The sequence below is a fragment of the Psychromonas sp. KJ10-5 genome (assembly GCF_055808325.1).
Window position 1 is genome coordinate 1,211,101 of the sequence record NZ_CM147864.1, and the last position, 115,343, is coordinate 1,326,443.

The window sequence follows — 115,343 nt, forward strand, 5'->3', positions numbered from 1 at the left end:
TTATTGTTAATTAGCTCAATAATCTCTGGTTTATGTTTCGCCCATTGACTTTCAAAATCACCACCGGGGGCATCATCATCCAAAATTGGTAGTTGCACCCATTGAATACCCTGTTCTTTACAATATAGAGGTAGTGTTGTGACTGCATTTTTTTCCATCTCTTGGTCAAACATTAAGGTAATCAACATCGCTGTTTTTTCCTCTTTTAGTGTTGTTAATGCATCATCAACAGTCGTTTCTTTAGTCCCCGGGCAAGGAGTGAAAATAAGTTGAGCGCCATTGTCTAAAGGTAAAATATCATAAGGATGTGTTTGCATAATCTATTCCATTTATAATTAAGGTTAAATTCTTACATTAGGTATTGGTGCTATTAAATACGATTACTTTTTATTCTGTTTAAGATCGCTACCAATGATAACATCACAGGCACTTCTACCAGTACTCCGACTACAGTAGCTAGCGCAGCACCAGAATGTAAACCAAATAATGAGATTGCAACAGCCACTGCTAATTCAAAAAAGTTTGAAGTACCAATCAAACAAGCTGGTGCAGCAATATTATGCGGTAGTTTCATTTTTTGAGCGATAAAATAGGTAACGGCAAAGATACCGTAGGTTTGCAAGATAAGTGGGATAGCGATTAATAGTATGGTTTGCGGTTCAGCAATAATGGTATTAGCTTGAAATCCAAATAATAAAACCACCGTCGCTAATAAACCAATAACAGACCAGGGTTTCATTGTTGATAAAAAGCCATCAACAGAATGGCTGTTGGAGGATAATAAATACCTTGTGATGCTCCCTGCGAGTAAAGGTAAAAACACATAAAGCACAACAGAAATTATCAATGTTTCCCAGGGTACTTGAATATCACTTACACCCAGTAACAGTGCTGAGATAGGTGCAAAAGCAAAAATCATGATCACATCATTCACAGAAACTTGTACTAAGGTATAGTTCGGATCACCTTTAGTCAATTGAGACCAAACAAAAACCATTGCAGTACAAGGAGCAACACCTAACAAGATCATACCCGCTATATATTCTTGGGCAGAAGCAGGATCCACTAAATCGGCAAATAACAAATTGAAAAACAACCAACCTAATCCGGCCATAGTAAAAGGTTTAATCAGCCAATTAATGATGACCGTTAATATTAATCCTTTTGGATTTTTACCAACATCTTTAATAGATGAAAAGTCAATTTGTACCATCATTGGGTAAATCATCACCCAGATACATACAGCCACAATAATATTGACGTGAGCAAACTCTACACTTGCTAACGTTTCGAATACACTTGGCTGCCATAAGCCCAGTATCACACCGGTAGTAATACAGATTGCAATCCAAACAGACAAATAACGTTCAAAAATACCCATTAACTTATTCCTATTATCTTTTATTTACAAAAACTAGCGCGATTAGGGCGATTCTTCATAATATCTAATCGATGTAATTCACTGGTGATCGTCCCTATATTATTTTCAGTTGTCTGAGCAATCACAGTTTTAGCCCATAAAGGTAGGTTTGGGTTAATTTGATAAAATACCCATTGTCCATGTTTTCTATCTTTAATAATGTTGGATTTTTTAAGTACTGCTAAATTACGTGATACCTTAGGTTGACTCTCTTCTTGTAGCGCTTCCATTAACTCACAGACACATAACTCACCGTGATAATGAGAAAGCATCAAGGTTTTTAACCTTATTGGGTCCGTTAAACACTTAAAAAACTCGTTCAAAGACGCTTCATTAGCTTGCTCTTCAGGTTGTTTTATTTGTTTTTCTTCAACTAATAAAAACATTGCTAGGCGCGTATTGAGTTCATTTAATGTCAAGTAGAAAGGTTGATCACCTGAGCGGCTTTTAGGATCTGGAAAATCCCACGCAAGTTGTTTTCCAGCATTTGGGTAACTTCTGCATTCCACGCTAGCTTTATCACAAAGAGAAATAACATAATCAAAAGCTTCTCCAGTAAAAGAGTCAACATCTTTGGACATCACTCCTTTTGTTTCAATGCCATATTTTGCTAGCGCATCTAATGCTCTTTGATCCACAGTCTCGGGATGAGTTCCTGCACTATACACATCGAATCTGTTGCCAGCTTTATGGCGTAATAATGCCTCCGCCATTTGTGAACGAGCTGAATTACCTGTACAAAGAAACAGTACTCTAGGTTTTGTTGAATTATTCATTATTTATGACCATATAAGCTAAAAACATACGAACAATAATATATATGAAAAACTGTATGTAAAGTGATAGTTATCATAAGTTGCACCATTCACTTCTGTAAAACCCTATTAAAATATTCTGCGTTTAACTAAGGTCTGTCAGTAATTGCTTAGCTAGTACTTACAGACTTGAGAATTAACCAATTTATTTTTATGATAAATTAAGCAAAACGCTGTATTTGTTTTTACATTTAAACGGTAGACTGCTATCACTTATATCTAACCACTATTTTTATCAGTAACGTCTTTTCACATTTACTGTTATTAACACATTCATAATGAGTAAATAATGAAAACATTACACAAAATCCACAAGGCCCCCATTCGAGTTATTCGAATTCAAAAATTAGCAGCAAGGCTAAAAACAAAAAGAGCTATGCTTAAATTGAAAATAGCGCTGGCACAAGAAAAACAAGAAACAAAATTAATGTTAGTTATCTATAAACGTTATACAAAGGGCCAAGCTACAAAATCTGAAATGAAAATCGCTAACGAGCAGTTTTTAGATATTTTGAAAGGGTTGGGTTTAGGTGTATTTGCATTGTTACCCTTTGCACCGATTACTATTCCTATTATTATTAAATTAGGAAAAATGGTAGGTGTAGAAGTCATGCCTAGTGCATTTCATAGTAAAAAAGATAAATAACCCATCTTTATTGTCCCCTGTCCATTCACTCTGTTATTAACAAATACCCTGTAACGCTTGGTAAGCTTTGTGTTTAGTTGTATAATGAACGAGTGTTCCATTAAAAATAAAAAGATTGTTTATGAGTAAAGTTGCCAAGTTTGACCGAGAAGAAGTAATACAAAAAGCGACAAATTTATACTGGGGTAAAGGTTATCACGGTACTTCTATGCGCAATTTACAGACAGCTATTGATCTTCGTCCTGGCAGTATTTATGCAACGTTTGGTAGTAAAGACAATCTATTCAAAGAATCGATTCAGTATTATGCCAACAAGACTGGTGAAGTCTTAGAAAACTGTTTAGCAGAAACAAGTTCTCCTTTAGAAGGTCTCAAACTGTTTATCAGAAAACTGGTTATTGAGAATTTAGAAGGCAAACCAAGTTGCATGTGCATGATAGTTAAATCTATCTCCGAATTAACTGACGCAGATAATAAGGAATTATTAGATGAAGCTAAGCTATTATTGGCCAATGTTGAAAATAAATTTGCAGAGATCATTACTGAAGCTATTAAACTTGGCGAGATTGCATCAGATAAAGATGCCAAAGAATTAGCCAGTTATATTCAAGTACAAATCATAGGTTTAAGAACTTATGCGCGTGTTAATAGCAATGTCGAGACGATTAACAAATTTGTAAATGAAATTTTCATCGGTTCTCCATTTCACTAATCTAACCACCAATAGCTATTATATATAAGATTTACAATATTAGTTTGATACTAATAATTTCAGTAACAATATAATAGCTAATGCCCTCTTTTTTCTTCACAAATCTTTTGTTTATAACAACTACATAGACTGCTTGTATCACGCAGACATTGCATTCTTTATATTGTCGTATTTAACCCTATCTTTTATTTAATTTTATATCTCAATAAATTTGAACGATCGTTACAAACAACTTGAACACTCGTTCACAATGAATTATGATGGATTTACTGATTGAAGAGTAATCTTCAAAATTCATTTTTCACTAGAGAGAGTAAAGTAATGAGCAAATTTCAAATTCATACAGTAGACACAGCTCCAGCACAAAGTAAGCCAATTCTTGAAGGTGCTATTAAACAAATGGGTGTGGTGCCAAATTTATTCGGTACAATGGCTGAAGCACCAACCATTTTAAAAGCTTACACACAACTACATGAACAATTCACAAACACTTCTTTCGATGCAGAAGAGTTAACAGTTGTATGGCAAACAATCAATGTGGAACATGAATGTCATTACTGTGTACCTGCTCATACAGGCATTGCACATTCGATGAATGTAGATGCAGCATTAACAGAAGCCCTGCGTAATGGTGATAAAATGCCTACAGCGAAGCTACAAGCTTTACATGACTTCACATTAAGCATGGTACGTAACCGTGGTAATGTGCCAGCAGCTGATATGGATGCATTTTTTGCGGCAGGTTATGGACAACAACAAGTATTAGAAGTCATTCTTGGCTTGTCACAAAAAACAATCAGTAACTACGTTAACCACGTAGCAAAAACACCCGTTGATCCAATGTTTGAATCATTTGCTTGGGAAAAATAATAATTAATATTTAATTATTAGGTTTAACCGCTTTGGGGGTCTTGTAGCAATAACAAGGCCCCTTTTTTATTGTTAATGATTTTATTAATAATTATTTATAACTTTTAACCATAGTGTTAGCCTATCCTATTAGTGGATTATAATTGAGATAAATATCAATTAAGAAGGCTTATGATAAAAAACAATAAAGCAGTGACATTAACACTTGCTCATATTAATGATACTCACTCCTACTTTGAACCTCATGCGTTACAATTACAGTTAAATATAGAAGGGAAAAGTATCTCGCCATACGTGAGTAATGGTGGATTTTCTCGAATAGCGACCAGAGTAAAACAACTCAAAGCTTCAGCGAAAGAACAACAGAGACATTTTCTATTCTTACACGCGGGTGATTGTTTCCAAGGTACTTTATATTTTTCCTTATTTAAAGGTAAAGCAAATGCTGAAATGCTTAATGCATTAGGTATTGATATGATGACCATTGGTAATCATGAATTGGATATGGGTAATCAACCTATCGCTGACTTTCTTGACCGTATCGAGTTTCCGCTGTTAGCGGGTAATTGGGACCTTTCAAATGAATTACCCACAAAGTCACATCAATTAAGTAACCGCGATAACCTCTTCACATACCAAGCTGAACACAAAACAGCGAACTGGATAACCCAAAGTGTAGATGGTGAATACATTGCTTTATTTGGCCTTTCTATCGATAAGATGATGGATATTGCTAATGTTGATCCTGATACACCATTTACTAATGCCATTGAAACCGCTATTAACACCGTTAAAGCAATTCAAGCAGCCGGGATAAATAAGATCATCCTATTAAGTCACTTAGGCTATGAGGGAGATAAAGATTTAGCAAAGGCGGTAACAGGCATTAGTTTAATCGTTGGTGGGCATACGCATGTATTGCAAGGAGATTTTAGTGATATTGGACTTAAACACGAAGCAGACTATGGTGAGTGTATTAATGATACTTATATTGTTCAAGCAGGGTGTCATGCTCAGGCCATAGGTCATTGTAATATTGATTTTGCTGAGGATGGCAGAGTCACTTCTTTTGCGGGCAAAAACGAATTACTTTTTGGTCGTAGATTATGTCACGATAAAAGCTTACTAAGCACACTCGATGGAGACATTGCTGCTAAAGCCGGTGAACGCCTGACTCATCATGACAATATTATAATTTGTAAAAAGGATCCTTTATTACAGAGTCTTTTATTGGATAAATACATACCAAGGGTACGAAAATTACAAAATACCATTATTGCTACTTTACCGCAGGATATGCGCCATATTCGTATTCCTGATGAAAAAGGAGGCAGCGACCTTGTTCCTCTCGTTGCAGAATCATTTTCTTTCATGATGAATAAACTAGGTCATAAAGTCGATTTTGCGATCCATAATGCTGGCGGTATTCGCTCATCATTAAATCAAGGTGATATTTCTGTCGCAGACATTGCAGGGAAGTTACTGCCTTTTGTAGTACCTATCGGGGTCTATCGAATTCAAGGTAAATATATTGAACAAGCACTCGAAGGTGCAATTAATAATGCAACCAATAATGGTGTTGTAGGCAGTGGCACAGGAAGTTACCCCTACACAAATAACTTAACATTCACCTATTGTGCAGAGCGCCCTGTTGGCAAACGCATTACTGAATTAGCGATATTTGACAAAAGCAATGGCTGGATAAAAGTGCAACCTGACACTTTTTATCGTGGTACCTCTTCCGCCTATACCATGAAAGGAAAAGAAGGTTATGATGCTTTAACCATGATGGAAGGTGAAGGTACAATTACCCAATGTTCAATGGCGGACTGTTTTATTGAGATGATTAAACAATATCCAGAAAAATTAAATTTAAATCTTGGATAAATACAAAAAAGTGGGTTAATGAAACTTTCATTAACCCACTTTTAAATGTTATCAACCAAACTTTATTGAGGCTTTTTGGCTAACACTTTATCTATATCCGCTGCAGAATGTCGCTCTTCTACTTTTTCCCATTCTTCTCCAAATGGACGATTTACTGTACGACCACGTTGAAAACCTTGGCGTTGTTCAAGTAGTTTAGCCCAACGCATCACATGTGTATAAGTTTCAACTTGTAAGAACTCAGCAGCATCGTATAAATTACCTAATACTAAGTTACCGTACCAAGGCCAAATAGCCATGTCCGCAATAGAGATCTCTTCCCCAGCAACAAAAGTATTGTTAGCTAGTTGTTTGTCTAATACATCAAGTTGACGTTTAGCTTCCATCGCAAATCGATTAATTGGATATTCAAACTTTTCATCTGCATAAGCATAAAAGTGACCAAAACCACCACCTAAAAATGGAGCAGAACCTTGTGCCCAAAATAACCAGTTAAACGTAGTTGTTCTGGCAACACCTGAAGCAGGGAGAAACTGACCGAACTTCTCAGCTAAATGCACAAGGATAGAAGCAGACTCAAATACATTGAGATCTTGATCAGCTGTTTTATCAACTAATGCTGGTATTTTTGAGTTAGGATTGACACCGACAAAGCCAGATGAAAATTGGTCACCTTCACCAATGTTAATTAAATAAGCGTCATACTCAGCTTCACTAATGCCTAAAGCTAATAGTTCTTCAAGCATAATAGTCACTTTCTGACCATTAGGAGTCCCTAAGGAATATAACTGCAACTTATGCTCTCCGACTGGTAACTCTTTTTCATGAGTAGCACCAGACTCCGGTCGATTAATGTTAGCCCATTTATTGCCGCCATTAGTATCATGTACCCAAATTTTAGGTGGGACATATTGATCAGTCATATTCACTCCTTATTGGTAAATTAAGCTTTTGGATAATTTGAAGGGAAGAAAGCACGTTTAGCTTCTTCATCAAACTCTTTTTTAAATTCCACATCAGATGCGATATTACGCGCACGTGCCACAGCAGGACGGCTATCAATACTTTCAAACCAGCGCTTTAGGTTAGGGTAAGGTGCAAGTCCCTCTTCTCCTAGTACAACAGCTGCTTTATCAACCCAGCCCCATGCAGACACATCTGCAATAGAGAATTCATTACCTACAATAAAGTCTCGGCCTTCCATGTGAGTATCTAGTACTTCATAGTGACGTTGAGCTTCACGTAAGTAACGGTTAACTGCATAGTCTAAGCCTTCTGGAGCGGCATGTCTAAAATGAACAGATTGGCCAGAGTATGGGCCTAGACCTGATGCAATGAACATCAACCATGAAAGCATTTCAGCACGGTCTTCAGGTTTACCAGTCAACTTACCTGATTTTTCAGAAAGGTACATTAAGATAGCGTTAGAATCAAAAACACGTGTTTCACCATCAGTAATAGCAGGTGCTTTAGCATTTGGATTAATTGCTTTGTATTCAGGTGTATGCTGCTCACCTTTTAATGTATCAAGAGGAACCACTTCGTAAGGTAAACCTGTTTCTTCTAGGAAAAGTGCAACTTTCATTGGGTTAGGTGTATGGTGAAAATAAAATTTAATCATGTGAAACTCCTCATTAATTGAACACTCATTCAAACATAATTATAACGATCGTTCAAGTTGTTTTGATATTATCTAATGAGTGTTAATAACGTTGAAGTTACCAAATGCGAGGTAAAAAAAATTCACTAAAAATTGTTTTAAAGTGAATTTATAATGACCACGCATATTTTGTATTGATTAATGAAACATTAATTAATAATTACCCAATTCAAGTACAGTAGTTGCAGTGACTTGATCACCTTTCATTGCTTTGATTGTAACGTAGTAAGCATGATCTTTTGCACCTGAGCATGGAGGCATGTAAGCTCCTTCTTTATCCCAACCAGGGCTACGGTGTGCTTCGATCATGGTAAATTTTTCAGGCAAATTATAAGAGTGACCTGGTACTTTTGGAATTGAAACAGTTGATGATGTCGAATCAATTTGATAACTCATGATCCCATGACCACCGTTATTCATTTTTTCTGAGTCTCTATCACTGTAAGCTAACACAAGAGTGTCTGAACCCGCAGGAATTGATGAAACCTGTAATGCCGGCGTCATCGGGTTTTGTCCACCAAACTTCTGACATTGTTGTCCTTCTGGTATCTTAACGCCATCCCATGTTGAATCAGTTAGTTTAACTTCAATCGCTGAAGCGTAAGTAGAAAAACAACTGGCTAGAAAAGTCGTTGCTAACAATTTATATTTCATAAAAACTCCTTTTTTGATGTCATTATTTATTCATGCCCTGTGGCATATTAATGTTAACTACTCTTACGTTAAGATGGGGTTATGAGATCATAAATCAATAAGTTAAGCTGCATTAGGTAACATTTATTAACTTTACAACAGCTTAACTTACTTTAAAAAAATTTGTCTACTATTTATACTTCTTCGCTGGTTAATACTCTCTCGCTTTTTGATGTGCGTATATTAAGCAGTGTGATCATCACAATCAGCACTAATCCAATGACATTAATGTACGGGTAATGTACTAACATAGCAAAAGCAGAGACCAATAAAAGTATTCGATAAACTACAGGTAACTTGGTAGCTAAACGCCCTTCTATGCAACCGGCAAAAGCAACGATTAATCCAATCGTTAATACAATCGCAACAGCGAAGTCTATATTTTCACCTTCCATCCAAATTAATCCTGAGAAAGCCATCATGATAGGAATAATGAAGAACCCTTGTGCTAACTTAAAGGCTTGCACTGCGGATTTCATTGGAGACGTATTGGCAATACCTGCGGCAGCAAAAGCTGCAAGTGCAATTGGAGGGGTTACATTAGAGGTTTGTGAAAGCCAGAATACGATCATATGTGCTGCTAATAAACCGACACCTAGTTCTGTTAGACTTGGCACCGCCATAATTGATAACACAATATAAGCCGCAGTAACGGGTAATCCCATGCCAAGAATAACTGCTGCAATGGCAATTAAACCTAAAACAGACCAAAGATATCCACCCGATAGCGCCATTAAAAATTGTGTAAATTGAAGCCCAATGCCTGTTTGACCAACAACACCAACAACAATACCGGCAGTACCACAAGCTAATTGGAAGCGCTAGAATTGCACCTTCTTTCATCCCTTCAAAAAAAACTGAAACAGTAATTCGGCTATGTTTACGACACATTGCAGCGACTAAGATTGCTACACAACCAGTAATACCAACTAAAATAGGTGAATAGCTCATTAATAATAAACTGGTTATCAATATTAGAGGTACCAAAAAGTGCCATCCATCTTTCAATACGACGGATATTTTCTGTGTAACATCCATGCCTTTAAGCCCGAGTTTACAAGCCATTAAATGAACGTAAAGCAAGGTGCACCCGAAATATAAAATAGCTGGCGCAATAGACACTAAAAGAATTTCACTATAAGGAATACCAGTAAACTGTGCCATTACAAAGGCACCCGCTCCCATTACCGGCGGCATAATTTGTCCACCTGTTGATGCAGCCGCTTCTATTCCAGCTGCTTGTTCAGATTTATAACCCAGCTTTTTCATCATTGGGATTGTCAATGCACCTGTGGTTACTGTATTTGCAATCGCAGACCCAGAAATTGAACCTAGTGCAGCTGAAGCTAATACACTGGCTTTCGCTGGACCACCTCGATATTTACCAGCTAATGAAAATGATGCATCAATAAAGAACTTACCTGCGCCTGTTACTTGTAAAAAAGCACCGAATAGCACAAAGATAAATACCACACCTGCAGCAATCGCTAAGGGTGCTCCATAGATACCGTTGGTAGAAAAGATATGAAATCGTACAATCTCTTCAATTGAAAACCCTTTGCTGGCGATTGAACCAGGTAAATAGTTACCAAAAATAGCATAAGCAAGGAATAATGCAGCAATGATCACCATCACCATTCCTACTGTACGGCGTGTTGCTTCAAGCAATAACACCATAATAATTAACCCAGAAAGTTGATCTAAGAAGGTTAATCCATCCATTAAGAACATAATGTCATCGTAATCAAAAGAGACGATCTTATAAGAAGCCCATGCAATGGCTGTAATACAAATAATATCAAAGATACGCCCAAGTAGATAAATAGCCGTCGATTTTTCAGACTTGATTAAGGGTAAGGTTAAAAAGACCAAAATAAGTACCCAGCTCAAATGGATAGGTCTAAACACAGGGGCAGATAAGTCAGCGGTAATACCCTGCCAGATTTGAAATACAGAAAGAGAAATAGCTGCTAATGCAGCAATTAAAACTAGTTTGTCTGAACACCAGCGAGTTGTTGATTCTGTCATGCTTTACTCCGAAGCGAAAATTTAATACCAATCCTTTGTGTCATCAAATCGGTATAGCTTATTAATTTACAGTTCAATATATCTGATAAACATTGCATTTTTTATTAAACAGAAAGTAATCAGGTTGTTAATAATTGGGGTTTTGGTTATTTTATGAAGGTCGTAAAACCAAAAAAACTGCAACTAATCACTAGATGCAGTATTTATTTTTACTCTATGGCATCAGTTAATGCCATCGATTTTATTGCATTTTTTCTTTCAAATATTTCATTGAGCCAGGGTGTAGATCGACACCTTCTAACTTATTCATATTTTCTATAGTGGTAAACTTAGTCACACTAATTACCTGGTTTATTTCATCCATGTGCTCAAAAGCAACCTTGGTCATTTGATACGCTAAGTCTGTATCCATGTTTTTATTAACCACTAGAATATTCCAAACGGCTGGAGCGCTAAATGCATTTACACCTTTATAACTTTCCGCCGGAACATCTATTGCTTGATAAGACGCATTGTTCTCAGAAACAGCTTTTAACTCATCTGCTGTAAAAGATAAAATACGAATTTTATTGGTAAAAGCAAGTTCAGTGATAGCACCAACACCAACGCTTCCCACAATGGCCCCTGCATCAATTTGACCTGCTGCAATCGCATTTGTGGTTGCCGTATAATTCAAAGATTGAGCTTCAATATCACTATCATTAATGCCTAACGCCGCTAATATATTAGTTGAACTCACACGTGTACCTGAACCTGGTGCACCTAGCGATACTTTTTTACCTTTTAAATCTTTAATTGATTTAATATCTGAATCTGCAGGTACAATAAATTGCACTACATTTGGATACAGTGCGAACAACGGTGCAACATCCATTTTACGCGGGAAAGGTTTCACACCTTCACTCGCTTGTAAAACAACATTACCCATTGCAATACCTGCAAGTTGCTTTTTAGCAGCGACTTTAATCGTATTTTCTACAGAAGCAGCTGTTACTTCAGCACGCATATCGAAGTCATCAATGTTTTCACTCCAAATTTTAGCTAAAATCCCACCTAATGGATAATAAGTCCCACTCTGACTACCTGTCCCTATCGTGTAGTTTTCAGCAAGTGCATTAAAAGAGAATAAACACGCTAACCCTAGGATTCCAATTTTTAAAGTTTTATTCATTGTGATAACCTCATTTTTATACATTTTCTTGTTATGAATTTGTTAAGTATGTGTAACCGAAGAACATTAACATTTAACTTAAATCTAGCAATGCTTGACTTCACAAAGTCAACTTTAAAAATGTTTTTATACTATAACTTTCAGATTTAAGTATAAAAATTACACAGAATAACTTATAAATATTAATGAGTTAGTTAAAAAATTACATTTACCAGTTACTATTTTTTTGAAAATGTTCTTTACAGTAATCAATAAATACCCTGACTTTAGGCGCAACTTGGCGAGAACTTGGGTAAATTGCCCAAATAGAAGTATCGCTGGTTAACGGGTAATCACGCAAAATTTCTACCAGTGTGCCATCACTTAATTGTTGATGGGCAATCCACTTTGAACAAACAGTAATTCCTAAACCATTGATACAAGCATCTCTTATAGCTTCACCATTATCAGCACTTAGGTTGCCTTTTACTTTTATGTTAAATTCTTTACCCTTATCATCGAAAACCCAATGATCGAGTCCGGTTAAGGTTAAACATTGATGTTGTTTTAATTGCTCAGGATGTGTTGGTACACCATGTTTTTGTAAATAATCAGGAGAAGCACAAATAATGCGTTGATCGTTAGTTAATTTTCGAGCAATTAAACTAGAGTCTTTTAGTTTTGAGTTTCTAATCGCAATGTCAAACCCACCTTCAACGAGGTCAACAATAGAATCTGATAATTTCAAATCAATGATTAACTGAGGGTGAGCTTTTAGGAAGGCCGTTAATGCTGGAATCAAATGTATTTTACCAAATGACGCGGGCGCAGATACTCGTAATCGACCTTGCAATATATTTGCTTCATTACCTAAAGAAGCTTGCGCGGATAATACGCTAGCAATGACATCTTCAGCATAAGGTAAAAAAGCTTTACCTTCTTCAGTTAATGAAACTTTACGTGTGGTTCGATGAATCAATCTAACTTTTAACGATGCTTCTAGCTTATTAATATGATTGCTCGCTACTGCAGCAGATAATCCCAAGGCCTCACCAGCTGCACTAATGTTATTTGTGTTAGCAATGCGTACAAAGAGTTTTAAATGTTCAATATTCAACTTAGACCAACCTATTATCAAATAAAAATATAAAGTGATTCATTATATTGCCATATTATCAACTATGTCATTAGATAATATACTTCTTTCACTTACCAAGTATCTACCAATAAAGGGTGAAATGATGAAAGCAATGATATTGAATAGTTATGGCGAGCAAGCTGTGTTTGAACAAACAGAGATTGCAAAACCAACAGTAAAAGCAGGACATGTTGTTCTGAAAGTATCTGCAAGTAGTGTAAATACTGTCGATACTATGATTAAAACTATGGGGGAAACATTAGCTGGATTATCTCCTGCCTTGCCTGCTTTATTGGGTATGGATTTTGCCGGTACTATTACTGAAATAGGTGAAGATGTAGAAAATTATAAAGTAGGCGACGAAGTTTATGGTTGTGCTGGTGGTTTAGCAAACTTACCGGGTGCGTTAGCAGAGTACATGCTTGCAGATGCAAATTTAATTGCGCTTAAACCTAAAAATTTATCAATGCGTGAAGCTGCCGCATTACCTCTAGTAGCAATTACGGCTTACGAAGGTTTACAACGTGCGCATATTTCTGCTGGAAAAAAAGTACTAGTGCATGGTGGTTCAGGTGGCGTTGGTCATGTTGCAGTTCAACTCGCTAAGTACTTTGGAAGTGATGTCTATTCTACAGGTGGTGGCGACAAGCAAATTGCACTTATAGAAAAACTAGGCGCAACAGGTATCGATTATAAATCAGAAAAAGTAGCTGATTATGTTGAAAAGCATACTGGTGCTAAAGGGTTTGATATTATTTTTGACTCTGTTGGTGGTGAGAACTTATCAAACTCATTTGAAGCAGCGGCAATAAACGGACAAATCGCAACAACGACCTCTATGTTATCGCTTGATTTATTACCAGCACATATGAAAGGTTTGTCACTGCATGTAGTGTTTATGCTGATCCCAATGCTGCACAATACGAAACGTGAAGAGCACGGCATTATCTTAGCTAATTTAACTAATATAGTTGAAGCTGGTGGTTTAACACCGGTCTTGGATGAAAACCATTATTCTTTTGAGCAAGTAGGAGACGCATATGCTCGCCTTACTAGTGGTCAAGGTATGGGTAAAGTCGTTGTAGAAATCTAATTGTTAACTTTCGCAACATGCTAACTCATCATATATGCGTTAGCATTTTAATTTAAGGAGTATGGTCATGTGTAAAACAATTTTAATGACAGGCGCAACAGATGGTATTGGTTTCGAAACAGCGAAAAAACTAATCAACTTAGGCCATCATTTAATCATTCATGGACGTAACAGTGAAAAGTTAGCATCAAGCAAACAACAGTTATTAGCATTATCTGATACAGCATCGGTTGATAGCTTTTTAGCTGACCTATCAGATCTTGATGATGTAAAAAAACTCGCTAAAGATATTTTAGAAAAATACGATAGTATTGATGTTTTAATTAATAACGCAGGCGTGTTTAAAACTAGTGAAACTAAAAATGCCCAAGGCTTAGATGTCCGATTCATGGTTAATACCATCGCCCCTTTCTATTTAAGTGAAGCACTTTCATCAATATTAGGTACTAATGGGCGGATTGTGAACTTATCTTCAGCAGCACAATCACCAGTAAATATTGATGCTTTATTAGGTAAGGTTGATTTAGACCATATGCAAGCTTATTCTCAAAGTAAATTAGCGATTCGTTTATGGAGTGCTACTTTCAGTAAAACCGAAGGTAACCCAGTATGTATTTCGGTTAACCCGGGCTCATTATTAGCAAGTAAAATGGTAAGGGAAGGTTTTGGTATTGCCGGTAGCGATTTAAATATTGGTGCAGATATTATTACTAAAATCGCTCTATCTCCTAAAATGCTTACACATAATGGCCAGTACTTTGATAATGACCAAGGTCATTTCTCAGAGGGTATTATGTCTGATTCATATGACGAGATGGCAAACCTGCTCATTGAATCTATGCATTCAATTCTTAATGCGTAAACCTAAGCTAATTAGTTTGTAATATTAATAGATTATCTACTTATATGGGTCATGTACTCACTATAAGTAGAGTCCTTTTTTATATTCTCTTTTTTGATATCGAACTATTAAACAATGCAACTGTTATACTTTGAGGATAAGTCGATACAGTAAGCGATAGTTCATCTATTAAGAACGGGTAAAACATTGAGTAAAATATTTATTATTGGGTTACCTCGAACGGGTACAACGAGTATTAGTGTCGCGTTCTTGAGTTTGGGGTATAAAGTGGCTCATACCGCTTTCACAAAACAAGCCTTTAATTTAGCGGAAGTGGTTACTGATTGCCCGTGTTTTTCTGACTACCAAGAGTTAGATAAACTATTTCCTGATGCACGTTTTATATATTTGACAAGAAACTTAAACGTTTGGTTACCCTCTATGCAACGTCTGTTGACTAGAATGCTTCCCGAGCTTGGTTTAAAAAATGGCAATTTTAGCCCGGTCTTAAAACGCTCTTTTGAGGAAACCTTCGAATTAACTCATTCACAATTGCTCACTGAAACGCATCTTACAAATTGTTATCAGCGTCACCAACAAGCTGTGTTAGCGTATTTTTCTGACCGTTCTGATTTTCTATCAATTGATATTAGCCAACAGTCAAGTTACCGATTGTTATGTGATTTTTTAAGCATTAAAGTATCTGATAAAAATGCCTTTCCACATGTCAATCAAGGCCAACAAGTCGCACATTGGAAAGCAGTTAAGCATGTTAATAAAATAAGCAGCTTTAGTGCTGGACCAGAGCACCGACAGTTTTTTAATTATTGAGCAATGTTACTATAACTCTTGATATAATTTAGGCAATTTGTGGCACTTTCTACCTTACATTTTTAAATAAAATGCCTTAGTTAATTCAACAAAATCAGTACTGTAGTTACCACCTTCATGAATAATTAAGCTGTTTTTTGTAACGTTAATCAAAAGGTTAGATTTATGTTTAGTGAGCTCTATTAATAAACGAGTGACTGGTTTATTTTGCTTGGTATGAACCATGGTTAGCCTAGACAAACTTAAAAACGTTTCAAATTTTTCGTTTACCTCACCTAATAAATCTATCATGGCTAATCCCTCCTTCGCCGGTAAAATAAAACTGGCTGTTCCACCTAATTTTAAGACTTGATGACAATCATTTAGTAAATTGTAATGGGATAAACTGGAAGTATGTCGTGCTAATGCGCGTTGTGTATTAAACGAATGTTCGCCACTATTAAAATAAGGAGGATTACAAATAATCGATGAAATCTCGGAGTTGATGCTAGGTTGAGTATTGAGGTGACCTTCAACAAATGATCGTAAAGATTGATGCTTGATCGTTATACGTTCATTCCAAGGTGTTTGATTAACGTTTTCAATGGCTGCTTTAATTGCATTTTGCTCAATATCAAGACCTATTATAGATGCATAAGCGTTACGTTGAGCACACATAATACTTAATAAGCCAGCTCCACAACCAATATCTAAAATACTGTCTGATTGTAAAATATTAGCCCACGCACCAAGTAATATTCCATCTGTACTCACAGGCATTCCACATTGTTCTGTATTAATATGGAATTGTTTACAAGTAAAACCTTTACTCATTCAGCCACACCCTTGTTCATTTTGATCGACATAGAAATAATATAGAAAGCGTTATTATACTGATATAACGGCTTTTTGGCATGAATACTCACAGTGAATCTGTTATTATTCGCGCCTTATCATTTCTTGCAGAAATTTCTGCTCACTTTGACTTTTTATAGGATATATTTATGAGTCTTGCCGATAAAGTATTAGCTGTAAACAACGACTTACCAATTCGTACAGATCAGCCAGTCCACAGTGGTAAAGTGCGTTCAGTTTATTGGTTAACCGCCGAAGATAGCAAACGTTTAATTGAAGAAAAAGGTTACGATGTTGCTGCGGATGCACCGTTAGCAATCATGGTTATCAGTGACCGTATTTCAGCGTTTGATTGCATTTGGCACGGTGAAGGAGGCATGAATGGTGTTCCTGGTAAAGGGGCAGCATTAAATGCAATCTCAAACCATTGGTTCAAACTGTTTAAAGAACAAGGCTTAGCAGATAGCCATATTTTAGATATACCACATCCATTTATTTGGATTGTACAAAAAGCTCGCCCTGTGATGATTGAAGCTATTGCTCGTCAATACATTACCGGCTCTATGTGGCGTGCATATGCAAATGGTGATCGTGAGTTCTGTGGGATTACTATTCCTGATAATTTACAAAATAACGCAAAATTGCCTGAGTTATTAATCACCCCTTCTTCTAAAGGTATTCTAAAAGGGATCCCAGGTGTTCAAGAAGCTGATGACGTTAACGTAACTCGTAAAAATATCGAAGACAACTTTGCTGCTTTTAACTTTACGGCCAAAGAACACATTTCAGATTATGAGAAATTATTAAAAGAAGGTTTTGATTTAATCAGCGCCGAATTAGCAAAGTTGGATCAAATCTTTGTTGATACAAAATTTGAATTTGGTTATGTCACAGATAAAGCTGGTAATGAAAAACTTATCTATATGGATGAAGTGGGTACCCCTGATTCATCACGTATATGGGATGGTGCAGCTTATCGTGAAGGTAAGATCATTGAAAATTCGAAAGAAGATTTTCGTCAATTACTATTAAAACACTTCCCAGATCCTGATATTCTATTAAATAAAGATCGTATGCCTGAACGTGCAGCATTAGCTAAAGATAATGCATTACCGGAAGAAGTACTGATGCAAATATCTAATACATACACAGGTATAGCTGAAAAAATTATTGGTAAGCCAATTATATTATCAGATAATCCAAAACAAGAGATCATCGATATTTTACGCGAACAATACAATTTAATAGATTAGTATTAGATAAACGCAAGTTATCGAGATAACATCAGCAGGACTTGGGTCCTGCTTTTTTGTACCCTCTAAAAATAAATGGGGACGTTATGTCTATCGGATGGGTTATATTTATCATTGTTATAGTACTAGGCATTATACTTAGCAATATTTTATTACTGAAACAAAGTGCAAAAATGAAAGTACCAGACCATGTATTAAAGGCAATTAAAGAAAGAGAAGCTAGAGAAGCAGCCGAAGCAGAAAATGAAGATAAAAAAAAGCCTAAGTAACAATGACTCAGGCTTAGTAATAAATAACGGTAGTCGATAAATTAAAGCGGTTTTGTTTGACTATCTTTATCTAAAATAACACTACGTACATTATCAGTGATACTGAGGTACAACTCCGTAACTTGCTGATTAGTTAATGGTTTCTTATCTTCATCTAACCAAGTAATCGAAGTATCTCCCCCCACTAATTCACCAAGTTGAATAAAGTACTCTCCGCCCTCTAATGTAATCGGGTTAAGTTTATTTTCTTGCCAGTACTCTGTATCCTGCTCTACAAAACGTGCAAGGAAATAGCCAAGATTTTTATCACTATCAACTAGTTTGAAACTCATTAGGTTTAATAATGAAGGTAATTTAGCCCATGTTTCAAGAAACTCCGCATCAACAATCCAAGCTGTTTGATGATTGTCATCAAAGCCTAATTTTATCGGCAATGGACTATTATCAGTTGCTTGTATTGCTTCTAATTGTTGTTTTATATTAGCAAATTGTAACATTTCATTGATAAAACGAATTTCAACATTACGTTTAGCACGAGCTTGCAAGGTGTTTTGCACTTGATAATCATCGTTTTTTTCTTGATAACTTTGTACATCAACCGTTAAAGATACACTGTGGTTATCAGGGGCAGTAGAAATTTTTAATTGATACTGCCCTTCTTCAAGTACCGTGCTTTTACTTAAGCTACCATATGTACGTTCACTTTTTACTAAACCTGAGTCAATAATAATAGGTGATTCTGATTGTATAGTAGGCGTTGCATTTTTATAAGCCAAGAACTGCAGGACTAAGTCTTCAACTTTTTTACTGTGGTCATTATCTGCTTTAAAAGTATTAAACCAAACTTTAGTCTGCGATTTACCTGAATCTAAAATAACACCTTCTAATACTGGCATTAATTGAGCAGGTGGACGAACGTCTACATCCTCCCCCATCAAACCAAGTGTTTGTTGGTCTTCAGTTAGCGGTTTTATATCGAAGACACTTCTTTGTTCAATTTGCGGTATGTCGCCATGATCAAATTTATCTTTTAATTCGACATTTTGATAATCAAACTCACCACTCGCCTGTGTTCTTTTTTCGAAACGCGTACAACCTGTGACAACTGTCGCTAAAATAACAACACTGGCGATTTGGGTTAATGCTTTTTGTCTATTCATGAAAGTAGTTTTGCTTCAATTAATGCATTACGAACAACTGGATGGAATTGTTCTGATAATGTGGTCAATGGTAAGCGTAATGTAGGAGTTGGAATTAAACCCAGTTCCGCACAAGCCCATTTAACTGGGATTGGATTCGCTTCATGATATAAATTAGTATGGATTGGCATTAATTGTTTGTTAATTGCCAATGCTTGTTGATTTTCACCAGCAAGTGCATGGTCACACATTTGAGCCATTTCTACAGGGGCAATATTAGTCGACACAGAAATAACACCATGACCACCTTGTAGCATAAATTCACAACCTGTTGCGTCGTCACCGCTGTAAAGTAAGAAGTCTTCAGGAACAATTGCTTTAATATCAGCTAAACGTTGCAGATCACCTGTCGCTTCTTTAATACCAATGATGTTTGGTAATTTTGCGAGGCGTGCAACCGTTTCTGGCAACATGTCAACTGCAGTTCGACCTGGTACGTTATACAAAATTTGTGGTAATTCACAAGATTCTGCAATCGCTTTATAGTGTTGGTATAAACCTTCTTGCGTTGGTTTATTGTAATAAGGAGTCACATTTAATCCAGCAACAATACCACTGTTAATGAAAAGTTTACTTAATGCAATCGCTTCTGATGTTGAATTAGCACCATTACCTGCAATAACAGGAATACGCCCAGCAGCATAAGCAATCGTTCGCTCAACTACTTTAACATGGTCATCAACACTGAACGTTGCTGATTCTCCTGACGTACCTACTGCTACAATGGCTGCCGTCTTTGATTTTATATGAAACTCTACGAGTTCTTTCAATGCAATATAATCAATTTCGCCAGTCTGATCCATTGGTGTCACGAGTGCTACAATACTACCTGTTAACATGTAAATGCTCCTTTTATTGAGCGTGTAATGTTACTTTTGCAAGCCTTTAAAAACAAGAAGAAAAACCAACAGATTCACGCTCAATTCAAATATTCATGAGTTTCTTACAATACAAACGTTAATTGCTGATTTATTAACCTTTAATTGCAGCAAGTTGTTACAGAGACAAAACAGTGTGCTGTAATTTGATGATTTATAAAATATTACTTGTATTCTTACTCACTATTTCTTTATTGACCTTGAGTATTGAATAGAGACACCTTAAAGCTTGATGAGTTTCAATCTTCACGTATTATTATGACAACTTTTAAAATCAATGAGGTAAATATGCAAGCAGATATCTTCGACATCACTGCTCAAGACTTTCAAACTGTGGTAGCAGAAGGTTCCAAAAACAAACCTGTGCTTGTCGTATTTTGGTCTAGCCAATGTAATATTTGTAACACACTATTACCAGCACTTATCCAGCTACAACATGACTATGGCAATGGATTTACACTTGCTAGAGTTAACTGTGATACTGAACATCAAATCACTCAACATTTTGAGATTAAAAGTGTCCCTACGGCCTACATGTTTGTTAATGGGCAAGGTGTAGATGGATTTGCAGGCGAACAAACGCCAGAGTTTCTAAATGAATTGATTAAAAAGCATTTACCAGATCCTGCATTATCACTTTTAACTGATGCCCAAACGTTATTCGCAAAAGGTGAATTAGTTGAAGCAAAAGAGACATTACTCCAAGCACAGACGTTAAATCAACAAGACAGTCAAATTAAATTGGCTTTAGCGCAGGTTTATTTGGCTCTTGGTGAGTTTGAAAATGCTAAACCAATTCTAACAATTATTCCAGAAGCCGATCAAAGTATGCTTTATCATAGTTTGATATCAGAGTTAGCAGCCACTGAACAATCATCTCAGACGCCTGAAATAACAGCATTAGAGAAGGCATTAGACACTGCGCAAGACCTACCAAGTGTACAATACCAATTAGCATTACAGTATCAGCTAGTAAAGCGTTACAAGGAAGCTCTCAATCTTCTATATACTGTGCTTTCAACAGATCTGGGTTACGACAATGGTGAAGCCAAAAAAATTATGTTGGATATATTAGAAACCACCGATGATAAAGCATTGGTGTCTGAATACCGACGTAAACTCTACAGCCTACTTTATTAATTAATCTACTCGCTAATTCTCCTTTCTTAAAAGCCCCTTTAGAAAGAAAAGTGCGTGACAAGCTAAATACACAGCAGTCACGCATTCAAATCAACTCCTTTGCTCACCTCAACGCTAAGTTAAAAATAGATAAGTCATACAAATAACACTAGTTGAATAAGTCTAATTGAGTATAATGCATCACCATTTTATTCACCCATTGATGTATCACCTATGCAACAAAAGTCAGCCACACAAGCTATTTTATTACTGATATTAGCTAATTTATTAGCCTCTTTATCTGATGTGTCCCTAAAAGTGCTTAATGGTGAAGTGCCTACTTTTCAGTATGTTTTTATACGTCAGGTGATTAGTTTATTGTTCATTACACCGCTATGGTTGAGATTACCCCCCAAAAAATATAAAGATGGCTGTGATCAAATTACCTTTTGGCGGGCACAATTTATTGTTGGTGGTAGCGCCTGTGCGATGGTGGCTATTACACACCTCACTTTAGCAACAGCAAACGCAATGTTTTATGTTGCTCCTTTAATGATGCTGCCAATGTCAATTTTAATCCTTAAAGAAACACCCCCTTTAAGTAAATATATCGCAACAAGTATTGGCTTTATCGGAGCATTGATTGTACTGAGACCAGAGCAATTTCATTGGGCTGCAATTATTGCATTAGGCAGTGCACTAACTTTAGCATTTTGTAATGTATTTATTCGCCGAATACCCACTGGTCAGCATTTGATTTCAACATTATTCTGGACAACTGCAATGACATTGCCTTTGGCCTTAATATTATCGTTATTTAATTGGCAAACAATATCAATCGTCAATCTATTATGGATTGTAGCGATTAACGTTTTTGTTTTGGGTTATCATGCGTTAGTTGTGATTGCCTATAAAAAAGCGGATGTGAGTCAAATTGCTTTAGCAGAATATTCCGGTTTAGCCTTTGTCACTTTGTTTGGTATTATTTGGTTTGATGAAATACCTGACTTATTGACCGGACTTGGCATTCTATTAATTGTAATCCCTATGATGCCTTTACCTTGGAAAAAATGGCTATTAAAGATAAAACAGTCATAAAATGCGTCGGATAAATATTTTTTAGATAAAGGTCACATCAACAAACTCAGCTAAATCCATGGATTCAATATCATTCATGTATTTAATTTCAGCTAAGAGAGGTGCATTAACCATGGTTTTTAATGTCTCTATATTGTCTACAACATAGGGCATCTCAGGTTGTAAATGATTAGCAATCCAACCAGCAATAACTAATCCACTTTGTTCAATCGCTTTAGCAGTTAACAATGCATGATTTAAACAGCCTAATTTAAGCCCGACTACTAATATCACAGGTAACTGCTTTTGTATTACCCAATCTGATAATAGTCGCTGATTATTAATCGGTAAATGCCAGCCACCCGCCCCTTCTACAAAAACCAAATCACTGTTCATGGATTGTAAATGTTGTAATCCATTATCAATAATATCGATATCTATAAAAGATTCATTTTCTATAGCTGCTATATGCGGCGCAATTGGTTGCTTGAAAGCAATAGGATTGACATCTTGATAAGCTAAGTTGACAGAGCTATTTGCCTGTAAAATCAAGGCATCTTGGTTACGCAAACCTGAATCTGTTAATTCACAGCCCGCTGAAATGGGTTTATAGCCAATAGTCGTTTTATTTTGTTTATTAGCAGCTTGCAATAATGCGCGAGTACATACAGTTTTTCCAACATCCGTATCAGTCCCGGTTACAAAATAGGTCGATCGGTTAAGTAATACTTTGTTGACTAGTTTCATTATGAACAATCCCCGTTTAACTTAATTAATTTACTGCGCAACGACGTAACAGATTTGATAGCTGAGACAATACATCCCATTATTATCAACAAATGCTTGATAGCCTTGATCTAATTTGTTCAGTAGTTGCTTACCAGACAAGCTAGTATGTTTACTACCGTGAACATGATTTGCACCGATTCCTTTTAATGCTTTCATCACTGACAATAAGTCTGGATAACGTTTAACCCGTGTTTCTGTGGTTAGGTTAATATGATTAAAACCCGCCTGTTTAACAGCATCCAACACATTTTGTTGGCATAGAAACTGATTAATGTGTTTATTATTATCAACCTCTGACCAAGCTTCTTCTAATTCAAATAATGAACCGCTTAACAAGGTTGAAAAGCCTAACTTGCCCTGTCCATTTAACGTACCTTTTATCTGTTTTAAACAGTGCGCTAAATCCTGACTCCATTGCAACACTAAACTAGAGAAAACCAAATCAAACTGTGGTTCGGTAAAAGGCAAATGATCAATATCTCCCTGTCGTAACTGATAAGTATTTGCTTCTTGGTTCAGTCTTAGTTTATCGCTGACTTGCGCTAACATCGCTGGCGATAGATCAAAACAAGTTAAACGTGAGACTTTGTCTAAATTGATTAACAAATTTGAGAAATAACCCGTGCCACAACCTAAATCAAGGACATGACTATTGCTAACATTCAAATTCATTAACGACATCAATTGATGGCCTACTTCCCGTTGTAAGTCGGCGAATATATCATATTGATAAGCCGCTTTAGAAAATGAGGCTTTTACAGCTTCTTTATCAATGATGATTTGCATCAATGGCCTGCTTTAATTTCGTCACTAAAAAAAGAATATCTGATTTATGGTGGTTAACTGTTAATGTCACGCGTAACCGAGCAGCATGTCTAGGTACGGTGGGTGGACGAATTGCAGTGGTCCAAATTCCCTGTTTCTTCAACCATAGACTGGTATGCAGAGCTTGTTCACTACTCCCCATTAATATTGGTTGAATCGCCGTGTTAGAAGGCATTAACGGGATATCATATTGGTAAGATAAGTCTTTAAAATAAGCAATCAATTCAGATAAATGGTCACGACGCCACTGTTGATATTCAGCGAGTTTTGCTGCTTCACCAATGCAATACACCATGGCAGGTGGTAAACCCGTGCTATACACATAAGGTTTAGAAAAATTGTTAACAAATTCAATTAGCTCTGTTGAGCCAGCGACTAACGCTCCGCCGACACCCAAGGCTTTACCAAAAGTAGCCATGTAAATATCGATATCTGGCTGATGTTGATTTGCATGCGCTACACTGCCTTGGCCATTTTTTCCGAGAACCCCAATACCATGAGCATCATCTATCATTAACCAAGCATTATTTTGTTTAGCTAAGGAGTTTAACGCAGCGATTGGCGCGGTATCTCCATCCATGCTAAACACCCCTTCAGATATAATTAACTTATTATCAGTTTGAATATTTTGACTTAATACATGAGATAAATGCGTCATATCATTATGTTTAAAACGTTGCATTTTAGCTTGGCTATAAATACCTGCTTCCATTAAAGAGGCATGATTTAATTTATCCTGTATCAGTAAATCATCCTTTGTTAATAGCAACTTAATCATCGCCTGATTAGCTGAATAGCCTGAGTTAAATAAGGAGATGGCATCCACATTTAACCAACTTTTTAGCTGTTCAATTACATCATGATGAACTTGATTGTAGCCAGTGACAAGATAAGAGCCACCACTGCCGATACCAAAAAGATCAGCGCCCTTCTTCCACGCATTTATTAATGCAGGCTCAGAGGCTAGTCCTAAATAATCATTACTGGAAAAGTTAACGAATGACTTACCATTAACCTCGATATAGCGGCCTTGCTTACCAGTAACAGGCACTGCTTTTCGATATAGGTGTTGTGCTTTTTGTTGCGTGAGTTGATCTGATATAAATGAAAAACTCATTTTTATAGCTTACTCGTTGCATCATAGAAAAGTTCACCTTGTTCAGCATGACGAATAATCGCGGCATCTACGCTTTTCTCTGTTTCGAATGGAGATAGATTAATCTCTTCTTTATTGATACCTAATTTATTAAACAAACGCATATCAGAATTTTCATCAGGGTTCGCAGTGGTTAATAATTTACAACCATAAAAGATAGAGTTAGCTCCTGCCATAAAGCATAATGCTTGTGTTTGCTCAGACATATCTTCACGACCAGCAGATAAGCGTACATGTGATTTGGGCATAAGAATACGTGCAATAGCGATGGTTTTAATAAATTCAAAATCATCTAAGTCATCGACGTTATCTAATGGTGTCCCCTTTACTTTTACCAGTTTATTGATTGGCACACTTTCAGGTTGAACAGCCATGTTCGCTAATTGCACTAACAACCCCGATCGATCTTTTCCTTGCTCTCCCAAGCCCACGATACCACCACTGCACACTTTCATTCCAGAGTTACGCACATTATCCAATGTATCTAAACGCTCTTGGTATGTTCTCGTGGTAATTATCTCACCATAATACTCTGGTGAAGTATCTAGGTTATGATTGTAATAATCCAAACCTGCATTAGATAACTGCTCAGCTTGATTATTATCTAAGGTGCCTAGTGTCATGCAGGACTCTAAACCCAATGATTTCACTTCTTTAATCATTTCAACTAAATAAGGCATGTCACGTTGTTTTGGGTTTTTCCAAGCAGCTCCCATACAAAAACGCGTTGAACCTGTTGCTTTGGCTTCTTTAGCTGCCTTAATGACCTTTTCGACTTCCATTAAGGTTTCTTTCTCTAAACCAGTATCATAGCGTGCACTTTGTGGACAATATTTACAGTCCTCAGGGCATGCACCGGTTTTTATCGATAACAATGTACTCACCTGCACCTGATTATTAGGAAAATTATTTCTGTGAACTGTTTGTGCTTTAAACATTAAATCCATGAATGGTAAGGCAAATAGATCGTTAACTTCTTGAACAGTCCAATCATGACGGATTTGATTTTGAGATTGCATATTGTGTCGACCTGAATTGAAAAATATTTGGATAGTTTAATATTGAAAGTTACACTGTCAACTTAAAAGCACAGTTTAACTTTACAATTGGTGAATAAATGAACAATAAAGTATTTAGCAGTACATCCATTGACCTTAATTTTGATAAAGATCACATTTGGCATCCTTATACTTCAATGACAGATCCGATACCTTGCTATCCTGTTCAAAGTGCTAATGGCTGTTTAATTACTTTAGAGTCAGGTAATCAATTAATTGATGGCATGTCTTCGTGGTGGGCATGTTTGTTCGGTTATAATGTTCAAGAGTTAAACCAAGCTGCCACGCAGCAATTAGATAAAATGTCACACATAATGTTTGGTGGCCTAACACACCAACCTGCAACTAACTTAGCTAAAACACTCGTTGAAATAACGCCAAAAGGGTTAGATAAAGTTTTTTTTAGTGACTCAGGAAGTGTTGCCGTCGAAGTGGCAATGAAGATGGCTTTACAATACTGGCAATCATTAGGGAAATATAAAACCAAATTTATTGCACTCAAAAAAGGTTACCATGGAGATACTTTTGCAGCCATGAGTGTTACCGACCCTGACGGCTCAATGCACGAGTTATATCAAGACTTTGTTGCTAAAAACTATTTCACTAAACAACCCTCTATCTCTTTTGATCAAGTATGGGATGAGGAAGAAATGCACGAACTTCGTACATTGTTAGCTGAAAATCATCAGCATGTTGCCGCATTAATACTAGAACCAATTGTACAAGGTGCAGGGGGTATGCATTTTTATCACCCTAACTACCTAAAAGCAGCGCGTGCATTGTGTGATCAATATGATGTCTTATTGATTGCAGATGAAATCGCAACGGGTTTTGGGCGTACCGGTAAACTATTTGCTTGTGAACACGCACAAATTAGTCCAGATATTCTCTGTTTAGGTAAGGCAATAACCGGTGGTTATATGAGTTTTGCAGCCACTTTAACAACAGATACAGTCGCTCATACTATTAGCCGAGGTAAAGCTGGCGTATTCATGCATGGACCTACTTTTATGGGAAATCCATTAGCTTGTGCGGTAGCTAACGCCAACCTAGCTTTATTAATGAGCTGCGACTGGTCAAATTTAGTTGAAACTATTTCTAAGCATTTATCACAACAACTGACTCGTTGTGAACAATTACCTTCCGTCAAAAATGTAAGAGTATTAGGCGCTATTGGCGTAGTGGAAATGCATCAAGCCGTGGAGATGGTTACCATCCAAAAGCAGTTTGTCGATGCCGGAGTCTGGATACGCCCTTTCGGAAAACTTATCTATATTATGCCCCCCTATGTAATCACAGCAGCACAATTAAATAAGTTATGCGAGGCTATTTATAACATTTGTGAGCAAATAAAATAATAGGCAGCAAGCAACTGCCAATCATTTATTAAGTAAATCATTTGGCAGAAAAAAGACATCAACAATGACTATCGATAAAAAAATAGCCTGTCCGTATATTTATGTACTTATTTCACTATTAATAGTGCTATTAATATAAGGTCAGAGGCTTGTATCTGAATCTATCCAAGGTAAGATATGCAGCTATCAATATTTTTAGTATAAAACAGTTAACCCTGTGATTATGGAGCACAATTTAAGATGTCAAAAACACCCATTGTTGATATTTTCAACAGCAAATTTGCACTAGGCAGCCAAGTAACAGTAAAAGGCTGGATCCGTACACGTCGTGATTCAAAAGCTGGCATCTCATTTTTAAATATCTACGACGGTTCATGTTTTGATCCGATCCAAGCAGTTGTGCCTGCTGAATTAGAAAATTATACATCAGACGTGCTAAATCTATCTGCAGGTTGTAGTGTTGCTGTAACAGGTGAACTAGTAGAAAGCCCAGGAAAAGGTCAACAGTTCGAGCTTCAAGCAACTAAAGTTGAAGTGTACGGCTTTGTACAAGATCCAGAGACTTACCCAATGTCTGCAAAACGACATAGTATTGAGTACATGCGTGAACATGCTCACTTGCGTCCGCGTACTAACATGTTTGGTGCAGTCACTCGTGTTCGTAACTGTTTATCACATGCAATTCATAATTTCTTTTATGAGCGTGGATTTAATTGGATCAGTACACCTATCATCACGGGGAGTGACTGTGAAGGTGCGGGAGAAATGTTCCAAGTTAGTACGTTAGATTTAGAAAACCTACCTCGTGATGATCAAGGTAAAATTGATTACAAAAAAGATTTCTTCGGTAAAGAGACTTTCTTGACAGTATCAGGTCAGTTGAACGCTGAAACTTATGCGTGTGCACTAAGTAACGTTTACACATTCGGCCCAACTTTCCGTGCTGAAAACTCAAACACGACGCGTCACTTAGCAGAGTTCTGGATGGTTGAACCTGAAATTGCTTTTGCTGATTTAGCAGATGCAGCACAACTTGCAGAAGATATGTTGAAATATGTATTTAACGCAGTGCTAACAGAACGTGCAGATGATATGGCTTTCTTTGCTGAACGTGTTGATAAAGAAGCAATCACTCGTTTACAAAACATGGTGAGTTCTGAATTCGTACGTATGGATTACACTGACGCAATCGACATTCTACAAAAATGTGACAAGACATTTGAATACCCAGTTGAATGGGGTGTAGATTTACAATCTGAGCATGAACGTTACCTTGCTGAAGAACATGTTGGTGCACCAATCATTCTTCAAAACTACCCGAAAGATATTAAAGCCTTCTACATGAAACTAAATGAAGATGGTAAAACAGTAGCGGCAATGGATGTACTTGCACCAGGCATTGGTGAAATCATTGGCGGTAGTCAACGTGAAGAAGATCTAGCTGCGTTAGACAAACGCCTTGATGAAATGGGTCTAGATAAAGAAGATTACAGTTGGTACCGCGACTTACGTAAATATGGAACTGTTCCGCATGCTGGTTTCGGTTTAGGGTTTGAGCGTTTAGTTTCTTATGTTACTGGTGTACAAAACATTCGAGACGTTATTGCTTTCCCACGTGCTCCTGGCACAGCTGAATTCTAATCAAGCTTAAAATTGTGACACACGAAACCAGCCTATTGGCTGGTTTTTTTATGCCTACAGTAACAGCTATAATAGCATTCACAGGAATTAACCAATCTATTTTAGTTGTTAAAACAACTTATTTATTGATCGTGATTTTAGCGAAAAGAATAACTATTAAATATTAGATTAACGATTAACGAAGTGAATCTTCGAAAGTCACAAGTGATGCCTTAAACTAAGTCATTTTTTCTTCATAAAATTCCGATCACTTATTTAATAGCATAGGTATAAATATATACAATTTAAACAATAGGCAAAAAAAAGCACAGCGTAATTGCTGTGCTTTTAAGAAATGATTTATACCAATCATACTATTTAACTAAAATTACGCTTTAAATTAAGTCATTTATTCTGCGTAAAATTTAGATCACTTATTGACTACAACTGGTGTAACAATAAAGTTTAAGCTTCGTTGTACATCTCTAGATTAGCAATCTCTTCTTTTTGAGTTTGAATTTTTTTAGCGTCTTCACTTCGTAGACTTGCTAAGTAATCAAAGTACTCTTTATTGATATTAGGAGTGACGTATTGGCCATCAAATACTGAACACTCAAACGCTTTAATATTTGGATTTTGTTTACCCACTGCATCTTTTAAATCTTGAATATCTTGGAAGATTAATTTATCTGTTCCAATACAGTCGCTGATTTGTTCCGCATTGCGATTATGCGCAATTAACTCTTCAGGTGTTGGCATATCGATACCATATACATTAGGGTATCGAACTTCTGGCGCAGCAGAAGCTAAGTAAACTTTTTTAGCGCCCGCTTCACGAACCATTTCAATGATCTGTTCAGAAGTAGTACCACGAACAATTGAGTCATCTACCAATAATACATTTTTTCCTTTGAACTCAGCTGAAATAGGATTCAGTTTACGGCGAACAGATTTACGGCGTTGAGTTTGCCCTGGCATGATAAAGGTACGACCAATGTAACGGTTTTTAACAAAACCTTGGCGGTACGGTAAACCAAGTTCCACTGAGATTTCTAAAGCAATATCGTTAGACGTTTCTGGAATAGGAATAACAGCATCAATTTCTACATCAGCCCATTCACGTTTGATCTTCGCGCCTAACTTACGCCCCATTTCTAAACGAGCTTCATAAACTGAAATACCGTTCAATGTTGAATCAGGACGAGCAAAGTAAACATACTCAAAGATACAAGGAGTTAATGTTGTTTTTTCAGCACATTGTTGAGTGAACAATTTACGGTTCTCAGTAATGTAAACGGCTTCACCTGGTTCAACATCACGTAAGAAACGGAAACCGATAGTATCAAGGCCAACACTTTCAGAGGCAACGATATATTCAATATCGCCTTCGTCAGTCTGACGAGAGCCCAATACTAATGGACGAATGCCATCTGGGTCACGGAAAGCGACTAAACCATGGTCAATAATCAATGCCGTTACCGCGTAAGCACCACTGATTTGTTTATGTACTTCAGAAATAGCTGCGAAGATATCATCCGGAGAAAGATGATCCGCTTTCGTTTTACCTAATTCTGCAGCAAATGTGTTTAATAACAATTCTGAGTCTGAAGTCGTGTTAATGTGGCGGCGAGACTTCACTAAAGCAGCACGTAAATCTTTAGCATTAGTCAGGTTACCGTTATGCGCTAAAGAGATGCCCCATGGTGAGTTTACGTAGAATGGTTGTGCTTCTGCAGCACTTGAACTACCTGCTGTTGGGTAACGAACATGACCGATTCCGCTATTCCCTTTTAAACGCTGCATATGTTTTGTTTCAAACACATCTTTTACTAAGCCATTAGCTTTGCGTTGTTTAAAGTTGCCGTTGTAAGTCGTTACAATACCAGCGGCATCTTGCCCGCGGTGTTGTAATACAGTCAATGCATCATAAATACTTTGATTGACAGGAGTTGAACCAACTATACCTACTATTCCACACATAAATTGAAGCCTTTCTATTTTTAAGAGAGTTCACAAAAAAGCACAAACGAATGTGCTTTTAATGTAGTGACTAATTTTTGCTAATCAACGCTTAAATCTTTGTTGATTGTATATTTTTTAGGAAGCTAGATGAGCTTTCTAAATGTTCAAAGAACCAGGTTATAACTATGCCAAAATGAGGCGGTAATTGCGCCTCTTTCCACCATAGCGTTTCATCAAATGATGTCATGTAATCAGTGATGAAGAGTAAAGCACTCACGATTAAGATACCGCGGATCGCACCAAAAATAACACCTAACAGTCTATCAGTACCAGATAATCCAGTGACTGCGACTAAGCGATTGATGATGTAATTGACAAGGCCACCTATCAGTAAGGTAGCAATAAAGAGAATAGCGATGGCAGCACTGTTACGAAGTTTCAAATCTTCGATACCAGTAAGGAATTGTGCCATTTCGGGATAAAAATTGCTGGCAATAAAAAAAGCAGCAAACCAAGTGGCCAGCGAGACAGCTTCTTTAGTGAAACCGCGAATTAAGCTAATTAAAGACGACAAACCAATAACACCAAGAATGGTGAAATCAAACCAATTCATACTTATCCCTAAATTAATGTAAATCTATAACGCGCGCATTCTATCAGAGAATGTTTTGAAACGCTTTAAAAACTAAGGTTCAATTGGATTAAAAGGAATAACTTTTCCGTTTAGATTGGTTAAGCTTTTTAATCGTGGCAACATATCGGTTAATTTTTGTTTAGAAACATTCGGCCCAACAAAAACACGTGTTAATTGACCATCCATGACTTCCCTAGGGATAGTATGCGCTTGAAAACCTGCTTTGTTTAATTTCTTTAATAAACTATTAATATTAGCTTTGTTTTGGAAGGCACCTAATTGAATTGTCCAAGCTGGATCATCAAACACCGGCGCCTTAACAGCTTTAGGTGGTGCAGGTGTTACTGTTTTTGGATTTGTTACTTTGTTATCTTCTACAACAACCGCAGATGCAACCTCTTCCACTTTCCATTCAGATGTGACCTCAGTTGGAGCATCTTCAGCTTCTTCATTTTCAATGACTAACTCTTCCTTCGAAGAAGGCGTTGAATCTGAAAAGGATTGAGAATGCTCTTTTAGTTCAGGCTTAATAGGCGTTGCAGCAAACTCTTGCTGATAGGTATTTTTTTTACCGTCAATCAATGAAGGCAAGAAGATCACAACTAATGCGACTAATATAGTAATGCCGACTAAACGATTTTTAAACTGAGATGCCACGTTATACCCTTGCTATTTGGTTAAAATATCGGAAACAGTATGGAATGAACCGAATACTATGACTATATCAGATGCACTGATATTCTGAACTACCTTATCGACCGCGCCCAGTACATTTTCATAACAGGTCACATTATGGTTATTGTACTCACTGCTTTGATAAGCCTCTAACAATAATGATGCTGGTGCCCCACGATAACAATGTAAATCTGCGAAATGATACTCACTAATTTCACTATTAATAGCGGACAATGTCGCAGTCATATCTTTATCAGATAACATACCGACAACGGCATGCACTTTACAACATGCTGGTTTTAATTGTTTTAAGCGCTTTATTTGTGTTGCTAGATATTGCGCCGATTGAGGGTTATGTGCAACATCAATATAAAAGTCACAACCATATCCTTCAATAGCTTGTAAGCGCCCTGCTAATGTTGCGTTTTCAACTGAAGCAATTAATTTCTCTGGTGCAATCGTAATATCTAACGCTTCAATCACTGCTAACGCGGTTGATGCATTTTGCATCGGCATCAAAGTTTGTTTAATTGGTGATAATGTTTTCTGGCCAGTCCAAGACCAATGTTGTTCATCTAGCATCTTAAATGCGAAGTCTTTTGTGGCTAACTTTAATTGTGCAGAGATTGATTGAGCATGATCGATTATCGATTGTGGTACATCTAACTCTCCACAAATAGCGGGTTTATTGGCTCTAAATACTCCGGCTTTTTCGAAACCTATTTTTTCTCTATCACAGCCTAACCAATCAATATGATCGATGCCTATGGTGGTGACGACACTTACATCTGATTCCACCATATTGGTAGCATCTAAACGTCCACCTAAACCGACTTCTAAGAGTATATAGTCACAATTTGCCTGTTGTAATAAATACAAACACGACAAGGTAGCATATTCAAAATAGCTCAGAGAAATGGTTTCACGGGCATTTTCAATGATAGCAAATGCATCACAATGTGCCTGGTCATCAAGTTCAAGTCCATTAATACGTAAGCGTTCATTATAACGATGGATGTGTGGAGAGCTATAAACTCCTACTTTAAAACCAGTATCTAATAATATTTTTTCTAAATAAGCACAGGTGGTGCCTTTGCCATTAGTACCTGCAACGGTGACAACTTTAGCATCGAAATGTATTAAGTTAAGACGTTTACCTACTTCAGTAATTCGCTTTAGGCCTAATTCAATCGCATTCGGGTGTAATTGTTCTAAATGTGCTAACCATTCATTAAGTGTATCGGCAGAAAACATGTTATTAGTTGTTGGAGTTATCATTGTATTTATCACATTAAATATCTAAGAATAAAGGGCCACATGCGGGTCTTGGTAATGCAAACTGCTCTGGGTAATCAACTTCTACTAAATATAAACCACCCGGCTTCGCAGTCGCAGCTGCCTTTGCACGATCTTTGTAACCCAGTAAAGTTTGTAACCAATCAACAGGTTGTTTCTGTTGGCCTATTTCAATCAAACTACCTGCGATATTTCGTACCATGTGGTGCAGGAAAGCATTTGCTTTAATATCAATAACAATAAAATCACTATGTCGAGACACATTTAAATATTCAATAGTTCTTATTGGACTATTAGCCTGACAATGTAATGCTCTAAATGAAGTAAAATCTTGTTCACCTACTAGGTATTGACCTGCTTGATGCATTATTGATGCATCTAAATCACAATGATAGTGGCTTAAACCTTTACTTAGAATACCCGGACGATAAACACCATTGTAGATAATGTAACGGTAACGCCTTGCAGTGGCACTGAACCTTGCATGAAAGCTATCATCAACTTCTTTAACCCAACGTACAGCAATATCATCGGGTAATTTAGCATTGACACCTAATGTCCATGCACCAACTTGACGCTCTGAATCAGTGTCAAAATGTACAACTTGCCCCGTTCCGTGAACACCCGCATCGGTTCTACCAGCACAATTAACTGTAACAGGATGATTAGCAATATTAGATAACGCTTTTTCTAGCTCTTCTTGAACAGAGTTTACTTCTTTTTGTCTTTGCCAACCGTAATAGTTAGCACCATCATATTCAATACCTAAAGCTATGCGCATTTCAGATCATCCTTTTAAAAAACGCTAGTATATACAAATGTTTAAAAATTTAAACAAACAACCTTATGTTGCAGATTAAGATCGGCATTGGTTGCTGAAAAAGTGATCAATAAATATCACACACAAAAATGGCAGCGAAGGCTGCCATTATCGATTGATCTAATTTTCTACTTTTTCGCTTTGGTTTTTTTAGCGACTTTCTTTTTAGGAAGCTCTTCTACCCATTTATTATCAACAAACTTAGCCGTCCAACCCGTTGCTTTTTTGTCTATTTCCGTCATGACATATTGTTCTTTGTTCTTACGGCTATAACGCACAATGGCTAAATTACCATCTGGGTCTTGTTGAGGAGCATCAGCTAGGTAATAGAATTTTTCAGAAATTCTATCTCTAAACTGTGCTAATTCAGCTACTTTTGGAGCACGTGTCTCTCGCGAACGAGGGAAAGTGCTTGCTGCTAAGAAAATACCTGCCGCACCATCACGTAAAATAAAGTATGCATCACTTTGCTCACACTCTAATTCAGGCAAGTGTACTGGATCTTCTTTTGGCGGAGCGACTTCACCACTACGTAATATCTTACGCGTGTTCTTACACTCTTCATTAGTACAGTCCATATACTTACCAAAGCGACCATCTTTTAGCTGCATATCAGACCCACACTTGTCACATTCAACAACTGGACCATCGTAGCCTTTAATCTTAAACTCACCAGATTCAACAATATGACCATCACAGATTGGATTGTTACCACAAACGTGTAACTTACGTTTTTCATCAATCAAGTAACTGTCCATCGCAGTGTCACATTTAGGACAACGATGTTTAGCCATTAATGCCGCTGTTTCTAAATCTTCAGAGCTTAAAATGTCTTCAACTTCTTCACCATCAACTAAGTTGATAGTGGTTTTACAACGCTCTTTTGGAGGTAATGCATAACCAGAACAACCTAAGAATACTCCCGTACTCGCGGTACGAATACCCATTGGACGATCACAAGTCGGACAAGCTACATCATCAATAATGACAGGATCATTAAGACGCATACCGCCATCTTCTTCGGGTAAGTCAGCTTTATCTAGTTGCGTTGTTAAATCTTTATAAAAACGATCTAGTTCGCTATGCCAGTTAGCTTTACCTTCAGCAATCGCATCAAGATTTTCTTCCATCGCAGCAGTAAAGTCATAACTCATGAGCTCACTAAAGTTTTCAGTTAGACGGTCAGTAACGATTTCGCCCATTTTCACTGCAAAGAAACGACGTTTATCTACTTTCACATAACCACGATCTTGGATCGTTGAAATGATACTAGCGTAAGTAGATGGACGACCAATGCCCTGCTTTTCTAACTCTTTAACCAAGGCCGCTTCAGTAAATCTTGCAGGTGGCTTAGTAAAATGCTGTTGCGGATCTAATGCTACTAAACTAACTTCTTCACCTACCTTTAAGTCGGGTAGTTGCACTTCATCTGCTTTACTCTTGGTCACTGGTTGTGCTTTTGTCCAACCAGCAAAGCGTAAAGTACGGCCTTTAGCACGTAATTTATAATCACCTGCCGCAATCACTAAAGTAGATGAGTCATATAATGCAGGTAGCATCTGACATGCTAAAAATTGACGCCATATAAGTTCATACAAGCGTTTTGCATCTTTATCAGTAACATCAATTAACTCAGCACGTTGTAACACATCTGATGGACGTATCGCTTCATGAGCTTCTTGTGCACCGGCTTTACTACTATAAGATACAGGCGCTTCTGGTAAATAATTTTCGCCAAACTCTTTAGTAATAAAATCACGTGCAGAAGCCACAGCATCTTTGCTTAAGTTGGTAGAATCGGTACGCATATAAGTAATGTAACCCGCTTCGTATAAACGTTGCGCTAACATCATGGTCTTTTTGACACCAAATCCTAAACGCGTGCTCGCTGCCTGTTGCAGAGTAGAAGTGATAAAAGGCGCACTTGGTTTACTTTTTGTCGGTTTATCTTCGCGAGCATCTAGTAAGAAGGTTTCTTCTTTTAACGCATCAACCGCAACTTGTGTTTCTTGTTCGTTTACAGGCGCAAAGGTTTTGTCATTGTGCTTAAATACTTCTAAACGTAATTCAGTTTTATCTTGAGCAAGGGTTTGTGCATGTAAATCCCAATATTCAACCGGATTAAATGCTTTTATCAAACGCTCACGCTCTACCAGTAACTTTACTGCTACGGATTGCACTCGGCCTGCTGATAAACCTCTGGCCACCTTTTTCCATAACAAAGGAGACACCATGAAACCAACAAGACGATCTAAAAATCGACGTGTTTGTTGTGCATTAACGCCATCAACATTTAGTTCTGTTGGGTGTTTGAATGCTTCTTGAATAGCTGATTCTGTAATTTCATTAAATACAACGCGTTGATATTTATCATCATCGCCACCTAAAATTTCTTTCAGGTGCCATGCAATCGCTTCACCCTCTCTATCCAAATCGGTCGCGAGATAAATAGTTGGCGCATCAACGGCTAACTTCTTTAATTCATCAACTACCTTTTCTTTACCAGGTAAGATTTCATAATTAGCAGCCCAATTATTTTTTGGGTCAATACCCATTCTTGTTACTAGTGCAGCTTGTGTACGTTTTGCTGTCTCTTTCGCTTTTTGAGCAGGGGTTAAACCAGCTAAAGATTTTTTCTTTTTTGCATCGATTGATTTTTTCGCACTACCACTTGTTGGTAGGTCACGAACATGTCCAACACTCGATTTAACAATAAAATCTTTACCTAAATATTTATTGATTGTTTTTGCTTTGGCAGGTGATTCCACGATAACCAGAGATTTGCTCATATTGCTTTGATACCTAATATATAGTCTGTGTTAGAAAGAATGTTAACTCGTCCATTGAGTTTCTCTTTTTTATATAATCCAAAGTTTTGACGAATAGCAACCTATTTTTTATATTTTTAAAATATAGGTAATAAAAAGCCGACTTGAATAATAGCCGGCTTTTTAACATATTTTTAATCAAAACGTTACTTAAACATTCTTGAAATATTAGTTTGCATAATTGTCATTAAACTTGTTTGTACAGAGGCTGCTACACTTTTGCCGATCTTTTCAGCAAGTTTTTTACTTTTTTGGTAACGCACTTGTACTATATGTTTATCTTCGAATTGATCAAGTAAGTAATCATCACTGGTTTGTACTTTATCAATTAATTGTAAATCAAAGGCTTGTGAGCCATACCAATGTTCACCTGTTGCCACTTTATCAATATCTAATTGCGTGCGGTGCTCACTGACAAAATGTTTGAATAATTGATGTGTTTCTTCCAGCTCTTGTTTGAATTTTTCACGTCCCAATTCATCGTTTTCACCAAACATAGTTAACGTACGTTTATATTGTCCTGCAGTTAATTGTTCGAATTCAACATCATGTTTTTTTAACACTTTATTGAAATTTGGAATTTGTGCGATAACACCAATTGAACCAATAATTGAAAATGGAGCAGCAATAATTTTGTCAGCAACACACGCCATCATGTAACCACCACTTGCAGCGACTTTATCAACAGAAATTGTTAGCGGGATATTTTTGTCTTTTAATCGTTGTAATTGTGATGCAGCTAGTCCGTAACCGTGTACCATACCACCGCCACTTTCTAAACGTACGAAGACTTCATCTTTCTCAGTGGCGACACTGATAATCGCAGTCACCTCTTCACGTAGAGAAGATACCTCTTTAGCATCAATACTACCTTTAAAATCAATTACGTAAAGTTGAGATTGAGACTCAACCTTAGTTGCTTCCTTAGCTTCTGCTTTATCTTTTTTAGTTTTTTCTTTTTTGCGTTTTTTATCTTCTTTATGTTTTGCTTTAAGTTGTACAGGGCTTAATAGCTGTTCTGAAATAGATTTTTTTGTCTCATTAATTTGTTCAGAAAGATCAGTTAATTCCAACTCACCTTTTTTAGCTTTTTGTTTGCTAGTCAAAGCTATCACAGCAATTAAAATTGCAACAATAGTGATCACAAACGTAACTGCTTTGGCTAAAAATAGCCCATACTGCATTAAATATTCCAAAATAATTCCTCGTTATAAAATAATTCGCTCATAATGACAAAAAATGTCGCAACCTACAAAAGAGTTTAAGCCTTTTTTTAAAAAAAACGATATGATCGATTTTTTTACAAACAGAGAAACGGTTATGGACTACAATGCCCCTACTAACTTATTAGATAATAAAACAATTCTTATTACAGGTGCCGGAGATGGTATTGGTAAGGCCTTAGCCATAAAATGTGCAGACTTAGGCGCTAATCTGGTGTTATTAGGTAGAACTTACAGTAAATTAGATTCTGTAGCTCAACAGATTGCACAATTAAATAAACAACCAGCTAAAACGATACAACTAGACCTTAATGATGCCACTGAAGAGCAATATGTTAATTTAGCGAATCAATTAACTAAGGACTACATTAATTTAGATGGTTTGGTTCATAACGCGAGCCAACTTGGCAAGCTTTGTAAATTTACTGAGATAGATAATCAGACTTGGCATGAAGTCATGCAAACCAACGTTAATGCAGCATTTCTCCTGACCAAATACTTACTACCGCTATTACAGGCAGCACCGAGTGCGAGCACTATTTTTACTACCTCAAGTGTTGGTCATAAAGGGCGAGCATTATGGGGAACTTACAGTGTATCGAAGTTTGCTACAGAAGGCATGATGCAGGTACTTGCAGATGAATATTCGGACACTGTAATGCGTTTTAATGCTGTTAATCCAGGTGGAACAAGAACATCTATGCGCGCTAGTGCGTATCCAGAGGAAGATGTAAAGCGTTTGAAGACACCGGAAGAGATTTTAGATACCTATCTTTACCTATTAGGCGATGATAGCTCAGAAGTTACTGGACAACGTTTTAACGCACAGTAAAAATACTTATTCATTGGTGAATATTAATAATGTCATTCACCAATGATAACAAACGTTAATAGATACTCTGCCCTTCTTCGGGTCTAGTTTTGAGTAACTTTAACGTCCACATATATTGCGCTTTATTTTCTGCAATAACACGCTCAATAGCTTGATTCATTAAATCTGTATCATGCTGTTCGCAGCCACTTGGAATGTTGTTTAATGGTGAGTGACAGATAACATCAATCTTACCTGTTTTTGCATTATATGAAGTATAAGTAGGAATAACCACGGCTTTTCCTAATTTAGCCAAACGCCCAATCACAGGCAATGTCGCTTTTTCTGTAGCAAAAAAGGGGGAAAACACACTACTTTCGCGACCATGATCTTCATCTGGCAAATAATAGAAGTGTGCTTTATCTCTTAAGCTTTTGATGCAGGGCTTCAAGCCTTCACTTCGGTGATATAAAGTGCCCTTTTCGTGTAAACGGCTAAAACGTGTTCTGTAATTTGTAACAAACCAATCAAATATTGGATTTTTATAATCTTTAAACATACTTGATAAAGGGTAGCCTCTTGCAGATATCGCAGCAACACCAGCGAAATCAAGGCCATAACAATGAGGTGCTAAAAAAATAATCGCATTTCCAGCTTGCTCTGCTTCTTTTACAAAGTGCTCACCGATGAAATTAATGCGCTTATGAAGAAAAGATTGACTACGAAATGCAATCTCACCCAGTGACAAAGCAATTTGCGCCATAGAACGAAAGTTCTTCTTCATTAACGCATCTTTATCTGACTCTGAATACTCGGGGAAACACAGGCCAATATTAGTAAAGGCGATTTTTTTACGCTTTTGTAAAAATTTTGCAGAATAAAGTTTATCTGCGCACCAAGAAGCAAAACGATCTCGAATACTAACAGGTATATAACTACAGATAAATAATAATGCGAGTAAGCTCCATGTTCCCCAATACTTTGGTAAAAAATGTTTTGCTTTAAGCGATGTATCAAACTGGGAATTGTATTGAGTCATAAATGTTGCTTTTTACAGGGGGTTGAGTGATTGGGTGGTAGACCTCCCAGCAAACTCTCGGCACTTGAATCACCTACTATGGCTGCTGCCTTCCGGCTCTGACCAGGTTAATAAGTTATCAATGCGAGAAACCAAGAGGCCTACCATTGTCACTGCATCAAGCCTTGACTTGATGCGAGGGATTATACGTAAGCCCCGATATAATTCAATAGATAATTAGTTATTTTATATCTAAGCGCTTAAATAGTCAACAGTTTTTACTTGGGTGATTAAAAACCATACTATTTAAAAAATATGTACATTATTTTTGTTGTCAAATACGAAAATAGATTGATAAAGATAAAAAACAATCTATTTGAACAATAACCTAGATCTCTTGTGAAGCGAGGATAGACTGTTATGAGGAATTACAAACAAAATAATATAATGGAGTGTAATTAGATTGAAATATCCCGAATACTTAATCCAAGTATTCGGTGTATCTATCGATCACTGTAGCTCATCTTTTGAAAAATGATAAGCTGTCATGATTCGCTGAATAGCCAGGCTAAATAATACCTTTAATTATTCGATCTGCTTTAACACGTTTCAGTCGAGAAATAAGCTGTTTAACTTTGTCTGGATAAGTAGCCATATCATCAATATCTTGGTAACTCTCAATTAAACGAGTGTGAACCAGTATATTATCTAATTCCGTATGTATCTGTTCACTCAACTGTTTTTTAGGGTCATCAATCAGCAAACCATTTTCAAGGTCCAAACGCCACGCTCTAGGATTTAAATTATGCCCAGTTAATAAAGAAAAACGCTGGTCGGAGTAAATACCTTTTAGGTGAAAACTATTGGAGTCATGTTTCCACAAATGTATCTTGAGATTGCCTTGTAAAATAGACGTGTGATGTTTTTTAGCAAAGTTACGCAAATTAACTTCATATAAATATGGTAAAGCCGCAATGGTTTTAAATGGTTTATCTTCAGGAATATAAAAGTCGTTGGCCGTTTTGTCCCCTACTACAATAGTTATTTTGACTTTACGTTTTAGTAATGAAGAAATATCGCGAGACAATGCCGTCGGCAAATTAAAGTAAGGAGTGAACAGAATTAATTCCTGCTCGGTAGAATGGAAAATAGCGCGAATGACTTTATTTAATAAATTTTTCTTAGTGCCTATTCCAGTAAGCGGTCTAATAGCAACACAATCAGTTGTTTCAGGATCAAAATGATAACCTGATAACTTTAAATTCCTGCTTAAGTTTTTGTGTTCTTTTTTCAGTTCATTAAAGCGTGGAACATAGGGAGAATTTAGTTGAACCACTGCCTCACTATTTACGATCACCTGTTTCAAGTAATCCACCATAGTATCCGCTAGCGCTTTATCTTTAATCAGCCAGTAACGATCAAAACGATAACGCTCTTGTTGATGTAAATAGATGTTGTTAATACTTGCACCGCTATAAAAAACTAAATCATCGAAAATAAAGCCTTTTAAGTGCTGAACTCCAAACAATTCTTTACGTTTTACTGGCAAACCAACAATCTTAACACCCTGGCCATTTATCTCTGCCATTTTCTGATACCAAGTAGTATTGGTATCCCCCCCTTTTGCAGCACCGATCAAACCACGTTGAGCCCGATGAAAATCGATGCACACGGTAATATCTAAATTAGGATGGTTTTGTTTCGCTTGGTATAAAGCCGCTAAGACTTCTTCACCAGCTTGGTCAGCTTCAAGATATAAAGCAGCAATATAGATACGCTGAGTTGCGTTATTGATTTGTGCAAATAATTCAGTTTTAAATGCTTCTGTCGTTAGCAAACATTTAATATCACTTGCAGTAACAGGCAGTTTTTTCAATTTTGTTAAAAATGAAAGACTTTGATTAATTTTTTTACTCATAGCTCTCTATCATGTGTTACCAGTCTCAGTTCGTATTGTTTTACGTTACACTATGGTCACAGTAAACCATTAATAAATACAATACAAAGTTAGATATAGACTCGGTTATATATCAATTAAATTAACCTTAAACAGTTTATTAAAGTTAATGTAATAAATATAATTAAACCTTAATGATTACTCATTAAGGTTTAAAAATTCAACTATTTAATTAGATATTAAATAACTTTAGCTAATGCATCACACAAAGGTTGCATGTTGTTTTTAGTCATACCAGCTACAGAAATACGTCCAGAGCCTACGATATAAACAGCATACTCTTCTTTTAAGCGATTTACTTGATCAACCGTTAAACCAGAGAATGAGAACATACCTAATTGACGACTAATAAAGCTAAAGTCACCTTCAACACCTTTCTCTTTCAATGTAGCTACAAACAGATCACGCATCTCTTGAATACGGTTACGCATATCAGCAACTTCTTGAACCCATTGCTCATATAAAACTGCATCATTAAGAATAGTTGTTACAATCGCAGCACCATGTGATGGTGGGTTAGAGTAGTTAGAACGAATACCCGCTTTAATTTGGCTAAATGCTGCATCAGCGATGTCGCTATCTTCAGCTACCAAAGTAATACCACCAACACGTTCATTGTATAAACCAAAGTTTTTAGAGAATGAATTGGCAATTAATAACTCTTTGTTGTATTCAGCAAATACTCGTAAACCTTGAGCATCTTCTTCAACACCATTACCAAAACCTTGATATGCGAAATCAAAGAATGGTATAGCACCTAATTCAGCAACGAGTTTCGCTAAAATTTCCCATTGTTCAGGAGTAGGATCAATACCCGTTGGGTTATGACAACAACCGTGGAATAAGACCATATCGCCGGCTTCAACAGATTGAAGTGAGGCAATCATCGCATCAAAATCAAGATCTTTAGTTTCAGCATTGTAGTAGTCGTAAGTCACTACTTCAAGACCTGATGTTTTGAAAACATTACCGTGGTTAGCCCAAGTTGGATTGCTCACCCAAATTTTCTTGATACCTAATTTCTGCACAGCAAAGTCTGCACCTGTACGTAATGCACCAGTACCACCTGGTACTTGCGCTGTACGAGCACGTTTTGACGTAATGATTTCAGCATTTTTGCCGAATAATAAAGTTTGAACAGCTTCACCGTAAGCAGCAATACCTTCAATGGTCAGGTAGCTTTTGGTAGTTTCTTCAGCAAGTAAACGTTTTTCAGCTTCTTTAACAGTCGCTAAAATAGGTGTTTGACCCATCTCATTTTTGTAAATACCAACACCTAGGTTGATTTTATCTTCACGACTATCTTTTTTGAATGCATCTGTTAAGCCTAAGATAGGATCTGCAGGTGCCATACTCACTTGTTCAAACATACTTATTCCTTTGTTGATATTGAAAAATAGTTAATTTGATTGCTTTTATACCATCCTTACTTCATCAAGCAATCAATTTAATAACTATTGTGACATTTTGCTGTCTATTTCAGCAATTTTAGCCTTCCAAATCGCAGGACCTTGCTCATGAACGTTATTTCCTTGACTATCAACAGCAACAGTTACAGGCATGTCTTCAACATCAAATTCGTAAATTGCTTCCATTCCTAAATCAGCAAATGCAACAACACGCGATTTTTTGATTGCCTTAGCAACAAGATATGCAGCACCACCGACGGCCATCAAATACACTGAATTATGTTTAGCAATCGAATCAACTGTTTTTTGGCCACGCTCAGACTTACCAATCATGCCTAATAAGCCAGTTTCCTCTAACATAAAGTCAGTGAATTTATCCATACGTGTAGCAGTAGTTGGTCCAGCAGGCCCTACTACCTCATCACGTACAGCATCAACAGGTCCAACGTAGTAAATAAAGCGCCCTTTAAAGTCAACGCCTTCAGGTAAGCCTTTACCACTAGTGATTAATTCATTAATACGTTTATGTGCTGCATCACGGCCTGTTAAAATTTTCCCCGTTAACAATAAAGTATCACCACTTTTCCAATCACTCATATCAGCTTTGGTTATATTGTTGACGTTAACACGTTTAACATTCTCACCGACTTCCCGTGTTATTTCTGGCCATTGATCTAACGATGGCGGTGTCAGATAAGCTTCACCTGAGCCATCTAAAGTAAAGTGAGCATGACGTGTAGCTGCACAGTTTGGAATCATCACAACAGGTTTAGACGCAGCATGAGTTGGGCAACTTTTAATTTTAATGTCTAAGACAGTTGTTAAACCACCTAGCCCTTGTGCCCCGATACCTAAATTATTGACACGCTTGTAAATCTCTAAACGAAGTTTTTCATCAGTATTTAACGAGTCTGGGTCGGATTTTGCTTTTTCTTGTAATTCAAAAATATCTACAGGTTCCATTAGCGATTCTTTTGCCATTACTGCAGCTTTTTCTGTCGTTCCTCCAATACCTATTCCAAGCATACCCGGCGGACACCAACCTGCCCCCATTGTTGGTAATGTTTTTTCAATCCAATCTTCAATAGAGTCTGACGGATTTAACATGGCCATTTTAGATTTGTTTTCAGAGCCACCGCCTTTTGCAGCGACCATCACTTCAACTTTATTACCTTTAACCATTTCAACATGTACAACAGAAGGTGTATTGTCTTTAGTGTTCTTACGAGCCCCAGCTGGGTCAGCAACAATCGACGCACGTAAAGGATTTGTCTGGTCGTTGTAAGCTTGACGAACCCCTTCATCAACAAGCTCTTGAACCGTTAATTCTGTATCGAAAGTAACTTTCATACCAATTTTTACAAATACAGTTACGATGCCAGTATCCTGACAAATTGGGCGCTTCCCTTCTGCTGACATACGAGAATTAATAAGAATTTGTGCTATGGCATCTTTAGCAGCAGGATTCTGCTCTGCTTGATAAGCTTTATCCATCGCTTGGATAAAATCTAGTGGATGATAATAAGAAATGAATTGTAATGAATTTTTTACACTATTAATGAAATCAAGCTCTTTAATGACTGTCATCAGTCGCTCCCAGTAATTAGTAAACAGTTTATAAAAACAATGGTAATATTATTGGCCTCAACCGCCTAATTTTTTGTTACAAAAATGTTGCCTAAATACGAAAAAATGACTTATATATCAGATAATACCGTAATAAAACCGCTATCTTTTCCCGTAAAGATAATCAATATCATTAAGTCCGAGCTATCCGCTGCACAATGGACTGTATTTTTAGAATCAAGCAGTGTTGATCATGTTGACAGCAACTGGTCTATTTTCACCAGTGATCCTATCGCGACATTAACAGAATCAACTGATGGGACATTATTCCATGACTGTTTATTAAATAGTTATAAGGACATGGGAAAAGACCCCTTAACTGCGCAAACAGCTATCCGACAAGCATTTTTCCATGCAGAAACTGATAATGACTTTCCTTTCCATGGTGGCGCAATTGCAGCATATAGTTATGAAATGGGTGAGTTATTTGAATCTTTACATAAAACATCAAAAAATACAGGTCTAGACATAGGGGCATTCCACTGTGGTTTTTATGACTGGGCAATTTTGCACAATGTACACGATGACCAATTTTATTTAATGCAGCATCGCAGTAAAAACCGAACTGAACAGCTTGATATATTATGGGAGACACGTTTTCAATGGTTAAGTAATTTACTTATTAAGCAGTCTACCACCGAATTTGATTTCAAATTAACAGAAGCGTGGCAAGCGAACACCTCTGAAGAGCAGTATCAAGCGGCATTCAATCAAGTTCAAGAATATATACTTAGTGGTGATTGTTACCAAGTCAATTTAGCACAACGTTTCCAGGCACCTTATGTAGGCAGTGAATATCAAGCGTACCAAGCATTATTGCAAGATAATAAACCGCCCTTTGCCGCTTTCTTTGTATTACCCGATCAAACCATTATTTCAGTTTCTCCTGAGCGTTTTTTATTATTAAAAAATCAAATTATCCAAACAAAACCGATTAAAGGCACTATGCCTAGAAGCTTGAGCCAAGCTGAAGATTTAGCCAACAAGCAAAAGCTAATCAACTCAGAAAAAGATCAAGCTGAAAACTTAATGATTGTGGATCTATTGCGTAACGATATAGGTCGTGTAAGTGAAGCTGGCAGCGTTGCTGTGCCTAAATTATTTGATATAGAAAGTTTCCCAGCAGTACATCACTTAGTCAGCACAGTAACAGGTAAATTAGCAGAGCAATATACTACGGAAGATTTACTCAGGGCCTGTTTCCCGGGAGGTTCTATCACTGGCGCTCCTAAAATCCGCTCCATGGAAGTGATATGTGAATTAGAAAAATTTCAACGTCAAATCTACTGTGGCAGTATCGCATATATTAATGGTAACGGGGATATGGACAGCAGTATTACGATTCGTACCTTAGTATGTCATCAGCAAAAAATTTATTGTTGGGCAGGCGGAGGCATTGTAGCGGATTCGAATGCTCAGAGTGAATACAAAGAGTGTTTTGATAAAGTCAGTAAAATATTACCTCTCTTGGCTTCATTGAATCAATAATTTACAAAAAGTAATAGCAAGCATTCAGACAATAAAAAACCAACTGTAAAAGTTGGTTTTTTGTTTAATGTCTTTTGTGACAGAATATAATATTGTTGTTCTAACCTTACCTGGTCGGTAATTCTATATCTTCAAACAGTTTATTCACTTCCGCGGTGTATTTAAGTTGTATTGCTTTTTCCACCAAAGGACGAGTTAAATGTGGGGCAAAACGAACCATAAAATCATACATATAATCACGTAAGAAAGAGCCCTTTCTAAACCCAATACTGGTTAAACTAGACTTAAAGATATGACTGGCATCTAACACACAAAAATCATCATCTTCATTAATAGCCATTGTTGCAATAACACCCACACCTAAGCCAAGACGAACATAAGTTTTAATCACATCTGCATCGGTTGCAGTAAACACTACATTAGGTTTGTAACCAGCAGCGTTAAAAGCTTCATCTAATTCAGATCGACCAGTAAAACCAAAGATATAAGTAACAATCGGGTGTTCAGCAATATCATCGATTGACAGTTTTTCAATTTTCGCTAAAGGATGGTCTTTAGGCACAATTACCGAGCGATTCCAGTGATAACACGGCAACATGATCAAGTCTTGATACAAATGTAAAGCTTCGGTAGCAATTGCAAAGTCTGTTTTCCCTTTTACAACGGATTCACTTATTTGCGTTGGCGTACCTTGGTGCATATGTAAAGACACTTTCGGGTAGCGTTTAATAAAACCATTAATCACTTCAGGTAAAGCGTAGCGAGCTTGCGTATGAGTCGTAGCAATATTTAACTTACCTTGATCTGGCATAGTGTATTGGTTGGCTACCGCTTTAATACTTTCAACTTTACCTAAAATCTCAGTTGAATAACGTATTATTTCCTGCCCTGCAGGGGTCACTTTAGTTAAGTGTTTACCGCTACGTTCAAAAATTTGAATCCCTAGTTCATCTTCCAGCATTCTAACCTGTTTACTGATACCAGGCTGAGAAGTAAAAAGGTTCTCAGCGGTGGCAGATACATTTAGGTTATGATTGAGTACTTCGACAATGTAACGTAATTGTTGCAATTTCATAATGTTATCAGCTTATGTTTAGGTTAATGCTTATTCCATTTTATTCTATCAGACTTCTAAAATTTACAAAGTCATACTTTTAACACATAGCACTATACCTGTATAAAAGTAATCAAAGTGTCTAAATCGCTCTTAAAATGATACAAAACAATAAATATTCAACTATTTTCTAAAAGGCGAGCAAATAAAAGCAATGCTAACACCTTCGCATTTTTATAGTTAGAATGAGGTACATAGCATTTACGCTGATGGAGAAATAATGAAAAATACTGATCAACTTGATTTCAGTACTATATTAGCTACTAGCATACACGATATGAAAAACTCACTGGCAATGGTGTTGCAATCGATTGAAGATTTAGATCTAGCAGACAATTTGACGAGTCTGCAACATAAATCAGTATCTAACTTACATTATCAAACATCACGTATTAACAGTACCTTGATGCAATTGTTGGCTCTATATAGGGATGAGCGAAAACAGTTACCTGTATTAATTGAAGAAAATTCAGTAAATGAATTATTAACAGATGTATTGGAGCGCAATCGCTTATATTTAAACAGTCATCATATCAAGTTAAGTGTTAAAGTTGAAAATAACCTATACGGCTATTATGATGTTGACTTAATCAGTTATTTATTAAGTGATATTTTAATTAATGCATTACGTCATGCAAAAAGTGAAGTCATTATTTCAGCCCATCATCAAGATCCCTATTTAATATTTGAAATAGAAGATGATGGCGAAGGATACCCGCATTATATGTTGAATGTGAATGATGATGAGTTTGCATCATTTAATGCAAATAAAGGGCGAAGTGGATTGGGTTTACTATTTGCTAAAAAAATCGCTGCAGCCCATAAGCTTAAAGCTCTGTCTGGGAATATTACTTTGACCAATAAACCTGAACAAAGTGGCAGTATATTCACTTTACGATTACCTTAATTTTTTAATGGCATGGTCAGTTTAAGATACCCTGCTTTACTTTAATCATATAAAAGAGCATCTAACTTGTATCCATTAATTATATCTTTAGTCGGTTTATTATTGATTGTTATGATCGGTTATAACATCATTCAACAATACAAACAAAAAGCGGAAACAGAGCGACGTATCTCGGTTTCCAAACAGCACGCCACTATTACAGAAGTTGACGAATTGTTGTTGTTTTCAACTAAAATTCCGTTCAGTAAAGCGTTATTATTAATTCTAAAAAATAGAATTCGTAATGCCTTATATATCATGATTAATATATCGCCAACCACTGCCAGCTACAGAGAACACTTTGCTGATACTGAAGCGCAAATAAAACAAATCAAAGAAAATTATGTCGCACCATCACCAAGCAGTTTACAAGTACCGCCGAATGATAAAGATGCCTTAGCATTGGTACAAGCGACTAAAAAAATACGTGCAGTGTTGCGATCTGAGCATGCAAAACAAAAAATTAATACAGACCTATTTGTTTCTGAGAACCAACAGCTAGAAATGATGCAGTTAAAAATTAATATCGAAATCAGTATTAAACGTATTAATGATGCAAAAAATCAAAAACAATATAATACAGCAAGACAAATGACTGACAAGATTCTCAAGATCTTAAGTAATATTCCACACAAAGATAATGATTTAGAGAATAAACAAGCATTATTAGAAAATGTAAAAACTGAAGTTTCTTCTTATTTAACCAGTGAGCAAAATGCTGCTATGGATAATCAACAACAGAACAAAAAAGAAGATAGTAAAAAGAAAGACCTAGAAAGATTATTTGCCGACAAACAAAAATGGTAACCCTGTAAACATTTGCTTGATAATTATTAACGTATATAATTTTGATATAAATCAATAACTTTAATCACATCCTCATTATTATAAAATATCATCATAATAATGAGGCATCAGTTATGCAATCCATCACTTCAGAACAACAACAACAATTAAAAACGCATTTACTTGCTGAATTTTCACAAGTGAAAGAAAAGGTAAAAACTCGCCTTGCAGTCTCTTCAAAACCTTACTTGAATGAGCTTGTTAACAAAGTTGATGCAATGAATGCTGATTTGTTAATTGAAAGTTTAGTGCATAGTGAAAGCCACTCTCTTAATATTTATAAAATGCAAATAAAGAGCATTGATGCTGCACTACAGGGTATTGAACTTGGTTTATACGGGTTATGCTCAGATTGTGAAATAGAGCTATCTGCCGAAGAACTATTTGAATGCCCTACTCAGCAACGCTGTTCAGCTTGCGAATTAAAATACCAACAGCAAAAAGTTAAGGGATATAAGTTATAAAAGATAATTTATTGTTAACTTTATAGGAAGGTATATGCTAAATTGCCTTCCTTTTACTTAACTAGAGCTGAGATTTTGACCGATAATATTTCCCCTGTAACTTTAGATAATGCCTCTAGCACCAAACATAATGAACTTGAGAAAACTTTACCTTTGTCAGTATCACAATGTAGTACTGATTTTAGCGAGTATATAAAGCAATATTCGCCATCTAAGGGACTCTCATTTTCTCAATTATTTCCAAACGCAACGGCTATTGTATCCAAATATCTTAAGCTGCCGACACCTTTATTATTGGTAAATAGTCGCTACTGGTTAAATGCTCAACAAGTATTGAAGGAGGTCATCCCTAGTGATTTACCAGCTGATTATTTGTTAAGTTATAATCAAGAAAGTTTGTTTGGTCGATTATCTCTTACTGGTAATGATGATCTCACACTATCAGAAGGTTTATTAACTAAACTAAATAATGGTGCGCTAGTGTTAAATATTAGCCCCGTATTAGTTGATCCTAGTTTATGGTTTAAACTTAAATCAGTATTACAGCGTGGTTATCTACTAGCCAGCGATGCAGTTAATGCTGAAAAAATAAAACAAGTCTTACCCGACCTGCAATCACAACCAGTAAATATCAAATTAATTTTAGTAGCGACACGTTTGCAATTAGAAGAATTGATCCAGATAGACCCTGAGTATACGCAAATTTCATCGTTATTCTGTGAATTAGCAAGTCAGGTACCTGCAACACAAAATGCAGCTGATACCATCATCAATTATTGCCATCAAGTAACTCAACAACTAGCAATTGAACCACTTGATAACGAAACATTAAACACACTTTTTAAAGCCTTGGCAGTGGAGTGTCAGCATCAACAACAGCTATTGTTTGACCCTGAGTTTATTCAACAAACAATACGTTATGCTAACTTGTTTTGTAGCGATAAAAAAATCACCAAAACAGATCTAACAGACTATTTTCAAGAGATAAATGAAGCACAGTCTTTAGCCCGTAAATACAGTGAACAATCTCTTCTAGAAGGCCAAGTTAACTTACAATTAAGCGGCGAAAAAATTGGCCAAATTAATGGTTTATCTGTCGTTGAATTGTTGGGGTATCCTTGCGAATTTGGAGAGATATTTAGGATTTCAGCCAGTGATATGATTGGCGACGGTGAAATTATTGATGTAGAACGAAAAGTCGAATTAGCAGGTAACATTCACGCTAAGAGCACGCATATTGTTCAAGGCTATCTAAATCACTTTTTTAGCCATATTAATGCGTTCCCCTACTCTTGTAATCTTGTATTCGAACAATCATATCAAGAAAGTGATGGTGATAGTGCTTCCTTAGCCATCTTGTTAGCTGTCAGCTCTTGTTACGCTAAGTTTCCGGTTAAGCAGAATGTATTCGTGACAGGTTCATTAGATCAACATGGCAACGTGTTACCAATTGGCGGTATCAATCAAAAAATTGAATCTGTTTCTCGTTTATTTGAATTAGGTTTAATAACCGATTCAGTGACGATTGTGATGCCTAAGGCAAATATCATTAACTTAACCTTAAACGATCAAACATTACGCTTAATTGAGCAAGGAAAAATACTGATTCATGCAATTGCACACTGCCATCAAGCTTTTCCTTTATTGTTAAACAAACAGTTTGAAGATGTAATTAAAGTAATTAATTGCAGAATTGAGTTAGCGAACAAGGAAGAGATGGAAGAATCATCGTCTAGCTTGTTTTCTAGGCTAAAACATTCTATCTTTCATTAGGATAGTTAAAACAAACGACAAGGTTTTTATTATTCTTGATTGTTCATAGCGCCTCATATAAAGTATGGCGCTCATTATTTCGTGGTGTTAATTATATGCATTTTAATGCCTCACCTTATCAATTATCTTAAGAAAAGTGATTATGACTAAAACCGTATCCCAAAAAGAGTTGGGTAAAAACTCTTACAATAAAGAAGAATTAATCAAATGTGGTCAAGGTGAGCTATTTGGTGAAGGCAATTGTCAATTACCAGTAGACAATATGTTAATGTTAGATCGTATCATCTCTATTACAGAAGATGGTGGCGAACATGGTAAAGGCGAATTAATCGCTGAGCTAGATATCGACAAAGCATTATGGTTCTTCGAATGTCATTTCCCTAATGACCCTGTAATGCCTGGTTGTCTAGGTCTAGATGCAATGTGGCAATTAGTTGGCTTCTTCCTAGGTTGGAGCGGTGGTCCTGGTAAAGGTCGTGCACTAGGTGTAGGTAATGTTAAATTTACTGGCCAAGTATTACCAACAGCTAAGAAAGTAACTTACCGCATCACGATGAAGCGTTTAATCATGCGTAAATTAGTAATGGGTATTGCTGATGGTGTTGTGGAAGTTGACGGTAAAGTTATTTACACCGCTGAAGATCTTAAAGTTGGCCTATTTGTTGATACATCAAGCTTTTAAACTTAAAGATTGATTATTCCTTAGAAAGCACTGATTATGTTTGTAATCAGTGCTTTTTTTTTGCTTAAATTTTGTATTACCAATTACATTCAATAAGTGAACTAAATTTTGCGTAAAAAAAATGACTTAATTTAAGGCGTAATTTAAGCCTTTCAAAGATTAACTCCGATAATAATCTATCGGGGAATGCGCCAAAAAGAAGTTATTTTAACAAGTAAAATAGATTAGTTCATTAGTGTGATTAGCATAATACCCCTCTCTGACAAGGAAATTTTATGGCCTTCTTATTTCGACTCATTAAATCAATACTGGTCAACAGTTTTAAATTTATTAACGCAATACGCTTAGTTTTGCTCAATGTCATTTTTATTATGATAGTGCTATTCATAGTGGCTTCCTACGATACCGATGAAATGGAGGTAGAAGTAGCTGACAACTCTTACCTACGACTCGATTTAAATGGTTTCATTGTCGAAAAGAAACGACCAATGAACCTCTCTCAAGAAATATCAAAACAACTTTCAGGTATGGATAATGAGGCACCGCAAGAGTTTGAGGCACAAGAGATAATTAAAGCAATTCAGTTTGCAGAGGATGATCCAAAAATAACAGGGTTGGTGCTCGAATTAACAGGATTACAGTCTGCAAATCTAAATCAATTAACTGATATTGGCGCATCCATTAATCACTTTAAAGATTCAGGTAAGCCGGTGTACGCATATGCAGATAATTACTCTCAATCTCAATATTATTTAGCTTCTTATGCAGATAAAATTACCTTACCACCCAATGGTTTTGTATTGCTGCAAGGTTACGCGGTCAATCGTTTATACTTTAAAAACTTACTGGACAAACTATTAGTAACGCCACATATCTTTAAAGTTGGTACTTATAAATCATTTGTTGAACCCTTCACTGAAACACGCATGTCTGAATACAGTAAAACAGCAAACCAACATTGGTTAAATCAATTATGGCAAACCTATATTGACCGTGTGTTAACACAACGTAAAGACAATCCAAAACTAACTGCGGAATCAATTAACCCAACATTGCAGCAGGTCAAAGAAAACCTAAAAGCAGTGAGTGGAGATACTAGCCAATACGCATTATCAATGGGGTTAGTTGACCAGTTAGCCTTCCACGACCAATTCATCAATGAGTTATCAGAAGATGCGCAACAAGAAAGTAATGACTTGCCGAACATGATTGATTACCGTGCTTATCAGGCGACTTTACCTTTATTATATCAATACACAGGTGCGGACTCACAAATTGCCGTTATTCATGGCACAGGTGAAATCATTTCAGGTGTTAATGATGGAACATCGATTGCTGATAAAAGCTTTAATACTCTATTAAGAGAGGCAAAAAATAATCCTCGAATCAAAGCCGTAGTAATTCGTCTTGATACACCTGGTGGTAGTGCCTTTGCCTCAGAGAACATCAGACAACAAGTATTAGCATTGAAAGACGCGGGTAAGAAAGTTGTCGTTTCAATGGGCGCTGTCACCGCATCTGGTGGCTATTGGATTGCCTCAGCAGCAGACCAAATTATTGCTTCACCAACCACTCTCACAGGCTCAATTGGCATCTTCGGTATGTTTGCTACCTTTGATAAATCACTCGATAAAATTGGCATACAACAAGATGGCGTAGCTACAAACCCCTTGTCTAATATTGGTGTGACTCAAGCATTAACCCCTGAATTAGCAGAAATATTCCAAATGGGTATAGAGAATGGTTACGCTAATTTCTTACAAATAGTAGCAGAAGGTCGTGGCATGACTATAGAAGAAGTAGATAAGGTTGCCCAAGGTCGTGTATGGACTGGTGCAGACGGTTTAAATAATGGATTAGTAGATGAGTTAGGTGATCTGCATTCAGCTGTGCTAAAAGCTGCTGAATTAGCGAATATTGAAGATTTTGATGTAATCTCTATTGAGCCAAGATTATCTTCTAAACAAGTTTTCTTTAATCAGTTATTTACGAAAACGATTCAGTTTTTACCAAGCGGGTTAATCACACAACCTGCTATATTCAGCATTTTTGAAACAATTGAAAAGCAGAGCAATTTTATTGCTAGGATTAATGATCCACAAAGTCGTTTTGTATACTGTACCCAATGCTATGTTGAATAAAATGTATCAGTAGCTAGTCAAAATATTCATTATGCCATTGAGCGATTGCAACTGTTAATATTCTTAATATGAAGCATGTAAAATGGCATTTTTATTTCTAATACCGAATAAACTAAAGACAATTTTAAAACGAGTAACTCAATGAAAACACGTTTATATGCACTTCAGCATTATACTGAAGCTGGCGATTTGAAATCCCCTCCTATTTTTCTTTACCTTCTTTTGTTTCTATCACGTACTTGGATGTTACTAATTATTTCACTGGCATCACAACAAACCGGTGATAAATTACTGATGCTTTTTTATCCTGAAAAATTTCATTTTTACACTGGGTTGATCATTGGGCTATTACCAATCATTGTATTTTTAATATCCGGGCGTCGCCATGCGCAAAAGCACTGGGCAATTAAAAGTTGGCCAATTTGCTATTATTTTATCGTGGCCAGTTTACTGGCAGACTTTGGATTACAACTGTACTACTTGAATATAGAGCATTTTCAATATTCACTGTCAGCATCAATTCAATTAGTGATGGTGTGCTGGGCAACGATTTACGTGTTTAAGAGTAAACACTTGAAGGACAGTTTTAATACCAATTAGATTACATTTTACGTAGCAAAAATCACATAATTTAAGGCGCACATAGGGCCACTTTAAGCGTAACTTGGTTAATCAGTAACCGGAGAAGTGACCAAGAAATAAATTATTTTTAAAAATAAAATATCTCTATTAATTAGTGTCGTTGTTATCAACAATCCCATTAATATGATGCATACAAAAATGCCTCAACAAGTGAGGCATTTTCAGTACTTAACTAACCAACTAAGTGAATTAGTGTAATTTTAAACGCGGACGTAATACGCGATTAATTTTTTCTACTACTGTCATTAATCCAGTACGGATATAACCGTGTAAAGCAACCTGATGCATACGGTATAAAGAAACGTAAACTACTTTCGCTAAACGCCCTTCAATCATCATCGACCCTTTCATCAAGTTACCCATTAAGCTACCTACCGTGCTGTAGTTACTTAAAGAGACTAATGAACCGTAATCAGTATATTTGTAATCGCTTAACTCTTTACCATTTAAAGTTGCAATAATGTTCTTACCAACTTGTGTGGCCATTTGATGCGCAGATTGAGCACGAGGAGGTACAAAACCACCATCAGGTAACGCACAACTTGCACAATCACCAATCGCATAAATGTCATCATCAAGTGTAGTTTGTAATGTTGGTTTAACGATCAACTGATTAATACGATTAGTTTCTAAGCCTGCTAAGTCTTTTAAATAATCTGGGGCTTTAATACCTGCAGCCCAAACGATTAAGTCAGCTTTAATCAATTCACCAGACTTAGTTAATAGACCTTCTTCGTTTGCTTCAGTCACCATAGTATTAGTACGAACATCAACACCTAACTTGACTAGCTCTTGATGTGCAGACGCAGAGATACGTTTTGGTAAAGCAGGCAGTATACGGTCACCCGCTTCAATTAAGCTAACACGTAAGTCTGCACTTTTAATATGTGAGAAACCATAACTAGAAACTTGCTTAAGTGAATTATATAACTCTGCAGATAGTTCAACACCTGTTGCACCAGCTCCAATGATAGAAACATTAACTGAGTTTGTTTCCTTAACACCAAGTTGCAAGTATTTATTCAACATACGGTGATGGAATTTTTTCGCCTGTTGCGGGCTGTCTAAGAAGATACAATGCTCGCCAACACCTTTGGTATTAAAGTCGTTACTAACACTTCCTAGAGCCATCACTAGAATATCGTAGTGAAGATGGCTTTCAGGCAAAATCATGCAACCTTCAGCATCATATAAAGGGTCAATAGTAATTGTTTTATTAACACGATCTAGGTTGCGCATTGCACCTAGTTTAAAGTGGAAAGCATGATTCGTAGCATGAGCACGGTAACTCACTGCATCGATACCATCATCTAACGATCCTGCAGCGACTTCATGCAGTAAAGGTTTCCATAAATGGGTGCTGTTTTTATCAAGTAAAGTGATATGTGCTTTTTCTTTGCGACCTAATTTGTTACCTAATTTTGTAGCTAACTCTAGACCACCTGCACCACCACCAACTATTACTATCTTTTTCATAACGTCCTCATAAATTAAATTTTTTACAAAAAAGATGCTTAACGGGCTGTCAAATATCATCTTTATAAAAAAATTGATCTAGGTTGCACTTTTAGAAAACAAAGGTTATAAAAAAATGGGCTTCAAGTCACCTTTTTTTATCTTTGAATGTGAATGAAGTAAGGTTGTTGGAATTTACAAGATTAAATATAGGGGTTTTCGATCAGATTAGCTATTTATACAGACATAAATCTGATCGATTTAACAAATGGGTAACACTATCCAGCTTTAAATTGTTTAATTGTTGGTAAGTGCTCAGTGATATCTTTGAATTTATGACCCTGGGTTTGATCAAAAATGATTGGATAATAATTTGCTAGTTCATGATTACTGACTTCACTATCTAAAACATCATCCACTGTAGAAAGAATACAAATACAGTTTGCTGCATTTTCTCGTCTAAAATCATCAACACATTTAGTGTCTATATCAAAGTACTCTTCAGGCCATTCAATACGTCCAACCATATTATCTTCAGGGTGTAAGTTAGGGTTAAAAATCACTTGTTTAATACCCGATAAAAAACCAATTCGTTCACTCCAATATCCACCTAAACCCACACCACAAATTAGCGGTGCCGAATCATCAGTAGAATTAATATGTTGATTAACTTCCTTAAGAATATGAGCCATATCTTGTTTAGGGTGAATGGTACTGTAATGTACAAAACGCACATCTGGATCAATCGATTTTAATTGCATCACTTTCTCATGATTACCTGGGCTTGTTGCATCAAAGCCATGTAAATAGATGATCATCTTATTATCCACCTTTATATTTTAAAACTATGCAAACAAGTCATTCAGTCTTGTTTATTCTATTATCAGTCACTGCTAAATGAACACGCTTAAGACGAAACCTTAGATTGTATCGTTAAACTGTTCAATCATATGCTTAGACTGCTGCCACAGAGTATTATTTGCTAAAGGCTGTGCTAACTTACCTTTATCTGCGGCTAAGCGCTTGATTAAAGATACACTATTTTTAGCCTGGGCGGATAATCCATCTAAAATAGTCATCGCTGCCGGTGCATCATTACAGGCTAAAATGAAATCACAACCAGCTTTAAGTGCACCTTCAGCACGAGAAAGATGATTACCTACAAAACTAGCGCCATGCATGGAAATATCATCACTAATTATCGCGCCCTTAAAACCTAATTTAGATTTTAAAATCTGTTGCAACCAATAGTCTGAAAAACCACAAGGCAAACTATCACAATCAGAATAAACAACATGTGATGGCATAATGGCATCTAATTTATTGGCGTTTATTAATTCAATGAAAGGCAACATATCCTGCTTGAATATTTCCTCTTTAGGACGAGCATCAACAGGTAATGCAATGTGCGAATCAGCTTTAACACTTCCATGACCAGGGAAGTGTTTCCCTGTTGATGCCATACCAGCTTGTTTCATCCCTTCTATATAAGCAATAGCAATTTTTGTTACTTGCTGTTTATCACTACTAAACGCACGCTCTTTGATGACATCTGAAATGCCATTAATGTCTAATACGGGTGCAAAACTTAAATCGATATCGCAGGATAGCAGTTCGCTTGCCATTACAAAGGCGCTCGCTTTAGCTAATGATAAAGTTTGCTCAAATGAATCTGCTTTATTTAATAAATCACCACAAGCAGGTAAGGTCGTGAAGCCATTACGAAAGCGTTGTACTCGCCCTCCTTCGTGATCTACACCTATCAGTATCGGTTGTTTAGCATGTAATCTAATTTGCTGTACTAACTCTTTTAATTGCACCACATTGTCAAAATTACGGGTAAATAAAATAACTCCTGCCACTAACGGATGAGCTAAGTACTCTTGTTCAACGGTTGTTAACTGATATCCAGCAACATCCAAAATAATCGGGCGCATATATCTTCTTCCAATTTAAAAAGCCAGCAATGCTGGCTTAGGTAAAACATGTAAAAACCGATGTAATGGTTTTGTAAAAAGGTGATTAACTGATTCTATCGTACAGTTTTTTTACCTCTTTTAATTTATCTTCCGGTGCAGTTTCCAACAGTTGAGTTAATATTGTTTTTGCACCTTCTTTTTCATCTATTTCCAAATACGCTCTAGCTAGGTCTAATTGCGCTGCAACTCCATCCGCATCAGTATCAAAGTCTGTAAATGAATCAACAACATCAGGAAACTCATCTAAACCAAAATCAAGGTCAAACTCTTCTTCAGTCAGTTCTTTACCTTCTTCATTAGTCAACAATGTATCGATATCAATGAATCCCTTATCGTCCGTTTTATCAAACTTAGGTAATTCAGCATCTTCATTAAAGGCATTACTACTTAATTGCTTAGCGAGTGAATCTGGGTCAGTAAAGTCAAATTCTTCATCAGCTTCCTTCGTTGTAGCATCTTGCTCAGGTACAACATTTTCAACATCATTGTCTGATTCGAGTGTCAGTGGCTCTTCGTCAATCAACTCAAGTTCTTCATCTTTCTCAACATCTTGAATATCAGTTTCTGCTAAAACTTCATCTAGATTTTCTTGTTCAATCTCATTTGTTGATTCCGATAACAACTCATCTATATCAATAACTGCTTCAGATTCAGAATCGGTCTCTTCCGATATTTCATCAATATCTGTTTGGTCATCAGCCGATACTGCTTGTTCAGAGTCTGTTTCTGCAAGTAACTCTTCAACGTCAGGTGTAGACTTTGAGCTAGCTTCAGCTAAAGGTTCATCAACATCAGCGGTCTCAGTAATAACTTGTTCAGCTGTTTTAACAGGAGGCTCTGCCAGTAACTCTTCTACTTCAGGTATCGCTTCAGGTATTTGATCCTCTTCAATATCAGGTGGTGTTTCAGCTAGTATCTGGTCAATATCTGTATCATCTTGAGCGCTAGTTGTTTCATCAGATTCAACTGGTTCTTCAGTTAATAACTCTTCTACTTCGGGAATGGCTTCTGGTGAGCTATCTTCTTCAATAGTAACGTCTTGATCAACTGACTCAGGCTCAATATCATCTAATTGAATTGGCTCTAAAGGTGTGTCTTCTGGAGCATCAAATTGGAAGTCATCCAGATCAACTTGATCTTCTTGTTTATCCTCTAAACCTGCAAGTTCTGATTCCCATTGCGCTGCAAGATCCAGGTCTTTTTGAGAAATATCATCATCTAGTACTAAATCAGACTCTAATAACTCAATAACTTCTTCATCACCATTGATAACGGCATCCATATCAACATCATCATTTACTGATGGTTCGTCGTTATCTTCGATTAATTCTGTTTCTGCATTTGCAGTGATTGTTTCGCTATTATCTACTTCCTCTTCAATAATAGTCAGGTTACTTTCTTCTTCAGCTGTTGCTGACTCATCCTCTGCAACCGGTACTTCTTCATTAGCAATTTCAGCGGAAAATAAAGAATCAAATTCATTTTCTTCTTCATCCATGATAGAGGTTGATTCAGCAAGCTCTTGTTCTTTTAGTGCTAATTCACGTTTAGATTTAATACGTAATATTAAAAGAAAAAGTGCTGTTAATAGCAATAATGGACTTAGAATCGTTAATAATAGCGTAGAGGCAGATCCTGTAATAGAACTTAGAATCTTATTTAATAAACCAGGGCCGCTAAATGGTGGCTCTTCGAATGCATCTATTTCAGCTTTGTATTGATCAATTAATGCCTGTAGTTGAATTTGAACATTGATATCTTGCTCTACTTGATCAGACAAAGTATTTATTTGATCGCTTAACGGTTGTAATTTGAGTTTTAAACGTTGGTTAGATTCAGTAGCGACAATTAATTGCTCATTAAGTCGCGCGTATTCTGCTTCTAATTTTTGCAATTGATCGTTAGTTGGCTGTTCAATTTGTTGAGCAATTGATGCTTTTTCTTCAACTTCAGGTTCTATTTTTGTTTGTTCTGCTTTCGCCGTCTCTACCTGTTTTTCTACTTCAGTTGCTACAGGTTTAGGTGTTGGATTTCTAGGCGTATTAGGAGCTGGGGTATTGGTTATTCTTAGTAAACGAAAAGCCTCTGCGTTAGTTTGTTGAGAAATAACCGATAAACTAGGTACGTCAATTACAGAAGATGCGATTATTTTATTAATGTCACCGTTGCGGAAAGCACTTGGATTAGTTTTGTAGATAGCAACTAATGTTTGATAAACACTGACATCGGTATTAGGACGCAACTTATTTGAAATTGACCATAATGTTTCATTGGCCGATACCGGACCATATCGAGATGGTGATACGGGTGATGTTGTATTTGAAGCCGTCACCGGAGTTGGTGATCGAATAAGTTCAGGCTCTTCATTTGGGCCCACTAACTCAACACTTTGTACATTATGAGCTGTAAGTAATAATGGAAGACAAGAAACAACAGCAAGCAACATGCGATTCATAAACGATCCTTGTAAGGGAATTGCAAAATAATATTAATTATAATAAACCAGGACAAGCAATAGCAGATCTTTTAAAACAAACGTGTAGGCTAGAATTGAGACCTAGCCCACTGTAATACCTAAACTATCTTACTATAAATAGGTATAGGCCAACTTTTCCATTACCAGCACTGCGTTCGTCGCAATACCATAATGTACATTATCTGCAGATACCCACATGTTAATACCAGCGGCATCACATGTGTCTTTACGTAAACGACCTACGTGTACTTCAACATTACCCACTACATCATCAATCATATTTGCATATTCAGTGACTGAACCTGCTAATACAATGTTATCACTATGATGAAGTGCATTAGCGACTTCCTCTAGCTCTACTGGGTAATGAGTAACAATATGAACCGCCTGTGAACAACCGTAAAACATAGGCACAACCACTTGTGTTGTAGACACTACCATTTCAGGGTCATTTAATAAGCGGCGTGTTTCAGCAGCTAAACGTAATTCAGAAAAGTCGATACCATCTTCATTAAACTCGTCAATTTGTGGCACCACATTAAACGCAATTTGCTGTTTAAATTTGTGTTGCTCAACACTTTTAGCATTCAATAAACGTGCCGTTTCGCCAGCTAATGCCGAAACACCTTTTTTACCGATAGTAGATGCAGATTGGTAACCAGCAACAGTTACTCGCTTGATACCCACTTCTTGGTGAATTTGCTTAATCGCAAGTGTTAGCTGCGCAGTTTCTGGACTTGGTATTGCGATAATATTCGCATCACTATAACGAGCGATATCTTCATCATTCACACCAACTTGTACTAAAGGCACTTCTGGCGACTCAAGATAATAACCACTGATATCGATAACAACACAATGTTCTTTCGCAATAGGGATCCAAGCTTGTGCGACTTCTCTATCCGATAGGAATAGCGCGATATCAGCTTGTTGCCAATCAAATGTCTCTAGCTCAACAACGTCAACAGGCTTACCTGAATACATAACCGAAGTGGTATCACACTCACTGCTACTGATTGGAAAAATATTATTAATTGCGAAATCACGTTTTAATAACACTTCTAACGTTGTTTCGATGCAACCATCAATCTCACCGATTAATGCAATATTGTATTCTTTGTTCATGTTGACCTTTTATTTATTTTTAACAGTAAAACCAATTTTCTTTAAATCGATTATTTGTGGCGAAATTTGCCGCTTATCCGAGGTTGCCACCGTTAAAGTAGACAATTCTCGTCTTTCTGGGTAATTTTTGCGCATATTATCAAAGCCGTTCACTTCATTTACTTTTTTTCTAAATAAAGCATCATCTCTACGCACATCATATATCAAATGGACTAATGATTTTAATAATTCTGGTGTCAAATCACCACTTAAGGTGATATCACTAATATTTGGCTTCTCAGTAAAGTCAGTACTTTTTAACATCACTGGCGCCTTTAATTTTTCACAAAGTGCAATGTACAACATTTCAGTGCCGCGAGCTCGGCCATCTAAACTGTATCCAGCAATGTGGGGTGTTGCTAGCGTGACATAAGGCAACAATTGTTTGTCTATATCGGGTTCATTTTCCCATACATCAAGGACTAGTGTCGGTACTTTCCCTTCAATTGCTAGCTTTAATAAGGCTTTATTATCGATCACTTCACCACGACATGCGTTAATCAAAATTTGTTGTGGAGTTAATTTTTCCAATACAGACTGATTAAATAAGTGGAATGTTTTATGAAGTCCAACCATGGTCTTGGGAACATGTAATGAAATGATATCTGCAGACAGCACCTCTTCAAAGCTACAAAATGGACGAGGGTCTCCAGCATCCTGCAAAGGTGGATCATATAATAAACAATTAATACCAATCGCCGTTAAGCAATCATAAACCGCTGTCCCCGTATTACCTGCACCAACAATCGCGACAGTTTGATTTAATAATACTAATTGTCGTTGTTCGATAACCACTAACAAAGCGCTTAACACATAATCAGCGACTGATATTTTGTTACAACCAGGAGCACTACTGAATGCGATGTTTCTAGATCGTAGATACTCAATATCAATATGATCGGTTCCAATGGTCGCGGTGCCAACAAATTGAATTTTATTGTTTAACGCCAATAAAGATTGATTCACTTTGGTAATAGAACGTACTAATAATATATCTGCATCTTGAATTTGTTCAGCCGTAACATCACGACCAGAGAAGGTAGTGACTTCACCAAATGATTCAAAGAACGATTTACCGTGCGGCATATTTTCGTCGATATAAATCTTCATCTTGTTTCTACTTATCCCAATTATATTAGTTCTATTATCATAGAACCAAAAAAAGGAGCCAAGGCTCCTTTTTAACATCAATAATTAAAACTTATTCGTAACGTTTAAATACTAATGTTGCATTTGTACCACCAAAACCAAAACTGTTAGACATCACAATGTTTAGTTTTGCAGGCTCAGGTTTGTTCTTAACGATAGGTAGATTAACCGCTTTCTCGTCAACTTCTTCAATGTTACAAGAAGCAGAGATGAAGTCATTTTCCATCATTAACATGCTGTAAATAGCTTCGTGCACACCTGCTGCACCTAGTGCATGACCAGTTTGTGATTTAGTCGCACTAATCTTAGGAGCGTCATCACCGAATACGATATTAATTGCTTCTAACTCTTTCACGTCACCTACAGGAGTAGAAGTACCGTGTGTATTTAGGTAATCAACTTTACCTTCAACAGTAGATAATGCTTGTTGCATACAACGAACTGCACCTTCACCTGATGGAGCAACCATGTCGTAACCGTCTGAAGTTGCACCGTAACCTACGATTTCAGCATAGATTTTAGCGCCACGAGCAAGTGCATGCTCTAACTCTTCAACAACAACCATACCGCCGCCGCCAGAAATAACAAAACCATCACGGTTTTGATCATAAGTACGAGACGCTTTTTCAGGCGTTTCGTTATATTTGCTTGATAATGCACCCATCGCATCAAACTCACAGGCCATTGTCCAATCTAGCTCTTCACCACCGCCAGCGAAAACGATGTCTTGTTTACCCAGTTGGATTTGCTCTAGAGCGTGGCCAATACAGTGTGAACTTGTCGCACAAGCCGAACTCATTGAGTAGTTAATACCTTTGATTTTAAAAGGTGTTGCTACACATGCTGATGTAGTGCTCGCCATAGTACGTGGCACCATGTAAGGGCCAACACGGCGAACGCCTTTGTCTTTCATGATTTGACATGCGTCAACTTGGTTTTTTGAAGAGCCACCACCAGAACCAGCGACTAAACCAGTACGAATGTTAGAAACCATCTCTTCAGGTAGTTTCGCATCTTCAATAGCTTCCTGCATTGAAAGATATGTGTATGCTGCTGCATCACCCATGAAACGCATTACTTTACGGTCAATGTGCTCTGAAGGATTGATTTTTAAATCACCCCAAACTTGGCTGCGCATACCAATTTCTTTAAATTGCTCAGAAAATGTGATGCCTGACTGGCCACTTTTGAGTGATGCTAAAACTTCATCTTTATTGTTACCAATACTAGAAACAATGCCAATACCTGTAATTACTGCTCTTTTCATTATTAAGCCTTTATTGCTTGAGGGACTAATTATATGATCATCAAGTGTGAAGTGATTTATCCTAAATCAACCTGACTGCTCTAAATTATGATCTAATATACAAGGAATATAACTTGTCTCAAGACAAAAACAATATAATTAACCATGCACAACTTGACTGGTCAGATCAGTCTGAGCCATTTTCTACACAATTTGATGATATTTACTTCAATAATGACCATGGTGCAGATGAATCAGAATATGTGTTTTTTTCAGGCAATGATCTATTAAATAGATGGCAAGCCTCTAATTCTGAAGAATTTTGTATCGCAGAGACTGGATTTGGTTCAGGACTTAATTTCCTCACTACAGCATTAAAATTCAATGAATTTAAAGCCAATAACAAGGAAGCTAAGCTACAACGTTTACACTTTATCAGCTTCGAATTATATCCTTTAGAGATAGAAGCATTACGCACTACTCTTAATCAGTTTAGACAATTTTCCGGTCTATCAACGCAACTGATCGACCAATACCCTTTACCGTTAGTAGGTTGTCATCGTCTCTCATTTAACCATGGGCAAATACTACTAGACCTATGGTTTGGTGATGTTAACCAGCAACTAGACAACATAATTGGTGACCCAAAAGGCATTGTTGATGCGTGGTATTTAGATGGATTTAATCCACATAAAAATCCAGAAATGTGGCATCAGGTTTTGTTTCAAAAAATGTTTAACTTAAGTAAACCTGAAGCCACATTAGCAACTTTTACTGCAGCAGGTTTTGTAAGGCGCGCATTAATCGATTCCGGCTTCATCATGTCAAAACGAAAAGGCTATGGTAAAAAGCGTGAAATGTTAGTGGGAGTTGTTCAGCCAACCGAAGTTGAACAAACTAAAAAAGCACAAACTCAACAAACCGATGTGGCAATTATAGGTGGTGGCATTGCAGGATTATGCACAGCATTGTCTCTTGCCAAACGAGATAACAAAGTCACTGTATATTGTGCTGATGAGACGCTAGGTTCTGGAGCTTCTGGTAACTTACAGGGTGCATTGTATCCATTGCTTAATCAGCAGCATGATGAACTCAGTCAGTTATTTGCTAATGCCTACCTGTATGCATTAAATTTTTATAAAGACATTGATTCACAGGTGCCCTTTTCTCACCAATTTAATGGACTGCTGCAACTTGCTTACGACCAGACCTCACATCGGAAGTTAAATAAAATCAACCAAGCGCAACTGCCGAGCACGCTAGTAAAATGGTTAACAGAGCAGCAAACAGATGTATTAGCAGGCTTAGATATTGGCCACCAAAGTTTATATTATCCAAATGCAGGTTGGTTAAGTCCAAGAGAGTTAATCAACTCACTGAGTGCAGTATTAGCGACATATCCTAATGTGCAAATACATTGCGATCGTCGTGTTGATAATGTTGAACTGCAAACATCGGATACCTCAAGTAATTGGACATTAACCACCGTCACTACAGGTCAACATCAAGCATCGACATTTAATCATCAATACATTGTAATTGCGGCTGGTATGGACACACTCAAGTTTAAACAATGCAGAGCAGTACCTTTGTCCGCAGCAAGAGGACAAGTCAGTCATGTTCCAAGTAACGACGCTTTAACTACGTTAAAATTACCCCTGTGCCATGAAGGATATTTAACACCAGCAATGCAAGGTGAACATTGCATGGGCGCAACTTTCAAACGTCATGATGAAAATATTGATTACCGAGAAAGTGAACAACAAGAAAATCATCAAAAACTTAAAAAGTGTATCGCAGGTAAAGCTTGGGTAGACACTATTCTAACTAATGACCAAGCTCATATTGCTACGCGAACAACAACCCGAGATCATTTCCCTTATTTAGGTGAGTTAACAGACTATGATCAGCTCAAGAAAGATTATCAGGCTGGCACAGTGTCGCATTCAAATCTACCTACGTTACCCAACGCCTATCTAATTACCGGCTTAGGTTCGAGAGGATTATGTAGTGCACCTCTGTTAGCTGAAATCTTAGCCAGTAGAATAAACAGTGAAAGCTTGCCCATTGCCAATAAAATCTATAAAAAGATGCAAATACCGCGTCAATGGCTCAATTACATGGCTAAAAATAAGCCCTTAAAAGAGTAAAAAACAAACGCTTTTGCAAAAAATCAGTAGTTATTAGAAACACAACCTCTATTGGACTTTGTTAACCGGATAAATTACGGTAATCTAGCGCTCCGGTTTGAGGGTTGATTTAAAAAGTCCTTTTTAAAAAATTAAAGAGAAAAATTACAGCTTAATGAAATATTCCCGCGTTTATATCAATAGTATGGCTTATGAATTAGCCCCTGAAGTGGTCTCAAGTACAGAGCTAGAATCTAGACTTGCACCTTTGTATCAAAAATTGCGCATTCCAACAGGTCAACTTGCTGCGTTAACGGGTATTGAACAAAGAAGATGGTGGCCAAAAGACCATCGTCTTTCTGACGGTGCAATCGAAGCCGCTAAAAAATCATTAGATGAAACAGGTGTTAATGTTGATGATATTGGTGCTGTCGTTTATACCGGCGTATGTCGCGACCAACATGAGCCAGCAACTGCTTGTCGTATTGCCGCTGAATTAGGGGTTAATAAAAGCACAGCTATTTACGATATTAGTAATGCATGTTTGGGCGTGTTATCAGGCATATTGGATATTGCTAACCGTATCGAACTTGGTCAAATTAAAGCTGGCTTAGTGGTTTCTTGTGAATCAGCACGCCACATTGTTGATATCACTATCGACAACATGCTGTCAGACCAAACGATCCAAAATTTTTCTCAATCACTGGCAACATTAACCGGTGGTTCAGGCGCGATTGCTGTATTACTTACAGATGGTAGCCTACCTTTAAAAAATCAACGCCAACATAAATTACTAGGTGCAAGCCACCTATCTGCACCAGAGCATCATGACCTGTGTAAATGGGGCCTGCAGGAAGTAGGACTTAAATTGCATCGTGAGTTCATGCGTACTAATGCCGTACCACTACTTAAAGAAGGTGTTGCGTTAGCATTAGATACTTGGAAAGACTTTTTATCACAACAACAATGGTCAGTAGACAGTGTTGATAAAGTGATTTGTCACCAAGTAGGCTCAGCAAATCAAAAACAAGTGTTAACTGCACTTAATATCCCATCTGAAAAAGAGTACCCAACTTATCAATATTTGGGCAATATGGGCACTGTATCGCTTCCTGTGACAGCAGCATTAGCCGATGAAAATGGATTTTTACAAAAAGGCGACAACGTCAGCTTTTTAGGAATAGGCAGTGGATTAAACTGCATGATGCTTGGATTGGAGTGGTAAGATGAATTTTGATAGTTTATTCCCTTTTAGACGTAACTTTTTAACACTTAATGGACAGCAATACCACTACCTTAACGAAGGTAAAGGCGAGCCTGTTGTAATGGTACATGGTAATCCAAGTTGGTCATTCTACTACCGAAACTTAGTGACGGAACTTAGTCATCAATACCAATGTATCGTGCCTGATCACATCGGTTGTGGTTTATCTGATAAACCCTCAGATAAAGATTACGATTACACCTTAAATCAGCGTATTAATGATCTAGAGTCTTTATTAGACCATCTTGATATCAAACAAAACATCACCTTAGTGGTTCACGACTGGGGAGGCATGATTGGAATGGGCTATGCAGCTCGGTACCCAGAGAGAATTAAACGTTTAGTGATATTAAATACTGCAGCCTTTAATCTACCAAAGACTAAAAAATTCCCAATTCCATTATGGATTTGTCGTAATACTTATTTAGGTACCGTATTAGTTCGAGGATTAAACGCCTTCTCTTCAATCGCTTCTTATGTCGGTGTAAAACGTAAACCGATGTCGAAAACGATCCGTGAAGCTTATGTTGCACCATTCAACTCTTGGAAAAACCGTATCTCCACATTACGCTTTGTGCAAGATATTCCATTAGTAAAAAAAGACCGAAACTATAAGTTAGTGGAAAGTATTGATCATAGTTTACAACAGTTTCAAAACATACCGACAGTGATCTGCTGGGGGTTGCAAGACTTTGTATTTGATAAGCACTTCTTAGCCGTTTGGAAACAAAAAATGCCTCATGCAGATGTCCATGAATTTGCAGACTGCGGGCACTACATTCTCGAAGATGCGAGTAATGAAGTGATTAATATTGTACAAAAGTTTATGACGACTAACCCATAAATGGCCAACACCAAACCTTCTAAACGAAGTCTTAAAAAACAAGCTAAGGCGACAAAAGGAAACTTGTGTCGCCACTTAGTTATAGCATCACAAAAAATCCCCGATAAATTGGCAGTAAGTGTACAAAAAAGCACACGCAGTGGCCTCACTTATCAAGAGATAGACTTCAAAACACTGCACCAACAAAGTGACGATATCGCTTTTGCTTTAACCGAGTTTGGACTAAAACCGGGCACTAAAGCCGTGTTGATGGTGACACCCAGCATTGTTTTCTTTAATCTGACCTTTGCGCTATTTAAAGCTGGTATTGTACCTATTTTAGTTGACCCAGGCATGGGCATTAAAAACTTAAAACAATGTTTTGAAGAATCGCAGCCTGAAGCTTTTATTGGCATTCCTAAAGCACAAATAGCACGCTTGTTATTTGCTTGGGGCAAACAAACCATTAAGCATGTGATTAATGTTGGTGGCCCTGCACTTGCAGGCGGCAAACAACTGACCAGCTTGTTAAAACAATACCCACGTACTGCACGTTTTAAAATGCAGGAACCGCCATTAGATAAACTAGCGGCGATTTTATTTACTAGCGGTAGTACAGGTACACCAAAAGGTGTGGTTTATACTCATAGAATGTTTGAAGCACAAATCAAAGTGCTAAAGCACGACTACCAAATAAAATCCGGTGAAATGGATTTAGCCACTTTTCCACTATTTTCTTTATTTGGCCCTGCATTAGGCATGGCTTCCATTGTGCCAGATATGGATGCCAGTCAGCCGATTAAAGCTAATCCAGATTTCATCTTTGCTGCCATTGAAAAATACCAATGTACTAACCTATTTGCGAATCCTGCATTGTTAGAAGTATTAGGTAAATCAGGTCAAAGCAAACAACATAGTTTACCCAGCCTAAAACGAGTGATATCGGCAGGCGCGCCGGCTTCATTAGAGGCGATAAATCGTTTCAGTGAAATGCTAACTGGCAATGCAGAAGTGATTAACTCCTATGGTGCTACAGAGTCATTACCGATCAGTAAAATTGGCAGTAAACAAATGCTTAAAACGTCTCAAATTACCGAACAAGGTGGCGGTATTTGTGTCGGCTATGCTATTGATAATGTTGAAATCAAGATTATCAATATAGATGAAGAGATTATTCAAGATTGGCATTCGGACTTAACCTTACCCGCTTTTGAAATTGGTGAGATAGTAGTTAAAGGGCCACAAGTCAGTGCTGCTTATTATCGTCGTGAAAGTGCTACTGAATTAGCAAAAATTAAAGATGGCGATGTCATTAGACATCGTATGGGTGACTTAGGTTATATTGATGACCAAGGAAAACTCTGGATGTGTGGTCGAAAAGCACATCGTGTTGACTCTAACCACCTCCAAACAAATAAAACTTATTATTCGATTCCTTGTGAGCGTATATTCAATACACATAACAGCATCAAACGCAGTGCATTAGTAACCGTTCAACGTAACGGAAAATCAACACCCGCAATCTGCATCGAAGTGAATAAAGAAAATAGGTTAGATAGCACCCGTTTGTTCTTTGAATTACAAGAGTTAGCTGAGAAGCATAGCCATACCCAAGGGATTGACCTATTTTATATCCATAAGCAGTTTCCTATGGATATTCGCCACAACGCTAAAATATTCCGCGAAAAATTAGCCATTTGGGCACAACAACAGAGTTAACTATGCAAACACCCGACTTTAACTTTTCTGACCTATTGATAGAACAACAAACGGTACTCAAGTGTTTAGCCTCACAAGTCAAATGTGTGTTTATCACAGGTGCAGGTGGATTCTTAGGGACCGCTTTATGCCGTTTTTTACGTGCGGCAGATATTAAAGTGGTTGGTTTTGCCCGTAGTGACTACCCTCACCTCAAAGAGTTAGGTGTCACCTTGATCAAAGGTGACCTTCAAGATAAACAAGCTGTCATCAATGCTATGCAAGGTTGCGATATGGTTTTTCATGTTGCCTCTAAAGCCGGCGTTTGGGGAGATAAAGCCAGTTATTTCAAGTCAAATGTAGTAGGTACAGAGAACGCCATTGCAGCCTGTCATCACCATAATATCGACAAATTTATTTACACCAGCACGCCCAGTGTAACCTTTGCAGGTGAAGATGAAGACTATATCGATGAATCTCAGCCCTACGCCAAACAATTCTTAAACTTCTATGGGCTATCAAAAGCAGTTGCTGAGCAAAAAGTGTTAGAGGCTAACAGTGGAAAACTCAAAACCGTAGCTTTAAGACCTCACCTTATTTGGGGCCCAGGCGATCCACATCTTGTACCGCGTGTTATCGAAAGAGCAAAAGCTGGTAAACTTAAGCTGGTAGGCAAGAAAGATAAACTAGTGGACACCACTTATATCGACAATGCCGTATATGCACACCTGATGGCGGCGGTCACACTCAGTGAAGACAATGCAGCCTGTACAGGAAAAGCCTACTTTATCAGTAATGACCAACCTATTTTAATGGCCGAGATGTTAAATAACATCTTAGCTGTAGCTGGTTTAAACAAAGTAACTGCGCGTGTACCAAGGGGCCTCGCTTACTTTGTGGGTACTATTTTAGAATGGTGGTATTTAAAAACAGGTAAGCAGGATGAACCAATCATGACCCGCTTCGTAGCAAAGCAATTATCCACCAGCCATTACTTTAACCTAGACGCCGCAAAACAAGACTTTAACTACCAAGTATTAGTATCAATGGATCAAGGCATGAAGCACTTAAAACACGCTTTACAAACAAAAAACGACAGCTAATCGCGAGGCATCTAGCACCTTGTACCTAGCACCTTACATCTAGCATCTTGTACCTTACAACTAACATCTCGTACCTTACACCTTGCATCTAATATCTATCATCTATCATCTTGCACCTTGTACTTTACACCTAGCATCTAACACCTACCAACCTAATAAATCCCACCTTTAAGTTCCAACTGCGTTAAATACAAACGCATCTCAAACTCTAACTGATGATAGTCAGGCAGCATATGCTCACAAAGTTGATAAAAAGCTTTATCGTGATTTTTTTCACGTATATGCGCCAACTCATGAACCACGATCATTTCTAGAAAAGGTTCAGGTGCAACTTTAAACATCTCACTAATGCGAATTTCATTTTTACTCTTTAACTTACTACCCTGCACTCTCGACACAAAGGTATGTAAACCAAGCGCGTTATTCACTACATGAATCTTTTTATCGTAAGTAATTTTGCTTAGTGGTGATGATTTACGTAAATAACGGTTCTTAATATCCATAACATAATCACGTAACAACTTATCGTTATTAATAGAATGTTGTTTAGGATATTTTTTAAGTAAAAAATCCCCTAACTTATCCTGATCCAATAAGGTTTGAATTTGCGTCTGTACTTGTGGTGAATAAGCAGAAAGATATTTAAGTTGGTTAAGGTTGTTTTGAGGCTTGGACATAATAACTTCTTGAATAAAAATGAGTAAAGATTATAACTCAGATGCTTTAAATGATTAGGAATTGTTTATAGCGTTGCACAAATAAATATATAATATATGTGGACATCCATTTTTTTATACAACCAAAAAACAAAGCTATTTTTATGAGTGAAAAATAAAATAAATGAGAAAATAGTTTATTTAATCGTAAAATAGATAAATTTGAGGGTGTTTAAGGCAAATAATGGCTTTTTCAAATATGCAAAGTTTTAGCGGTAGCTAAATGAAGCGTTTATTATGTTGTGAATAAAAAAGTGCACTGGTTAATGCAGTCGTAATTGATTCTTACTCGCTATCCAGCGTTTACCTGTGTTGCTTGCATAAGCCGCTAATGCTTCTAGCGAACCCACTGCCCCGTGATAATCTTTACCAAAACTACTCGCTAGTGATAACCAAGTCTCATCGTCTAAAGCAAGCATTGACAATAGCCTAGGCCGTTGATTTGATATTGCACCACGTTTATCTTCCCTTATTATTCGCCCGCTCCAATCTACTAATTCAATATAATCTAATAATGAAAATGGAAGACCTTGAATGTTGTTTTCAGCATTATGTTGGCTTTCATCACCCACAAAGCCAAATAAGGGCTTTTTAGTAAAAGTGTATTCTAGTGGCTTTTCTTGCTGTTGGGCAACACCATGAATGCGTTCGTAAGCGGATGTATATTCTGACGTTTCTATACTGACACTCATTTTTGCTCGCACTGGATTCAAATCAACATAAGCCATGCAAGTTAATAGCGCATCTTCGTCTAATAGTGCTTGAGATTTAAATCGACCTTCCCAAAAGCGCCCAGAGCACTCATCTTCTTTATTGGCTTTACGCGCAATGAATTCGTTTAAACAACGCATAAACCATGAAATATCCGCTAATCTCCCTCTCCACCCTTCGATAATAGCTAATGCAGCTTTCTTTTCAGCCTCAGAGGTTGTTTGCTCTGATTGCCAACGTTCAACGAGTATAGGTTTTGAATAAAGCAAACACCAACGTTCACAAACCTCTTCATGACTTAAGCTTTCGTTAAGCGCTTCGTCGATATGTAGTACAAGGTGATAATGATTCGACATGATAGCGTAAGCGCAAATGTCGATATTAAACAGAGAGGCTAGGTAATGCATACGCTCAACAACCCATTGGCGTCTATGCTCAAATGATTTTCCCGTGTATTTATCTTCTCCACACAGATAAGCTCGACGAACACAGCGAGAAATACAATGGTAATAAGGGGTATCAGATAACGATACCTGAGATTGGCGTGACTGCGTCATAACAATGACCTCTTAACGTGTAAAACTACATCACTAAAAAGTAGAAGAGTAATTATGATTCGTCAAAATTAATGGCTGTCCACGACTTTATTCTGTGTAGCGAAGCGAAACGTAAACCACTGTTTTTGTTCCGTTTAAACGCCTTGTTAAGTGCCAATCCCAAGTTCAACATATTTAGCACTAAGCCACATACGTATTTCCTCCGTATATAAATTCCATTCATCAGTCTCTTCAACAAAATTTAATATTTTTTCACGAACTTGTCTTTGACCAGACAAGTCTGCCATTTGATCAAAATATATATGCCAATCTATGTGTCCTTGAATGCCTTTTGAAAACATTTGAAGTTCATTTATTCTTGGATCAATACTATCTGAGTTTTCGAATAGTATTTTGATATTGTATTCGGGGCTTCCTTTTTGCCCTTCTGGAGCAAAGTTACTAATTCTAAATTCTTTTATTTGTTTCACAATATCAACACGGTCTTGCTCTCGATCATTACCATTTAAGTGACGCTTACATTCAGACTCTCTGCTCTCCTGATCTCTACATACATCTCCATCGAGGACACAAATAGTATTTGTAATATCTTGTCCCATGAGCTTCTTTCCAGCTAAAACAGCGAATGCATTTGACCATGCACCAAACTTGCTGACTCGAACATGGGTTTGTAAATGCATTTTATAAACTAAGTTAAGTATCATTTCCTCTGCGAGTTCATCTTCTACACATATCTGTAAAGGGTGAGATAACATCCCCGTTAACTGGTGCATAACCTGTGGGTTCGTATGAGGCATAGCTATTACACCGTTACCCGTATTCAAAATACCAAAGATATTTACATTAGAACTGAACTCTGAAATAGTTTCTCTATGCGTTGAAAAAACAACTTCAACTTTGTTTTCTTCAGAACGTTTAATAATTCTTTCAACTAACCTTTTGAAGGCGACTCCATGTAATAAAACATCTGCTTCATCAATTAAAAGCAAACCTCCATTTGAAATTAATGGACTATGCAATGCATAGAGCATGCTTAATACGCGCTTTTCACCAGCCCCCATAGAGTGCTCACTATAAGTCACACCATTATGTGTTAAGCCAAACATAGTATGAATTTTTCCACGCTTCTCAATAGTACAACTACTTAATTTTTCGTAGTTTCTACCTAAAATATAAACCATGTCTGATTTAATTTTATCTGCTGATTCATGCGCAAGATCCTCTGTATCATATTCTTTATATCTACCCGCATTTTTATCTTCACTTAAAGTAGAAAGTTCATGTAAACCTATATAAACAGATTCTCTTTCATGACGTCTTGCATAAATAGGTAGCCACCGACCTTGTTTTACACCAGGTTTCTTATAATATTTTTCGGTATAGGTTTTGTTTGTTATTTTAGGCTCTTTAGATGGGTTTAACTCTTGATAGTTAAATTCAACGCTATATTCACTACCGTCCCAACTAGCATCTTTATTTGGAGTGAAGAAATGAGAAAGGCGATTAAAGTCTTTAGATGTCTGCTTGCCTTTAGGTTTAAAGGCACATGCTAATGCATGGATTAATGTTGACTTTCCTGAACCATTAATACCTACAACAGCCGTAACTCTTTTGTCCGTTTCAAATTCTAAAGTAAAATCTTTGATGCCTTTGAGGTTAGATATATGTAATTTTGTTAATTCATAATTAAACCTAGATATTTTAACTTTTTGTTTTTTTATTTTTGCTTTAACCATGAATTCCTACTTTAGATTAAAAAATATTATCGATTACACGGGCACTTAACGCTTTGCTAAGCGGCTAAAAATAGTTGGCTATAATTTGCGAGGAACGAGCACAGCCAACTGTTTGTGTCCGTTTAAGCAACTTGTTAAATGGATTGTTCACCGGTAGTAACCGTATACGCAATATCACCAAGGTTACCTATCTCAAATAACATTCTTCCATCTTCGATTTCATTTATTACGGCTAACCGTAACTCATTTTGGTGTTCATATTTGTTATCTTTTTGGAATGGAGTCAATTTCTGAGTATGTTTTTCAATATCAATATATTCAATTGATTGTCGTTTATAAGATAATGATTTGGATTTCAGATAATTATCTAAGCGCTCAAAAAAGCTTTCCAAGTTATAGATTACAATTGCAGAACCACCGAATTTGTTCAGTAAATTTTCATTTATAGCGTCTAACTCGTTCTTATACTCATTAACGGGAATAATTAAGTAATAAAGACAATAAACGGATAGAGATGCATATTCATGACTAAATTCACGGTGCATACCATCTGTAATTTCTCCAACTAATTCTGTTTCACCATTATCTAAAACTCGACTTACAGTAGCCTTTGAAAAGGCTTTGACTTTATGTGCACCCTCATTAAGATCGCCAACTTCTTCATTGTGTTCTGAATTTCGATAATAGCTTAAAGGCTGCAAACACATTTGTCCTTTCTTTATAAAGTTCTCAATGTGTATAGCTTCTGAATACTTAATTAAAAAGTGACGAAACATAAAATCCATTTAACAGCATATTAGATAACAAAATGTCAGCTTTTCCGCGGAAAGATGGCAAATATCTAATGATGAATAATAGACTTAGATTACTGCAATTATCATTTTAATCAACGATTTAAAATAAAATATGAAATATAAGTCATGTAGAAAGACGACAGAATGCAATATTTCCCGCGGAAAGATGGCAAATAGAGAGCGCTGTATAAAAAGACACCCCACTCGCTGATATCGAACATTGGAATAACAATTCATATATTCTTCTAACATTATCTACTGCAATGAGTGGACACTTAACGCCCTCAGTTATTTATTCAAATTAACTTTATGAGGTGTCTACACATCTAGGGCAAGCTAAGTCCTTACTTCTATCATCTTCTTTTACTTATTTTTTATTGAAAACATAATGATGAATTTGGGTATCAATGTACAATCAGTGAAAAAATAATAAAGGGCTTACACTTCTATGTTTAAATCGTTCTTTCCCAATCCTAAGATTTTCTTCATCTCGGCATTGATTTTTGCTGGGCTTACTTGCGCTATTTGGTATGGATACAATGAACAAATGGCGGCATTACTTGGCTTAGATATATCGCAGTCTGAACCTGTTATCGGGCTTAAGCATTTTGTAACCGATTCATTTTTACTGTTTTATGCTTACTACTTTGCTTGTACTGCGCTGTTTGCTTTGGTGTGGTTTAAGGTATCGCCACATAAATGGCAGTGGTGGTCGATCATTGGTTCGTCGACTATTTTATTCTCTACGTACTTTTCAGTACAAGTATCCGTTGCCATTAATAATTGGCGTCGCCCTTTCTTCGATTTGATCCAATCTTTATTGAAGCCTATAGGCAACGATACTGTACCGGGAGCCGTCGATGCAGAAGCAGCCAGCTCTGCAACAACTCAGTTGTTTGACCTGTTAATTGTGTTTGGTGAAATCGCTTTCTTGGCAATCTTCATCTATGTGGCAACCCGTTTCTTGGTCAGCCACTACATTTTCCGCTGGCGTACAGCGATGAATGATTACTACACAGCACATTGGCAAAAGTTAAGACATGTTGAAGGTGCTTCACAACGTATTCAAGAGGATACTATGCGCTTTGCATCTATTATGGAAAGCTTGGGTGTGGCATTAGTAGAAGCGATTATGACCTTATTTGCCTTCTTACCAGTGTTATGGGCATTGTCTGAATATGTATCAGAGTTACCCATCGTTGGTGAAATAGCGCATCCACTCTTTTATGCGGCGTTATTCTGGTCAATATTTGGCACAGGGTTATTAGCGTTAATTGGTATCAAATTACCAGGCTTAGAATTTAATAATCAGAAAGTTGAAGCTGCTTTCCGTAAAGAGTTAGTTTATGGTGAGGATAATGCAGATCGCGCGTCACCTATCGCTTTAAATGAGTTATTTGCTAATGTCCGTAAAAACTACTTCCGTTTATACTTCCATTATATGTACTTTAATGTAGCGCGTATGTTGTATTTACAAGCGGATAATATCTTTGTGTTTATACTGTTAGTCCCTACAATTGTTGTTGGTGCCATCACCTTCGGTATTTTGCAACAAATTCTAACGGCCTTCGGCCAAGTAAGTAGTTCCTTCCAATATCTGGTCAATTCTTGGACCACCATTGTTGAACTTTTATCAGTGCGCAAGCGTCTTACTGCATTTGAATCAACATTAGAAAATTAATATTATTAGCCCCTATTTCACTTTGTGATTTATACATAGCTGTATAGGGGTGTTTTTTATATTAAGTCAGAGCTTATATTGCGGTGTAACGCTTAACTTTTCCGCTACATTAATGTGTTAATGTCGACTTAATAAACTGCCTCATTAAAATTAGTATTTAAATCGCCTTCTTTATTTGTTATGTTATAACATTATTTTTATTAGTGATATAAATACGTAATAGTTAAAAAGAATGAAACAACATGAAAACAAATCTTAAGCTCTTACCTTTTATTCTCATTGTTAGTCTATTTGCTCCAATCAATGCACAAGCTCACCCTCACTCATGGATCGACATGAAAACAAAAATCGAAGGTGATGAAAGCCAAATCACTGGCTTTACCATGTCTTGGACTTTTGATTCAATTACCTCTGCTTACATGCTTGATGGAGAAGATTTATCAGCGGAAAATAAAGTGGCGACGTTAAATAAAATAAAAGATTCGGTAATGGAAAATATCAATGTAGAGCATTACTTTACCTACTTTTATGATGGTGAGACTCCGATCAAATATGCCTTTTCTAACAAAGGTACATTAACGCAAAAGGGTTCAAAATTGACGCTGGACTTTTACGTCCCTCTTTCAAAACCTAAAGCCATATCTGACCGCCCTTTAAAGCTTGCTATCTTTGAGCCAAGTTATTATGTCGATATGAGTTGGGATAGTAAAAACGATATTCAATTATCATCAGCATTAAGTAAACGTTGTTCTTTTGAACTCATTCCTCCCAACCCGTCACCAGAGCAAGTCTCTTATGCAATGTCGTTAGGTGTTGATGAAGATCCAGATGATGCTCTTGGTCAGCTATTTACGCAAACGGTTATCATTAATTGCCTTAAATAAGGACTCATAGTGACAAGTAACATTAGGTTCAACAAGCATTGGTTATATTTTGTAAGCTTGATTTTTATTAGCGCTGGATATGCTATCTGGCAGGCTTGGCCTTCGTTGATCATTACTAGTATGCAATGGCAAAAAGGCATCAATGAGCAGATCATTGAGCTTTTGTATTCCGCACAAACTGAATTGTTAGCTTCGGGCATGTCTTTGGTTTCTTTAGCCTTTATATATGGGATATTGCATTCTCTTGGCCCAGGTCACGGCAAATTAATCGTGACTACCTATCTTGCAACTCACCCAACAAAAGTAAAAATTAGCTTAGTACTAACTATTTTATCGGCGTTATTACAAGCGATCGTCGCCATTGTTGTCGTTTCTGTATTGTTAATGCTGTTTAATTCAACCATGCGTGAAGTGAATGATGAAGCAAACAATTTAATCTCTTTAAGTTTTTACTCAGTGGTTATATTAGGTTTGATCGTTATTTGGCGTAATGGTAAATCGTTAATTAAATCTTTTTATTCTCGTCCTACTCCTATCAAAATAAATACGATTAAACCTATTATCACTAGTGTTAATAAAAGTCAGCCAACCAAACACGTTCATCACCATGGGTCTGATAACGTCTGTGGTTGTGGTCATGTACATTTTGCAGGCGCTGCAGAAGTTAATAGGGCCTCTTCACTTAAAGAATATTTAGCGATTATTTTTAGTGTGGGATTACGCCCTTGTACTGGTGCAATCATGGTATTGCTATTTTCTAATACCTTGGGTTTGTACTGGCTGGGTATTGTAAGTGCATTTTTCATGTCGATTGGGACTGCATTAACCACATCAAGTATTGCGGTTATGACAACGTTAGGCACGAAGTTAATACAGGGATACCTAACTGTTGGTGATAAAAACAGTAAAACGTCAAAAAGTAGTATTTCAACCGGTATCAGCGGCGAGAACATTAAAGTATTTGTTAAGTTAACCGGTGGTATTTTAATCGTGTTAACGGGGGCTATTTTATTACAATCTCAACCTGTTGGAATGTCTCCAATATTCTAATAACTACAACTCCACTCATTAAATATTTGCTCTCAGTTAAAACCGAGCTAAGTTAATCAACTAATTTAGCTCGGTTTTAAGGGTTTAATGTATCTCCACATTAGGCTGTATGAAGACTAAGTCAGTGATCCCAACATCAACACCTGATTGACTTAATAACGTGGTAATTTGACCTCGGTGATGTGTTTGATGGTTAAAAAGGTGCATTAATAGGTTGAACAATGTTTTGCTTGCTGTCACACCTTTACTATTTTGATAAGTAACAGGCTGTAATAATTCTTCATCGCTTAACATACCAGCTAACTCAAGTAATGCTTCATCAAGTATTACACGTCTATCTTTAAGATCATTAAAGTTATTAGCAAGGAATACATCAAGCGATTCAGGCATAGGCAACTCGGCGATGGGTGTATAGGCATCATAATGATTCAACACACTATTAAACCTTTTTAACCACATAGTATCGCCCACGCAAATATGATTTAAGGTGGCAAATATTGAACCAAAGAACGATTTTTTATCTTCATGCAATATTTCTGGTGGCAATGCACTCACCGCTTCGTAGATCTTCTGGTTCATCCATTGATTATAATCAGCCATCAAATAAACATGCTCTTGCAGTTTCATAATAATTTTCCTTAAAGTAACGCTCTAATTTGTGAGTGGCTTGAAGAATGTTAGTCCGAACCACTATTTAAAATTTGGATAGTTTATATCAAAAAAGAGGTTAAATAATGCTATTCGATAACTAGGTAAAAATTCTGTCTAAAATTTTACAATTAACTCAAAAAGCTATTTTGTTATTAATTTTGAACCTGCCCTTTTAATCCTTAAATAAAAGTCAATAAATGTGTAGCTGTGCACAGAGTTAATCATATCCAACTAAGTTCATTGCCGAATACGCCTGATTATAAACTGAAAAATAAAATCATAAGCAATTGTTTTTATTGAAAATAAATAGTATTACAGTTGCTCTTTAAAATAATTAACGTCATAAAAACCATAAGCACCATTGATTAATCACGTTTAATTGTTTCAATTCACACTTCCAATATTCCACGATCAGTATGCTAGCCCCTCAGTTATTTCATTTAACAAATGCAAAACACTATTTTAACAAAACTGATGAAATAGAGGTTCCCCCCTCAAGTCAACTGAACACAAAACACAAGGTGAGAATGAGCTTCTGTTAACTCAAACTCATTATTTTAGAAAATAAGCAAAGGATGTATGTTAATGATTAGATTAAAAAGAATGTTCACCGGTATGGTGATTGCGACCACTTCACTTATTTCGATCAATGCTGCTATAGCGGCAGATTATCCTCCGCATACTATAAATATGGTCGCTCCTGCTGGTGCTGGCGGTGGCTGGGATTTAACTATTCGTACTGTTGCTAAAACGTTAAAAGATACAGGCCTTGTCGAATCTAATATGCCGGTGGTTAATCGACCTGGCGGCGGTGGCGCTGTTAACCTTTCATACATGCAAACGCAAACGGGTAAAGGTGATCTTATCTCTGTTTACTCCCCACCTATTTTATTAACTAACTTAACTGGCTTAACGCAATACAGTTATAAAGATACAACTCCTCTGGCACGTCTGATCACTGATTATGCCGCTTTTGTAGTGCCTGAAAATTCAAAATATAAAACCATTAAAGATGTAATGGACGCCCTTAAGGAAGATCCTAAATCCGTTAAAATTGGTGGCACTTCTGCCGCAGGTTCAATGGATCACATTCAATTTTTGCTCGTCGCTAAAGCTGCTGGTGTTGAAAACCTTCGCAATATTGATTATGTCTCATTTCAAAACGGGAGTTTAATCGCACAAGCATTAGGCGGGCATGTTGATCTTATATCTACTGGTTTAGGTGATGTTGCCGGTCTTGTACAAAGTGGAAAATTACACGCATTAGCACAAACAGCAGACAAACGTATCGGCACTGGATTAATAGGTGAAATTCCGACAGTAAAAGAACAAGGTATTGATGTGATCTTTGAAAACTGGCGTGGTCTGTTTGGACCTAAAGATATGCCTGAAGAAGCGGTTGCATATTGGCACGATGCGCTACAAAAAATGGTCGCTACTCCAGAATGGAAAGCCGCATTAAAACGTAACGGTTGGGATGACGCTTACCAAGATGAAAAAGCATTCACTGAATTTTTAGGTGACACTAATACTCAATACAAAACACTGATTAAAAGTGTATTTGGCCGATAAATGACTGTAACGCTATTTAACGATATAAACAGCAATCCATCTACTTAGGACTTCACCAACAAGGTGTATTACAAGATATTGCTGTTTATTCAATATTAGTTTCATTCAAAACGCATTAAAGCTTTGTGTAAAAAGCAAAGCTTACTTCCTGAAAGTAGATCGAATCATGTATCCGCAAATCTGAAACGACGCGTGAATATCGGTATAAGTTAATAAACTCAATTATTTGGTAGAGGTGAAAAATGTCAAATATAAAATCTAATTGGGATGGCCTAACAGGGTTATTTAGTATCGTATTTGGTTTGGCCTACGGCGGGTATGCATACAGTTTACCTCAGCCTATGTTTGGCAACCCATTAGAAGCAATATTCCTCCCGTTGACTGTATCGGCTATTGCGATATTCATTGGAGTGTTACTTATCATTACGGGTGGAATGGCACCTTCTATCAATGCAGTTAAAGCACTATTAAACGAGAATCCAAAACGTAAAAGTGACCGTAGAAAAGTTGCAATAACGGCTATTATTTGTCTTTTTTATGCCATGTTTTTTGAGCATGCTGGTTATGTGGTGAGTACATCTGTATTTATGTTTGCGATGTTAACCGTCACTTGTGGGTTAGTTTTTTGGAAAAAAAGCCTTTTAATTTCACTGATTTTCGCGGTGAGCATATTCATAACTTTTAATGAGATGCTGTCAGTTAACCTTCCTCCATTCCCATTTTTTAATTAAAAGGTCGAACAACTATGGATATTTTAAACAGTTTGATGGACGGTTTTAGTGTCGCACTTCAACCGTATTACTTATTTTTAATTCTAGTCGGTGGCATTTTAGGAACCGTTATCGGTATGTTACCCGGTCTTGGTCCTGCGACAGGTGTTGCTATCTTATTACCTATGACTTTTTCTATGGGCCCTACTGCATCTCTGATTACTATGATGGGCGTATATATTGGCGCTATGTTCGGCGGTTCTCGAAGCTCAATATTGATTAACACTCCCGGTGATGGCGCGGCATTAGCAGCAACCTTTGATGGTTACCCAATGGCAATGAAAGGCCGTGCTGAGTCGGCATTAGCAATATCCGCAATTGCTTCATTAATTGGCGGCACTATTGCCGCAATATTGATGACATTAATGGCTGAGCCCGTTGCAGGATTAGCGATTAAATTTGGTCCAGCCGAATATTGTTTATTAATGGTAGCAGCGCTTTCTATGACGGTGTCGATGTCAAAGGGAAACATGCTCAAAGGCTTTTTATCAATGTGCATTGGCTTGGCTATTTCTACCGTTGGCATTGATGGGCAATCTGGTTTGCAACGTTTTACTTTTGGTGTGTTAGAACTTCAAACAGGTATTGATTTCTTGGTGGTTATCATTGGTATTTATGCACTTGGAGAAGTATTTAAAAGTTTCAGTACATTAGGAGAAGGCGGCAAAAAAGCACAAACTAAATTTAAAAAGATTTGGATAAGTAAAGACGATTGGAAACGCTCTAAATGGCCTATTCTTCGTAGTGCACCTGTAGGTTTTATCATAGGCGCATTACCCGGTGCAGGCGGCACAATGGCTTCGTTAATGTGTTACAACAATGAGAAACAATTATCTAAAAATAAAGAAGAGTTTGGTCATGGCGCTATCGAAGGATTAGCAGCTCCAGAGTCTGCTAATAATGCGGCGTCTATTGGTGCGATGATCCCAATGTTATCTCTCGGCGTTCCTGGTTCAGGTACTACCGCGGTAATGATGGGTGCATTACTAATGCTTGGTATACAACCTGGGCCATTATTATTTGCTCAACACCCAGACACTGCTTGGGGACTGATTGCTAGTATGTTTGTTGCTAATGTGATCCTTGCGGTTGTGAATTTACCGCTAGCTGGTGTGTTGGTTAGATTATTAGCGATTCCACCAAAGATTCTCTACCCGATTGTACTCAGTTTGGCTTTTGTAGGTTGTTTTGCGATTAGTGCCTCGGTCGTCGACTTTTATATTTTAATCATCCTAGGTGTTGCTGGTGTGCTTATGGCGCGTGTTGATATACCAACTTCACCAATGATTTTAGCCGCTATTGTTGGCGGTCAAATGGAGCAATCATTCCGACAAGGTTACCGAATCTCTAATCAAGATTTAGGTGTGTTTATGGATTCAGGTATTGCCCAAGGGTTATTAGCGGTCACTGTATTATCTGTGCTGCTGCCACTTATAAAGGCAATCCGGTCTAAAACGACAACTAAACCCGCTTAACATGTGTAAATGATATTTGTAGGAAATAATTATTTATAACAATGACTTATGAAGCATACTTAATTGTATGCTTCTTTTTTTAAAGTAAAAATATTGATGGAGGTTGTAAAATCAGACAAAGCAGCATTGTTTAATTAACGTTTACATTTAACATTGTTCATTCGATTCATTAACACACTTTTCACATCATTATTTATATACATCCATTAGGCACAATGAAAACATGTACTTTCCATTATCTAAATTAAGTTTTCGCATTAAAATTTTCCTACTGTTATTTGGATTAGTGATTCTTCAAATGTCTGTGATGGTATGGCATTTTGAAAGTACTTTATATGAGTCAATTAAGCATCAAGTTGGTACTCGAGCACTTATACAAGCAAAAGAAATTTCCAGTGATCCTTCATTAATCAAACAAATTCAAAGCAATGATTTAACTGCATTACAAAAAAATATAGACCGTTTATCAACAATATCAGATGCCAGTTTTATTGTGATAGGTGATAAAAATGGTATTCGCCTCGCTCACCCGGTAAAAAAACGTATTGGTTTTCCTATGACAGGTGGCGATAATGCAGGAGTATTAGAACGCGGCGAATCTTATACTAGTTTGAGAAAAGGTAGTTTAGGCTATGGGTTCCGTGGTAAAACGCCTATTTTTGATCAGAACCAAAAGATTATTGGTGTGGTCTCTGTCGGTTATTTACTTAATCGATTCGACCAATGGATCGATGTGTATATGACGCCATTATTGATTGAAATACTCAGCATTCTTGTACTAACGTTATTCGCTGCATGGGGATTTTCACGCCATATCCAGAAGAAAATGAATAACATGGAACCAGAAGCTATAACGCTTGCGCTGAATTTACAAAAATCTATTTTAAGATCTGTATACGAAGGAGTGATTGCTATTGATCTTAAAGGTAATTTTCTAACTATTAACCACTCCGCCCGCCAATTACTTAACATAGAGCATGATATTACCTATCTTAAAACCAGAAATATCATTGAATACGTTTCAAACTCAGAGTTCTTTTTTCGACATCCATTAGTTGAAAATATTAAAGATGAAATGTTTCTTTTTAATGAACACTATTTAATTGCTAATCGCGTTGCGATTTTTGAACAAAAAGAACTGATTGGCTGGGTTATCAGTTTTAGGGAAAAAAGTGATATCGACGCGCTCACTAATGAGCTTAGTCAAGTTCAACAGCATACTGATACTTTACGTGTTTTACGCCATGAATTCTCAAATAGGTTAGCCACAATTTCTGGCCTGATTCAACTTCAACGATTTGATGAAGTTCAACAACTTATTACGACAGAGAATACTAATAAACAAAAATTTCTAGATTTTATTCATCAACAAATACATATACCTCAAGTTGCCGGTTTATTATTAGGTAAGTCTTTGAGGGCAAAAGAGTTAAACGTCTCATTAACTCTTGATCCAACTTGCCAATTATCCCCACTTCACTCAAAGTTAAGTGAAACTGAGCTGTGTGCGATCATTGGTAACTTAATAGACAATGCCTTTGAAGCGACGCAACAAAACCCGGATGTTGAATCAGTGGTCAATATATTAATAACCGATGCTGGGAATGATTTAGTGATTGAGGTTACTGATAATGGCCCAGGGATTGCTCTTGATTTAATTGATGATATTTGGAAAAAAGGCGTCACTATTAAGCATGATAATCATAGCCATGGCATTGGTTTATATCTAGTACATCGTTATGTAACACACGCCAATGGTTTTATCGTCGTAGATAACGGCGACTCATTAGGTTGTATTTTCTCTGTATTTATTCCAAATAAAGGTTAAAGGTAAACAATGGATTTAATTGATGTATTAATTGTTGAAGATGATGCCAAGATCGCACAAACACACAGTGAAATTTTACGACAAACAACACGTTTTAATCCGATCGGTATTGCTGAAACACTGAAAATGGCTCGTACCATGATCAAAATTCACAAACCTAGTGTCATTATATTAGATAACTATTTACCCGATGGTACAGGGATTGATTTGTTTCGAGAAATCATCGCAGACAAATCAAGCCATAAAACCAATGTGGTGTTAGTCACTGCATCAGATGAGATTGATACTATCAAAACAGCGATGAAGTTAGGTTGCTTTGATTACTTACTTAAACCGGTCTCCTATGAACGTTTACAAGAAACACTTGATCGCTACATAACACTCAATACAGCGATGAGAGCATACGATAACCTTGAACAACGACATATTGATGAACTATTCAATATTCAATTACGCGATAAACACCAACAATCACTTCCCAAAGGCATAGAAAGCATTACCTTAGAAACGATTAAACGAGTCTTTTCTCAGCATATTGGTGTTAGGTATACAGTAGACCGTTTAGTAACCGAAACCGGTATTAGTAAAACCACTGCTCGTCGTTATTTGGAATATTGTTCTGCAAATGGTTTGTTAACTGCAGAAAATGAATATGGAAAAGTAGGACGACCAGAAAGGGTTTACGTTAAAAACGGATAAGTAAATGAACGTTATTGCGTATCCTACTTAGTAAGAATTTTTATAGTATTTCTTGCTTAAACTTATTCAGTAATTCAGCCAGTTAAACTAAAACACTCGCCTTTTTATACTGACACGTTACAATTATTTCTTTTTAAATAACTAATGAAGAGAGAAACAATGATTGAACGTCAACAAACTAAACAACGTATGAGCCGCGTAGTAAAACATAACGGTACTATTTACTTATGTGGTCAAGTATGCGCAGATGCGACTAAAGAGATTAAAGAACAAACTCAAACGATGTTAGATAAAGTCGATGAGCTGTTAATCGAATCAGGCAGTTCACGTGAACATATCTTATCTGCAACAGTCTATGTTAAAGATATGGCATTACACTTTGCTGGTATGAATGAAGTTTGGGATGCTTGGGTACCAGAAGGTCATGCACCTGCTCGTGCCTGTGTTGAAGCAAGCATGGCAAGAGAAGCGTTATTAGTAGAAATTTCAGTCATCGCTGCTGTTAAATAATAGCCACTTATTAGGGTTATCCATGAATCATTTATTACCCATCCCGCTTACAACATTCGTTTCGGAATTACCAGCGGATCCAGATGGCAGTAATAGCTGCCGAAGTATAGAAAAAGCAGCTTATTCTTGGGTAACTCCTTGTACCACCAAAGCCACACAGATTATTTGTTGTAACCAAGTTCTAGCAACATCATTAGGATTTGATCAACAAGCAACTAAATCACAAAACTTTGCCGACTTAGTCTCTGGGAATCTTCGCGATCCAAACATAAAATCTTACGCTATGAATTATGGTGGTCATCAATTTGGCCAATGGGCTGGACAGTTAGGAGATGGTCGAGCAATCAACCTTGGTCAATATCAATTACTCGATAGCCAGCAACATGTCACCTTACAATTAAAAGGTGCAGGTAAAACGCCCTATTCCCGTCGCGGTGATGGCAAGGCCGTATTGCGTTCTTCTATACGTGAATACTTATGTTCAGAAGCTATGTATCACTTAGGTATACCAACCACACGAGCACTGACCTTAACACTTACCGGTGAAGAAGTGATTAGAGACAAGCTTTATGATGGTCATGCAGCGTATGAGCCTTGTGCCATTGTTGCTAGGGTTTCCCCTTCTTTCCTACGCTTTGGTTCACTACAACTACCGGCTTCTCGTGGTGATATAGAAACGTTACAGCAAACACTAGACTATTGTATTCGACATGACTATGCAGCATTAGTCCCAAAGTCAGGAATCATTGACAAAGATGTTTATTTAGCTTGGTTCGAACAGCTTTGTGAACGTACGGCACATTTGATTGTTGAGTGGATGCGAGTAGGATTTGTACATGGTGTATTGAATACTGACAATATGTCATTGATTGGTGAAACCATTGATTACGGGCCTTATGGCTGGATTGATAACTTCGATTTAGATTGGACACCGAATACATCAGATGCAAGTGAAGGACGCTATCGATTTGGACAGCAGGCCTATATTGCACAGTGGAACTTATTTCAATTAGCCAATGCCATTTATCCACTTATTAATGAGGCTGAACCGTTACAAAATATTTTTAATCATTATAACCACTTATACAACGTAAAATGGTTGAAGATGATGCGTGAAAAGTTAGGTATTGTTAAAAATACAAATATTAATGACAGCACATTAATAAAATCTGACCAAGAGCTTTGTAAAGACCTAGAAACACTGCTTTCAGCCATTAATACTGATATGACACTTTTTTATCGTACACTTGCAGATTACCCAATGCGTGCTTGCCCACAAAACTCACAACAATTACAAGCGCATTTCAGTAACTGCTTTTATAATCAAGAAGAGGTAACGGAAAGTTATCTGCAACAACTATCAGAGTGGTTAATACGTTACCAGAAAAGATTGTTATTGACGGAGCTGGATGATCAACAACGTAAAATACATATGGATGCTGTCAATCCTTGTTATATTTTATGCAATTTCCAGGTGCAGGAAGCAATAGAGTCAGCAGAACAAGGTGATTATTCAAAAGTATTAGTACTTGCTGAACTAATAAAATCTCCTTATAGGCAGCAAGCAGAATATCAACAATTTGAAATGAAACGTCCTGACTGGGCGAGAAATAAATTTGGTTGTTCTGCATTGTCATGTAGCTCTTAATAACATGATATTATTAACAAAACCTTGCTTTTTACAAGTGCTTCTGAGATAACTAAACAAGGTTTATTTGATATTAATTTAATTACTTATTTAATGGGGTTATATGGCTCAGGGCAAGCTAAGTATTGAACATGTTGTGCTATCTAACGATAGTGAATCCCTGTTATTAAAAATTAGTCATTTATATGCAGAGATTAGTGCAGAAGATATCATTGCCCTGTTAAAAACCCCCTCTTTACCTTCTTTCAAACTCAACCTTGATGGTATCAATAAAGCAGTTGATGCTTTTGCAATACTGCTAGAGAGTGGTGTCGACTCACAACCGGTAGTTGAGCCGGTCATGGTTGCTGAAAAACAAGACGCACAATTAAATATTCTTATTTCTGATGACAAAATGGATGCGTTTGCAACAATCACATCTGCTTATGGCGGCCAAAATATTTCACTAGATATGGTCAAAGCTAAGTGTACAGAATTAGGTTTAAAATATGGACTAGCGACTAAAAATGTCTTAGGTCTATTAAATGCCAGCAAAAATGCCAAACCAGGAGAAACTCTAAAGATAGCCATAGCTCATGGTGTTCCTCCGATTAATGGTAAGGATGCCGCTTTCATAAAGGCAGTCGATACAGAATCTCATCGTAAACCAGCGCCTAAACTTTTGCCTAATGGAAAAGTTGATATGCATGATTTAGGTCAATCAATTACTGTTAAAGCTGGCACAGTGCTTATGAAAAAAATTCCTATGCAAACCGGTACGCCAGGTAAGACAGTGACTGCAGAGGTTATCCCACAAATAGAAGGTAAAGATGCACAATTTGTTGTCCATAAAAACGCGTGTATCGACCCTAACAATCCATTACAACTAATCGCAACCAGTTACGGAATTCCAATTGATCAAGATGATTTTATTAAAGTAGACGATGTGATGTTGTTAGAACACGTAAATAATAAAACCGGCAATATTATTTATGATGGTACTGTTGTCATCAGTGGTGATATCCATGACCATATGAAAGTCAATGCTAGTGGTGATATTACCGTAATGGGGGTTATCGAATCAGCGCATGTAACGTGTGGTGGTGACCTAACAGTAGAAATGCCAATAATTGGTCATTTAAATAAGGATGACGGTACTTATAGTTGCGATATTATTTGTGGTGGTAATCTCACCGGTACTATTGCTCAATATGCAAACCTTACTATTGCCAAAAACATTACCCTTAGTAGTCAATTAATACACTGTTTAACTGAGTGCCAAGGAACCATTGATGTACATAATGAAACATTCTCTCAAGGTGCGATTATCGGTGGTATTACTTCAAGTAACCATGGTATTACCTCTGTTAGTGTAGGTACTTCTGGCAATACAAGAACAGAAATTCATTTGACCGGTAATGTCAAACAATTAGAAAAAGACAAAACAAAACGTATCAAAGAGATACAAACACTCGATAAGATGATTAATCAGTTTAAACAAGCAGAAACTAAAGCGGATGCAATTGCTGATGTTAAGTTACGCAAACAAAAAAAATCACACTTAGCCCAAGAAAAACAGCTATACCGAAATCAAAGCGACCTGGCTCAAACAAAATTAAAAGCCATCAAGGCGAAATTAATTAAAGGATATGAAAATCTTTATTTAATTGCGACTAAAACATTATTCAGTGAAACCATTGTTCACTCTGCCGGTCAAGAATGGTGTAGCAATACAGAACTAGGTCCTAGTAAAGTCTCAATGAACAACCATGCCTTAGGTGTTACAGTGTTTAATGGCTTTGAAAATAATTAAGTTTCTGACAGCTAAACTGTTTTATGAATAGAAAATTTTGGTCAAAACCCAAGCTTCATACAACATTTTAATGACTTATCTCAGTAAAATCCCTTACGCCCTCTAGCGCCAAGACTCATTACAGGCTAAAATCCTGACCATTATTTTTTCCGGACAATCCATTTCAAAAAAAGAGAGCATTCAGATGGGAAGAGCATATCAGAACAAAAAATTAGACATGGCAAAAACAGCCGGCGCTAAAACTAAAATTTACTCAAAATACGGTAAAGAAATATATGTTTGTGCAAAAAATGGTGGTTTTGACCCAGATGGTAACTTATCACTTCGCCGTTTAATCGATAGTGCAAAAAAAGATCAAGTACCTGCACATGTTATTGAACGTGCTATTGAAAAAGCAAAAGGTGGTGGCGGTGAAGATTATGAACGCGCTAGCTATGAAGGTTTTGGCCCAGGTGGTTGTTCTGTTATCGTTGACTGTTTAACAGATAATGGTAACCGTACTTGGACTGAAGTACGTAACTGTTTCAACAAAACTGGTGCTAAAATTGGCTCTCCAGGTACTGTTGCTCACATGTTTGAACATCAAGCCGTATTTGTTTTCGCTGGTGAAGATGATGAAGCAGTATTAGAAGAGTTAATGATGGCAGACGTTGACGTTGTTGATGTAGTGAGTGAAGACGGTAAAATCTCAGTATTTTGTCCTCATACAGAATTTAACAACGCTAAAATTGCATTACATGCAAGTTACCCAGATGTTGAATTAGAAGTGGAAGAGATCACTTACGTACCGCAAACAGATACTGAAGTTACTGAAGAGCATGTTGAGAAGTTTGAAAAATTCTTAGAGATGCTTGAAGATTGTGATGATGTACAAAACATCTACCACAACGCTATTTTACCTGAATAATCTAGTACCAATTAACTAAGCTATTTTCGTTGTTAAAATAACTTAGTTAATAATATGAGTATGGATTAGTAAAACATCAGTTTAAATATAAAAACCCGTGCTAGTTGTCTAGCACGGGTTTTTATTTAATGACTAAGTGATAACACTATAGACTATTCATCACCGCAACCTAATGCTAATAAGGTTGCATTGCCTCCTACGGCAGTGACGTTGGTGGATAAGGTCTTTTCAGTAATAAAACGTAATACTAGGTTTTGATCACGAGATGTTTCTAGTTGTAATAGATCCGTCTCTGTAATAAAAGTTGCAATCTGCCCTGTTCTTGCAGCAATGACACGATTTAACTCAATTACTTTTTGCTCATCTCCCACGTAACCAACACCAGCAACAACATCGTCATCTAATAGATTCTCTAATGCTTGATTATCCTTTACAAAACATACAGGCATTGCAACAGCAGATAGATCACAGGCTTGCTGCAATACATCAAATAACGCTTTATGCTCTACTGTATCAGAGACAATCACACTGTTCCCAGCCACTAATGCACAACTCAATAAGGCAGAAAAAGCGATAACCGATGAGTTTTCTTCAGCCATAATAAGAAAAACACCACGTCCAGAAGTACTTAAAATGTTACTTTCTCCCGTTGGCCCTGGCATATTCAATGGCTCAGCAATCAGTTTAGCTGCTTGTTGGCAGTGATATTCGATCACTTGTGACACGAGTAAATCAATGCCCTGTTGTAGTTTTAATAACGCGCTCCATTGGTCTAGTACCGCCAGTCTCTCCTCTGCACCAATGGCATTCCATGGTAACCATGCATCGGCAGCTTGATTGATAACACGTAAATCACTTACATTTGGTGCTACTTCGATTGTTTCTCTCATGATTAAACCCCTTCACTCATTTCAACATCAACGGTCACAACTTGCTTGCTGAAACGTTGTAAATAACGTGGTCCACCTGCTTTTGGACCTGTTCCTGATAACCCTTGTCCGCCAAATGGCTGCACACCAACTACGGCTCCGACCTGATCGCGATTAATATAGCAGTTGCCTACTCGACTCGCTTTTGCAATATGCGTGTAAGTAGACTCATTACGGCTATGGATACCCATGGTTAAACCGTAACCTGAACCGTTTATTTGATTAATCACTTCCTCTAACTGCGATGCCTTGTAACGAATAACATGCAAAATAGGACCAAATTGCTCTTCACTTAATTGATCTAAACTGTCTATTTCAACTGCGGTAGGTGCTATAAAATCCCCCTTTTGGCATGCTTCACTTAATGATACTTGTGCCAATAGTTTATGTTGTTCAATCATTTTATTAATATGACCAGTCAGTTTATCTTTGGCTGTTTTATCAATTACTGGCCCAACATCTGTACTATGTAAGTAAGGCAAACCAACAGATAATTCATCCATTGCCCCTTGAATTAACTCAATTACACGCGGCGCTATATCCTGTTGGATGAATAATACGCGTAGTGCCGAACAACGTTGTCCCGCAGATGCAAATGCTGAGCGTATTACATCTCTTACAACTTGCTCGGGTAATGCAGTACTGTCCACGATCATTGCATTTTGACCGCCAGTTTCCGCGATAAAAGTCGCAGGTAACACATCACGTTTAGCTAGGCTTCGATTAATCACTTGTGCCGTGTTAGTTGAACCTGTGAAGACCACACCTGCGATACGATCGTCAGAGGTTAAGGCATTACCAATTTCTGCGCCACTGCCAGTTAATAAGTGGATGCTTTGATCATGGAAGCCTGCTTCTAGCATCAATTCCACTGCACGTGCTGCGATTAAAGAGGTTTGTTCAGCAGGTTTAGCAATGACTGTATTGCCCATGACTAGTGCGGCTGTAATCTGCCCTAGAAAGATTGCTAATGGGAAGTTCCAGGGACTAATACATACAAACACACCTTTACCTTGATGCGTTACTTGCTGAATAATGTTATCAAAGCTTACATTAGCTTCGTTATCGACTAACATATCCGTTGCTTGTTGCGCGTAGTAGCGGCAGAAATCCACTGCTTCACGAACTTCATCAATACAATCATGAATCGTTTTACCCGCTTCATGGTGACAAAGTGCAACTAATTCAGGCATATGCTTTTCAAGTAGATCAGCTAGATTATAGAGACACTGAGCTCTTTCAGTTACCGCTGTAGTATCCCATTCTAAAAAGTGTTGCTGTGCATTTAATAATGCATTTTCAATGAGTTGAGGTGTTGAAAATAATACGCTTCCAACTTCAATAGAGCGATCATAGGGTGCTGTAACAGTTTGTAAGGTGATATCACTTTCTGGCTCATCTAATTGCTGAGCATTAGTGTAATGTACCCCATTCACTATCGGGCCCGCTTTCCAATAGTAACCTTTAAAGCTCTCGATAGCTTCGTGTAATGGTGCGACTTCACTTTCAATATCAATATTGATGCTGAACGAGTTTTGACGATCCTTAAAGATAGCCGGTGGTAATTCAATTAAGCTATTATGCAAAGTTTTACGTTTAGATAAAGTAACGACAGGATGCTCAGTTAATTCTGAAATAGCACATTTAGCGTCAACTAAACGATGCACAAAAGAACTATTAGCACCGTTTTCTAATAAACGTCTCACTAAGTAAGGCAGTAAATCTTTATGATTTCCTACTGGTGCGTAAATTCGAACATGGCTATTAAACATTTTCATCACGTGGTGATACAAAGCATCACCCATACCGTGTAAACGTTGGAACTCGTATTCTTGATGTTCTGCAATATGCGTAATAGTCGTTACTGTATGTGCATTATGACTCGCAAATTGCGGGAAGATTAATCCTTTTATTGCAGGGCTTAATAGGAATTTAGCACAGGCTAAATATGAAACATCTGTCGCTTCTTTACGAGTATAAACGGGATAAGCGGCAAAGCCATTTTGTTGAGATATTTTAATTTCACTATCCCAGTACGCACCTTTTACTAGGCGTAATGGAATAATATCGCCTTGCTGTTTTGCTAACCCAGCTAACCATGCAAGTACAGGTAAAGCGCGTTTGCTGTATGCTTGTACCACTATGCCTAATTTACCCCAACCTTTGGTTTCTGGTGCAGCGAGTAACTTCTCAAATAATAATAAAGATAGTTCTAAGCGATCAGCTTCTTCTGCATCAATGGTTAACCCTACATTTACTTCGCGTGCTTTTTTAATCAGTTGGATTACTGTGTCGTACATTTCAGTGAGAACACGTTGAGTATTTGCCACTTCATAGCGAGGATGTAAAGCCGATAATTTAATTGAAACCGTTGCTGCATTATCTTGGTTTTTCTGATTTAGTGCTTTACTACCCACTGACTCAATTGCGGTCATGTACGCATCAAAGTATTTTTTGGCATCGGTTGCAGTTAATGCCGATTCACCAAGCATATCAAATGAGTAACTACAGCCTTTGTTGGTAAAGGTTTTGCCGTTTGATTGCGCTTCATTAATGTTACGACCTAAAACAAACTGATGTCCCATGATCTTCATCGCTTGTTGCATCACTTCTCGTATAACGGGCTCCGTTAATTTATTCACTAAACCATTGACGAGATGTGCAGAGTTCTTTTTACTAGCTTTCTTTAAGTTAACAATTTTACCCGTTAATAATAATCCCCACGTTGAGGCATTAACGAACAGTGAACTAGAGTTTTTTAAATGTGCTTTCCAATCTGCTACACTTAATTTATCTTTGATCAGAGCATCTGCTGTTTGCTTATCAGGGATACGCATTAACGCTTCAGCTAAGCACATTAGTAAAATGCCCTCTTTTGTATCTAAACTGTATTCAGCTAACAGCGCATCTATCATATGCACTGCATTTTTATCTTTGCGTACACGCTCAATCAAGTCAGTTGCATCATGATCGATATTAGCCATTTGTTCAGTACTTGGTGTCGCTAAAGGTAATAGCTGACTTAGCCATTCACTTTCATCTACCATATACAATGGCGAAATGTACGACCACAACACAGATAATTCTGTATCCATAAAATCTTTACGTAGCACGTCTGCAGCATTCAATAACGACATAGATATCCCTCTAAAAACATAACCTTAATCGGTCTATGTTTGCAATGTGATTAAAACTCGATAGTATTTCGAAATCGTATAAAACGCTTTATCAAAAACTACGATTAATATGTCAAAAAGTACGACTGAAATTACGATGTGATCTAGATCACAATAATATATGCGTTGATGAGCGCCAAATTAATGGCGATATTTAGAAGGAGACGTGCCCTGTGTTTTAGTAAAACTGTGTGTAAAACTACTTTGATTGGCAAAACCACTGGCACTAGCAATAGCTGAAAGACTCATTGAATGATCAGCTAACAACTTCTTAGCAAGGTTTAAACGCATTTGTAAAATATATTGATGTGGTGTCATTCCAACTTGCTGTTTAAACAATAAGTGAAATTGACTTTCGCCCAGAAAAACACAGCCAGCCAATTGCGCAACCGTTATCTTGTTAGCAATATGTTGAAGAATATAATTATCAATAATAGTCATATTTATTCTGTTTTTTAAGCTGAGTTTATTTGGGAAATCTAAATGCATATGACGATGAAGCATCGCTATAACAGTATTCTTACAGGCTTCAGCTAAAAGGATATCGTCAGGTGACTCCTTCATCTCCAATACAAGTAACTGTAAAATTGATTGAAATTGTCTATCTAAACGAAAATATTGATTGCTGCTGAATAGGGGCTCGATTCTTTTTACAATTTGAGTATCAACACTTAACTCATAGGGTAAGTTTAAGGTTAATATTTCCGACTCTCCAACACCATTAAAGGCATGCTCCGAACTAGTCGTTACAATACAGCCCTGGCCAGGCACAATAAAGTTGGGTGTTCCTTCAATACAAAATTCGGAGTAACCTTTTAATGCAATCACCAATTGATGATGATCATGATCATGGTTTTCTACTTCGTTGGGTAAGGTGATCACTTGCGCAGGCGGTAAGCCAACTGAATCAAATACTTTCATTAGCACTCCATAACAAGAAAATATGATGATTTCACTTTATGCATTTATTCAGATTCTGGCAAGAAAAATGTATCACATAAGTGTCATTTTTTACGGGTATGATAAAGGGTTAGTTGATATGGAGGCTTTATTAAACACTAAGTGACACTACTTAGTAACTGCAGTGCCACTGAATCGCTCAATTAGTCACAGGATTTACTTTAATTATTATACAAATTATTAAAGCCTTTCACGCTGAAGCCATTTAAAAATTGATCGCCAATTTTTAAAATAGGAACACCTCTAAAGCCTGTTTTAGCAAACTCTTTTTGCCCTGTCGGACTTTTTACGTCCACAGAACGAAAAGTAATTTTTTGTTGTTCAAGGTATTGTTTCGCTGTTTTACAGTGCGGACAATTAGCCATGGTATATAACGTAATACGTTTCATTTGATTAACCTTTACGATTAATGACCACAACCACCTTTAGCATGGGCATGACCATGAGAAATTTCATCTGCTGTTGCTTCACGAACACTTGCAACTTGAATATTAAATGTTAGTGTTTTACCTGCAAATGGGTGGTTTAAATCACAATCGGCGTTAAAGCGACCTACTTTGATTAACGTTACTTCTTGTTTACCTTGATTAGACTCAACCGTTGCAACCATGCCTGCAGACCATTTTTTAGCGCCCTGTAAGTGTTTTAAGGGAATGCGTTGAATAGCAGACTCTCGACGTTCACCGTATGACTGTTCCGGTGTTAATGTCACCTCGAATTCATCACCTACTGACTTACCCACGAAAGCGGCTTCCATGGTTTCAAATAAACCACCGTGACCGTGGAGATAAAGCAATGGATGATTACCCTGACTATTTTCTAATAACGTTTCACCTTCACTAACGCGATAATGAAATTCAACTACACTGTTTTTTGCTATTTGCATGTTTATCCCTGCTTTTTGTATTTACTTGTTAATTGGTCTTTATTGTATGTTAATTAATTTTAGATACCGACAAAGTTAACGCTTTTGCCAGCATGTGCTCTTGTTTGATTGTTCTTCTTTGTTCAGACATTAACCTGAATAGCTGTTGTATTTTTGATGAATCAACTAGGTGTTCCGCAATATAGTTTCTTGAGCTGGCCTGCTTAAAGTAATCAGTATCGGCACCATCAGTCTGAAATGCTTTAATACTATCAACGGTGGGAGTGATAACGTAATCAGCACCACTCGTTAACGCAATTTCTAAACCTTTAGGGTCAAAGTCAGCAAAACAGACTAATTGATGAGATTCTTTAAAACCTCTGAAAAACTGATAGGCCATCGCTGTAGTTTGTTGTGCTCTAATATCGCCTCGATATACCCATAGCGCATTTTTTAAAAATGCACATTTCGCACTGAATTTTAGTAATGATAAATTAGCCATTACACTTAAATTTTCTACTAATACAATACAATCGTGCTCTACGCTCTCTACAGTGTTTGCATTGACATAAAACCCTAGGGATTGAAATGCGTTAATCTCGATAGTTTGTTGATTAAGTTTCAAAATGGTTAAGCTATTAACTAAAACAAAATCATGGCTAACAGCCACAGTGCGAGATTTTTCTTCATTAAAAGTGTTAGCTCGAGCAATACGAGAGGTATCCTCAGGAAAATCATCATGCAATAGATCTACTTTTAATTGCGACTTCACTAAAGCGATAATGGCAGATCTTTCTTTTTCAGTATAAACCCAATCTCCATACTCAATCTTACCTAAACGATGGACATCGACAATCCATTCACAGGATTTATTCTTTTTGACCCGGTTAAGACCTTGTCTTAGTTGTTCAGCAAAGAACTTATATTGGATTTTATTAAAAAGATACCCGGACATCGTTATTTAACTTTGACAACAATGTCACTGTAAGACCAGTTATGGGAAATACCTTCAAGCTGCTTCCCTTTTGGCTTGATGTCAATTAACGCTTGTTGTGCATTAGTTAATTTACAGTAGCTACTAAACACTAATTCAACCCAAGCTACAGGTTCGATATGTTGTTGTAATTGATGCCAATCAGCTAAAGCATTTTGCCAATATGAGACTGCTGAAACAGCATCACCAGTAGTGATCGCCATTTCAAACAAACGCTCTGTTTGTTCTTCGAAGTAATCATAACTAAAACTCATGGCGACATTTTCAATCACTTCCACTGACGAGGTTTCACGTGCACTCGGTTTGGTGACCGAGTTTAGTTTGCGTAATGACTGAACTATTCCCACTAAAGCATATTCATGAGCCGTTTCTTTAACGTTAATATATGACTTGATCGGCATTGCGGGTGCAAACCGTAAGCTTTCAGGTAAGTTTTTATCTTCGAATATATTTTCGTTAATTTCAAACTCAGGGTGTTTTTGGAGGTAACGTGCCATGTTACGTAACAGGCTCGCTTGTTTCTCATCACGTCTTAGCTTAAATAGACTCAATCGCATGCTATCAATGATATAACGTAAACGTGGTAGCGTTTGGTTAAACCAATAGATGAAACCACTTATTTTTCGGGCTAATTCAACAGGACAAGCCCAATCCATCCATTCATAACAGGTTTCAGGATCAATTTGTTGTAATTCCGTCAATAGCTTTTGCGCGTAGCTTAATGCACGTTCATTTTCTCGCACTTTAGCACTGATTGTAGTAACAAAACCAAACTGACTAGAGATAGCATAATGCATATTATCAAGACTAACATTCAGGTTATCTTTTGCTTCATAGAGAAGATCATCTAACTGATCTAAGTAATATTCAGCATCATCCTGTTGGTCATTGATCACCGACAAGCGATAATCGTTAACAGTGTCTGCCAACACATCAATCACTTTACCCATATCGGTAAGCTGACGGTAACTACTCTGCTTGCGCATTAAACGGTTTAACATTCGTTTAAGTTCAGCACTGACGCGATAATCACCAGGCTCATCATCTGGTCTTAGTAGTGATTTCTTATGAAGGGCTGCAATCTTTCTTGCCTCATCACCATCTCCCTGTACAGAGCCAAATACATAAGCCTCTGCTAATAATTGGTCATGAGCTCCTAACTGGCGTAATAACTCTGCAACGTCTTTCGTATCGTAACCAGCCATTAGAACAATAACTCTTCTTGTTGCTGCTCAACTGTTTCCGGTAATTCAATACGTTCAGAATCATTTAAAAATTCAATTAACAGATAGATTAGATCAAACTTAGCAGTGGCAAAATAACGGCTACTCCCTGCATTTTTACGTACGAAATACCCCATTTCTTCTAATTTATGAAAAACGAATACCAGTTGTTCACGGCTTTCTAATTTATTAGTTTTAAAAGGTCGAATCGATGTTAAGTGGCGCAATTGCTCACGTAAGGTTTGATCATGCTCGAACGGGTCAAATAATTCATTGATATTAATAATTGACTTTGCATGGATTGGTAAATCAGTTTGACTAGCCGTTAGGATTAGCTCTAAAAACTCAACTAATGGACGGAACATGCCACGAATGTCAGTGAACAATGCGGTTAATTCCGGCGTGTTGTCACTATCTACTTCGTTAAAAGTGCAATAAAAGGCATCAGCACTATCCAAAAAGGTTAATTGACGATCTAAATTACTTAAAAAGTCACTAACACGATCTTGGTTATCTTGAGCCTGCAGGAATAAAAATTCATCTGCAAAACCTGTTTCACAAATCACTTCACCTGTTAATAGTTTTTGAACGGTTTGCTTAAACATCTTGGCTCTCCAATTCAGTTGTTTGTGTCTGATTTGCTTGCTCTGCGACTTGTTTACGTTGCATTAACAGCTCATCTAATCGTGATGTTGGAATATGCGCATGGAATATTTTGTTATCTTTAATCTTATAATGTCGTTCATAGAGCGATAATATATGACGATCCGTTGAAGGAGATGCTGATAACATAGTGATCGCATTGTCATTAAACATAGTTAATAGCAGGTCGATATTTTCAGCGGCTAGTTCACCTAATTCATCTACGGGTAATATAATTTGTGTTTGAGCATCACTCTCACCACGTAACATGCCAAGAATACCTGCGTACAACGACAACATCGCTAAGTAAGAAAGTCCTGTTGAACTGATCTTTTTAAGCTGTCTTGCGTTTCGCGCATGCTTTAACTGCCCTTTTTCTGAGATTGTAAACTCAATATCAAACAATTGGTGATGTGCTAAAGCAAAGCCTTCACTTGGTAAATAAGCTGATAGTTTTTGCATAGCAACAATCAAATCATCAGGAATATCACCCACCCCTTCGCGCAAATCATCGCGGTATTTATCAAATAATTTAGCGAACTGTTGCAACGGTCCCCAATAATCTAACTCTTCCTGTTTCATCACCGTGTTTACATTGATATCGGCAAGCGCTTCAAAATGTGCCAGCTTGGTAACGTTATTAGATAGTTGTTTACCGATACTTTTAATACGGCGAGCAAAATGCTCAATATGTTGGTAAAACTCATTGATCATATTGGCGTTGACTGTCACTAATTGATAAGTATTTTTTTGTTTTTGCGCAGCACTACTTAACAAGTCAGCAATAGGATTTTGGTATTTAAAGAGACTTCTTGCACCTTTATAAATATCATTATCTGCTACCAACTTGATCCAGTTTTCGTATAGTTCACTATTTGCATTATTTTTAGCAAAGGCAGTATTAAATTGGGTAATCTGCGACTGTAAACGTTTATCGATAGTTTTAAACTGCTTGACCCAATCTCCACAGAAAGTCACTGTTAATTCTGCATTATTACTTGGCTCAGAACTGGACGCTAATGGTTCAATACCATATTGCTCACACTCTCGTTGTGCCAAACTTAGTTGCAGTAGCAGGTCCGCATCATCATTTAGTTGCTGCGATACTTTTTTCAATAGTTTTTGTTTTTCAGAAATTAAACTTGTTTTCTCAATGGTTAAATCTGACAAGCTATTTTCTAAACTACGTTTTTGTACTTCACGGTTTTGATTTTGTTCAACCAATTGATCACGATTGATATAACGGTTATTCATGAAGTCTTCGTATTCACGCGCTTTACGAGCCCACACCGCACACTCTTCAAGCTGTTGCATTAATTCAGCACGTTGTTTAATTCGTTTATCTACTTCGCCATCAGGGTCTAATTTATCTAAAGCTTTGTCACGTTGTTGCTTATAATCTTTTTGGCGAGTTTTAGCACTTTCTTGAATAGCAGCAAACTGTTCAGCCAATTGATCCAGTTGACTATCACGATCTGACTCAACCACCATACGTTGATCTAACATTTGATTATTTAATTCAAAGCGTTGTTCCTGCTGCAACTCTTTAAACTCAGTTAATTTGGCTTGTTGTTGTTTAATTTTGGTGTTTAACTTTTTAATATCATCTTCATAGGACGCAGCCGCTTGTTTCAGAAAGTGTTGCTTCTTGATAAGAAGATTATCTTGTTGTGTTTTAAATTGTTGACGTTGTAACTCAGTTTTTTGTAATGCTTGTTTACGCTCACTGATCACTAATTTCTGTTGTTCAATTTGTTTAGTTAAATCACTTATTTGACTAACAAACTGCTCTGATTTATCACTGAGTGATGCTATTTTATCGTCTATGTTGGTTAACTTTTCGCGTAACTCATTTTCATTAAGTTGCAGGTCGTTATCCTGTAACTGATCTAAATCTATTTGTAGACCAAATAAACTAGATACACCGCCTTGTTCAGCTACCCATTGTGGATTGAGATCTTTACGTGCTAACTGCTCTGCAGATAAGACACGACCGATGTTGTCTTTCCAGCCTTGCGCTTCATTTTCATGGCTTAAGAAATGATGTAATGAATTCGCTTCTGGTAACAATTGTAAATGCAGTTGTTGACGTGATTTTTTATGTTCATCTAACTGGCGATTATTTTTAGTATGTTGCTCCAAGACTAAAGTACGCTGTTTCTCTAAAGTATTGAGCTGCTCGTTATCACTACTTAACACTTGTAATAAGTCGCTCAAACGGTCTTTGACATCAGACATATTAAGTTGATTGCTCTCAATCTCTGCTTGTAAAGCAGGCTCGACACTGATGTTTTTCTGTGCAGACTCCGTGATCTTCAAGTCATTTTGTAATAACTGCAGATCCATATTGAGTTTCAAAAAGCTATCATTCAACTGTTCATTTAACTTACCTAGTTGACCTTGATAGGTTTCAGAAATGATTGATAATTGGGTATTAGCCTGTTCTTTAACGTTAGCGACCTGCTCGTGGTTACGTGCTTCATCTTTCACTTTCTGTAAGGTTAAGGTTTGTAATAAGGATTCGAACTTAGCCTGTACTTTGTTTAAATTTCCTTCAAAAGCTTCAATGATCTCATTAACATCATTTAAAGCCTGTTGGTAACGTGGCGCATTATCAGCTTGTAATTGAAAACTTGCTGCATCATTTTCATCAAACTTAAGCTTATCTTCATCTAACAGATCGATGCGACTTTGATCAGCTTCAATTTTAACCAATAGCTTATTGATATCGGTTTGTAATGATAAAGTTTGATCTTTGAGTTGTTTATCTAATTGAGTTATTTCATCACGAAGTTGGGATTTCTGTTGACTACGCTCTGTTTGTTTAAGATTAATGCTCTCTTGATGCGTTAACATCTCAACATGTAAGTGCTGTAGCTTAATTAATAAGTTATCTAACTGATTAAAATCTGTTTGCCATAGTGTGATTTTATCACTGACCTTTTGAATTGAACGACTAGCTTGAATATCCGCTAACCATAAACTGATATCTTGTTTATTCAGTGTTATCTGCTCTTTTTCCTGGCCTACACTACGTGCAATATGGTCACCCGCAATAGCCACCAGCATTTGTTTAACGGCATCAAAGTCAAGATTCTTCTCTATTGTGCCGTTCACAACTTTATCCAGGTGTGGTGTTGCCAAATCACTGAATGAAAAACGATTTTGTAGCTGACGAATCTCTTTAACCTTTCTACCGATACGCAGGTTTTGAATGACTTGGCGATACTTATCGACGCCCAAGTAAACTGAACACTCGACACCCAGTGAACGATATACACGTTCTACTTCTGCAACGCTTAACGGTATTTTATTTTCGCCAATGAAAATCTTGCTATCAAATCCACTGTCGATAAATTTAAACTGTACTCCACGACCGTCAGAACTGGCTAATGCCATACAGGTTTGACCGCCCGGACGTCGGTATTCATAAACCAACATACTTGAGTCTCTTGGTAAGTAATAATCAGCAAAGTTTTTAGCTTGATCTACTTTACTCACTATATCACTTGGGCGCATACCGTAAAAAAGTGGCAATAAACGCATCAAAGATGTTTTACCAGCACCATTTGTACCTTCTAATTGAGTATGTCCAGACAGATCCAGTTCATTCACTTGCCCCTTCCAAAAGCTATCGATAATAATAATACGTAATAATTGATAAGCTTGGTGTGCCATGAAGGTTCCTTGTAAACGAGAAATGGTTAAAAAATAAGATAAATTACGCGATATTCTGTACTGAGAAAAAGCAAAACATAAAAGACTACAATTTATAGTTGTTAAACTATTTTGTCGACTGCTTTTCAGACTAATGCAGTGCCAACCAGTATATTCACCGCATATCGAATTAACAGACAGAGTTGCGCATTCTAATCGCAGACATCATGCAATACAAATGCACTTTTAACATTGTCCACCAAACGACTAGATTAATTAATATTTTTAAATTATTTCTAGTTTATTGAAAATTAAACTACCCTTATTTAGGTATGTAAATTAAACTAAATACTCATTTATGGATACACTGCAAATTTTAGAAAATATAATGCACCTCAATTAATTGTATTATTATATTTAAATCATAAAGTTATATAACTTATAGCGTACTGGGACTAACAGCACTAACAAGGCCTTTGCGCCATGCTAACGATGCTATTTAAATTAGAAGGAACTAAATATGAGTAAAAAATCACTATTGGCTTTAGCTATTTTGAGTTCATTAGCCGCATCGAATGCCAGTGCATCAAATAAAATTGCAGATGCTCGAGGGAATGCCATGGGTAACACAGGTGTTGCATCCGCGGATTATTTGACGGCTCCCTTTTACAACCCAGCATTAGCTGCCAATTATCGTGATCACGATGATTTTGGTGTTTTTATAGGTATAGATGTTGCTGCCAGTGACAAAGATGATGCGATCAGCGAACTTGATGATCTTCAAGATAATATTGATGAACTAAATGATTCCGGTTCAAACGACACCACGGCTATTGATGCCAATCTTACTGAGTTAGATGGCTCACAGCCTGTACAAGTGAGTGCAGGTACAGGCATCGCCATTGCTTTACCTACTAAGCTTGTTTCTTCTAATTTATTTGTGCGTGGTTATGCTGAAATAATTGCACAAACAGATGTTACAAATGATTATGAAACATCTAACGTTGATTTTGTTGCTTTTGGTTATGTAGAAGCCGGTTTGGCCTTGGCTCAACAATATACAATAGCAGGTCAAGAGTTCTCCTTCGGTATTACTCCCAAATATCAACAGATGCGAACCTATGCACAAATAGCAACTGTAGAAAACTTTGATTTAGATGATTACGATGAAAGTGAAACATCAGAGAGCGCCTTTAACTTCGATTTAGGAGCCGTTTGGTATTTGGATAACTTCCGTACTGCGATTGCGGTTAAAGATCTTATAGCACAAGAGATCGATGTGATTGATACAAGTGGTGCAATCAATGGTAGCTATCATCTTGATACGCAAGTAACCCTTGGTGTTGCTTACAGTTCGGATTATTTTGTTGCAGCCATTGATGCAGACTTAACTAAGCAAAAGCGTTTCGAAGGGATTGGTACTGACGATGACACTCAATTCGTGCGTTTAGGTCTTGAAGGTAATGCTTGGGGTTGGGCTCAATTACGTGCAGGTTATGAAATCGATTTAGAAGAGACGCTTGATAACTCAATCACCGCGGGTATTGGTTTTAGCCCCTTTGATCTTGTGAGTTTAGATATTGCAGGGTCTTATGCCGGTGAGAATCAAGTGGGTGTATCTGCTAATTTAGCATTAACTTTTTAATATATCGGTAATTTATAATGGTTAAGTTAAGTCGAATGACATATTTAATAAGCATGTCATTCGACTTTATTTTTAATAAAAAACATTCGCTCGACTTAAGTCAATACCCTCATATCTATCTATTTTTTATTTTCTATTTTCTATTTTCTATTTAGCTAGCATACAACTAGCTAATAAATCAGCAAAAAAAGGAGTCCCCTTTTTATTCAAAAACTCAATGTTTCTTTCAGGTATAGCATCCACATCAGGGTGAGCTTCAATCGCTCTCTCCATACTGACTTCTCGAATAATATGCAAGGTTGGTAATGGCGAGCGATTACTATAATTTGAGGTTGCTTCTTCAGGGTCTCCCTCGAAACAATAATCAGGATGAAAATGAGCCAATTGATAAACACCTTCATAACGATTCATTTGTAAGTAATGATTAGCTAAGTACACGCAGTCTAAAAAGGCTTCAAAATCACTACAAGCTTCACTCAATATCAATAAGGTTGTTTCTACTGCTGGGTGCTCATCTAAATAGCGGCACTCCTCTAACAATTTATCTAACACCGTTTCAACATCTGTACTATTGTCATCAACATAACGAATACTGCCTCTATCAACTTCCCTACGTGCGAAGGGACAAATGTTATATTTGACGATGACTTTATTTACCCAAGCTTGAGTACTACTAATGGCGTTCACTTTTTATCCTTTAAACGGTAACTAATCAGGGGGTTAGGGTTGAATATTCTTTAATATTTTATCTGCACTTCGATAGCCAAGTTCAATCATCTCCTTGGCGCGATCGAACTCTAACGTCCCACAGGCGTTACGTGCTATCACGATATTATAATCGGCAGGATAAGCTGCTAACTTTAAACGTGCAATGGTGCCTTGCATCGCATCAAAAGCTTGGTCGGCAACATCGTAGGCAGCAATTGTCGAGGGTTTAGCTTCTGTGATACTAAGATTCTCACTTAACTGTTTAATGTAATGACCGATTTTTTGGTGGAAAGCAAGATCTTCAACCTCATTAATAACATCATTTAACGTATCAACTTCATCACAATTATAATTAAACTCACCAGCTAGGTTCACTGCAATAATAGCATCTGTATTATCACCAAACACTGGCGCAATCGGCACAGGGTTTAGTACACCACCATCTATCAATTGCACACCATCTTTTTCTACAGGTGTAAAAAATAAGGGCAATGAGATAGAGGCGCGGATCGCATCAAACAAACAACCTGAATTAATCCAAACCTCTTTTTCATTTTTAATATCAGCAGCCACCGCAGTATACTTTAAAGGCAACTCTTCAATCGTTTGGTCACCTAATAAGCCGACTAGGGTATTAATGATTTTATCGCCACGCAATAATCCACTAGAGGTCCATGAGATATCCAATAACGAGATAATAGATAATTTATCTAATCCACACACCCATTGTTCAAACTCTTTTAACTTTCCAGCGGCATAAACCCCACCGATCAACGCACCGATAGAACAACCAGAAATAGATTGAATTTCATAACCATGCTCAACTAACCACTTAATAATACCTATGTGTACCATTCCCCTAGCACCACCACTACCTAATACCAGTGATATTTTCTTGTTAGAAGGCGGTACCAATTTTAGACTGAAATTAGACATATAAAACCTAGTTAATCGAACATAGTAAGAGTGTAATCAAGTTTGCATTATTTTGCATTGATGTTATTAAAGCAAATTCACCTATTTCATATCAAAGAGTTGTTTTTTATACGATTTTTTTGCCCTCAAATCAATCACCTCCCTATTAGCTGTATTTATACTGAATATGAGTGTAATTTACTTTAACTTTACTTGTTCGTTTCTAGTTAGCCTGTCATAATTTTGTTATTACACTTTTTAATAGCAGGATCGTCATGACAAGTTTTTCAACATCAGTTCATCAAGTGGTTAGCGATGCATTAGCAGATTTAAACGAAGCACAAACGAAAGGAAAAATTCCTAAAAACCCACTTAGTGAAACACATTTCTTAGCAGCATGGACAACCAATGCAATCAAGAAAAAACGCTATGAAAGTGATGTGTTACCCACTTTGACGATTTGGCAACGCAAAGCTCGTAGTTTAGGTAAAAATGCAGCTCTTGTGACGACCTTCGCCGCGATTAAACGTACTTATGAACATGTGTTTGATGAAAGCCTGAGTGCAAAACCTGTTTATAAAACACAAGTTTCTGCACTCTGTGATCAATTGATTGCACAACAATGGATGGTAAATACTGATCTTGTTGTTGGCGAAAAACTAAATCGTCATAGCGGTGGCCAAGCATCTTTAATAATTTGCACTGAACAATTTGAATCGCACTTTGAAGATGGTTTGCTAGTGAAACCATTAAGCTTATATATTCGAGGAGATATTCCTGAAGCGCTAGCTGCGGCTTACCAACATACACTGTTATTACACAAGGTGACGGATTATAAGTCCAAAGTGAAATACCATGGCGAGTATATTATATACCCTGAAAACAGTGGCGAATTTTTACCAGAGCTACTAGAAGCATAAGATGTTTAACTCTCAACAGAGTTCTATATTAAGTGAACAAGAGTTACACCTTTTATTAAGCTCTGAGCAGACAGGTTATGGAGGTATTTTCCCCCTTTATAGCCTGATTGCTGTGGCAAACATTGATATTAAACAAAAGATCAGCGACCTCTCTACTCTCATCTTACAATTAAGTTCATCGCCATTAGGCAGTGCCGTTATTTTGAATAATAGTATTGAGTCACATGTTCAATGTGACTCCCTAATACAACTATTAAAAGAACGTGAAGACCTACAAATATTTTGGCTAGGTGAGTTACCTAGTATGGCGATAGACCTACCCAGTTTTGATCATTGTCAATCTACCCAACACTTACAGCAGGCAACAGAAGAATGGCAGCATAATAGCCTTACATTGTTCAATCGTTGGTTAAAACACTACAAGACAGGGTTAATATCGGAGTATCCACCAGCAAAAAGGCCTAAACAGTTGCAGGGATTAGATAACCTGTATATTTACACAGCAGAACAATCTCTCACTAATATTCATGACTTACAATTGTTGATTATAGATTTAAACACGCCAAACTTGCGTTTAATGGAAGTCTTAAACAACTTAATGAATCTTAAACAACGCCCTTTTTTAATGCTCTATGGAAAAATGCAAGCTAACTTAAGCCATGCGTTATATGATCTAACTAATAGCTTAGGATTTACTATTTTAGCAAGTTTAAGCCATATCCCAAATACGCAGCAATCACGTCAAATTTTGATTAGTTTATTTTCTAAAATTTATTTAAAGCACTTAATTCAACAACAAAAAACTGATATTTCAGCCCACCCATTATTTTTGATCGACCATCATACCGGGCAAATCGGTAATAAACCTAGTGCTCTACTTTGTCCCTATGGCATGAGCCAAAAACAAATCTCGTCAATTAAACTAGACAGTGACGCCAATAAAATAGTCAATGTAAAAAGCATATTCGATTGGTTTCCTGATGGAGTGAATTACGATCGTGCGTTATTGTTGGCTGAGCGCTTAAGTGGTGGTAAAAATCAAATTGATTTGTACATAAAGTACCCTCAATCTATCGCTAAACCTTCGCCGTTTTTCTCATTAATCGTCATGGCAAGGTTAAACAACTCAAAAATCTATTGGTTTATTGAAGATACACAATCGCTATCCATTGATATGTTAATGTCATTGCCTATTTCAGACATTATTTTTAGTAAAACACTCGCATTACAATTGTTTGACACACCTTCTCAATATCTATTTGATTTTATCCAAGCAGCACAACAACAAACAATCCGTTTAGGGGCGGTTATGGAATTTAATAAAGTCAGTATTGATGCCCTATCGTTGCATGGCATTGAATTTACACTTGACCCACACACTAGCGAATTTTAATCAACAATGCAGGTCAAACTACTAGTAACTAATACAACAGCCATAAAATATAATAACAAGAGCAATCTATGACATTAACACAATTACCGTCAACTTCTGAGTTACAATTAACCTCCATCTGGCCCGTTATAATTAAGCGATTTATTTGGAGTTATGCGTTATTAGCGATCTCAATAACGTTATTATTAACTTATGCTTACCAGCAATATACGCAAAATGTAGCTAAAACTATGCTAAATCAAGAAGAAGCCTTTGTTTCTTCTACTACGCAAGTACTACAAAAAGAGATGCAAATGCAATTAATGGTATTGCAGATGAGTACTCGCTCTAACGTATTAGCTAACTTCCTTGAGTACGGCAGCCCAATCAGTCGTAAAGGCTTAGAAACCTTGTTCATCAACCTTGCCGTTACTTTTAATCGATACGATCAAATTCGTTTAATCGACATGCAAGGTAATGAAAGAATCCGAATGAATTATAATAGTGGTCAACCTACTATCGTCAATGCTAATAATCTACAGAATAAACAAGACTCCTCTTACTTTAAAGAAAGTAAAAAACTAAGAAAAGGTCAGGTGTATGTCTCTGCAATGGAACTTAATATGGAGTATGGGAAAGTGGAAGTTCCTTACAAACCAGTGATCCGTTTTGCGACGCCTATTTTTAATTCAAAAGGAGAAAAACTCGGGTTAATGGTCATGAACTATTTTGCTAATGAATTACTTGAAGATTTTCGAAAGCAAATGGAGCTGCGTATTAGTGGCCAAGGTATGTTAATCGACCCACAAGGTTATTGGTTAAGCAACCACGATAGAAATAATGAATGGGGTGCAAGCCTTGATAATGTAGACCAAAAATTCAAAGATTTATATCCAGATGCTTGGCCAACCATTAATCAAAATCGTGACGGTATTTATCACTCTAAATCAGGCATATTTCGCTATGTCTCTATCAATCCTTTTAACCTTGATAGCATTGGTATGTTTCAAAATGAACAAAATGTTAATTTAACTGTGGTTGACCAATCTAAAAAAGTAACTGATTGGAAGTTAGTTATCTTTTTGCCTAATGAAACCATCAATGAGCATTCTATATTTAATACGCACTTTGCAAAAGTTGTCATTGTATTACTTTATCTGGCAGCGGCGGCTATTTTACTGTTACTGCTATTTATCTCCGAGCAAAAACGCAGAGAAATCGTATATGATGGCATCATTAAAGAAGAACTTAATGACCTTTATGAAAATTCACCTTGTGGCTACCACAGCCTAGATAAACAAGGCATTATTCTAAAAATTAATCAAACTGAATTAAACTGGCTTGGTTATCAACATGAAGAAGTAATAGGGAGACCTTTTACAGATTTTCTGACCCCGTCTAGCATCACAACATTTGAGCGTTTTCTAGCGCAATTGCAATTAGATAATCAAATTGAAGGTGTTGTACTAGAGATACAATGCAAAGATGGTCATACCTTCTTTGTTTCTACATCTGCTACCTCTATTTTAGAAAAGGGACACTTTGCTATTGCTCGTACATCTGCCTTTGATATTACCGACCGTATTGAGTTAGAAGAACGCCTAGCGTACATTGCTAACACAGATGTATTAACAGGAATTAGTAACCGTCGCCACTTCTTTATTGAAGCTGAACAATATTTACAATCTGAGCAAGATATTTCTATATTAATGCTTGATGCCGACCACTTCAAAAAGGTCAATGATGTTTACGGCCATGATGTCGGCGATGAAGTATTGAAAGCAATTGCTATTACATTAAGAGCAGCATTACCAAAGGAAGTGGTATTAGCTCGATTAGGTGGCGAAGAATTTGTCATCATTACCGTAGGACTCAATGCAAAGCAAGCTTTACATCTATCGCAAAACATTTGTACACAAATGCAAAATACTCTAATTCCTGTTAATGGTGAAGAGGATATCTCCATCACTTTATCGATTGGTACTGCGCAGCGTAACTTTTATGGTGAAGAGATAGATGAGATCTTAAAGCGAGCTGATATTGCACTATATCAAGCTAAAGCAACCGGTAGAAATAAAGCAATTCAGTTAAGTTAACAAACCATACCTTAGAAGCCTTAAACTCGAAGCAAAAATGGCTTAGCAAAACGAACACAATTGTGTGGCTAAGCCCTTTGATCCGACTATTAACCTACTTAATACCTTTTCAATACACTTATCCCTACTCACGTTTTATTATTAAAGCATTCAATCTAAGCGCTAGATATTGATCTCAATATACTGATTGTTCGTATATTTTGCTATTTATGGGATAATTTTAATGCGACGCACATTATATTGGGTAACCAAAGATCTAAGAATTAATGATAACTTGGCACTGAACCTAACAAGTCAAAGTGAACAGCTAATTTGCGTAGCTGTTATTGACCCTAAATGGTTTACTGTTAACCAACAACAAGCACTTCCCTTGGGTAAAACCCGTCTTACCTTTTTATTACAAGGTATACATGAGCTTAATAAAAACTTACAGAAATTAGGTCAGCGACTGCACATCATTAATGCTGATCCTGTTAGCTCGTTGAATGCTATATGCCGTCAATATGCGATTACAGATCTAGTTACAACTAAAAGACCTGGATCCTATGAACGCGATATTACCAAGCAATTACAACAGCATCAGCCACAACTAGACATACACTTAGTAGAGCAATTTACCCTATTCACCGAACAAGCGTTGCCCTTTTCTTTATCAGAATTACCAGCAAGTTACTCTAAATTTAGAAAAGCGGTTGCTAGTATCTCACCTGCCATTCCACAAACTGCTACTTACCAATTGCCAAAGCAATTTAACCAACCGTTAGACGAATATCATAGGTGTTGGAATGAATTATTTGTCGAAAAACATCTATCTGAAAATATTAAAATGAATGCTCAGCAACGAGGTTATTACTTCACTGGCGGCGAGCAAGCTGGATTTGAACAACTTCAACAATACTTTTCATCATCGGCACCAGCAAGGTACAAAGAAGTCAGAAACAAACTTGATGGTTGGGATAATAGCAGTAAGTTATCGGCCTGGATCAATTATGGTTTTATCTCTGTAACGCAAGTAACGAATTACATTAATGAGTTTGAGCAACTACATGGCAAAAGTGCATCAACAGAAAGCCTTTATCATGAACTGTTATGGCGCGAATACTTTCAGTGGTTACATTATAAAATACAAGATAAATTATATCAGTTTAAAGGCTTAGCAAGTTCAAATCCTCTAACTTCTTTTTACCCTGAGCGTTTTAAAAAATGGAGTACCGCTAACACCCCTTTCCCATTGGTTAATGCTTGCATTAATGAATTAGTTGAAACCGGGTATCTAAGTAACCGAGGTAGACAGATTGTCGCTAGTTGTTTAGTGAATGAATTAAGTGTCGATTGGCGATACGGTGCGGCATGGTTTGAACAACATTTAATCGACTATGATGCTGCCATCAACTGGGGAAATTGGCAGTATATCGCAGGCGTTGGAGTTGACCCACGTGGAGGCAGGCACTTTAACTTAAAGAAACAGACTCAAATACATGATCCTAATGGTGAATACCAAGCAATTTGGGCTGAACAAGGTAAGCAACAAACACAACCACCTCTAGATTCAGTCACTGCAGATGACTGGCCTGTATCATAATCTATGAACAACGTGTCAATAATAGAACGTAAAGCCATTAACTTAGTTTGGTTAAAGCGTGACTTAAGATTGAGTGATCATCAACCCTTAGCATCTTCTGTTGAGTCTGGTTTAACTTTACTCTATTACGTATTTGAACCTTGCTTGGTGAATGATCCACATTATGATCTTCGCCATTGGCGTTTTGTATGGCAATCAATACAAGATTTAAATCAACAACTCGCGGCATTTAATTCGCAAGTTTATGTTTTTTTTGGGGATGCTGTAGCGGCATTAGATGAGATACAAAAACAATTTATTATTAAACAACTCTTTAGCCACGAAGAAACGGGGTTATTAGTCACCTTTGAACGGGATAAACAAATAAAAAGTTGGTGTAACCGACATAAAGTTCAATGGCATGAAACACCGACTGGTGCGGTAGTTCGTGCCAGAAAAGATAGACAAGGTTGGGATAAACAGTGGCGTAAAGTAATCAAAGGCGAACTCACTTCACCAAAACTTTCTACACATAATTTAGTGCCTAATAAAGCCCTAATAGCATTACCACAAGCAACACTACCCGATGATTGGCTGATAATGGATCCATCAATGCTAACTGGTGGAGAGCAATGGGCACATAAAATACTCAACTCATTTCTAGGCGGACGAGGGAAACATTACCACTTTAATATTTCTAAACCCTTAGCAAGCCGCAAAAGTTGCTCTCGCTTATCACCTTACCTAGCTTGGGGGAACATTAGTTTAAAACAATGCTATCAGGCTATTTTACAAAAGCGTCCTGAATTTGGTTGGAAAAAACCCATTGACGGTTTAGCATCGCGCTTGCATTGGCACTGCCACTTTATTCAAAAGTTTGAAAGTGAGCATCAAATGCAATGGCGTCACCTCAATGCGGCTTATCACCATTTTGATTACCCTGAGCAACATTGTGGCCTATCTGTAACAACAAGGTTAGCACGTTGGAAGAATGCACAAACTGGCTACCCATTAGTTGATGCTTGCATGCTTTGCTTAATGAAAACCGGTTATATCAATTTTAGAATGCGCGCTATGTTAGTCAGCTTTTTGTGTCACCATTTGTTAGTGGATTGGCGATTGGGTGTTACATATCTCGCTAAATTGTTTCTGGATTTTGAGCCTGGTATTCATTATCCGCAATTTCAAATGCAATCAGGCGTCACTGGGACCAATATAATCCGCGTATATAACCCAGTGAAACAATCTCAAGAAAAAGATCCCGACGGTGATTTCATCAGAAAATGGCTCCCTCAACTATCCGACATACCCAATGAGATTATTCATACTCCATGGATCTTATCAGCAATGGAACAGCAGCTTTATCAATTTACGATAGGCGAAAGCTACCCTGAGCCTATGGTTGATATTGAACAAACAGGAAAAATTGCACGCGATCTATTATGGAGTTTTCGTAAACGGATTGACACACGACAAGAGGGTCAACGTATTGTGGCTAAACATGTGCGAAAGCGTCGCCCTCGTTCTTCCAAGAGTAAACAATAAGATGCATAACAAACCGTTCCTACCAAGCAAAATTTGCGTCACATGCAATAAGCCATTTAATTGGCGCAAGAAATGGCAACTTAACTGGCAACAA

At 37.0% G+C, this 115,343-nt stretch carries 97 protein-coding genes, 1 other RNA gene and 1 pseudogene (2 of these 99 only partly in view); 46 read left to right on the plus strand and 53 right to left on the minus strand.

Features of this window, described 5'->3' with window-relative positions; all coding sequences use genetic code 11:
• The 3 genes in view from AC0L3W_RS05480 to AC0L3W_RS05490 are tightly spaced (at most 53 nt apart) and all read right to left on the minus strand, a layout consistent with a single transcriptional unit that may run on beyond the window.
• Nucleotides 1–317, minus strand: partial view of a phosphatase domain-containing putative toxin gene (locus tag AC0L3W_RS05480; protein WP_290038101.1) — the 5' portion only. Its footprint begins 178 nt before the window's first position; only the first 317 of its 495 coding nucleotides appear in the window; the start codon lies at nucleotides 315–317; its stop codon lies beyond the left edge, outside the window.
• 53 nt (nucleotides 318–370) lie between these two features.
• A complete protein-coding gene (gene arsB, locus AC0L3W_RS05485) occupies nucleotides 371–1,381 on the minus strand; it encodes an ACR3 family arsenite efflux transporter (RefSeq protein WP_409439464.1) in 1,011 nt (336 codons plus the stop codon).
• A gap of 20 nt (nucleotides 1,382–1,401) precedes the next feature.
• On the minus strand, nucleotides 1,402–2,196 hold the full coding sequence (locus AC0L3W_RS05490) for a metalloregulator ArsR/SmtB family transcription factor (protein WP_409439463.1): 795 nt from the start codon (nucleotides 2,194–2,196) through the stop codon (nucleotides 1,402–1,404).
• Nucleotides 2,197–2,524: 328 nt separating this feature from the next.
• On the opposite strand from AC0L3W_RS05490, the gene AC0L3W_RS05495 reads away from it, so the two are divergent.
• The 4 genes from AC0L3W_RS05495 to AC0L3W_RS05510 all read left to right on the plus strand — a co-directional run bounded on the left by AC0L3W_RS05495 (nucleotide 2,525) and on the right by AC0L3W_RS05510 (nucleotide 6,350).
• Nucleotides 2,525–2,881 carry a hypothetical protein gene (locus tag AC0L3W_RS05495; RefSeq protein ID WP_290038098.1) on the plus strand — a complete coding sequence of 119 codons (357 nt, stop codon included), beginning with the start codon at nucleotides 2,525–2,527 and terminating at the stop codon, nucleotides 2,879–2,881.
• 121 nt (nucleotides 2,882–3,002) lie between these two features.
• Nucleotides 3,003–3,593 (plus strand): TetR/AcrR family transcriptional regulator, encoded by a 591-nt coding sequence (locus AC0L3W_RS05500; protein WP_290038097.1) that lies wholly within the window; start codon nucleotides 3,003–3,005, stop codon nucleotides 3,591–3,593.
• Between the two features lie 321 nt (nucleotides 3,594–3,914).
• On the plus strand, nucleotides 3,915–4,463 hold the full coding sequence (locus AC0L3W_RS05505) for a carboxymuconolactone decarboxylase family protein (protein ID WP_409439462.1): 549 nt from the start codon (nucleotides 3,915–3,917) through the stop codon (nucleotides 4,461–4,463).
• Nucleotides 4,464–4,634: 171 nt separating this feature from the next.
• Nucleotides 4,635–6,350 (plus strand): bifunctional metallophosphatase/5'-nucleotidase, encoded by a 1,716-nt coding sequence (locus AC0L3W_RS05510; protein ID WP_409439461.1) that lies wholly within the window; start codon nucleotides 4,635–4,637, stop codon nucleotides 6,348–6,350.
• Nucleotides 6,351–6,412: 62 nt separating this feature from the next.
• Here AC0L3W_RS05510 and yghU read toward each other — a convergent pair whose 3' ends face one another.
• The 7 genes and pseudogenes from yghU to AC0L3W_RS05545 all read right to left on the minus strand — a co-directional run bounded on the left by yghU (nucleotide 6,413) and on the right by AC0L3W_RS05545 (nucleotide 12,998).
• The gene (gene yghU, locus AC0L3W_RS05515) at nucleotides 6,413–7,273 is read right to left on the minus strand and encodes a glutathione-dependent disulfide-bond oxidoreductase (protein WP_290038094.1); all 861 of its coding nucleotides are present in this window, start codon (nucleotides 7,271–7,273) and stop codon (nucleotides 6,413–6,415) included.
• 20 nt (nucleotides 7,274–7,293) lie between these two features.
• On the minus strand, nucleotides 7,294–7,971 hold the full coding sequence (locus AC0L3W_RS05520) for a glutathione S-transferase family protein (protein ID WP_409439460.1): 678 nt from the start codon (nucleotides 7,969–7,971) through the stop codon (nucleotides 7,294–7,296).
• 192 nt (nucleotides 7,972–8,163) lie between these two features.
• Nucleotides 8,164–8,664 carry a hypothetical protein gene (locus AC0L3W_RS05525; RefSeq protein ID WP_409439459.1) on the minus strand — a complete coding sequence of 167 codons (501 nt, stop codon included), beginning with the start codon at nucleotides 8,662–8,664 and terminating at the stop codon, nucleotides 8,164–8,166.
• A gap of 173 nt (nucleotides 8,665–8,837) precedes the next feature.
• Nucleotides 8,838–9,494: a TRAP transporter large permease subunit gene (locus AC0L3W_RS05530; protein ID WP_473575057.1), complete on the minus strand. Its 657-nt coding sequence runs from the start codon at nucleotides 9,492–9,494 to the stop codon at nucleotides 8,838–8,840.
• Nucleotides 9,495–9,573: 79 nt separating this feature from the next.
• A pseudogene (locus AC0L3W_RS05535) lies at nucleotides 9,574–10,731 on the minus strand (TRAP transporter permease); the annotation flags it as partial.
• Nucleotides 10,732–10,972: 241 nt separating this feature from the next.
• Nucleotides 10,973–11,902: a TAXI family TRAP transporter solute-binding subunit gene (locus tag AC0L3W_RS05540; RefSeq protein WP_409439458.1), complete on the minus strand. Its 930-nt coding sequence runs from the start codon at nucleotides 11,900–11,902 to the stop codon at nucleotides 10,973–10,975.
• A 208-nt stretch (nucleotides 11,903–12,110) separates the two neighbouring features.
• Nucleotides 12,111–12,998 (minus strand): LysR family transcriptional regulator, encoded by an 888-nt coding sequence (locus tag AC0L3W_RS05545; protein WP_290038089.1) that lies wholly within the window; start codon nucleotides 12,996–12,998, stop codon nucleotides 12,111–12,113.
• Nucleotides 12,999–13,122: 124 nt separating this feature from the next.
• Here AC0L3W_RS05545 and AC0L3W_RS05550 point away from each other — a divergent pair, with 124 nt between their 5' ends.
• The 3 genes from AC0L3W_RS05550 (at nucleotide 13,123) to AC0L3W_RS05560 (ending at nucleotide 15,784) form a co-directional block, all read left to right on the plus strand.
• Entirely contained in the window at nucleotides 13,123–14,112 is a 990-nt protein-coding gene (locus AC0L3W_RS05550) for a zinc-dependent alcohol dehydrogenase family protein (RefSeq protein ID WP_409440420.1), read from the plus strand.
• 67 nt (nucleotides 14,113–14,179) lie between these two features.
• Nucleotides 14,180–14,974, plus strand: coding sequence for an SDR family NAD(P)-dependent oxidoreductase (locus tag AC0L3W_RS05555; protein WP_409439457.1), 795 nt, complete (start codon nucleotides 14,180–14,182; stop codon nucleotides 14,972–14,974).
• A 186-nt stretch (nucleotides 14,975–15,160) separates the two neighbouring features.
• Nucleotides 15,161–15,784: a sulfotransferase family protein gene (locus AC0L3W_RS05560; protein ID WP_290038087.1), complete on the plus strand. Its 624-nt coding sequence runs from the start codon at nucleotides 15,161–15,163 to the stop codon at nucleotides 15,782–15,784.
• 54 nt (nucleotides 15,785–15,838) lie between these two features.
• Here AC0L3W_RS05560 and AC0L3W_RS05565 read toward each other — a convergent pair whose 3' ends face one another.
• Nucleotides 15,839–16,597 carry a tRNA1(Val) (adenine(37)-N6)-methyltransferase gene (locus tag AC0L3W_RS05565; RefSeq protein ID WP_290038086.1) on the minus strand — a complete coding sequence of 253 codons (759 nt, stop codon included), beginning with the start codon at nucleotides 16,595–16,597 and terminating at the stop codon, nucleotides 15,839–15,841.
• 170 nt (nucleotides 16,598–16,767) lie between these two features.
• On the opposite strand from AC0L3W_RS05565, the gene AC0L3W_RS05570 reads away from it, so the two are divergent.
• On the plus strand, nucleotides 16,768–17,871 hold the full coding sequence (locus AC0L3W_RS05570) for a phosphoribosylaminoimidazolesuccinocarboxamide synthase (protein ID WP_409439456.1): 1,104 nt from the start codon (nucleotides 16,768–16,770) through the stop codon (nucleotides 17,869–17,871).
• Between the two features lie 86 nt (nucleotides 17,872–17,957).
• Complete coding sequence (locus AC0L3W_RS05575; RefSeq protein WP_409439455.1) at nucleotides 17,958–18,140, plus strand: DUF2897 family protein; 183 nt, start codon at nucleotides 17,958–17,960, stop codon at nucleotides 18,138–18,140.
• Nucleotides 18,141–18,181: 41 nt separating this feature from the next.
• On the opposite strand, the gene bamC is transcribed toward AC0L3W_RS05575, so the two are convergent.
• Entirely contained in the window at nucleotides 18,182–19,300 is a 1,119-nt protein-coding gene (gene bamC / locus AC0L3W_RS05580) for an outer membrane protein assembly factor BamC (protein ID WP_409439454.1), read from the minus strand.
• Complete coding sequence (gene dapA / locus AC0L3W_RS05585) at nucleotides 19,297–20,178, minus strand: 4-hydroxy-tetrahydrodipicolinate synthase (RefSeq protein WP_290038082.1); 882 nt, start codon at nucleotides 20,176–20,178, stop codon at nucleotides 19,297–19,299. The genes bamC and dapA overlap by 4 nt, the downstream gene beginning before the upstream one ends.
• 327 nt (nucleotides 20,179–20,505) lie before the next feature.
• On the opposite strand from dapA, the gene AC0L3W_RS05590 reads away from it, so the two are divergent.
• Together AC0L3W_RS05590 and AC0L3W_RS05595 are read left to right on the plus strand one after the other, a co-directional pair.
• Nucleotides 20,506–21,357, plus strand: coding sequence for a tetratricopeptide repeat protein (locus AC0L3W_RS05590; RefSeq protein WP_409439453.1), 852 nt, complete (start codon nucleotides 20,506–20,508; stop codon nucleotides 21,355–21,357).
• A gap of 213 nt (nucleotides 21,358–21,570) precedes the next feature.
• On the plus strand, nucleotides 21,571–22,434 hold the full coding sequence (locus AC0L3W_RS05595; protein WP_409439452.1) for a DMT family transporter: 864 nt from the start codon (nucleotides 21,571–21,573) through the stop codon (nucleotides 22,432–22,434).
• 21 nt (nucleotides 22,435–22,455) lie between these two features.
• Here AC0L3W_RS05595 and bioD read toward each other — a convergent pair whose 3' ends face one another.
• Genes bioD through bioB form a run of 4 tightly spaced genes read right to left on the minus strand, consistent with a single transcriptional unit; the run spans nucleotide 22,456 to nucleotide 26,202 of the window.
• Nucleotides 22,456–23,160, minus strand: coding sequence for a dethiobiotin synthase (gene bioD, locus AC0L3W_RS05600; protein ID WP_290038079.1), 705 nt, complete (start codon nucleotides 23,158–23,160; stop codon nucleotides 22,456–22,458).
• A gap of 30 nt (nucleotides 23,161–23,190) precedes the next feature.
• Entirely contained in the window at nucleotides 23,191–23,988 is a 798-nt protein-coding gene (gene bioC, locus AC0L3W_RS05605) for a malonyl-ACP O-methyltransferase BioC (protein ID WP_290038078.1), read from the minus strand.
• Nucleotides 23,972–25,144, minus strand: coding sequence for an aminotransferase class I/II-fold pyridoxal phosphate-dependent enzyme (locus tag AC0L3W_RS05610; RefSeq protein WP_409439451.1), 1,173 nt, complete (start codon nucleotides 25,142–25,144; stop codon nucleotides 23,972–23,974). The genes bioC and AC0L3W_RS05610 overlap by 17 nt, the downstream gene beginning before the upstream one ends.
• A 2-nt stretch (nucleotides 25,145–25,146) precedes the next feature.
• Nucleotides 25,147–26,202, minus strand: coding sequence for a biotin synthase BioB (bioB, locus tag AC0L3W_RS05615; RefSeq protein ID WP_290038076.1), 1,056 nt, complete (start codon nucleotides 26,200–26,202; stop codon nucleotides 25,147–25,149).
• Nucleotides 26,203–26,300: 98 nt separating this feature from the next.
• Here bioB and bioA point away from each other — a divergent pair, with 98 nt between their 5' ends.
• Together bioA and asnS are read left to right on the plus strand one after the other, a co-directional pair.
• Nucleotides 26,301–27,599: an adenosylmethionine--8-amino-7-oxononanoate transaminase gene (gene bioA, locus AC0L3W_RS05620; RefSeq protein WP_290038075.1), complete on the plus strand. Its 1,299-nt coding sequence runs from the start codon at nucleotides 26,301–26,303 to the stop codon at nucleotides 27,597–27,599.
• 240 nt (nucleotides 27,600–27,839) lie between these two features.
• Nucleotides 27,840–29,240, plus strand: a complete 1,401-nt coding sequence (gene asnS / locus AC0L3W_RS05625) for an asparagine--tRNA ligase (protein ID WP_409439450.1) — start codon at nucleotides 27,840–27,842, stop codon at nucleotides 29,238–29,240.
• Between the two features lie 444 nt (nucleotides 29,241–29,684).
• Here asnS and purF read toward each other — a convergent pair whose 3' ends face one another.
• The 7 genes from purF to sohB all read right to left on the minus strand — a co-directional run bounded on the left by purF (nucleotide 29,685) and on the right by sohB (nucleotide 38,630).
• Nucleotides 29,685–31,199: an amidophosphoribosyltransferase gene (gene purF / locus AC0L3W_RS05630; RefSeq protein ID WP_290038073.1), complete on the minus strand. Its 1,515-nt coding sequence runs from the start codon at nucleotides 31,197–31,199 to the stop codon at nucleotides 29,685–29,687.
• A 91-nt stretch (nucleotides 31,200–31,290) separates the two neighbouring features.
• The gene (locus tag AC0L3W_RS05635) at nucleotides 31,291–31,794 is read right to left on the minus strand and encodes a CvpA family protein (protein WP_290038072.1); all 504 of its coding nucleotides are present in this window, start codon (nucleotides 31,792–31,794) and stop codon (nucleotides 31,291–31,293) included.
• A 72-nt stretch (nucleotides 31,795–31,866) separates the two neighbouring features.
• Nucleotides 31,867–32,472 carry an SPOR domain-containing protein gene (locus AC0L3W_RS05640; RefSeq protein ID WP_290038071.1) on the minus strand — a complete coding sequence of 202 codons (606 nt, stop codon included), beginning with the start codon at nucleotides 32,470–32,472 and terminating at the stop codon, nucleotides 31,867–31,869.
• A 12-nt stretch (nucleotides 32,473–32,484) separates the two neighbouring features.
• A complete protein-coding gene (gene folC, locus AC0L3W_RS05645; RefSeq protein WP_409439449.1) occupies nucleotides 32,485–33,768 on the minus strand; it encodes a bifunctional tetrahydrofolate synthase/dihydrofolate synthase in 1,284 nt (427 codons plus the stop codon).
• Between the two features lie 13 nt (nucleotides 33,769–33,781).
• Entirely contained in the window at nucleotides 33,782–34,567 is a 786-nt protein-coding gene (truA, locus tag AC0L3W_RS05650) for a tRNA pseudouridine(38-40) synthase TruA (RefSeq protein ID WP_290038069.1), read from the minus strand.
• A 167-nt stretch (nucleotides 34,568–34,734) separates the two neighbouring features.
• Nucleotides 34,735–37,395, minus strand: coding sequence for a type I DNA topoisomerase (gene topA / locus AC0L3W_RS05655; protein WP_409439448.1), 2,661 nt, complete (start codon nucleotides 37,393–37,395; stop codon nucleotides 34,735–34,737).
• A gap of 185 nt (nucleotides 37,396–37,580) precedes the next feature.
• Nucleotides 37,581–38,630, minus strand: a complete 1,050-nt coding sequence (sohB, locus tag AC0L3W_RS05660; RefSeq protein WP_409439447.1) for a protease SohB — start codon at nucleotides 38,628–38,630, stop codon at nucleotides 37,581–37,583.
• 124 nt (nucleotides 38,631–38,754) lie between these two features.
• Here sohB and AC0L3W_RS05665 point away from each other — a divergent pair, with 124 nt between their 5' ends.
• Nucleotides 38,755–39,489: a YciK family oxidoreductase gene (locus AC0L3W_RS05665; RefSeq protein ID WP_290038066.1), complete on the plus strand. Its 735-nt coding sequence runs from the start codon at nucleotides 38,755–38,757 to the stop codon at nucleotides 39,487–39,489.
• Nucleotides 39,490–39,544: 55 nt separating this feature from the next.
• On the opposite strand, the gene AC0L3W_RS05670 is transcribed toward AC0L3W_RS05665, so the two are convergent.
• The 5 genes from AC0L3W_RS05670 to AC0L3W_RS05690 all read right to left on the minus strand — a co-directional run bounded on the left by AC0L3W_RS05670 (nucleotide 39,545) and on the right by AC0L3W_RS05690 (nucleotide 45,439).
• A complete protein-coding gene (locus tag AC0L3W_RS05670; RefSeq protein ID WP_409439446.1) occupies nucleotides 39,545–40,507 on the minus strand; it encodes an LpxL/LpxP family acyltransferase in 963 nt (320 codons plus the stop codon).
• Between the two features lie 41 nt (nucleotides 40,508–40,548).
• An RNA gene (gene ffs, locus AC0L3W_RS05675) (signal recognition particle sRNA small type) lies at nucleotides 40,549–40,644 on the minus strand.
• A gap of 410 nt (nucleotides 40,645–41,054) precedes the next feature.
• Nucleotides 41,055–42,404 carry a CDP-diacylglycerol--serine O-phosphatidyltransferase gene (gene pssA, locus AC0L3W_RS05680; protein ID WP_290038064.1) on the minus strand — a complete coding sequence of 450 codons (1,350 nt, stop codon included), beginning with the start codon at nucleotides 42,402–42,404 and terminating at the stop codon, nucleotides 41,055–41,057.
• A gap of 218 nt (nucleotides 42,405–42,622) precedes the next feature.
• A complete protein-coding gene (locus tag AC0L3W_RS05685; protein ID WP_409439445.1) occupies nucleotides 42,623–43,813 on the minus strand; it encodes an amino acid aminotransferase in 1,191 nt (396 codons plus the stop codon).
• 84 nt (nucleotides 43,814–43,897) lie between these two features.
• Nucleotides 43,898–45,439 (minus strand): fumarate hydratase, encoded by a 1,542-nt coding sequence (locus tag AC0L3W_RS05690; protein WP_290038062.1) that lies wholly within the window; start codon nucleotides 45,437–45,439, stop codon nucleotides 43,898–43,900.
• A gap of 105 nt (nucleotides 45,440–45,544) precedes the next feature.
• Between AC0L3W_RS05690 and pabB the strand changes: the two genes are divergently transcribed.
• Nucleotides 45,545–46,966, plus strand: coding sequence for an aminodeoxychorismate synthase component I (gene pabB / locus AC0L3W_RS05695; protein ID WP_290038061.1), 1,422 nt, complete (start codon nucleotides 45,545–45,547; stop codon nucleotides 46,964–46,966).
• Nucleotides 46,967–47,072: 106 nt separating this feature from the next.
• Here the strand turns inward: pabB and cysB are convergent, their stop codons facing one another.
• Nucleotides 47,073–48,041, minus strand: coding sequence for an HTH-type transcriptional regulator CysB (gene cysB, locus AC0L3W_RS05700; RefSeq protein ID WP_290038060.1), 969 nt, complete (start codon nucleotides 48,039–48,041; stop codon nucleotides 47,073–47,075).
• Between the two features lie 259 nt (nucleotides 48,042–48,300).
• Between cysB and AC0L3W_RS05705 the strand changes: the two genes are divergently transcribed.
• The 7 genes from AC0L3W_RS05705 to AC0L3W_RS05735 all read left to right on the plus strand — a co-directional run bounded on the left by AC0L3W_RS05705 (nucleotide 48,301) and on the right by AC0L3W_RS05735 (nucleotide 55,532).
• Nucleotides 48,301–48,987 (plus strand): sensor histidine kinase, encoded by a 687-nt coding sequence (locus AC0L3W_RS05705; protein WP_409439444.1) that lies wholly within the window; start codon nucleotides 48,301–48,303, stop codon nucleotides 48,985–48,987.
• Nucleotides 48,988–49,053: 66 nt separating this feature from the next.
• Entirely contained in the window at nucleotides 49,054–49,833 is a 780-nt protein-coding gene (locus tag AC0L3W_RS05710) for a DNA repair ATPase (protein ID WP_409439443.1), read from the plus strand.
• Nucleotides 49,834–49,946: 113 nt separating this feature from the next.
• The gene (locus AC0L3W_RS05715; RefSeq protein WP_290038057.1) at nucleotides 49,947–50,336 is read left to right on the plus strand and encodes a hypothetical protein; all 390 of its coding nucleotides are present in this window, start codon (nucleotides 49,947–49,949) and stop codon (nucleotides 50,334–50,336) included.
• Nucleotides 50,337–50,411: 75 nt separating this feature from the next.
• Nucleotides 50,412–52,109 carry an AAA family ATPase gene (locus tag AC0L3W_RS05720; protein WP_409439442.1) on the plus strand — a complete coding sequence of 566 codons (1,698 nt, stop codon included), beginning with the start codon at nucleotides 50,412–50,414 and terminating at the stop codon, nucleotides 52,107–52,109.
• Nucleotides 52,110–52,251: 142 nt separating this feature from the next.
• On the plus strand, nucleotides 52,252–52,791 hold the full coding sequence (gene fabA / locus AC0L3W_RS05725) for a bifunctional 3-hydroxydecanoyl-ACP dehydratase/trans-2-decenoyl-ACP isomerase (RefSeq protein ID WP_113818206.1): 540 nt from the start codon (nucleotides 52,252–52,254) through the stop codon (nucleotides 52,789–52,791).
• Between the two features lie 275 nt (nucleotides 52,792–53,066).
• Nucleotides 53,067–54,932 (plus strand): signal peptide peptidase SppA, encoded by a 1,866-nt coding sequence (gene sppA / locus AC0L3W_RS05730; RefSeq protein ID WP_290038055.1) that lies wholly within the window; start codon nucleotides 53,067–53,069, stop codon nucleotides 54,930–54,932.
• Between the two features lie 141 nt (nucleotides 54,933–55,073).
• Complete coding sequence (locus AC0L3W_RS05735) at nucleotides 55,074–55,532, plus strand: DUF2919 domain-containing protein (RefSeq protein ID WP_290038054.1); 459 nt, start codon at nucleotides 55,074–55,076, stop codon at nucleotides 55,530–55,532.
• Between the two features lie 231 nt (nucleotides 55,533–55,763).
• Here the strand turns inward: AC0L3W_RS05735 and AC0L3W_RS05740 are convergent, their stop codons facing one another.
• From AC0L3W_RS05740 to fabB, 7 genes are all read right to left on the minus strand, one after another.
• Nucleotides 55,764–57,050, minus strand: coding sequence for an NAD(P)/FAD-dependent oxidoreductase (locus tag AC0L3W_RS05740; protein ID WP_290038053.1), 1,287 nt, complete (start codon nucleotides 57,048–57,050; stop codon nucleotides 55,764–55,766).
• 257 nt (nucleotides 57,051–57,307) lie between these two features.
• Nucleotides 57,308–57,847, minus strand: a complete 540-nt coding sequence (ycfP, locus tag AC0L3W_RS05745) for an alpha/beta hydrolase YcfP (protein WP_290038052.1) — start codon at nucleotides 57,845–57,847, stop codon at nucleotides 57,308–57,310.
• A 102-nt stretch (nucleotides 57,848–57,949) separates the two neighbouring features.
• Entirely contained in the window at nucleotides 57,950–58,966 is a 1,017-nt protein-coding gene (gene nagZ / locus AC0L3W_RS05750; RefSeq protein WP_290038051.1) for a beta-N-acetylhexosaminidase, read from the minus strand.
• An 85-nt stretch (nucleotides 58,967–59,051) separates the two neighbouring features.
• A complete protein-coding gene (locus AC0L3W_RS05755; RefSeq protein ID WP_409439441.1) occupies nucleotides 59,052–61,463 on the minus strand; it encodes a FimV/HubP family polar landmark protein in 2,412 nt (803 codons plus the stop codon).
• A gap of 132 nt (nucleotides 61,464–61,595) precedes the next feature.
• Nucleotides 61,596–62,609 carry an aspartate-semialdehyde dehydrogenase gene (locus AC0L3W_RS05760; RefSeq protein ID WP_290038048.1) on the minus strand — a complete coding sequence of 338 codons (1,014 nt, stop codon included), beginning with the start codon at nucleotides 62,607–62,609 and terminating at the stop codon, nucleotides 61,596–61,598.
• Between the two features lie 9 nt (nucleotides 62,610–62,618).
• The gene (locus tag AC0L3W_RS05765; protein ID WP_409439440.1) at nucleotides 62,619–63,758 is read right to left on the minus strand and encodes a 4-phosphoerythronate dehydrogenase; all 1,140 of its coding nucleotides are present in this window, start codon (nucleotides 63,756–63,758) and stop codon (nucleotides 62,619–62,621) included.
• 91 nt (nucleotides 63,759–63,849) lie between these two features.
• The gene (fabB, locus tag AC0L3W_RS05770) at nucleotides 63,850–65,064 is read right to left on the minus strand and encodes a beta-ketoacyl-ACP synthase I (RefSeq protein WP_290038046.1); all 1,215 of its coding nucleotides are present in this window, start codon (nucleotides 65,062–65,064) and stop codon (nucleotides 63,850–63,852) included.
• A 113-nt stretch (nucleotides 65,065–65,177) separates the two neighbouring features.
• Here fabB and mnmC point away from each other — a divergent pair, with 113 nt between their 5' ends.
• The 5 genes from mnmC to oleD all read left to right on the plus strand — a co-directional run bounded on the left by mnmC (nucleotide 65,178) and on the right by oleD (nucleotide 72,060).
• Entirely contained in the window at nucleotides 65,178–67,193 is a 2,016-nt protein-coding gene (mnmC, locus tag AC0L3W_RS05775) for a bifunctional tRNA (5-methylaminomethyl-2-thiouridine)(34)-methyltransferase MnmC2/FAD-dependent 5-carboxymethylaminomethyl-2-thiouridine(34) oxidoreductase MnmC1 (protein ID WP_409439439.1), read from the plus strand.
• Between the two features lie 154 nt (nucleotides 67,194–67,347).
• Nucleotides 67,348–68,397, plus strand: coding sequence for a 3-oxoacyl-ACP synthase III (locus AC0L3W_RS05780; protein WP_409439438.1), 1,050 nt, complete (start codon nucleotides 67,348–67,350; stop codon nucleotides 68,395–68,397).
• Nucleotide 68,398: 1 nt separating this feature from the next.
• The gene (locus tag AC0L3W_RS05785) at nucleotides 68,399–69,280 is read left to right on the plus strand and encodes an alpha/beta fold hydrolase (protein WP_409439437.1); all 882 of its coding nucleotides are present in this window, start codon (nucleotides 68,399–68,401) and stop codon (nucleotides 69,278–69,280) included.
• Nucleotides 69,281–70,978 carry an olefin beta-lactone synthetase gene (gene oleC / locus AC0L3W_RS05790; protein ID WP_409439436.1) on the plus strand — a complete coding sequence of 566 codons (1,698 nt, stop codon included), beginning with the start codon at nucleotides 69,281–69,283 and terminating at the stop codon, nucleotides 70,976–70,978.
• 2 nt (nucleotides 70,979–70,980) lie between these two features.
• Nucleotides 70,981–72,060: a 2-alkyl-3-oxoalkanoate reductase gene (gene oleD, locus AC0L3W_RS05795; protein ID WP_409439435.1), complete on the plus strand. Its 1,080-nt coding sequence runs from the start codon at nucleotides 70,981–70,983 to the stop codon at nucleotides 72,058–72,060.
• Nucleotides 72,061–72,212: 152 nt separating this feature from the next.
• Here the strand turns inward: oleD and AC0L3W_RS05800 are convergent, their stop codons facing one another.
• The 4 genes from AC0L3W_RS05800 to AC0L3W_RS05815 all read right to left on the minus strand — a co-directional run bounded on the left by AC0L3W_RS05800 (nucleotide 72,213) and on the right by AC0L3W_RS05815 (nucleotide 76,556).
• Complete coding sequence (locus tag AC0L3W_RS05800; RefSeq protein ID WP_290038040.1) at nucleotides 72,213–72,737, minus strand: M48 family metallopeptidase; 525 nt, start codon at nucleotides 72,735–72,737, stop codon at nucleotides 72,213–72,215.
• 302 nt (nucleotides 72,738–73,039) lie between these two features.
• Nucleotides 73,040–74,044: a transposase gene (locus tag AC0L3W_RS05805; RefSeq protein ID WP_290038039.1), complete on the minus strand. Its 1,005-nt coding sequence runs from the start codon at nucleotides 74,042–74,044 to the stop codon at nucleotides 73,040–73,042.
• Nucleotides 74,045–74,190: 146 nt separating this feature from the next.
• Nucleotides 74,191–75,780 carry an AAA family ATPase gene (locus AC0L3W_RS05810; RefSeq protein ID WP_409439434.1) on the minus strand — a complete coding sequence of 530 codons (1,590 nt, stop codon included), beginning with the start codon at nucleotides 75,778–75,780 and terminating at the stop codon, nucleotides 74,191–74,193.
• Between the two features lie 134 nt (nucleotides 75,781–75,914).
• The gene (locus AC0L3W_RS05815; protein WP_473574753.1) at nucleotides 75,915–76,556 is read right to left on the minus strand and encodes a hypothetical protein; all 642 of its coding nucleotides are present in this window, start codon (nucleotides 76,554–76,556) and stop codon (nucleotides 75,915–75,917) included.
• Nucleotides 76,557–77,022: 466 nt separating this feature from the next.
• Here AC0L3W_RS05815 and sbmA point away from each other — a divergent pair, with 466 nt between their 5' ends.
• From sbmA to AC0L3W_RS05830, 3 genes are all read left to right on the plus strand, one after another.
• Complete coding sequence (gene sbmA, locus AC0L3W_RS05820; RefSeq protein WP_290038036.1) at nucleotides 77,023–78,255, plus strand: peptide antibiotic transporter SbmA; 1,233 nt, start codon at nucleotides 77,023–77,025, stop codon at nucleotides 78,253–78,255.
• Nucleotides 78,256–78,497: 242 nt separating this feature from the next.
• Nucleotides 78,498–79,139 (plus strand): DUF1007 family protein, encoded by a 642-nt coding sequence (locus tag AC0L3W_RS05825; RefSeq protein ID WP_290038035.1) that lies wholly within the window; start codon nucleotides 78,498–78,500, stop codon nucleotides 79,137–79,139.
• A 9-nt stretch (nucleotides 79,140–79,148) separates the two neighbouring features.
• Nucleotides 79,149–80,189 carry a nickel/cobalt transporter gene (locus tag AC0L3W_RS05830; protein WP_409439432.1) on the plus strand — a complete coding sequence of 347 codons (1,041 nt, stop codon included), beginning with the start codon at nucleotides 79,149–79,151 and terminating at the stop codon, nucleotides 80,187–80,189.
• An 84-nt stretch (nucleotides 80,190–80,273) separates the two neighbouring features.
• On the opposite strand, the gene AC0L3W_RS05835 is transcribed toward AC0L3W_RS05830, so the two are convergent.
• The gene (locus AC0L3W_RS05835) at nucleotides 80,274–80,816 is read right to left on the minus strand and encodes a DinB family protein (RefSeq protein ID WP_409439431.1); all 543 of its coding nucleotides are present in this window, start codon (nucleotides 80,814–80,816) and stop codon (nucleotides 80,274–80,276) included.
• A 609-nt stretch (nucleotides 80,817–81,425) separates the two neighbouring features.
• On the opposite strand from AC0L3W_RS05835, the gene AC0L3W_RS05840 reads away from it, so the two are divergent.
• The 9 genes from AC0L3W_RS05840 to AC0L3W_RS05880 all read left to right on the plus strand — a co-directional run bounded on the left by AC0L3W_RS05840 (nucleotide 81,426) and on the right by AC0L3W_RS05880 (nucleotide 92,041).
• Nucleotides 81,426–82,412, plus strand: a complete 987-nt coding sequence (locus AC0L3W_RS05840) for a Bug family tripartite tricarboxylate transporter substrate binding protein (RefSeq protein WP_409439430.1) — start codon at nucleotides 81,426–81,428, stop codon at nucleotides 82,410–82,412.
• Nucleotides 82,413–82,654: 242 nt separating this feature from the next.
• Nucleotides 82,655–83,143 carry a tripartite tricarboxylate transporter TctB family protein gene (locus AC0L3W_RS05845; protein ID WP_290038031.1) on the plus strand — a complete coding sequence of 163 codons (489 nt, stop codon included), beginning with the start codon at nucleotides 82,655–82,657 and terminating at the stop codon, nucleotides 83,141–83,143.
• A 14-nt stretch (nucleotides 83,144–83,157) separates the two neighbouring features.
• Nucleotides 83,158–84,657, plus strand: a complete 1,500-nt coding sequence (locus AC0L3W_RS05850) for a tripartite tricarboxylate transporter permease (RefSeq protein WP_290038030.1) — start codon at nucleotides 83,158–83,160, stop codon at nucleotides 84,655–84,657.
• Nucleotides 84,658–84,880: 223 nt separating this feature from the next.
• A complete protein-coding gene (locus AC0L3W_RS05855) occupies nucleotides 84,881–86,485 on the plus strand; it encodes an ATP-binding protein (RefSeq protein WP_409439429.1) in 1,605 nt (534 codons plus the stop codon).
• Nucleotides 86,486–86,494: 9 nt separating this feature from the next.
• The gene (locus AC0L3W_RS05860; protein WP_409439428.1) at nucleotides 86,495–87,184 is read left to right on the plus strand and encodes a response regulator; all 690 of its coding nucleotides are present in this window, start codon (nucleotides 86,495–86,497) and stop codon (nucleotides 87,182–87,184) included.
• Nucleotides 87,185–87,343: 159 nt separating this feature from the next.
• Nucleotides 87,344–87,694 (plus strand): RidA family protein, encoded by a 351-nt coding sequence (locus AC0L3W_RS05865; RefSeq protein ID WP_290038026.1) that lies wholly within the window; start codon nucleotides 87,344–87,346, stop codon nucleotides 87,692–87,694.
• Between the two features lie 22 nt (nucleotides 87,695–87,716).
• Nucleotides 87,717–89,342: a protein adenylyltransferase SelO gene (locus AC0L3W_RS05870; RefSeq protein WP_409439427.1), complete on the plus strand. Its 1,626-nt coding sequence runs from the start codon at nucleotides 87,717–87,719 to the stop codon at nucleotides 89,340–89,342.
• Nucleotides 89,343–89,445: 103 nt separating this feature from the next.
• Complete coding sequence (locus AC0L3W_RS05875; protein WP_409439426.1) at nucleotides 89,446–91,134, plus strand: DUF342 domain-containing protein; 1,689 nt, start codon at nucleotides 89,446–89,448, stop codon at nucleotides 91,132–91,134.
• A 184-nt stretch (nucleotides 91,135–91,318) separates the two neighbouring features.
• On the plus strand, nucleotides 91,319–92,041 hold the full coding sequence (locus tag AC0L3W_RS05880) for a YebC/PmpR family DNA-binding transcriptional regulator (RefSeq protein WP_290038022.1): 723 nt from the start codon (nucleotides 91,319–91,321) through the stop codon (nucleotides 92,039–92,041).
• Nucleotides 92,042–92,193: 152 nt separating this feature from the next.
• Here AC0L3W_RS05880 and AC0L3W_RS05885 read toward each other — a convergent pair whose 3' ends face one another.
• From AC0L3W_RS05885 to AC0L3W_RS05925, 9 genes are all read right to left on the minus strand, one after another.
• Nucleotides 92,194–92,931: a hypothetical protein gene (locus tag AC0L3W_RS05885; protein ID WP_409439425.1), complete on the minus strand. Its 738-nt coding sequence runs from the start codon at nucleotides 92,929–92,931 to the stop codon at nucleotides 92,194–92,196.
• A 2-nt stretch (nucleotides 92,932–92,933) separates the two neighbouring features.
• The gene (gene putA, locus AC0L3W_RS05890) at nucleotides 92,934–96,107 is read right to left on the minus strand and encodes a bifunctional proline dehydrogenase/L-glutamate gamma-semialdehyde dehydrogenase PutA (protein WP_409439424.1); all 3,174 of its coding nucleotides are present in this window, start codon (nucleotides 96,105–96,107) and stop codon (nucleotides 92,934–92,936) included.
• Nucleotides 96,108–96,287: 180 nt separating this feature from the next.
• On the minus strand, nucleotides 96,288–97,067 hold the full coding sequence (locus tag AC0L3W_RS05895) for an AraC family transcriptional regulator (RefSeq protein ID WP_409439423.1): 780 nt from the start codon (nucleotides 97,065–97,067) through the stop codon (nucleotides 96,288–96,290).
• Between the two features lie 200 nt (nucleotides 97,068–97,267).
• A complete protein-coding gene (locus AC0L3W_RS05900; RefSeq protein WP_290038015.1) occupies nucleotides 97,268–97,495 on the minus strand; it encodes a glutaredoxin family protein in 228 nt (75 codons plus the stop codon).
• 17 nt (nucleotides 97,496–97,512) lie between these two features.
• Nucleotides 97,513–97,992 carry an FKBP-type peptidyl-prolyl cis-trans isomerase gene (locus AC0L3W_RS05905; protein WP_409439422.1) on the minus strand — a complete coding sequence of 160 codons (480 nt, stop codon included), beginning with the start codon at nucleotides 97,990–97,992 and terminating at the stop codon, nucleotides 97,513–97,515.
• Between the two features lie 49 nt (nucleotides 97,993–98,041).
• A complete protein-coding gene (locus AC0L3W_RS05910) occupies nucleotides 98,042–98,926 on the minus strand; it encodes a DUF7281 domain-containing protein (protein WP_290038012.1) in 885 nt (294 codons plus the stop codon).
• 2 nt (nucleotides 98,927–98,928) lie between these two features.
• Nucleotides 98,929–100,170, minus strand: a complete 1,242-nt coding sequence (locus AC0L3W_RS05915; protein ID WP_290038011.1) for a hypothetical protein — start codon at nucleotides 100,168–100,170, stop codon at nucleotides 98,929–98,931.
• Nucleotides 100,170–100,793, minus strand: a complete 624-nt coding sequence (locus AC0L3W_RS05920; RefSeq protein ID WP_290038010.1) for a hypothetical protein — start codon at nucleotides 100,791–100,793, stop codon at nucleotides 100,170–100,172. The genes AC0L3W_RS05915 and AC0L3W_RS05920 overlap by 1 nt, the downstream gene beginning before the upstream one ends.
• Nucleotides 100,786–104,508 carry an ATP-binding protein gene (locus AC0L3W_RS05925; RefSeq protein ID WP_409439421.1) on the minus strand — a complete coding sequence of 1,241 codons (3,723 nt, stop codon included), beginning with the start codon at nucleotides 104,506–104,508 and terminating at the stop codon, nucleotides 100,786–100,788. The genes AC0L3W_RS05920 and AC0L3W_RS05925 overlap by 8 nt, the downstream gene beginning before the upstream one ends.
• A 499-nt stretch (nucleotides 104,509–105,007) precedes the next feature.
• Here AC0L3W_RS05925 and AC0L3W_RS05930 point away from each other — a divergent pair, with 499 nt between their 5' ends.
• On the plus strand, nucleotides 105,008–106,132 hold the full coding sequence (locus AC0L3W_RS05930; RefSeq protein ID WP_290038007.1) for a conjugal transfer protein TraF: 1,125 nt from the start codon (nucleotides 105,008–105,010) through the stop codon (nucleotides 106,130–106,132).
• 147 nt (nucleotides 106,133–106,279) lie between these two features.
• Here the strand turns inward: AC0L3W_RS05930 and AC0L3W_RS05935 are convergent, their stop codons facing one another.
• Together AC0L3W_RS05935 and AC0L3W_RS05940 are read right to left on the minus strand one after the other, a co-directional pair.
• Nucleotides 106,280–106,819 (minus strand): DUF1415 domain-containing protein, encoded by a 540-nt coding sequence (locus AC0L3W_RS05935; protein WP_409439420.1) that lies wholly within the window; start codon nucleotides 106,817–106,819, stop codon nucleotides 106,280–106,282.
• A gap of 33 nt (nucleotides 106,820–106,852) precedes the next feature.
• Nucleotides 106,853–107,776: a patatin-like phospholipase family protein gene (locus tag AC0L3W_RS05940; protein WP_409439419.1), complete on the minus strand. Its 924-nt coding sequence runs from the start codon at nucleotides 107,774–107,776 to the stop codon at nucleotides 106,853–106,855.
• 254 nt (nucleotides 107,777–108,030) lie between these two features.
• Between AC0L3W_RS05940 and AC0L3W_RS05945 the strand changes: the two genes are divergently transcribed.
• From AC0L3W_RS05945 to AC0L3W_RS05970, 6 genes are all read left to right on the plus strand, one after another.
• Nucleotides 108,031–108,675, plus strand: a complete 645-nt coding sequence (locus AC0L3W_RS05945) for a DUF2913 family protein (protein ID WP_409439418.1) — start codon at nucleotides 108,031–108,033, stop codon at nucleotides 108,673–108,675.
• Between the two features lies 1 nt (nucleotide 108,676).
• Complete coding sequence (locus AC0L3W_RS05950) at nucleotides 108,677–110,068, plus strand: hypothetical protein (RefSeq protein ID WP_409439417.1); 1,392 nt, start codon at nucleotides 108,677–108,679, stop codon at nucleotides 110,066–110,068.
• A gap of 68 nt (nucleotides 110,069–110,136) precedes the next feature.
• Nucleotides 110,137–112,143 (plus strand): sensor domain-containing diguanylate cyclase, encoded by a 2,007-nt coding sequence (locus AC0L3W_RS05955; protein ID WP_409439416.1) that lies wholly within the window; start codon nucleotides 110,137–110,139, stop codon nucleotides 112,141–112,143.
• A 223-nt stretch (nucleotides 112,144–112,366) separates the two neighbouring features.
• Nucleotides 112,367–113,725, plus strand: coding sequence for a DASH family cryptochrome (locus AC0L3W_RS05960; RefSeq protein ID WP_409439415.1), 1,359 nt, complete (start codon nucleotides 112,367–112,369; stop codon nucleotides 113,723–113,725).
• A gap of 3 nt (nucleotides 113,726–113,728) precedes the next feature.
• The gene (locus tag AC0L3W_RS05965; protein WP_409439414.1) at nucleotides 113,729–115,249 is read left to right on the plus strand and encodes a cryptochrome/deoxyribodipyrimidine photo-lyase family protein; all 1,521 of its coding nucleotides are present in this window, start codon (nucleotides 113,729–113,731) and stop codon (nucleotides 115,247–115,249) included.
• A 1-nt stretch (nucleotide 115,250) separates the two neighbouring features.
• Nucleotides 115,251–115,343 carry the 5' portion of a DUF2256 domain-containing protein gene (locus AC0L3W_RS05970; RefSeq protein WP_290037993.1) on the plus strand. 60 nt of this gene lie beyond the right edge of the window, so 93 of the gene's 153 nt are visible here — the first part of the coding sequence; it begins with the start codon at nucleotides 115,251–115,253; the stop codon falls past the right edge of the window.

Coding starts and splice junctions, on each gene's coding strand:
- arsB (WP_409439464.1), bottom strand. CDS start 1,381: ATGGGTATTTTTGAACGTTATTTGTCTGTTTGGATTGCAATCTGTATT.
- AC0L3W_RS05490 (WP_409439463.1), bottom strand. CDS start 2,196: ATGAATAATTCAACAAAACCTAGAGTACTGTTTCTTTGTACAGGTAAT.
- AC0L3W_RS05495 (WP_290038098.1), top strand. CDS start 2,525: ATGAAAACATTACACAAAATCCACAAGGCCCCCATTCGAGTTATTCGA.
- AC0L3W_RS05500 (WP_290038097.1), top strand. CDS start 3,003: ATGAGTAAAGTTGCCAAGTTTGACCGAGAAGAAGTAATACAAAAAGCG.
- AC0L3W_RS05505 (WP_409439462.1), top strand. CDS start 3,915: ATGAGCAAATTTCAAATTCATACAGTAGACACAGCTCCAGCACAAAGT.
- AC0L3W_RS05510 (WP_409439461.1), top strand. CDS start 4,635: ATGATAAAAAACAATAAAGCAGTGACATTAACACTTGCTCATATTAAT.
- yghU (WP_290038094.1), bottom strand. CDS start 7,273: ATGACTGATCAATATGTCCCACCTAAAATTTGGGTACATGATACTAAT.
- AC0L3W_RS05520 (WP_409439460.1), bottom strand. CDS start 7,971: ATGATTAAATTTTATTTTCACCATACACCTAACCCAATGAAAGTTGCA.
- AC0L3W_RS05525 (WP_409439459.1), bottom strand. CDS start 8,664: ATGAAATATAAATTGTTAGCAACGACTTTTCTAGCCAGTTGTTTTTCT.
- AC0L3W_RS05540 (WP_409439458.1), bottom strand. CDS start 11,902: ATGAATAAAACTTTAAAAATTGGAATCCTAGGGTTAGCGTGTTTATTC.
- AC0L3W_RS05550 (WP_409440420.1), top strand. CDS start 13,123: ATGAAAGCAATGATATTGAATAGTTATGGCGAGCAAGCTGTGTTTGAA.
- AC0L3W_RS05555 (WP_409439457.1), top strand. CDS start 14,180: ATGTGTAAAACAATTTTAATGACAGGCGCAACAGATGGTATTGGTTTC.
- AC0L3W_RS05565 (WP_290038086.1), bottom strand. CDS start 16,597: ATGAGTAAAGGTTTTACTTGTAAACAATTCCATATTAATACAGAACAA.
- AC0L3W_RS05570 (WP_409439456.1), top strand. CDS start 16,768: ATGAGTCTTGCCGATAAAGTATTAGCTGTAAACAACGACTTACCAATT.
- AC0L3W_RS05575 (WP_409439455.1), top strand. CDS start 17,958: ATGTCTATCGGATGGGTTATATTTATCATTGTTATAGTACTAGGCATT.
- bamC (WP_409439454.1), bottom strand. CDS start 19,300: ATGAATAGACAAAAAGCATTAACCCAAATCGCCAGTGTTGTTATTTTA.
- dapA (WP_290038082.1), bottom strand. CDS start 20,178: ATGTTAACAGGTAGTATTGTAGCACTCGTGACACCAATGGATCAGACT.
- AC0L3W_RS05590 (WP_409439453.1), top strand. CDS start 20,506: ATGCAAGCAGATATCTTCGACATCACTGCTCAAGACTTTCAAACTGTG.
- AC0L3W_RS05595 (WP_409439452.1), top strand. CDS start 21,571: ATGCAACAAAAGTCAGCCACACAAGCTATTTTATTACTGATATTAGCT.
- bioD (WP_290038079.1), bottom strand. CDS start 23,160: ATGAAACTAGTCAACAAAGTATTACTTAACCGATCGACCTATTTTGTA.
- bioC (WP_290038078.1), bottom strand. CDS start 23,988: ATGCAAATCATCATTGATAAAGAAGCTGTAAAAGCCTCATTTTCTAAA.
- AC0L3W_RS05610 (WP_409439451.1), bottom strand. CDS start 25,144: ATGAGTTTTTCATTTATATCAGATCAACTCACGCAACAAAAAGCACAA.
- bioB (WP_290038076.1), bottom strand. CDS start 26,202: ATGCAATCTCAAAATCAAATCCGTCATGATTGGACTGTTCAAGAAGTT.
- bioA (WP_290038075.1), top strand. CDS start 26,301: ATGAACAATAAAGTATTTAGCAGTACATCCATTGACCTTAATTTTGAT.
- asnS (WP_409439450.1), top strand. CDS start 27,840: ATGTCAAAAACACCCATTGTTGATATTTTCAACAGCAAATTTGCACTA.
- purF (WP_290038073.1), bottom strand. CDS start 31,199: ATGTGTGGAATAGTAGGTATAGTTGGTTCAACTCCTGTCAATCAAAGT.
- AC0L3W_RS05635 (WP_290038072.1), bottom strand. CDS start 31,794: ATGAATTGGTTTGATTTCACCATTCTTGGTGTTATTGGTTTGTCGTCT.
- folC (WP_409439449.1), bottom strand. CDS start 33,768: ATGATAACTCCAACAACTAATAACATGTTTTCTGCCGATACACTTAAT.
- truA (WP_290038069.1), bottom strand. CDS start 34,567: ATGCGCATAGCTTTAGGTATTGAATATGATGGTGCTAACTATTACGGT.
- topA (WP_409439448.1), bottom strand. CDS start 37,395: ATGAGCAAATCTCTGGTTATCGTGGAATCACCTGCCAAAGCAAAAACA.
- AC0L3W_RS05665 (WP_290038066.1), top strand. CDS start 38,755: ATGGACTACAATGCCCCTACTAACTTATTAGATAATAAAACAATTCTT.
- AC0L3W_RS05670 (WP_409439446.1), bottom strand. CDS start 40,507: ATGACTCAATACAATTCCCAGTTTGATACATCGCTTAAAGCAAAACAT.
- pssA (WP_290038064.1), bottom strand. CDS start 42,404: ATGAGTAAAAAAATTAATCAAAGTCTTTCATTTTTAACAAAATTGAAA.
- AC0L3W_RS05685 (WP_409439445.1), bottom strand. CDS start 43,813: ATGTTTGAACAAGTGAGTATGGCACCTGCAGATCCTATCTTAGGCTTA.
- AC0L3W_RS05690 (WP_290038062.1), bottom strand. CDS start 45,439: ATGACAGTCATTAAAGAGCTTGATTTCATTAATAGTGTAAAAAATTCA.
- pabB (WP_290038061.1), top strand. CDS start 45,545: ATGACTTATATATCAGATAATACCGTAATAAAACCGCTATCTTTTCCC.
- cysB (WP_290038060.1), bottom strand. CDS start 48,041: ATGAAATTGCAACAATTACGTTACATTGTCGAAGTACTCAATCATAAC.
- AC0L3W_RS05705 (WP_409439444.1), top strand. CDS start 48,301: ATGAAAAATACTGATCAACTTGATTTCAGTACTATATTAGCTACTAGC.
- AC0L3W_RS05715 (WP_290038057.1), top strand. CDS start 49,947: ATGCAATCCATCACTTCAGAACAACAACAACAATTAAAAACGCATTTA.
- fabA (WP_113818206.1), top strand. CDS start 52,252: ATGACTAAAACCGTATCCCAAAAAGAGTTGGGTAAAAACTCTTACAAT.
- sppA (WP_290038055.1), top strand. CDS start 53,067: ATGGCCTTCTTATTTCGACTCATTAAATCAATACTGGTCAACAGTTTT.
- AC0L3W_RS05735 (WP_290038054.1), top strand. CDS start 55,074: ATGAAAACACGTTTATATGCACTTCAGCATTATACTGAAGCTGGCGAT.
- AC0L3W_RS05740 (WP_290038053.1), bottom strand. CDS start 57,050: ATGAAAAAGATAGTAATAGTTGGTGGTGGTGCAGGTGGTCTAGAGTTA.
- ycfP (WP_290038052.1), bottom strand. CDS start 57,847: ATGATCATCTATTTACATGGCTTTGATGCAACAAGCCCAGGTAATCAT.
- nagZ (WP_290038051.1), bottom strand. CDS start 58,966: ATGCGCCCGATTATTTTGGATGTTGCTGGATATCAGTTAACAACCGTT.
- AC0L3W_RS05755 (WP_409439441.1), bottom strand. CDS start 61,463: ATGAATCGCATGTTGCTTGCTGTTGTTTCTTGTCTTCCATTATTACTT.
- AC0L3W_RS05760 (WP_290038048.1), bottom strand. CDS start 62,609: ATGAACAAAGAATACAATATTGCATTAATCGGTGAGATTGATGGTTGC.
- AC0L3W_RS05765 (WP_409439440.1), bottom strand. CDS start 63,758: ATGAAGATTTATATCGACGAAAATATGCCGCACGGTAAATCGTTCTTT.
- fabB (WP_290038046.1), bottom strand. CDS start 65,064: ATGAAAAGAGCAGTAATTACAGGTATTGGCATTGTTTCTAGTATTGGT.
- AC0L3W_RS05780 (WP_409439438.1), top strand. CDS start 67,348: ATGAAATATTCCCGCGTTTATATCAATAGTATGGCTTATGAATTAGCC.
- AC0L3W_RS05785 (WP_409439437.1), top strand. CDS start 68,399: ATGAATTTTGATAGTTTATTCCCTTTTAGACGTAACTTTTTAACACTT.
- oleC (WP_409439436.1), top strand. CDS start 69,281: ATGGCCAACACCAAACCTTCTAAACGAAGTCTTAAAAAACAAGCTAAG.
- oleD (WP_409439435.1), top strand. CDS start 70,981: ATGCAAACACCCGACTTTAACTTTTCTGACCTATTGATAGAACAACAA.
- AC0L3W_RS05800 (WP_290038040.1), bottom strand. CDS start 72,737: ATGTCCAAGCCTCAAAACAACCTTAACCAACTTAAATATCTTTCTGCT.
- AC0L3W_RS05805 (WP_290038039.1), bottom strand. CDS start 74,044: ATGACGCAGTCACGCCAATCTCAGGTATCGTTATCTGATACCCCTTAT.
- AC0L3W_RS05810 (WP_409439434.1), bottom strand. CDS start 75,780: ATGGTTAAAGCAAAAATAAAAAAACAAAAAGTTAAAATATCTAGGTTT.
- AC0L3W_RS05815 (WP_473574753.1), bottom strand. CDS start 76,556: ATGTTTCGTCACTTTTTAATTAAGTATTCAGAAGCTATACACATTGAG.
- sbmA (WP_290038036.1), top strand. CDS start 77,023: ATGTTTAAATCGTTCTTTCCCAATCCTAAGATTTTCTTCATCTCGGCA.
- AC0L3W_RS05825 (WP_290038035.1), top strand. CDS start 78,498: ATGAAAACAAATCTTAAGCTCTTACCTTTTATTCTCATTGTTAGTCTA.
- AC0L3W_RS05835 (WP_409439431.1), bottom strand. CDS start 80,816: ATGAAACTGCAAGAGCATGTTTATTTGATGGCTGATTATAATCAATGG.
- AC0L3W_RS05840 (WP_409439430.1), top strand. CDS start 81,426: ATGATTAGATTAAAAAGAATGTTCACCGGTATGGTGATTGCGACCACT.
- AC0L3W_RS05845 (WP_290038031.1), top strand. CDS start 82,655: ATGTCAAATATAAAATCTAATTGGGATGGCCTAACAGGGTTATTTAGT.
- AC0L3W_RS05850 (WP_290038030.1), top strand. CDS start 83,158: ATGGATATTTTAAACAGTTTGATGGACGGTTTTAGTGTCGCACTTCAA.
- AC0L3W_RS05855 (WP_409439429.1), top strand. CDS start 84,881: ATGTACTTTCCATTATCTAAATTAAGTTTTCGCATTAAAATTTTCCTA.
- AC0L3W_RS05860 (WP_409439428.1), top strand. CDS start 86,495: ATGGATTTAATTGATGTATTAATTGTTGAAGATGATGCCAAGATCGCA.
- AC0L3W_RS05865 (WP_290038026.1), top strand. CDS start 87,344: ATGATTGAACGTCAACAAACTAAACAACGTATGAGCCGCGTAGTAAAA.
- AC0L3W_RS05870 (WP_409439427.1), top strand. CDS start 87,717: ATGAATCATTTATTACCCATCCCGCTTACAACATTCGTTTCGGAATTA.
- AC0L3W_RS05875 (WP_409439426.1), top strand. CDS start 89,446: ATGGCTCAGGGCAAGCTAAGTATTGAACATGTTGTGCTATCTAACGAT.
- AC0L3W_RS05880 (WP_290038022.1), top strand. CDS start 91,319: ATGGGAAGAGCATATCAGAACAAAAAATTAGACATGGCAAAAACAGCC.
- AC0L3W_RS05885 (WP_409439425.1), bottom strand. CDS start 92,931: ATGAGAGAAACAATCGAAGTAGCACCAAATGTAAGTGATTTACGTGTT.
- putA (WP_409439424.1), bottom strand. CDS start 96,107: ATGTCGTTATTGAATGCTGCAGACGTGCTACGTAAAGATTTTATGGAT.
- AC0L3W_RS05895 (WP_409439423.1), bottom strand. CDS start 97,067: ATGAAAGTATTTGATTCAGTTGGCTTACCGCCTGCGCAAGTGATCACC.
- AC0L3W_RS05900 (WP_290038015.1), bottom strand. CDS start 97,495: ATGAAACGTATTACGTTATATACCATGGCTAATTGTCCGCACTGTAAA.
- AC0L3W_RS05905 (WP_409439422.1), bottom strand. CDS start 97,992: ATGCAAATAGCAAAAAACAGTGTAGTTGAATTTCATTATCGCGTTAGT.
- AC0L3W_RS05910 (WP_290038012.1), bottom strand. CDS start 98,926: ATGTCCGGGTATCTTTTTAATAAAATCCAATATAAGTTCTTTGCTGAA.
- AC0L3W_RS05915 (WP_290038011.1), bottom strand. CDS start 100,170: ATGGCTGGTTACGATACGAAAGACGTTGCAGAGTTATTACGCCAGTTA.
- AC0L3W_RS05920 (WP_290038010.1), bottom strand. CDS start 100,793: ATGTTTAAGCAAACCGTTCAAAAACTATTAACAGGTGAAGTGATTTGT.
- AC0L3W_RS05925 (WP_409439421.1), bottom strand. CDS start 104,508: ATGGCACACCAAGCTTATCAATTATTACGTATTATTATTATCGATAGC.
- AC0L3W_RS05930 (WP_290038007.1), top strand. CDS start 105,008: ATGAGTAAAAAATCACTATTGGCTTTAGCTATTTTGAGTTCATTAGCC.
- AC0L3W_RS05940 (WP_409439419.1), bottom strand. CDS start 107,776: ATGTCTAATTTCAGTCTAAAATTGGTACCGCCTTCTAACAAGAAAATA.
- AC0L3W_RS05945 (WP_409439418.1), top strand. CDS start 108,031: ATGACAAGTTTTTCAACATCAGTTCATCAAGTGGTTAGCGATGCATTA.
- AC0L3W_RS05950 (WP_409439417.1), top strand. CDS start 108,677: ATGTTTAACTCTCAACAGAGTTCTATATTAAGTGAACAAGAGTTACAC.
- AC0L3W_RS05955 (WP_409439416.1), top strand. CDS start 110,137: ATGACATTAACACAATTACCGTCAACTTCTGAGTTACAATTAACCTCC.
- AC0L3W_RS05960 (WP_409439415.1), top strand. CDS start 112,367: ATGCGACGCACATTATATTGGGTAACCAAAGATCTAAGAATTAATGAT.
- AC0L3W_RS05965 (WP_409439414.1), top strand. CDS start 113,729: ATGAACAACGTGTCAATAATAGAACGTAAAGCCATTAACTTAGTTTGG.